The sequence below is a fragment of the Phaeobacter piscinae genome (genome assembly GCF_002407245.1).
Lineage (GTDB): Bacteria > Pseudomonadota > Alphaproteobacteria > Rhodobacterales > Rhodobacteraceae > Phaeobacter > Phaeobacter piscinae.
Genome location: NZ_CP010683.1, coordinates 1 through 102,009, shown reverse-complemented (window position 1 = coordinate 102,009; position 102,009 = coordinate 1). Strand labels below are relative to the sequence as shown.

97 protein-coding genes and 14 pseudogenes are annotated in these 102,009 nt (G+C 55.7%); 57 read left to right on the top strand and 54 right to left on the bottom strand.

The window, feature by feature from the left end; genetic code table 11:
* Nucleotides 1–555: 555 nt before the first annotated feature.
* Entirely contained in the window at nucleotides 556–798 is a 243-nt protein-coding gene (locus phaeop14_RS18700) for a hypothetical protein (RefSeq protein WP_096790578.1), read from the bottom strand.
* A gap of 111 nt (nucleotides 799–909) precedes the next feature.
* Between phaeop14_RS18700 and phaeop14_RS18695 the strand changes: the two genes are divergently transcribed.
* Both phaeop14_RS18695 and phaeop14_RS18690 read left to right on the top strand, forming a co-directional pair.
* Complete coding sequence (locus phaeop14_RS18695; RefSeq protein ID WP_096790577.1) at nucleotides 910–2,571, top strand: RcgA family putative transporter; 1,662 nt, start codon at nucleotides 910–912, stop codon at nucleotides 2,569–2,571.
* A gap of 12 nt (nucleotides 2,572–2,583) precedes the next feature.
* Nucleotides 2,584–3,546 (top strand): alpha/beta hydrolase, encoded by a 963-nt coding sequence (locus tag phaeop14_RS18690; protein ID WP_096790576.1) that lies wholly within the window; start codon nucleotides 2,584–2,586, stop codon nucleotides 3,544–3,546.
* Nucleotides 3,547–3,598: 52 nt separating this feature from the next.
* On the opposite strand, the gene phaeop14_RS18685 is transcribed toward phaeop14_RS18690, so the two are convergent.
* Nucleotides 3,599–4,699 (bottom strand): outer membrane protein transport protein, encoded by a 1,101-nt coding sequence (locus phaeop14_RS18685; protein WP_096790575.1) that lies wholly within the window; start codon nucleotides 4,697–4,699, stop codon nucleotides 3,599–3,601.
* Between the two features lie 702 nt (nucleotides 4,700–5,401).
* Between phaeop14_RS18685 and phaeop14_RS18680 the strand changes: the two genes are divergently transcribed.
* The 3 genes from phaeop14_RS18680 to phaeop14_RS18670 are packed head-to-tail and all read left to right on the top strand — an operon-like array spanning nucleotide 5,402 to nucleotide 7,475.
* A complete protein-coding gene (locus phaeop14_RS18680; RefSeq protein ID WP_244905860.1) occupies nucleotides 5,402–6,658 on the top strand; it encodes a DUF3560 domain-containing protein in 1,257 nt (418 codons plus the stop codon).
* Nucleotides 6,655–6,873 (top strand): hypothetical protein, encoded by a 219-nt coding sequence (locus phaeop14_RS19830; RefSeq protein WP_096790573.1) that lies wholly within the window; start codon nucleotides 6,655–6,657, stop codon nucleotides 6,871–6,873. Before phaeop14_RS18680 ends, phaeop14_RS19830 begins: the two co-directional genes overlap by 4 nt.
* Nucleotides 6,870–7,475, top strand: a complete 606-nt coding sequence (locus tag phaeop14_RS18670) for a methyltransferase type 11 (RefSeq protein ID WP_096790572.1) — start codon at nucleotides 6,870–6,872, stop codon at nucleotides 7,473–7,475. Before phaeop14_RS19830 ends, phaeop14_RS18670 begins: the two co-directional genes overlap by 4 nt.
* Before the next feature lie 685 nt (nucleotides 7,476–8,160).
* Here phaeop14_RS18670 and phaeop14_RS18660 read toward each other — a convergent pair.
* The gene (locus tag phaeop14_RS18660; protein ID WP_096790570.1) at nucleotides 8,161–8,880 is read right to left on the bottom strand and encodes a DUF3800 domain-containing protein; all 720 of its coding nucleotides are present in this window, start codon (nucleotides 8,878–8,880) and stop codon (nucleotides 8,161–8,163) included.
* 625 nt (nucleotides 8,881–9,505) lie between these two features.
* Nucleotides 9,506–9,682 carry a hypothetical protein gene (locus phaeop14_RS19825; RefSeq protein ID WP_158525102.1) on the bottom strand — a complete coding sequence of 59 codons (177 nt, stop codon included), beginning with the start codon at nucleotides 9,680–9,682 and terminating at the stop codon, nucleotides 9,506–9,508.
* Between the two features lie 94 nt (nucleotides 9,683–9,776).
* Here phaeop14_RS19825 and phaeop14_RS18655 point away from each other — a divergent pair, with 94 nt between their 5' ends.
* From phaeop14_RS18655 to phaeop14_RS18630, 7 genes and pseudogenes are all read left to right on the top strand, one after another.
* Nucleotides 9,777–10,226: a DUF3768 domain-containing protein gene (locus tag phaeop14_RS18655; protein ID WP_096790569.1), complete on the top strand. Its 450-nt coding sequence runs from the start codon at nucleotides 9,777–9,779 to the stop codon at nucleotides 10,224–10,226.
* Between the two features lie 236 nt (nucleotides 10,227–10,462).
* Nucleotides 10,463–12,343 (top strand): ParB/RepB/Spo0J family partition protein, encoded by a 1,881-nt coding sequence (locus phaeop14_RS18650; protein WP_096790568.1) that lies wholly within the window; start codon nucleotides 10,463–10,465, stop codon nucleotides 12,341–12,343.
* Nucleotides 12,344–12,396: 53 nt separating this feature from the next.
* Nucleotides 12,397–13,032 carry a hypothetical protein gene (locus tag phaeop14_RS19770; RefSeq protein ID WP_193438282.1) on the top strand — a complete coding sequence of 212 codons (636 nt, stop codon included), beginning with the start codon at nucleotides 12,397–12,399 and terminating at the stop codon, nucleotides 13,030–13,032.
* A pseudogene (locus tag phaeop14_RS20120) lies at nucleotides 13,025–13,111 on the top strand (zinc finger domain-containing protein); the annotation flags it as partial. The gene phaeop14_RS19770 and the pseudogene phaeop14_RS20120, both read left to right, overlap by 8 nt.
* A gap of 12 nt (nucleotides 13,112–13,123) precedes the next feature.
* Complete coding sequence (locus phaeop14_RS19935; RefSeq protein WP_244905859.1) at nucleotides 13,124–13,288, top strand: hypothetical protein; 165 nt, start codon at nucleotides 13,124–13,126, stop codon at nucleotides 13,286–13,288.
* 507 nt (nucleotides 13,289–13,795) lie between these two features.
* Nucleotides 13,796–14,038: a hypothetical protein gene (locus phaeop14_RS18635; protein WP_096790566.1), complete on the top strand. Its 243-nt coding sequence runs from the start codon at nucleotides 13,796–13,798 to the stop codon at nucleotides 14,036–14,038.
* Nucleotides 14,035–14,844 (top strand): N-6 DNA methylase, encoded by an 810-nt coding sequence (locus phaeop14_RS18630; RefSeq protein ID WP_096790565.1) that lies wholly within the window; start codon nucleotides 14,035–14,037, stop codon nucleotides 14,842–14,844. The genes phaeop14_RS18635 and phaeop14_RS18630 overlap by 4 nt, the downstream gene beginning before the upstream one ends.
* 198 nt (nucleotides 14,845–15,042) lie before the next feature.
* Here the strand turns inward: phaeop14_RS18630 and phaeop14_RS18625 are convergent, their stop codons facing one another.
* Together phaeop14_RS18625 and phaeop14_RS18620 are read right to left on the bottom strand one after the other, a co-directional pair.
* A complete protein-coding gene (locus phaeop14_RS18625; RefSeq protein ID WP_065267718.1) occupies nucleotides 15,043–15,348 on the bottom strand; it encodes a hypothetical protein in 306 nt (101 codons plus the stop codon).
* On the bottom strand, nucleotides 15,335–15,997 hold the full coding sequence (locus phaeop14_RS18620; RefSeq protein WP_096790564.1) for a ParA family protein: 663 nt from the start codon (nucleotides 15,995–15,997) through the stop codon (nucleotides 15,335–15,337). Before phaeop14_RS18620 ends, phaeop14_RS18625 begins: the two co-directional genes overlap by 14 nt.
* 1,022 nt (nucleotides 15,998–17,019) lie before the next feature.
* On the opposite strand from phaeop14_RS18620, the gene phaeop14_RS18615 reads away from it, so the two are divergent.
* The 5 genes from phaeop14_RS18615 to phaeop14_RS18595 all read left to right on the top strand — a co-directional run bounded on the left by phaeop14_RS18615 (nucleotide 17,020) and on the right by phaeop14_RS18595 (nucleotide 18,834).
* Entirely contained in the window at nucleotides 17,020–17,208 is a 189-nt protein-coding gene (locus tag phaeop14_RS18615; RefSeq protein ID WP_065267716.1) for a hypothetical protein, read from the top strand.
* Between the two features lie 438 nt (nucleotides 17,209–17,646).
* Nucleotides 17,647–17,877 (top strand): hypothetical protein, encoded by a 231-nt coding sequence (locus phaeop14_RS18610; RefSeq protein ID WP_096790563.1) that lies wholly within the window; start codon nucleotides 17,647–17,649, stop codon nucleotides 17,875–17,877.
* A complete protein-coding gene (locus tag phaeop14_RS18605; protein WP_096790562.1) occupies nucleotides 17,874–18,062 on the top strand; it encodes a hypothetical protein in 189 nt (62 codons plus the stop codon). Before phaeop14_RS18610 ends, phaeop14_RS18605 begins: the two co-directional genes overlap by 4 nt.
* The gene (locus phaeop14_RS18600) at nucleotides 18,059–18,529 is read left to right on the top strand and encodes a hypothetical protein (RefSeq protein ID WP_096790561.1); all 471 of its coding nucleotides are present in this window, start codon (nucleotides 18,059–18,061) and stop codon (nucleotides 18,527–18,529) included. The genes phaeop14_RS18605 and phaeop14_RS18600 overlap by 4 nt, the downstream gene beginning before the upstream one ends.
* 11 nt (nucleotides 18,530–18,540) lie before the next feature.
* On the top strand, nucleotides 18,541–18,834 hold the full coding sequence (locus tag phaeop14_RS18595; RefSeq protein ID WP_096790560.1) for a hypothetical protein: 294 nt from the start codon (nucleotides 18,541–18,543) through the stop codon (nucleotides 18,832–18,834).
* A gap of 34 nt (nucleotides 18,835–18,868) precedes the next feature.
* On the opposite strand, the gene phaeop14_RS19660 is transcribed toward phaeop14_RS18595, so the two are convergent.
* Nucleotides 18,869–19,558 carry a helix-turn-helix domain-containing protein gene (locus phaeop14_RS19660; RefSeq protein WP_123619069.1) on the bottom strand — a complete coding sequence of 230 codons (690 nt, stop codon included), beginning with the start codon at nucleotides 19,556–19,558 and terminating at the stop codon, nucleotides 18,869–18,871.
* 280 nt (nucleotides 19,559–19,838) lie between these two features.
* On the opposite strand from phaeop14_RS19660, the gene phaeop14_RS18585 reads away from it, so the two are divergent.
* The 5 genes from phaeop14_RS18585 to phaeop14_RS18565 all read left to right on the top strand — a co-directional run bounded on the left by phaeop14_RS18585 (nucleotide 19,839) and on the right by phaeop14_RS18565 (nucleotide 21,831).
* Complete coding sequence (locus phaeop14_RS18585; protein WP_065269550.1) at nucleotides 19,839–20,105, top strand: antitoxin; 267 nt, start codon at nucleotides 19,839–19,841, stop codon at nucleotides 20,103–20,105.
* Complete coding sequence (locus phaeop14_RS18580; protein ID WP_096790558.1) at nucleotides 20,102–20,494, top strand: type II toxin-antitoxin system VapC family toxin; 393 nt, start codon at nucleotides 20,102–20,104, stop codon at nucleotides 20,492–20,494. Before phaeop14_RS18585 ends, phaeop14_RS18580 begins: the two co-directional genes overlap by 4 nt.
* On the top strand, nucleotides 20,491–21,006 hold the full coding sequence (locus tag phaeop14_RS18575; protein ID WP_096790557.1) for a hypothetical protein: 516 nt from the start codon (nucleotides 20,491–20,493) through the stop codon (nucleotides 21,004–21,006). The genes phaeop14_RS18580 and phaeop14_RS18575 overlap by 4 nt, the downstream gene beginning before the upstream one ends.
* 42 nt (nucleotides 21,007–21,048) lie before the next feature.
* Nucleotides 21,049–21,435 (top strand): thermonuclease family protein, encoded by a 387-nt coding sequence (locus phaeop14_RS20115; RefSeq protein WP_096790556.1) that lies wholly within the window; start codon nucleotides 21,049–21,051, stop codon nucleotides 21,433–21,435.
* Nucleotides 21,436–21,519: 84 nt separating this feature from the next.
* The gene (locus phaeop14_RS18565; protein ID WP_244905857.1) at nucleotides 21,520–21,831 is read left to right on the top strand and encodes an H-NS histone family protein; all 312 of its coding nucleotides are present in this window, start codon (nucleotides 21,520–21,522) and stop codon (nucleotides 21,829–21,831) included.
* A 460-nt stretch (nucleotides 21,832–22,291) separates the two neighbouring features.
* Here phaeop14_RS18565 and phaeop14_RS19820 read toward each other — a convergent pair whose 3' ends face one another.
* The 10 genes and pseudogenes from phaeop14_RS19820 to uvrB form a co-directional block, all read right to left on the bottom strand.
* Entirely contained in the window at nucleotides 22,292–22,783 is a 492-nt protein-coding gene (locus phaeop14_RS19820) for a hypothetical protein (RefSeq protein WP_123619068.1), read from the bottom strand.
* Complete coding sequence (locus tag phaeop14_RS18555) at nucleotides 22,780–23,568, bottom strand: lysozyme family protein (protein ID WP_123619067.1); 789 nt, start codon at nucleotides 23,566–23,568, stop codon at nucleotides 22,780–22,782. The genes phaeop14_RS19820 and phaeop14_RS18555 overlap by 4 nt, the downstream gene beginning before the upstream one ends.
* A gap of 365 nt (nucleotides 23,569–23,933) precedes the next feature.
* The gene (locus tag phaeop14_RS18550) at nucleotides 23,934–24,425 is read right to left on the bottom strand and encodes a hypothetical protein (RefSeq protein ID WP_096790552.1); all 492 of its coding nucleotides are present in this window, start codon (nucleotides 24,423–24,425) and stop codon (nucleotides 23,934–23,936) included.
* Entirely contained in the window at nucleotides 24,422–27,427 is a 3,006-nt protein-coding gene (gene mobF / locus phaeop14_RS18545) for a MobF family relaxase (RefSeq protein WP_096790551.1), read from the bottom strand. Before mobF ends, phaeop14_RS18550 begins: the two co-directional genes overlap by 4 nt.
* A gap of 1 nt (nucleotide 27,428) precedes the next feature.
* Entirely contained in the window at nucleotides 27,429–29,774 is a 2,346-nt protein-coding gene (locus phaeop14_RS18540) for a type IV secretion system DNA-binding domain-containing protein (RefSeq protein ID WP_244905856.1), read from the bottom strand.
* A 162-nt stretch (nucleotides 29,775–29,936) separates the two neighbouring features.
* On the bottom strand, nucleotides 29,937–30,119 hold the full coding sequence (locus phaeop14_RS18535) for a hypothetical protein (protein WP_123619066.1): 183 nt from the start codon (nucleotides 30,117–30,119) through the stop codon (nucleotides 29,937–29,939).
* A 424-nt stretch (nucleotides 30,120–30,543) separates the two neighbouring features.
* Complete coding sequence (locus phaeop14_RS18530) at nucleotides 30,544–30,924, bottom strand: hypothetical protein (RefSeq protein WP_096790549.1); 381 nt, start codon at nucleotides 30,922–30,924, stop codon at nucleotides 30,544–30,546.
* A gap of 194 nt (nucleotides 30,925–31,118) precedes the next feature.
* The gene (locus tag phaeop14_RS18525) at nucleotides 31,119–31,649 is read right to left on the bottom strand and encodes a hypothetical protein (protein ID WP_096790548.1); all 531 of its coding nucleotides are present in this window, start codon (nucleotides 31,647–31,649) and stop codon (nucleotides 31,119–31,121) included.
* 98 nt (nucleotides 31,650–31,747) lie between these two features.
* Nucleotides 31,748–32,301, bottom strand: a pseudogene (locus phaeop14_RS18520) (IS6 family transposase); the annotation flags it as partial.
* A 128-nt stretch (nucleotides 32,302–32,429) separates the two neighbouring features.
* The gene (uvrB, locus tag phaeop14_RS18515) at nucleotides 32,430–34,406 is read right to left on the bottom strand and encodes an excinuclease ABC subunit UvrB (protein ID WP_096790547.1); all 1,977 of its coding nucleotides are present in this window, start codon (nucleotides 34,404–34,406) and stop codon (nucleotides 32,430–32,432) included.
* Between the two features lie 466 nt (nucleotides 34,407–34,872).
* Between uvrB and phaeop14_RS18505 the strand changes: the two are divergent.
* Nucleotides 34,873–35,382 (top strand): annotated as a pseudogene (locus phaeop14_RS18505) (tyrosine-type recombinase/integrase); the annotation flags it as partial.
* A gap of 421 nt (nucleotides 35,383–35,803) precedes the next feature.
* Here the strand turns inward: phaeop14_RS18505 and phaeop14_RS18500 are convergent.
* A complete protein-coding gene (locus phaeop14_RS18500) occupies nucleotides 35,804–36,478 on the bottom strand; it encodes an SDR family NAD(P)-dependent oxidoreductase (RefSeq protein ID WP_096790546.1) in 675 nt (224 codons plus the stop codon).
* A 195-nt stretch (nucleotides 36,479–36,673) separates the two neighbouring features.
* Here phaeop14_RS18500 and phaeop14_RS20005 point away from each other — a divergent pair, with 195 nt between their 5' ends.
* Nucleotides 36,674–36,808, top strand: a complete 135-nt coding sequence (locus phaeop14_RS20005) for a hypothetical protein (protein ID WP_275541820.1) — start codon at nucleotides 36,674–36,676, stop codon at nucleotides 36,806–36,808.
* Nucleotides 36,809–37,339: 531 nt separating this feature from the next.
* Here the strand turns inward: phaeop14_RS20005 and phaeop14_RS18495 are convergent.
* Nucleotides 37,340–38,272: an IS110 family RNA-guided transposase gene (locus phaeop14_RS18495; protein ID WP_096790545.1), complete on the bottom strand. Its 933-nt coding sequence runs from the start codon at nucleotides 38,270–38,272 to the stop codon at nucleotides 37,340–37,342.
* 505 nt (nucleotides 38,273–38,777) lie between these two features.
* Between phaeop14_RS18495 and phaeop14_RS18490 the strand changes: the two genes are divergently transcribed.
* The 10 genes from phaeop14_RS18490 to phaeop14_RS18440 all read left to right on the top strand — a co-directional run bounded on the left by phaeop14_RS18490 (nucleotide 38,778) and on the right by phaeop14_RS18440 (nucleotide 49,695).
* A complete protein-coding gene (locus tag phaeop14_RS18490) occupies nucleotides 38,778–39,623 on the top strand; it encodes a bestrophin family protein (RefSeq protein WP_244905855.1) in 846 nt (281 codons plus the stop codon).
* 331 nt (nucleotides 39,624–39,954) lie between these two features.
* Nucleotides 39,955–41,151, top strand: coding sequence for an alcohol dehydrogenase catalytic domain-containing protein (locus phaeop14_RS18485; protein WP_096790543.1), 1,197 nt, complete (start codon nucleotides 39,955–39,957; stop codon nucleotides 41,149–41,151).
* 724 nt (nucleotides 41,152–41,875) lie between these two features.
* On the top strand, nucleotides 41,876–42,985 hold the full coding sequence (locus tag phaeop14_RS18475) for an S-(hydroxymethyl)glutathione dehydrogenase/class III alcohol dehydrogenase (protein WP_096790541.1): 1,110 nt from the start codon (nucleotides 41,876–41,878) through the stop codon (nucleotides 42,983–42,985).
* Between the two features lie 51 nt (nucleotides 42,986–43,036).
* On the top strand, nucleotides 43,037–43,435 hold the full coding sequence (locus tag phaeop14_RS18470) for a VOC family protein (protein WP_096790540.1): 399 nt from the start codon (nucleotides 43,037–43,039) through the stop codon (nucleotides 43,433–43,435).
* Between the two features lie 157 nt (nucleotides 43,436–43,592).
* The gene (fghA, locus tag phaeop14_RS18465; RefSeq protein ID WP_096790528.1) at nucleotides 43,593–44,420 is read left to right on the top strand and encodes an S-formylglutathione hydrolase; all 828 of its coding nucleotides are present in this window, start codon (nucleotides 43,593–43,595) and stop codon (nucleotides 44,418–44,420) included.
* A 21-nt stretch (nucleotides 44,421–44,441) separates the two neighbouring features.
* The gene (locus phaeop14_RS18460; RefSeq protein WP_096790527.1) at nucleotides 44,442–45,794 is read left to right on the top strand and encodes an NAD(P)/FAD-dependent oxidoreductase; all 1,353 of its coding nucleotides are present in this window, start codon (nucleotides 44,442–44,444) and stop codon (nucleotides 45,792–45,794) included.
* Nucleotides 45,795–45,851: 57 nt separating this feature from the next.
* Nucleotides 45,852–47,264, top strand: coding sequence for a cytochrome ubiquinol oxidase subunit I (locus phaeop14_RS18455; RefSeq protein WP_096790539.1), 1,413 nt, complete (start codon nucleotides 45,852–45,854; stop codon nucleotides 47,262–47,264).
* 3 nt (nucleotides 47,265–47,267) lie between these two features.
* Entirely contained in the window at nucleotides 47,268–48,272 is a 1,005-nt protein-coding gene (gene cydB, locus phaeop14_RS18450) for a cytochrome d ubiquinol oxidase subunit II (RefSeq protein ID WP_096790538.1), read from the top strand.
* 710 nt (nucleotides 48,273–48,982) lie between these two features.
* Nucleotides 48,983–49,159 carry a DUF2474 family protein gene (locus phaeop14_RS18445; protein ID WP_096790537.1) on the top strand — a complete coding sequence of 59 codons (177 nt, stop codon included), beginning with the start codon at nucleotides 48,983–48,985 and terminating at the stop codon, nucleotides 49,157–49,159.
* Between the two features lie 260 nt (nucleotides 49,160–49,419).
* The gene (locus phaeop14_RS18440; protein ID WP_096790536.1) at nucleotides 49,420–49,695 is read left to right on the top strand and encodes a transposase; all 276 of its coding nucleotides are present in this window, start codon (nucleotides 49,420–49,422) and stop codon (nucleotides 49,693–49,695) included.
* On the opposite strand, the gene phaeop14_RS18435 is transcribed toward phaeop14_RS18440, so the two are convergent.
* Entirely contained in the window at nucleotides 49,657–50,589 is a 933-nt protein-coding gene (locus tag phaeop14_RS18435) for an IS110 family RNA-guided transposase (RefSeq protein ID WP_096790535.1), read from the bottom strand. The genes phaeop14_RS18440 and phaeop14_RS18435 overlap by 39 nt on opposite strands.
* Nucleotides 50,590–50,815: 226 nt before the next feature.
* Here phaeop14_RS18435 and phaeop14_RS18430 point away from each other — a divergent pair.
* A pseudogene (locus tag phaeop14_RS18430) lies at nucleotides 50,816–51,709 on the top strand (IS3 family transposase); the annotation flags it as partial.
* Nucleotides 51,710–51,940: 231 nt separating this feature from the next.
* Here the strand turns inward: phaeop14_RS18430 and phaeop14_RS19700 are convergent.
* Together phaeop14_RS19700 and phaeop14_RS18420 are read right to left on the bottom strand one after the other, a co-directional pair.
* Nucleotides 51,941–52,771 carry an adenylate/guanylate cyclase domain-containing protein gene (locus phaeop14_RS19700; protein WP_158524519.1) on the bottom strand — a complete coding sequence of 277 codons (831 nt, stop codon included), beginning with the start codon at nucleotides 52,769–52,771 and terminating at the stop codon, nucleotides 51,941–51,943.
* A gap of 433 nt (nucleotides 52,772–53,204) precedes the next feature.
* Nucleotides 53,205–53,460, bottom strand: a pseudogene (locus phaeop14_RS18420) (integrase core domain-containing protein); the annotation flags it as partial.
* Between the two features lie 199 nt (nucleotides 53,461–53,659).
* Here phaeop14_RS18420 and phaeop14_RS18415 point away from each other — a divergent pair.
* A pseudogene (locus tag phaeop14_RS18415) lies at nucleotides 53,660–53,881 on the top strand (transposase); the annotation flags it as partial.
* On the opposite strand, the gene phaeop14_RS19760 reads toward phaeop14_RS18415, so the two are convergent.
* On the bottom strand, nucleotides 53,849–53,995 hold the full coding sequence (locus phaeop14_RS19760) for a hypothetical protein (protein WP_167385695.1): 147 nt from the start codon (nucleotides 53,993–53,995) through the stop codon (nucleotides 53,849–53,851). The pseudogene phaeop14_RS18415 and the gene phaeop14_RS19760 sit on opposite strands and share 33 nt — an antisense overlap.
* Before the next feature lie 475 nt (nucleotides 53,996–54,470).
* On the opposite strand from phaeop14_RS19760, the gene phaeop14_RS18410 reads away from it, so the two are divergent.
* Nucleotides 54,471–54,761, top strand: coding sequence for a metal/formaldehyde-sensitive transcriptional repressor (locus phaeop14_RS18410; RefSeq protein ID WP_096790533.1), 291 nt, complete (start codon nucleotides 54,471–54,473; stop codon nucleotides 54,759–54,761).
* Between the two features lie 368 nt (nucleotides 54,762–55,129).
* Here the strand turns inward: phaeop14_RS18410 and phaeop14_RS20140 are convergent.
* A pseudogene (locus phaeop14_RS20140) lies at nucleotides 55,130–55,438 on the bottom strand (transposase); the annotation flags it as partial.
* Nucleotides 55,439–55,470: 32 nt separating this feature from the next.
* Between phaeop14_RS20140 and phaeop14_RS18400 the strand changes: the two are divergent.
* The 12 genes and pseudogenes from phaeop14_RS18400 to phaeop14_RS18350 form a co-directional block, all read left to right on the top strand.
* Nucleotides 55,471–55,620: pseudogene (locus phaeop14_RS18400) on the top strand (integrase core domain-containing protein); the annotation flags it as partial.
* Between the two features lie 141 nt (nucleotides 55,621–55,761).
* Nucleotides 55,762–55,990: pseudogene (locus tag phaeop14_RS19925) on the top strand (IS3 family transposase); the annotation flags it as partial.
* A 584-nt stretch (nucleotides 55,991–56,574) separates the two neighbouring features.
* Nucleotides 56,575–57,006, top strand: a complete 432-nt coding sequence (locus tag phaeop14_RS18395) for a nuclear transport factor 2 family protein (RefSeq protein WP_096790531.1) — start codon at nucleotides 56,575–56,577, stop codon at nucleotides 57,004–57,006.
* Nucleotides 57,007–57,170: 164 nt separating this feature from the next.
* Nucleotides 57,171–57,569, top strand: a pseudogene (locus tag phaeop14_RS18390) (Mu transposase domain-containing protein); the annotation flags it as partial.
* A gap of 288 nt (nucleotides 57,570–57,857) precedes the next feature.
* Nucleotides 57,858–58,967: an S-(hydroxymethyl)glutathione dehydrogenase/class III alcohol dehydrogenase gene (locus phaeop14_RS18385; RefSeq protein WP_096790530.1), complete on the top strand. Its 1,110-nt coding sequence runs from the start codon at nucleotides 57,858–57,860 to the stop codon at nucleotides 58,965–58,967.
* A gap of 51 nt (nucleotides 58,968–59,018) precedes the next feature.
* Nucleotides 59,019–59,417 (top strand): VOC family protein, encoded by a 399-nt coding sequence (locus phaeop14_RS18380; RefSeq protein WP_096790529.1) that lies wholly within the window; start codon nucleotides 59,019–59,021, stop codon nucleotides 59,415–59,417.
* Nucleotides 59,418–59,574: 157 nt separating this feature from the next.
* A complete protein-coding gene (gene fghA, locus phaeop14_RS18375) occupies nucleotides 59,575–60,402 on the top strand; it encodes an S-formylglutathione hydrolase (protein WP_096790528.1) in 828 nt (275 codons plus the stop codon).
* 21 nt (nucleotides 60,403–60,423) lie between these two features.
* Complete coding sequence (locus phaeop14_RS18370; RefSeq protein WP_096790527.1) at nucleotides 60,424–61,776, top strand: NAD(P)/FAD-dependent oxidoreductase; 1,353 nt, start codon at nucleotides 60,424–60,426, stop codon at nucleotides 61,774–61,776.
* A gap of 23 nt (nucleotides 61,777–61,799) precedes the next feature.
* Entirely contained in the window at nucleotides 61,800–63,101 is a 1,302-nt protein-coding gene (locus tag phaeop14_RS18365; RefSeq protein WP_244905864.1) for a DUF3422 family protein, read from the top strand.
* 322 nt (nucleotides 63,102–63,423) lie between these two features.
* Nucleotides 63,424–63,771 carry an IS66-like element accessory protein TnpA gene (gene tnpA / locus phaeop14_RS18360; protein ID WP_096790526.1) on the top strand — a complete coding sequence of 116 codons (348 nt, stop codon included), beginning with the start codon at nucleotides 63,424–63,426 and terminating at the stop codon, nucleotides 63,769–63,771.
* Complete coding sequence (gene tnpB / locus phaeop14_RS18355; RefSeq protein ID WP_096790525.1) at nucleotides 63,768–64,139, top strand: IS66 family insertion sequence element accessory protein TnpB; 372 nt, start codon at nucleotides 63,768–63,770, stop codon at nucleotides 64,137–64,139. Before tnpA ends, tnpB begins: the two co-directional genes overlap by 4 nt.
* Nucleotides 64,140–64,177: 38 nt before the next feature.
* Nucleotides 64,178–64,751, top strand: a pseudogene (locus tag phaeop14_RS18350) (transposase); the annotation flags it as partial.
* Here phaeop14_RS18350 and phaeop14_RS18345 read toward each other — a convergent pair.
* The 4 genes and pseudogenes from phaeop14_RS18345 to phaeop14_RS18330 form a co-directional block, all read right to left on the bottom strand.
* Nucleotides 64,739–65,587 (bottom strand): annotated as a pseudogene (locus phaeop14_RS18345) (IS30 family transposase); the annotation flags it as partial. The pseudogenes phaeop14_RS18350 and phaeop14_RS18345 sit on opposite strands and share 13 nt — an antisense overlap.
* A 307-nt stretch (nucleotides 65,588–65,894) precedes the next feature.
* Nucleotides 65,895–66,920 (bottom strand): IS110 family RNA-guided transposase, encoded by a 1,026-nt coding sequence (locus phaeop14_RS18340; protein ID WP_096790524.1) that lies wholly within the window; start codon nucleotides 66,918–66,920, stop codon nucleotides 65,895–65,897.
* A 169-nt stretch (nucleotides 66,921–67,089) separates the two neighbouring features.
* Nucleotides 67,090–67,521, bottom strand: coding sequence for a hypothetical protein (locus tag phaeop14_RS18335; protein WP_096790523.1), 432 nt, complete (start codon nucleotides 67,519–67,521; stop codon nucleotides 67,090–67,092).
* Between the two features lie 314 nt (nucleotides 67,522–67,835).
* A pseudogene (locus phaeop14_RS18330) lies at nucleotides 67,836–68,414 on the bottom strand (IS5 family transposase); the annotation flags it as partial.
* Between phaeop14_RS18330 and phaeop14_RS19765 the strand changes: the two are divergent.
* Both phaeop14_RS19765 and phaeop14_RS18320 read left to right on the top strand, forming a co-directional pair.
* Nucleotides 68,401–68,812 (top strand): annotated as a pseudogene (locus tag phaeop14_RS19765) (transposase); the annotation flags it as partial. The pseudogenes phaeop14_RS18330 and phaeop14_RS19765 sit on opposite strands and share 14 nt — an antisense overlap.
* Nucleotides 68,813–68,974: 162 nt before the next feature.
* Nucleotides 68,975–69,331 (top strand): hypothetical protein, encoded by a 357-nt coding sequence (locus tag phaeop14_RS18320; protein WP_096790522.1) that lies wholly within the window; start codon nucleotides 68,975–68,977, stop codon nucleotides 69,329–69,331.
* Between the two features lie 58 nt (nucleotides 69,332–69,389).
* On the opposite strand, the gene phaeop14_RS18315 is transcribed toward phaeop14_RS18320, so the two are convergent.
* On the bottom strand, nucleotides 69,390–71,189 hold the full coding sequence (locus phaeop14_RS18315) for a caspase family protein (protein WP_096790521.1): 1,800 nt from the start codon (nucleotides 71,187–71,189) through the stop codon (nucleotides 69,390–69,392).
* Nucleotides 71,190–72,013: 824 nt separating this feature from the next.
* Here phaeop14_RS18315 and phaeop14_RS18310 point away from each other — a divergent pair.
* The 5 genes from phaeop14_RS18310 (at nucleotide 72,014) to phaeop14_RS18290 (ending at nucleotide 78,148) form a co-directional block, all read left to right on the top strand.
* On the top strand, nucleotides 72,014–73,216 hold the full coding sequence (locus tag phaeop14_RS18310; RefSeq protein ID WP_096790520.1) for a multidrug effflux MFS transporter: 1,203 nt from the start codon (nucleotides 72,014–72,016) through the stop codon (nucleotides 73,214–73,216).
* A gap of 644 nt (nucleotides 73,217–73,860) precedes the next feature.
* Nucleotides 73,861–74,646 carry a phage Gp37/Gp68 family protein gene (locus phaeop14_RS18305; protein WP_096790519.1) on the top strand — a complete coding sequence of 262 codons (786 nt, stop codon included), beginning with the start codon at nucleotides 73,861–73,863 and terminating at the stop codon, nucleotides 74,644–74,646.
* Between the two features lie 21 nt (nucleotides 74,647–74,667).
* On the top strand, nucleotides 74,668–75,879 hold the full coding sequence (locus phaeop14_RS18300) for a three-Cys-motif partner protein TcmP (RefSeq protein ID WP_096790518.1): 1,212 nt from the start codon (nucleotides 74,668–74,670) through the stop codon (nucleotides 75,877–75,879).
* A 38-nt stretch (nucleotides 75,880–75,917) separates the two neighbouring features.
* Entirely contained in the window at nucleotides 75,918–77,360 is a 1,443-nt protein-coding gene (gene dgt / locus phaeop14_RS18295; protein ID WP_096790517.1) for a dGTP triphosphohydrolase, read from the top strand.
* Nucleotides 77,361–77,368: 8 nt separating this feature from the next.
* Nucleotides 77,369–78,148 (top strand): hypothetical protein, encoded by a 780-nt coding sequence (locus tag phaeop14_RS18290; RefSeq protein WP_096790516.1) that lies wholly within the window; start codon nucleotides 77,369–77,371, stop codon nucleotides 78,146–78,148.
* A gap of 210 nt (nucleotides 78,149–78,358) precedes the next feature.
* Here phaeop14_RS18290 and phaeop14_RS19655 read toward each other — a convergent pair whose 3' ends face one another.
* The 3 genes from phaeop14_RS19655 to phaeop14_RS18275 all read right to left on the bottom strand — a co-directional run bounded on the left by phaeop14_RS19655 (nucleotide 78,359) and on the right by phaeop14_RS18275 (nucleotide 80,168).
* Nucleotides 78,359–78,715 carry a hypothetical protein gene (locus phaeop14_RS19655; RefSeq protein ID WP_123619065.1) on the bottom strand — a complete coding sequence of 119 codons (357 nt, stop codon included), beginning with the start codon at nucleotides 78,713–78,715 and terminating at the stop codon, nucleotides 78,359–78,361.
* Nucleotides 78,716–78,781: 66 nt separating this feature from the next.
* Nucleotides 78,782–79,270 (bottom strand): hypothetical protein, encoded by a 489-nt coding sequence (locus phaeop14_RS18280; protein ID WP_123619064.1) that lies wholly within the window; start codon nucleotides 79,268–79,270, stop codon nucleotides 78,782–78,784.
* Between the two features lie 148 nt (nucleotides 79,271–79,418).
* A complete protein-coding gene (locus phaeop14_RS18275; protein WP_096790513.1) occupies nucleotides 79,419–80,168 on the bottom strand; it encodes a DsbA family protein in 750 nt (249 codons plus the stop codon).
* A gap of 94 nt (nucleotides 80,169–80,262) precedes the next feature.
* On the opposite strand from phaeop14_RS18275, the gene phaeop14_RS18270 reads away from it, so the two are divergent.
* The gene (locus phaeop14_RS18270; protein ID WP_096790512.1) at nucleotides 80,263–80,493 is read left to right on the top strand and encodes a hypothetical protein; all 231 of its coding nucleotides are present in this window, start codon (nucleotides 80,263–80,265) and stop codon (nucleotides 80,491–80,493) included.
* Nucleotides 80,494–80,495: 2 nt separating this feature from the next.
* Here phaeop14_RS18270 and phaeop14_RS18265 read toward each other — a convergent pair whose 3' ends face one another.
* The 22 genes from phaeop14_RS18265 to phaeop14_RS18160 all read right to left on the bottom strand — a co-directional run bounded on the left by phaeop14_RS18265 (nucleotide 80,496) and on the right by phaeop14_RS18160 (nucleotide 102,009).
* Entirely contained in the window at nucleotides 80,496–83,693 is a 3,198-nt protein-coding gene (locus tag phaeop14_RS18265) for a conjugal transfer protein TraG N-terminal domain-containing protein (protein WP_096790511.1), read from the bottom strand.
* Nucleotides 83,694–83,696: 3 nt separating this feature from the next.
* The gene (locus phaeop14_RS18260; RefSeq protein ID WP_096790510.1) at nucleotides 83,697–85,085 is read right to left on the bottom strand and encodes a conjugal transfer protein TraH; all 1,389 of its coding nucleotides are present in this window, start codon (nucleotides 85,083–85,085) and stop codon (nucleotides 83,697–83,699) included.
* Complete coding sequence (locus phaeop14_RS18255) at nucleotides 85,082–86,356, bottom strand: DUF1173 family protein (protein WP_096790509.1); 1,275 nt, start codon at nucleotides 86,354–86,356, stop codon at nucleotides 85,082–85,084. The genes phaeop14_RS18260 and phaeop14_RS18255 overlap by 4 nt, the downstream gene beginning before the upstream one ends.
* A 13-nt stretch (nucleotides 86,357–86,369) precedes the next feature.
* Nucleotides 86,370–87,194: a conjugal transfer protein TraF gene (locus tag phaeop14_RS18250; RefSeq protein ID WP_096790508.1), complete on the bottom strand. Its 825-nt coding sequence runs from the start codon at nucleotides 87,192–87,194 to the stop codon at nucleotides 86,370–86,372.
* On the bottom strand, nucleotides 87,194–87,592 hold the full coding sequence (locus phaeop14_RS18245; protein WP_096790507.1) for a TlpA family protein disulfide reductase: 399 nt from the start codon (nucleotides 87,590–87,592) through the stop codon (nucleotides 87,194–87,196). The genes phaeop14_RS18250 and phaeop14_RS18245 overlap by 1 nt, the downstream gene beginning before the upstream one ends.
* Nucleotides 87,589–88,902, bottom strand: coding sequence for a conjugal transfer protein TraN (gene traN, locus phaeop14_RS18240; protein WP_096790506.1), 1,314 nt, complete (start codon nucleotides 88,900–88,902; stop codon nucleotides 87,589–87,591). The genes phaeop14_RS18245 and traN overlap by 4 nt, the downstream gene beginning before the upstream one ends.
* Entirely contained in the window at nucleotides 88,893–90,344 is a 1,452-nt protein-coding gene (locus phaeop14_RS18235; protein ID WP_096790505.1) for a hypothetical protein, read from the bottom strand. Before phaeop14_RS18235 ends, traN begins: the two co-directional genes overlap by 10 nt.
* Nucleotides 90,334–91,062, bottom strand: coding sequence for a type-F conjugative transfer system pilin assembly protein TrbC (gene trbC, locus phaeop14_RS18230; protein ID WP_244905862.1), 729 nt, complete (start codon nucleotides 91,060–91,062; stop codon nucleotides 90,334–90,336). The genes phaeop14_RS18235 and trbC overlap by 11 nt, the downstream gene beginning before the upstream one ends.
* Before the next feature lie 38 nt (nucleotides 91,063–91,100).
* Entirely contained in the window at nucleotides 91,101–92,090 is a 990-nt protein-coding gene (gene traU, locus phaeop14_RS18225) for a conjugal transfer pilus assembly protein TraU (RefSeq protein WP_096790579.1), read from the bottom strand.
* Nucleotides 92,087–92,737: a type-F conjugative transfer system protein TraW gene (traW, locus tag phaeop14_RS18220; protein WP_096790504.1), complete on the bottom strand. Its 651-nt coding sequence runs from the start codon at nucleotides 92,735–92,737 to the stop codon at nucleotides 92,087–92,089. Before traW ends, traU begins: the two co-directional genes overlap by 4 nt.
* Nucleotides 92,734–93,246, bottom strand: a complete 513-nt coding sequence (locus phaeop14_RS18215) for a S26 family signal peptidase (RefSeq protein ID WP_096790503.1) — start codon at nucleotides 93,244–93,246, stop codon at nucleotides 92,734–92,736. The genes traW and phaeop14_RS18215 overlap by 4 nt, the downstream gene beginning before the upstream one ends.
* The gene (locus phaeop14_RS18210; protein WP_096790502.1) at nucleotides 93,233–93,595 is read right to left on the bottom strand and encodes a hypothetical protein; all 363 of its coding nucleotides are present in this window, start codon (nucleotides 93,593–93,595) and stop codon (nucleotides 93,233–93,235) included. Before phaeop14_RS18210 ends, phaeop14_RS18215 begins: the two co-directional genes overlap by 14 nt.
* Entirely contained in the window at nucleotides 93,592–96,078 is a 2,487-nt protein-coding gene (locus tag phaeop14_RS18205) for a TraC family protein (protein WP_096790501.1), read from the bottom strand. The genes phaeop14_RS18210 and phaeop14_RS18205 overlap by 4 nt, the downstream gene beginning before the upstream one ends.
* Entirely contained in the window at nucleotides 96,075–96,299 is a 225-nt protein-coding gene (locus tag phaeop14_RS18200; RefSeq protein ID WP_096790500.1) for a hypothetical protein, read from the bottom strand. The genes phaeop14_RS18205 and phaeop14_RS18200 overlap by 4 nt, the downstream gene beginning before the upstream one ends.
* A complete protein-coding gene (locus tag phaeop14_RS18195) occupies nucleotides 96,299–96,688 on the bottom strand; it encodes a TraV family lipoprotein (protein WP_096790499.1) in 390 nt (129 codons plus the stop codon). The genes phaeop14_RS18200 and phaeop14_RS18195 overlap by 1 nt, the downstream gene beginning before the upstream one ends.
* The gene (locus phaeop14_RS18190; RefSeq protein WP_096790498.1) at nucleotides 96,685–97,965 is read right to left on the bottom strand and encodes a TraB/TrbI/VirB10 family type IV secretion system protein; all 1,281 of its coding nucleotides are present in this window, start codon (nucleotides 97,963–97,965) and stop codon (nucleotides 96,685–96,687) included. The genes phaeop14_RS18195 and phaeop14_RS18190 overlap by 4 nt, the downstream gene beginning before the upstream one ends.
* On the bottom strand, nucleotides 97,965–98,678 hold the full coding sequence (locus phaeop14_RS18185; protein ID WP_123619063.1) for a TraK domain-containing protein: 714 nt from the start codon (nucleotides 98,676–98,678) through the stop codon (nucleotides 97,965–97,967). Before phaeop14_RS18185 ends, phaeop14_RS18190 begins: the two co-directional genes overlap by 1 nt.
* Nucleotides 98,679–98,686: 8 nt before the next feature.
* The gene (locus phaeop14_RS18180; RefSeq protein ID WP_096790496.1) at nucleotides 98,687–99,241 is read right to left on the bottom strand and encodes a TraE/TraK family type IV conjugative transfer system protein; all 555 of its coding nucleotides are present in this window, start codon (nucleotides 99,239–99,241) and stop codon (nucleotides 98,687–98,689) included.
* The gene (traL, locus tag phaeop14_RS18175; RefSeq protein ID WP_065267734.1) at nucleotides 99,241–99,528 is read right to left on the bottom strand and encodes a type IV conjugative transfer system protein TraL; all 288 of its coding nucleotides are present in this window, start codon (nucleotides 99,526–99,528) and stop codon (nucleotides 99,241–99,243) included. The genes phaeop14_RS18180 and traL overlap by 1 nt, the downstream gene beginning before the upstream one ends.
* Nucleotides 99,529–99,585: 57 nt before the next feature.
* Nucleotides 99,586–99,951, bottom strand: coding sequence for a hypothetical protein (locus tag phaeop14_RS18170; RefSeq protein WP_096790495.1), 366 nt, complete (start codon nucleotides 99,949–99,951; stop codon nucleotides 99,586–99,588).
* Between the two features lie 229 nt (nucleotides 99,952–100,180).
* The gene (locus phaeop14_RS18165; RefSeq protein WP_096790494.1) at nucleotides 100,181–100,561 is read right to left on the bottom strand and encodes a hypothetical protein; all 381 of its coding nucleotides are present in this window, start codon (nucleotides 100,559–100,561) and stop codon (nucleotides 100,181–100,183) included.
* Nucleotides 100,562–100,983: 422 nt separating this feature from the next.
* Nucleotides 100,984–102,009: a replication initiator protein A gene (locus phaeop14_RS18160; protein WP_244905861.1), complete on the bottom strand. Its 1,026-nt coding sequence runs from the start codon at nucleotides 102,007–102,009 to the stop codon at nucleotides 100,984–100,986.

Genomic DNA, 102,009 nt, shown 5'->3' with positions numbered 1-102,009 from the left:
TCTTAGCTTCCTTTCGACACTTCACACACACATGTGGAGAACGACACTTCACACACATCCCGGCGATGCAACGACACTTCACACACACCTAACCCTAGAACGACACTTCACACACGCCAAGGCAAAACGACACTTCACCCACGCTTGGGATGCAATAACGACATTTCACACACACTTGCAAGCGAAACGACACTTCACACACACGTGTGCAAAACGACACTTCACACACAATCCGTTCGAAATTAACGACACTTCACACACGATAGCGCCCTTCCTTCATCTTAAACGCAACTGAAGGAATCACCACTCTGCACACAGTGAATCACCACTCTACACACGCTACACCACCACTTTACACACAGGCGGTATCTGTATTCATTTGTTTTTGTTGAGAAAATTTGATGTTGGCGGACCCGTAACACTGAATCTAACACCAATTTAACACCCCCAGGATCGTTCAAATTATTCCAGCAGCGACACTGCCCTGTGGATAACTTTCGCTATTGCTTAGAATAACAAGCAGCCAGGAGCACTGCTCGCCCCTCAAACACCTGTTCAAATCCAGCTCAGCTCCAACTCTCCGGTATTCCAAACGTAGGCAACACCGGTCTTTCCCATAGCATCTTCGACTTGGGCAACGGGTACTGCCTGTTCCCTGACACGTTTCCTTTTCGCGCCAGCTTTTCCCTTGAAACCTTCACACGTTTCCAAAATGCGCGACGCAGGTTCATACCCACTTAGCGGTTTCCCGAAACGCACGCCCATCGCCTCAATGTCTTTTTTGATGCCGTCTTTCATTGGTTCCCACACCATAAAATTGAATCCCGCTGCTAGATACGCTAATCAACGTCAGCCGCACGAAACGAACGAAACGCAACGAAACCAAACGAAATCCAAGAGTATAAGCCTTTGATAAAGAAGGGTAAGTTTTTCCAATCTCCACCTAAGAGCGGAGAAACATTCAAGGAGCTGTTCATTCATGCAACAACTGCAGGCGTAGGTCGGCCAGCGAACAAAGATGGTTATCCCATCGGCCCGTGGACACCCGAACTGCTAGCGGATGCCATTTCACAGATTGATGCGAACCGGAAGGGCGTCGATCTACGGACAGTGCAGCTTTGGTTTGAGCACAACAAAAGGGGAATAGGCCCTACCAACATTCGTTGGCTCTCCATGGTGTTTGGCTGCCGTGACCCTGAAGGAACCAGCGAATGGCAGGTGGAGCTTAGTGCGTCTCAGTCTCGGTTGAAGGCACGGAGGAAACAGAAAGAAAAGGCAGGAGGTCTAGGGGAGCAACCCGCTTTCGATGTCAAGCAAACCGCCGAGCCACAGAATGTTCCTCACGCTCCGAAACTCGACCAGGCTGCTGGACCCAAAGCGCTAGACGCTGACAACGTACCGCCAAAGCAGCGTTTTAACCTGGCAAGGGCTTCGGAAGCGCTATTCAGCAGCCGATCGACACTGAACCTGCCAGCGTTGGTTTGGGCGGGTTGGGTAGTCCTCGGTTTCTTGACTTACATCATGGGGGTGCACAGCGTCACCTATAGCCCCATCGCTGGGTTGCATAAGCAGGTAGGTTTTTTTTGGGCTCCGAACTGGTCCTTGATCGAACTAGTGATCTTGCCACTGTTTCTTGTAACGGTTGTAGGTCTCTTGGCCTTTTGGAAAGCCGAAAGGCGATTGATCATCGCGTCAACGGGCTCCGATCCTGGAGAGACAGGCGATTGGACGAGTAGAGTGGAATCCTTTTCCTATTCTCACTGGGCCGTGTTTTTCATCTGCTTTGCCATTGTGTTTCTTGTGCAATGGTCAGGAATACACATGCGCGCGCTCGTCAATGGCGACGTTGGCAACCTCATGATGGACTGGAACCTCCTGGCAATTGTGCGCCCCGAAGTCATATCCGTTCCAGAGGCCACTGTGCTTTCGATGCTGGCATTCTTGTACACGGCGGCAATCTGCTTTCTTTTCCTTACGGGACTCGTCTTGATGTACACTCTGACGCAGGATTTTTTCGAAGTTTGCAGCGCGTCAGAGCTTCATTCTAACCCATTGATTCAGAGCAAGATCGGCGAAGTAGGCACTGAACTGCTATGCCGCGTATATCGGGCTTCTCTATTGGGAATTTGGGTCGCAACGTGCATCAAGCTTCAAGCCACATATCTCCTGTCAGATGGGGAAAGCATTTTAGATTGGTTGCTCACAGATGCTCTGTTCTTCCTGGGAATCTATACCGAAGCAAATAGTTGGATCGGTCAGCGATCCTTGGCCCATTTCACTAGTTTTCTTCTGCTGTTCGCTACCTGCTCGGTCTTCATTTTTGGCTATGTTCAAACTTGTCGTGTCGTGAAGCGGGCTTTCTCGTCTGGGTCTTCTCGCCGTCTTGCCGAAGCTCAATGTGTCCATCGCTGGATGATGATGGGAGTCGTAATGCTACTCATTGCTAACTTCTTCCTGATCGGGCAGATTTCCGGCTTTTCGATCCTCCTAATCGTTGGCACCTTGGCAACGATTTACAGCCTGTATGACCCGATGTTTGGGAGAGCACAGGCAAGTGAAATGACAACCTGAAAGAGTTGACCAATGCTGCCAGCCCCCCTCGAACATGAGATAGCCGAAGCCCCCAAAGATGGGGTAGCCTATTGGATACAAGCAGACGATGGAACGCGCCTTCGTGTCGGTTTGTGGAAGGGAAAGGATGCTCAGAAGGGCACCATCCTCGTGTTTCCAGGACGATCCGAGTATATCGAGAAATATGGCCGCACGGTCTCGGATTTGCAGAAGCTCGGTTACACAGCTCTGGTGATTGATTGGCGTGGTCAAGGGCTTGCTGACAGAGCGGCCGACGACCCGATGGCGGGCCATGTGGTTCGGTTCTCAGATTTCCACAAAGATGTCGCAGCGATGACCAAGGCAGCGCAAGATCTGGACTTGCCAAAACCATGGTATTTGATCGGGCACTCTTTAGGTGCCTGCATTGGCCTCAGAGCGATAGCGGAAGGTCTACCAGTGTCAGCCTGTGCATTTACCGGCCCGATGTGGAACATCAATCTTCCTGCGGTCAAGCGGGCTGCAGCCTGGCCCTTGTCCTGGGCAGCTCAAGCAATTGGTAAGGGACATGTTTACGCGCCCGGCACCGATGGGAAGAGCTATGTGCTTAGCACAGCCTTTGCAGACAACAGGCTCACAAACGACCCTGAAATGTACCAGTACTTCATCAACCAGGCTACCTTGCTGAAAGAACACCAGATTGGCGGGCCAAGTTTGGGATGGTTGTTTCAAACGCTGAATGAGACAAGGGCTGTGTCAAAGCTTCCATCCCCAAAGATCCCCTGTCTCACCTTCTGCGGTGATCAGGATGTTGTTGTTGACCTTCCAGCGATACACGATCGAATGGGTAAGTGGCCTAGTGGACGGTTGGATCTGATAGAAAACGCTAAACACGATGTCTTTTCTGAAGTTCCCCAGATTAGAGAACGAGTCACGACCGAAATCGCAAAGCTGTTCACAACGGGAAGCAATCAACCCGCCGTAGCCGCTCGTTGAGCCTGAACAAACGGCTCACTGAACGGCTACAGCGCGATATTTTCAGAGGGCCTTAGAAGCTATAGCTGACCTTCACACCCGCTGAGAATGCGTCGTTATCAGTGAACGAAGTAATCGCGGAATCCGCACTGCCGATGTCTGTGTATCGGATGCCGGTAGTCACCTTCCAACCCTCGGTTTCATAGGAAACAGCAAGGCCATAACTTACATAGCCATCGGTGCCAGAAAAGTTGCCTACAATGTCGCCAGTATCCTTTTCGTAGCCGATGGTGGCCGCGCCGCTCCAGTTGTCGTTGAACGTGTGACCGATACCCATTTCGTATGTCCATATATCACTGGTGCCGCCTGCAATGGGCACGTTCACGACACCAACCCCCGGCACTAGAGTCAAAAAGTCGCTAGGCTGGACCCTGAACTTTGTCCACTCGCGCCACCTCACTGAGCCAAACAGCAAAGTATCTTTTGCGATGCCAGATTGGGCGTGCAGCGTAAATGATTTGGGAATTTCCACCTGGAAAGGCGTTCCGGTGTTGTCGCTGAACTCGTGCTCAGTTCTGGATTCGTAGGTCGCGGCGATGCGCATTGCGATGTCAGGGATCTCATAGGCGATGCCTGCAAGATAGCCGACCTGGTAGTCTTTGCTGACGTTTAGGTTGTATGGGCTGGATACGGTCAACGGTGAGATAACGGTAATATCGCCATCAACGCCAACGACGCGGAGGCCTCCATAAACGCTAAAGCGGTCGTTGACCTGGTATTTTACCAGACCAGTGTAAGCGATAGAGGACACCTCCGCACTCGATCCGGCCAAGAAGGCGGTAGGGCTAGTGTAGGTCAGAGAGGCCCCGATCGGTTCGTCAACGACAAAGGCAAAGGAAAAACGGTCGTTTACTTCCCGCTTATAGCCGAACGCGTAGGATTCATAATTGTTTGTAATGTTCCCTGTAGAGCCAGCTGGTACCCCCGGCAGAGGGTCGCCGGAAACTGTAGGGTGCACAGTAGCAGCCGAGAATTCGAGGTAGTTCTTGCCCTTTTGAAACAGGATTTGTGATGGATCGGCGCGGCGCTCGATGCCGCCTGCCGATACCATTGAGGCAGAAATGGTGAATGCACTGGCCGCCAGTGTTGTAGTCTTGAAAAAGTTCGATTTCATCTGCGATCCAAACCCGCGTGTATTATTGAATTAGTGGCCGCTTCGTGCAGCCAGAGGCCAGATAGAGTACTTATGCAATTGTGATCAACCCTTGATTGCATCTGCATGTCACTACCGCACTCGGGAAACGGACAAAATTCCCCACAGCGTCAGACCTCAGATTCTAGCGTCTTCGCCTTAGACGCTGCTTCGGCCACCTCAGATTTCTCGCAAGTTCGAAGATCTGGGCGGCTGGATAACTTTGCCCGTTGGTAAGTCGGTCATCCGCGTAGGTGCGGGCTACCTTTTTTGTTGGGCCAGCGGGATTTGGACAAGCCAAACGCCCCTGGCCGTCAGGGTGAGGGCGCTGCCCTCCCCCTCGGGCAATCCTATTAGACAGGGCCGTGTCCTCGGCTGCGCCTGCGGGCCGCACCAACCCTGTCGAATAGCATTGCCTCGCCCCCTCCCGCGTTCGCCACGTGGCAGATCAGCAGGAACAGGCGGCTTCGCCGACTGAACCTGCAAATCAGCCCTGATTTTCCGGAAAGGAAGTCAGAACAAACGTAGCAGACTATCGGCGGAAAGAAGGCAGCAAGCCCCGCCGCTTCACCACGGAAGAAAAGACCCATGACCGATTTGACTATCACCGCGACTTACTCCCCCGAAGACAACAAAATCCGGCTGTATACCTCTGACCGTTTGGACGAGGAAACATATGAGCGGGTGAAGGCCGCCGGCTTCAAATGGGCACCGAAACAAGAGCTGTTTGTAGCCCCAAAGTGGTCCTGCAAGCGTGAAGATTTGGCTTTGGAGCTGGCGGGCGAGATCGAGCCGGAGGGAACCACCCTTGCAGAGCGCGCGCAGATGAAGGCCGACCGGCTGGACGAGATCGCGGCGAAACGTGCTGCCCAGGCTAGCGCCTTCACCCGTGCCGCCCGGGACATTTCCCAGCGTTTCGAATTTGGCCAGCCTATCCTGATCGGCCACCACTCCGAGCGCAAAGCGCGCAAGGACAAAGAGCGCATGGACAATGCCTTGAGCAAGGCGGCAAAGGCTCATGATGCTATCGGTTACTGGCAGTATCGGGCCGAGGGCGTGGAGCGTCACGCCAACCGTAAGAACGACCCGAAAGTGCGCGCGCGTCGGATCAAAACCCTTTTGGCCGAACTGCGCGACCTGCAGCGCAACCTGAACACCGCGCACAAGGCGCTGGATCTGTGCGAGAAGATAACCACGCAGGAACAAATCAAGCTGTTCCTTGGCCGTAGCGATATGCACTCTTTCAGTCTGTGGTCTTCAGTGGACCGCGGCGAGATCACCCCGAATGAGGCACGGGAGAAGGCTATGGCCGGTGCGCGCTCGATCATTGAAAGCAACAACCTTTCCCGCTGGATCACACACACGCTTAACCGCCTGGCCTATGAGCGCGAAATGCTGGGCGAGGTGCCGCGCTTTGAAGGCGAAATCACCCCGACGCTGCTGCAAATGTTCGTGCGGGAGCATGGCGCCGACAAACCCAAAGGGGCAAAGGTGGATGAGGACTTGTTCTCGGTTGAATGCTCGGCGCCCCTGCCCGCCCATATTGCCCTTGGCAGCACGGTTGAGCTTTCCGGCGATGAATGGCGCGACCTGATGCAGTCTTGCGGATATGTCCCGCCAGCAAAGAAGCCAGCAAAGCCGCCTGTTCTGAACTTCAAGGCACCTGGCGGCGAGATCACTGTGAAAAACCGTGCGGTCTACAGCTACGCCGAAAAAACCGAAGTGTTGAAGCAGGTTGAACTGAGCAAGGCGGAATATGCGGCTATCCGGGACGGCAAGTGGACAATCGAATCCGCTTGCGGAGAATTTCGGGTACGCACAGCATCCGACCCCCACCATAAAGGCGCGTACTATCTGGCGCCGCGCGTTTGCATCCTGATCACTGATCAAAAGCAACACGCGGTCCCGTCCTGCTTGCAGAACATGGAGGCGGCCCAATGAGTAGCAGCCGTTTCGAAATCGCGCGGGAACACCTGACAGAAAACTATTTCGCCCCTGTTCCCTCTCAATTTCTGCACATGCCCCGCGCTCAGGCGCGGGCAACCCCGGGCGGCGAAAATGAAGAACCATTCAGCACGTTAGGATACAGCAGGGCGTTGGCTGCGGATTGCCTGGCTATCACAGGAAACATTGATGCCAAAGGAGTGACATCGTGAACCGGCCGAGCATCTACACACGCCCCCAAAAGCCCTTGACCATACCGGTCAGGGCACGCCGGGCCGCTCCTGCTTTGGAGCGCATCGAGGCGCCGGAAGTGATCGCCGTGGACAAGTTCACGGAATGCCATGTCACCCCCGACGATGTGGCGCGGCGCATGGTCGAATATCTCGGGCCGCAAGGCGACTATCTGACATTGGAGCCAAGCGCAGGCACCGGCCAGCTAGTCCGCGCGCTGATCGCATCCGGGCACAGTACGTGCGAATTGACCATGGTTGAGCGGCACAGCACCCTTGCCGGCCGCCTTCGCTACCTTGGCCCAACAATCAACCGGTGCTTTCTGGAATACGCCGAGGAGATGAAGGGGAGCACCGCATTCCCCAGGGTCATCATGAACCCGCCGTTCAAGACTGTGCGGGCTCACGTAAAGGCAGCATTGTCACTGCTGGGCCGGGGTGGTCATCAGGAACCTGCAACGCTGGTTGCACTGGTGCCGGTCACCTTTGAACATGACGAGGCCGAAGAGTTGGAACGCCTGCCCGTGGATACGTTCGTAACCGCCAAGGTGCACACGAAGCTTGTCAGGATCCGAAGGGATTAGTTATTTCCGGCGTTGACCTAACTTCAAACGGAAACCTCGCTGTAGCGGGGTTTTCTGTTTGCAAGCTAGGTTCTGGTGTCCGGTTGAACCCGGGTTAGCACCCGATTTCAACCGGACTGGCGCTCCGCTGGGGCCGCTCGGCGGCCGCAATGCAGCCTTCGGCTACACGTGGGGTTTCTGCGCTCTGTCGAGCGCGGGCGAACCTTTGTAGGCTCGCTAATTGCTGTGTTGATTACCATATGAAGACGGTTGTAACACCGAACCCATGAAAGAATGGCCTTTTACCATCCCGCACGATTTGAAAACATCCCTGGAGGCCAGTGGCGAGGCGGACTGGCTACCAATGTTCCGAACATGGGCAAAGAAGCACAAGCTGCGACTCAAGATCCAGTGGTTTCCGGAGTTGGAACGGAAGGCCGGGGAACTTCTTCAATGGAGATGGCCCCCCTCACACCAGGACAAGTGGATGACCATTCGGGAATGGTTATCGGCAAATGATGTCCCAGCTCCGCAGACCCTGCCACAGGAGCCGGAAATTCCAAACATTGGCCTAGGTCACTGAGGGGCCAGCCTGGGTATTAGGTTGAAATTTACGACACAGTGTCTATGTTCGCTGCAAAGGTTCCCCTCCGATGATAAGAACCCAAGGGGTTCTCCACACCGGTAGTCGGAGGGGTCGAATTCCTCAGTAGTAGAACCGTGTGCCTGTCCTGAAGATGTCAAATTCACTTCGGACTTGCTTGGCTACGGTTGTGTGTGCGGCCGTGTCACCGTTTTCCCATTTACGAAAGATCGCCCAGTTGAAGTAGTCCGCTATCTGGAGGCCATAATGTGCGCGTGAAGCGTGGTGCATGATCCGGTAGGGCGTACCCTTCGGTAGCATGGCGGCCAAAGTTGTCTTTACAGCCTTCTCAATTGCCTTTCGCTTTTTCGCAACAGGGATGCTGTCGGTAATGACGACAACTTCACCTACACCGTGAGCTGCCTTCTCAACAGCGTACCGTACAAGATAGCCCAACATCTTTGGGTAAAACTTTTCAGGTGCCTGAAGGGCCGGCCCGGTCTTGCGTTTTTCAACAATCACGGAGTCGACAGATTCATGCGGGACTGAACCTGACAACTTGGAAAAAACCTTGCTACGCACGAAACGATTGTCTTCAGCACAATGGAAATACTCCATCTCCAGACGCGGTTTAATCCGGTGTTCAATCAGATCATATTTGTACGTGTCCAAGTCTGTGTGCAGGGTGAAAGGTCGGTACAAGCTGACACAGGTTAGGGTGAAAAACTTCGAACCTTTCGGTGAGAAGTCAAAGTTTCCACCTTCATCAAGAAAAATGTAAAGTGTGGGCAGAGGGGCAGCGTGTTCATCCTCTTCCACCTGCAAGGCATCGTTCGGTGACATCTTCAGTCCTTGTTAGGGCGCTGGCTCGCAGAAGCTCAGCAAATTGGCGAAAGCCTTACATCTCAGCCTTCAGTTACATGCTATGCCGCAAACCAACCCTAAAAGGTGGTGCTACCGGGCTGCGCCAACGCCCCGCGACTCTTCCAAAATAATGTGGGAGGGGTGTGCCTTCAATACCTTATGTAGGGCAAATTCCGCGCTGAAGCACGGAACCGCGCCCTAGCCTGGCGCCGGCGGGCGGCACCAGGCCGGAGCCACCCTGCCCCGTTCTCCCTGCGGCCCAAGTGCGCCGGAATCTGTCTCTCCGAGCCAGCTTGCCGCCGCGGCCGCATGGTCGATCAAGACAGGCTGTCTCCGCCCTTCGGGTAACGGTCGTTCGCTACGCCTTGTGCAAGAGACAGGAGAAATCCGCGCGGGGCGCGCGGATTGCATTTACTAGGGGTCGTGCCAGGGCATCGACGGGCTGCGCCCGCTCCTCCCTGCCCCGGCATGTTTGCTTACGTGATCGCAGCCCGCCATGGGCGGTCTGCTGCGCTGCTTTTCCCCGGCGGTCAGGGGGGCGACGAGTTGTTCTGAGGCTTCAGCCGGCTCCGAACGGCGCAGAAGAGATCCGCGCGTGCGCGGATCACATTTTGAATTTCCTGCCTTCAAGCAGAAAAACGGCTTTCACCCGCAAGCGGGCGAACCTTCCGTTTTTCGGCTGGATCGAAACCAGCTGAAGCTTCGCCACACCTCTTTTGTCGCCCCCCCTCCCTTCCGGGGAAAAACGCGGATGGGTGCGGGTGGCAGGCGTCAGGGCCAATGGGTCGTTTCCTTGACCCATTGGAACAAACCGAAGCGAACGCGGATAGGTCGGGCGAACATCGGCCACCGCATCACCACTTAGGAGGCCAACTATGGCTTTATATCAATGCAACGGGTGCGGAGCAGCGGAAACGCTGACTTCTATGGTGCCTGACTCTTGCTCAGCCTGCGGTTCCCGTGCCGTCGTCAACATGTCCATTCAAGCTGCTGCAATCGCGGAAGCGAACGATGCTTTCCGCGCTGCAATCCCATTCCAAGGGCATCAGACCTATGAGGGGCAGGTGATTTTCAGCGGTGGCGTTGAGGAAAAAGGGATGCTGTTTGTTTCCCTTGCGACCAAGGAAGTCGCTGAATTCACGGACTTTAGCCAATTGAACGATCCGAGCGGTGATCACTCGTTTGGTGTTGTCCACGTCAACGGCACGGAAGTTTTCTGGGCAATCAGCCTCTACAACAAAACTTATGATGCCGCCGCTGACGATCCGCTTGACGATGACGACACGCGGCGTGTGCTCACCATCTACCTGCCTCACGAACACTGAAATCGGGAAAGCCCGTAGGTGCTACCGCGCCGGGAGGGAGGTGAAATCATGAGCATTGAACAGATCAATCTGCGCAAGCGTGAAGCCTATGCGCTGATCAGAAAGGGAGGTCTCTCCGCCAAGATCGGCCTCGCCTTTCTGAAATCACACGGAGCCGCCTAAGCGGCCTCGCCTCAGCCCTTAAGGGCTGGGGCACCAATAACACAAAAATTCACCACGTTACAAGGAATGCCCAGATGTCGAAGCATCAGGAAATCAAAGCAACAGAAGCCCGCTTTCCGCTGGAGAAACTGATCCTCTCCCCCATGAACCCACGTCAGGACGTGCCGGAAAAGGACATCAAAGACCTTGCAGGAACCCTCTGGGCCAAGGGGATGATCCAGTCTCTTGCCGGTTACACCGAGGACTTGGATGGTGCCGAAATTGTTGCTGGTGGCACCCGCTTGCGCGCCTTGCAATATCTGGCTGAAACCAAGCCGGATTTTGCAAAGGTTCGCCCCGAACTGGCAAGCCCGCTGGTAATGCTGGCACCCGACCGGGAAACCGCCGCCGACTGGGCGAAGATGGAAAACGTAGTCCGCAAGAACCTGCCCCCAGCATTGGAAATCCGCACCTTTGGTGAAATGCGCGCAGAGGGGAAAGAGGTCAGCGCCATCGCCACCAACTTCGGCGTAACGGAAAAACACGTCTACCGCCGCCTTGCATTGGCCGATCTGCCGGACCCGGTTCTTGATGCGCTAGCCGCGCAGGAAATCAGCCTGAGCATGGCAGCTTGCTTCACTATCTCCGACGACGAACAGCGCAGCCTAGAAGTGCTGGAACAGGCGCGCGGTGCAAATTGGTCTGACCATCGCCTGAAAGATGCCCTGAAACCTGAGAGCGTCACAACGTCGGATCGCCGGGCATCTTTTGTTGGTAAGGAAACATATGTGTCCGCAGGCGGGAAACTCGGCGGCGACCTGTTTACCGAAGAAGACCTATTCGACAGCCCCGAAATCCTGAACCAGTGTTTCGAGACTGCCCTTGCCGAAGCCGCAGAGGTAATCAAAGAAACCGGAGGATGGCATTGGGCGACACCAGTTTTGGGTTCCTATGTCGAGACTTGGAGCGGGGAGTTTTCCAAATACGAGCGCATCAGGAAAGTCCCAGGCGAACTGTCCGAAGAACAAGACGCACGTTATGACGAGCTGAAAGCTCTCTACCGTGAAGACGAGTTGAGTGAGGAAGCGGAAGCCGAACTAGACGGGTTGCAGGACATCCTCAACGGCCAGTTCACGGAGGAACAGAAGGCACATGCTGGCGTTTTTGTGTATGTGAACCGTGAGGGTGTGCTGACAGTCGAAACTGCTTATGTGAAGCCGGAAGACCAACAGTCGGCTATCGAAGCCGGTGTTCTGAAACCCTCTGCCGCGAGCGCTGCACCCAAAAAGGAGAAACCTGCCTTTTCCGCAAAATTCGTGTCCGACATGGTGGCGATCCGGCTGGCGGCGACACAAACGGCACTTCTGCGGAAGCCCGAATATCTGCTTGATCTGTTTGGGTTCCATGTGTCTCCGGCATCCGGTAGCCGCGATATTCTGGGTCTGGGTCATGGTTGGGCACAGCCAAATACGCCGGAAATCTCGGACAACTTTGTCCTTGATCCGCGCCTTGGAGGTGAACGTGATGAAGCCGCTGAACAGATGCTGGCTGAATTGCGGGAAATGGCTTCCAAAGGGCAGGTCGAGGCTTTTGCAGCTTTCCGCGAAGCAGGGAAGAAACTGCGCAATGGTGAAATCACAGCCTTCCTTGCCCGCCGGTTTCTAACCCAGAAAAAGCCGCTGATGGACGTGATCATGAAGGACGTGGGCGCATCCGTTCGTGAAGTCTGGACGCCCTCACAGACCAATTGCTTCAAGCGGCTGAACAGCAACCAGCTGACGGGTATTCTGCAGACTGTGCTTAGATTGCCGGATGACAGTGAAGCCCTCGCGGCGTTCAAAAACCTCAAGAAGGGGAAGAAGGCTGAGCAACTGCACAAACTGTTTAATGATGCAGACTATCAGGAAAAAACTGGCATCACCGCAGATCAGAAGAAATGCGTTGATGCTTGGGTGCCTGCCTGTTTCGAAGATTGACCAACACCGGCGGGGCGCAGAAGCGCCCTGCCCCACCGCTGGAGATTGGACAGATGCGTTTCAAGCCTTTGCCCCGCCACGAGTTTACGGACACATCGAGAAAACGGGCTGCTCTGCGTCGAAAGCAGCGTTTTGAGCGGGAATCCCTGCCTCTCTTCGCAAACCAGATTGCTGAAGAACAGCCAACGGAAGACCAGGTGATGTATGAACGTGCACAGCGATGGGCAGAACAGGAAGCTCGGGCACGCAATGAAAGGGCTGGAGAGTGGCGAAAAGCCCGCCGGATGATTGACGCCCTGCCTGACAGTGAGCGCCGGGCCGTTCGGAGGGCATGGAATTGCGCCCCCTACCCTGCTGATCCGTCCTATCTGCTGAGCACTCTGCACAGCTATAGCCGTGGCAGAATTGACCTGAAGCGACCGCCCTTCCCTCTGTCGCGCACGGATGCTTCAGGAGCGCGGGTAGCCAATCTGTTCGCATCATCAGACCTGTTCGTGACGATCCTGCAGGCGCGTAGCATTGCCGAGAACCCGGACGCTTACCCTCTGGCCGAACGCCATGCCGCCTATCATCATCTGCAAGCTGCGGCATCCAAGAACAAAGACCGGGCTGAAGCCATGCGGGACCGTGTGCGGGCTTCAGAGTTGTTTCTGCGCCTCGGAGAATTGGAGGAGGGAATTCATGCCTGATTTCACAGCACACAAGCACCCAGTTCTTACGGTTAGATGCCCCGACTGTGGCCGCGCGCCGGGAAACTGGTGCCGCCGACCGAGTGGCCATATGGCCAGCGATTTTCACACCAGCAGGAAGGCCGAGGCCGACAGGGTGTTTATTGATCAACATGGACCGGATGCTTCCATTGAGCGTGATGGCGGCGGCTGGATGATTGATCCCCGCGGACGTGTTGGAATTCGCCCTCAGCCGGAACAACTGGCGTTGTTCTGAAGCTGGTTCAAAAGTTCTTCCCAGGGCGCGACCAGGTTCAGGGTTCGCGTATTTGGTTATCATTTTCCTTTGTGGTGAAGGAACCAACTGGCCCCGCCCTTGTGGTGGGGTCATTTTTTCTTGCGGAGATCCCCGTGCTTGCACGGCGATCACATGAGCGGCGGTCATGCCGCGGTAGCGGCATGGCACTTTCCCAATAGTGCCCTGTGGGATTCGGCAGAGCCGAACGCCCCAGGGAGATCCGGGAACCGCCGGTTCCCCCGTCAAGCAGAGCGCTATTCGGACCGGAAGGGGTTTCCCCAACCTCGGTCACGGCTCCGCCGCGCTGCGAGGATGGGTGATCCCCCTCCCCTTCCGGCCCGGCACTCTGCTTGACGGGTCCCTCTCCTGCCCTCGGCCGGGAGCAGGGTTTGCAGGAGAGGGCCGCTTCGCGGTCCTTCCCGCAACCCCTGTCCCTAGTATTCGGCATCCAGATCGAAACGGGACCGCCACACAGGAAAGTGCAAAATGCCGTGTAAAGCCCCGGTCTCTGTTCACTGCGGAAAATGCGGAGGCCAAAACATAAAGGCCGATGCAACAGCAGTATGGTTCAATGAAATTCAAGATTGGGAATTGTCCGCAGTCTTTGACAGCTGTGTCTGTGAAGACTGCGGACAAGAAGTAAAAACTTATGAATTTCCGATCATCGAACCGTCTGCCGAACTGGAAAAAGACCTTAAACAGGCCGCCGCAAATGAGGCAGCGGAATGAACCCGGCGGTAAAGGAATTTGTGCGCCTTCTTAACGATATAGACCGTTCCAAGCACCGAAGAGAGGTTTTCGCTGACTTCTGCGAAATGAGCTATTGCGCGCTGGCTAAGAAATCCAGTCCGTTTCCTGATCAGCGCGAAGCCCTGGAAGCCCAATATATGAGCGTTGTTGCCCGTTACCGAGACAAGGACGATGTGCGCAAAATGCCTGAAATTGTAGGGATCGCCCTTGGTGAAATCGGCAATGGTGGTTGCGATTTTCTGGGCATGGCCGCCGGTGAGCTGGAAGTTCTGGACGCTAGACTTGGCCAGTTTTTTACGCCCTACGAAGTGTCGCGCATGATGGCGGAAATCGCGCTAACCGATGTGGACGAAAAGCTTGCCGAACAGGGATTTATCACCGTTCAGGAACCAGCTGCAGGCGCAGGTGGAATGCTTATGGCGATCGCGGACGTCATCGAAGGCAAGGGTCATAAGCTGGAAACTTCTGTTTGGGTAGAAGCTGTGGAGCTGTCCCGGCCGACTTTCCATATGTGCTATGTCCAATGCGCCGCGCGTGGCCTGGCTGGTAAGATCATTTGCGGCAATAGCCTTTCGCTTGAGGTATTCACCAGCGCCTACACCGCCGCCGCGCCTGTGTTTTTCGCGGCAAATGGAGATCCGTTTGCCAAACAGAAAGAACAGGCACAGCAAGCTGAAGCTGAAGCAGCCCAGCGAGAGCAACAAGCCGAGGCCGAACGGAAAAACCGGCTTGCTACTCTGGGCGACAGTCCAGCTATTTCCGGTCAGCAGCTCACCCTCTTTTGAGGGTGAGTTTCCGAAACAGCTACCTTTTTACCGCCAGTTGGCTGAAGGAAAAGGCGGGCCGTTTCTGATGTCACAGGAGGGAATGGCCTAAAGGCCCTGCCCTCCTGGACTGGCGCCTTCGGCGCCTGAGCCGCTGCGCGGCGAAAAGAAGGCTGCAAAGGTGCCTCATAACAGTTACCTATTATGTGTTATGTCTTATTACCTGCGGCGACCGTCTATTTCTTCCATTGGAGGGATATCAACGCCTCCTGCCCGCAAGCAGTGGTACAAAAACTCTTTCATACCCATGCCCTTAGCCTCGGCTGCATCAATGAATGCCTGTTTGATCGGCTTAGGGACGTTGGAAAATGCGAACTGAACGCGCGGGGCAGTCTTTAGCGATCCGGTCTTAGCTTTAGATGGGCTTGGCAAAGAAGCTGAAAGCTGGCGGAGAATTTCTGCCTCCGCGTCAGGTTTCTCCTCGTGGGTATCATCAAGGCCCAGGTCAACTTTAAGCTTTGCCATCTTTGCCTCCGTAGAAATCGATCAGACCACCCATCTGCATTTCAGCCAACACAGTTTGTGCCGACCTCTTTGCTGAACCCTCGGGTCCTCGGCCTGTGCTCATCATTTCCTTGAAGCCTGTTCGGTGCGCACACATGGCTTTTAGCCTGGGTATCTTAAGGTCATCCAGGGATTCCAAGGTAGCCGCTGTGATATTGGTTGCCGGATCCACGTCCATCATGACGACATAGGCAGGAATGTATTTATCCATCGAGTCCGCCACACTGGTCACATGCCTAAATGTCTTGATTGCACCTTTGGCATCGGTTTCAGTGGCTTTCGAAGGGATCAAGACCAGGCCGGATGCGTTGATCGCATAAACAGCCATAGCCGACTTGAAACCGGCGGTGTCCACGAAAATCGCATCGTAAGCCGGCTCGCTCTTCTTGAGAGCGCGAAGTGTTGGAATTAGCCGTTCGTCGTCTTCCTCAACCGCCCAGTCAACGTCGGTGCTTTCTTTTTTGGCCCAATCCGAAAGGGTATGTTGTGGGTCTGTGTCGATGACGGCCACTTTGGCGCCATCCGCTACCATTAGTGATGCAATTGCTATGAGGAGGGTAGACTTCCCTGCCCCGCCTTTCTCTTGAACAACGCTGATTACTTGGGTCACTGCTCGATCCTCTTTTTGCCTTGTTCACCTATAAGGTGTTAATAGTTATGTGTAAACTGTTATGCGTTGTTGTCTGCTGTGTGCCATTGAGACTATAGCGTGGTGGTCACATGAGACCGCTGATATTGGGCAGGGTCACTCTTTAACGTGCTGTAAACAAATAATATTTTGCAACATTGTGGACCGGGTTTGAGTTAAAGAAAAGGATCAATTAACAGGTAAGAGTTAAGAGTTAATGGTTAATAGTTAAGAGTTAGGAGTTAAGAGTTAGGAGTTAAGAGTTAGGAGTTAGGAGTTAGGAGTTGAGGGGTAAGGGTTATGGGGTATGGGTTCTGCCTTTCCGGATTTGGCACTAGTTTAGCATCGACTTGGTTTCGGGGCGCATCCCGCGTGAACGCGGGACCGCGCTCTATTCCGCGCCGCAGGCGGCGCTCCACCGATCCAACCGTGTGGAACTCCCTGGGGCAATAACACCTCATCTGTCCCAAAGGGCCAGCTGACGCGTTTTGCGCCATGGTCGTTTCCACTCGGCTGTATCGGCCCTTCGGGTGACGATCGCATTGCGCAGGCTGCAAGCAGCCTGGAGAACGGATACCAATAACAGTTCTCTGTTATGTGTTACCTGTTAATGATTGGCCTGCGGCTACCTGCCTGACCGTGTTTTCAGCTGTCCCTAAGTCTGGAAGGCAACCAGGTTACGGTTGAAAAAGGCGCGCTCAAGGTGATCGCGGTGATGTTGCCCTATTCACCGCCGCTGGACTCTCATAATTCTACCGCAGTTCCAGCAAGTCTTGCCTTCAGCCTCCGAGACGCAACTTCAGACCAAAGCCATAAGGATCCTCGCCAATCTGTGTTTCTCAAAGATGAACACTAAGCGGGCAGCCGGGAATGATCGCTTTGCTTCAACTGAAAATTTCCCCTGGGCTTAAGGCCCATTCCTCGCGGATCAAATTTTCAGCTGACATCCCCTTTGAGCCCGCTTCCTCCATGTTCATCGAAACACTCAAAGCGAGGATCACAAAATGCCTTCTCAAACTCTGAACCTTAACGTCAAGGCAAACGAAAAAGACGGCAAGACTTACTGGAACCGCTGCGGTGTTGCCTTCGTCAGCACCGACGAGAAGGGCAACATCACCGCGATCACCGTCAAACACGATATGTTCCCGAACGTGGACATGGTTGCTTTCCCGAAGAAGGATGCCAGCTCCTGAAGTCCAGAATTGGGCGGCTCCGGCCGCCCAATTGTTTGCTACAGGACGGGCATCAGGAACAAGAGATCAGCGAAACCGCTGATCACATAGTTGATCTAGCCAGGGCAGGGGATCGACGGGCTGCGCCCGCTCACCCCGGCCCAGACATTCTCACCGGTAGGGCAGGGGGGATTCGGACAAGCCGAACGCCCCCTGGTTAGGGGGAAGACGCTGCCTTCCCCCTCGGACAAGCGCGCAAGTTCCTCGCCCAAAGGAAAATTTCCCCTGGGCCTTTGGCCCATTCCTCGCGGGACAAATTTTCCTCCGTCCTGCGGTTCGCGCGCTTGTCTCGCCCCCAACCGCTGTTCGCCACGAGGCAGGGATGCAGGGGCAGGCGCCTTCGGCGGCTGTCCTGCATCCAGCCTTGATTTTCTTGCACCAAATATAGGGAGCGCTCAAATGACAACCACCTACCAGCTTGGTTCTTCCCCTGCAGTTCACACCCCCGGCGTTATCGCGTGGGCCATCAACGCCTATTCCTTTGAGGAAAATCGGCAGCGGATGCTTCAGATCGTCAGTGCGACCTTTGCCGACGTCCCGGCCGCCGCCATTGAGCAACTGCTGTCCAAGGCCGTGCCTTACAAGGTCGAAGGCGAAACCGTAGTGTTCAGCGCTGAGGTGTCGGCATGAAGCGCCATTGGGAAACACACCTCTACACCTACGCAGTCGCGCTCTCACAGGGCGCGGCTATTCTGCCGGTCAATCTGGCAGGGATGCGGGCCAAGGCAATTTCCAAAGGCCATACCGAGGGCCAGTGTCAGATCGTTGAAAGAGACCCTATGCGTTTTATCAAGACGGGGGAACTGGCGGCATGAGCGGGCAGAGCTGCAATGGAAGCACCCTTGCGGTGCGGTTCGAGATTCATGCCGGGCGCGAGGTCGCCGTGCCCGGCATCAAGTGGATCCGCGGCAAGGAAAACTTGGGCGAGTGCCAGCGAGCCTACATCGAGGCGCGGGACAAGGCGGGCCTCGGACATTCGCAATTTGGATGCGCCGAGGTCTTTTCTGACAGCGGCGAACACATCGCACACATCAGCTATAACGGTCGCGTCTGGCCTCCAGAACCTTGGACGCCGAACAGCACTCCGCTTGCCGAGGTTCCGCAGCCCAAGTACCAGATTTTCGACAGCATGGACCGGCCCGTCAGCTGCAAATCCGACTGTCAAACGCACCTCTATGAGCAATGGCAAGGGTTGCAGGACGAGGCAGAGGAAGAAAGGAGCCGCCTGACTTACGCAATCGGGAAAATTCTTCCCAACGGCGATGTGACCTTTGAATTCTAGGGAGGCCAGTCATGAGCCAGCTTGATCTCATTCCAATGACCGAGACAGAAAAAGCAATGCCTGGCGCGCAATGGTGGGCCGGGGAATACCAGTGCCGAAACTTCGGGGGATACTACCAGGTCCGCGAGCAGGGCAGGGGGGATTGGCAGTTTGTGATCTACGGCTTCGGGTGCGATGACACGACTGCCAGTATCTACCGGATCGACAGAGACGGCCGCCTTGTTCATGAGGACGTGCCGATAGATGGACATGACCGTCTAACTGTCGCCGGTCGGAAGTATGGCCGGAAAAATTGGCGGCATTAGAACTCGCAACGTCACTTCCTCTCGGACTGAAGGGCTATTGCTTAATCGGCTTGCGCTTCAGCTTCTGTTCATTGTCACGGTAGTAGTAAGGCCAAATTTCCGATTTCGGTTCGCCAAGTCTTTGTGAAATCGCTTCGGCAACACTAGCATTCATTCTGAGCCCCATGGCCGTATCGCGAACTATGCCCGGCGAGAAACCAAGATCACGCCCGATTTCTTTGAAGCTGGAGCCTCGTTGGTGAAGCTCTTCCTTGATCGTTAGGAAGCTCTGAAACATTTTGCGAGACTGGGAAATCTCTTCACGGCGCTCCTTCTTTGAAGTCCTAATCCAATGTTTCTCGTCTCTGCCATCTTGCCAGCCTTCTATGTATTGATCTGGATAGTAGGACAAATTTGGGGGGAGGGTTGCGAAAGAACTACACCGGCCAGCTCCCTTTCCCTTACGGTACTTCATGAGATCACTGGCAACCATCAATCCAAATGGTGGGTTCGGACCTACAGTGGTGGTCTCGATATCTCGCGGGATTCGTTCCGGCCCTCTTTCCTTGGCGGCAAATGGGCCTACCCAATCGGCTTCTTCGTAAACCCCTGGGCATACCCTGCCGTCAATTTTGTGGAGCCGAGGGTAGCGAAAGGACCAATCTGTAGCAAAACGGCCTGTTTGTGGTCTGCGACCAGATGAAAGCTTTCCACAATGCCTGCATCTAAATCGTGTTTGTGTCATTCATCCGTGCCGCTAGTGAGATGTTCAGGGTAGGATCCCTTCCTTCTCTATCAGTGTTTACCCGAGGAGGACACAGAGGTGAATATCGCCCTGATGATCGGTTGAAGCCTGAGACTCCAGCGACATACCAGATTCCTCACCGGGTGGTGCGAACTTTCTAGAGTTTTGGATCTGTCGGTTTGCTGAGAAATGACGATATTTCCACACTCTTAAGAGCGTTGTTGCTTGAGTTCTCTGGCAGTTGGTATATATTATTGGTACATATCAAGAGGGGCGCGCGATGCCAAATACCACTGAACCATCGAGAGCAAAGGTTTTCATGACAGGTCGTTCCCAGGCGGTGCGGCTTCCTAAGGAATTTCGTTTCAGCACCGATGAAGTCCGTATTCGGGCGGAGGGCGGCAAAGTCATCCTGGAGCCGATCGAAGAGGGCTGGGGGTGGCTGAAGGAGCTGCACGAACTCGGGCCTTTGGATCAAGATGCTGTGGATGCAGCAACTGAAGAAGTGCCGCAGCAAGACCGGCCAGGACTGGACGTTTTCGAATGAAGTTCCTGCTCGACACCAATGCTATCATCGCCATCATCGCTGGAAACAGCAATGTCATCGAGCGGCTTTCCGAATTCGCGCCCAGGGACTTTGGCGTCCCGTCTGTTGTGATGCACGAGCTGTATTTCGGCGCTTATAAGAGCCAGAAGGTTGACGCCAACCTTGCACGCATTGAGGCGCTTCGGTTTGAAGTTCTGGATTTCTCAGAAAGCGACGGCAGGGCGGCAGGCGAGATCCGGGCAGAGCTGAAACGGCAGGGCAATCCGATTGGCCCCTATGATGTGCTGATTGCGGGGCAGGCGGTTTCCCGGTCTTTGGTGCTGATCACCCACAACGTCAAAGAGTTTCGCAGAGTCCCGGGCTTGCTGTATGAGGATTGGCAGTCATGAACATGTTGTCTGAAGGATTGAGCCGGACTTGGCGTTCGGCGCAGATGTACATCGGGTTTCACAGGGATCAGTCTGGAAACCAGCGGGAGGCAGCGAAACTGTGGCCGCCCAGAAATGGCAACGCCTCTATTCACCGGGATCCGGCAGAGCAAGAGGCGTTCGTGGTGGTCAAAGCGTCTGACCAAACTGAAAACGGCGACGTGCAAATCAAACTGCGCCCAGATCAAATAGTCCTACGCCGGGATCCAGCTCAAGGATGGCAGGGGATCAAGGTCGATGATTACGAGGTTGCTGTCCAGGTCAACGGCGCGTGGATCCGCATTGCAGCTGATGGGTCTGTTTCTCACACACGGGATGGAGATCTAACAGCCATCGAGGCCGACGGTTCCGTGATCAAAGTGACAGATGACGTCGAAGCGATGATGTCAGGAGACGGGGTGGAGATGTCCAGGCGAACAGCCTCAGACTTCGCGGCGATCCGGACAGACGGGGTGATTTCTAAAGCCCGCTGATCGTACGCACCACTACTGTCTAAATGCTTCCTAGGTCTCAAAATGAAATTCACTTTTCTTGCATTATTCCTTGTCTCGACAACCACCGCCCAGGCGGCACCCTTAAACAGTCAGGACATCTATCTAATCGATGGTGACACCGCCGACGTTGGAAACGATCGGTTCCGGCTTGTGGGTTACGACACCCCAGAAACATACAAGCCGCGGTGCCAGTATGAAAAAGCCCTTGGCGATGAAGCGACACGCCGTGCTCGCCAACTGGTGAGGGATGCCGGAACGGTCGATTTCATAGTGCTTCCTGGCCGGGATAAATATGGGAGGGGGCTTGCCCGTATTTTTCTGCATGGGCACGACCTGGGCAATATTCTGATTTCTGAAGGATTAGCACGCCCATATAGCGGAGGCCGGAGACATAGTTGGTGCAGCTAGTTTTCTGCGTGCAAGGATATTCTGGATTTTTTTTAATCGATAAACTATTCGGTGCGCACCAGAGGCAAAGTTATAGGAATGGCAATGGATTTGAACGCAATGTCGTCTGCCGAATTGAAGCAGTTGCAGACTGATCTGGCAAACGCGATTGAAGCGCGGCAAAAAGAAGATCTGAGGGAGGCGCGTCTGGCGGCGGAAAAGGCCGTAGGTCAATTCGGATTTTCACTGGAGGACGTTTTCCCGTCAGCAGTGAAGAGACTGAAAGGGAAGGCTGTCCCAAAATACAGAAACCCTATGAACCCTGACCAAACTTGGACGGGCAGGGGGCGCAAACCCAAATGGATCAACGAGGTGCTGCAGGGCGGAGCTGACCTTACAGACCTGGAAATCAATTGACGAACTGACCAGGCTCAAGATTTCCTGCTCCTACCAGAAGACAGCAAGAGGCCGAGGTGTTCATAAACACCTTGGCCTTTTCATTTCGAGCTCGGTCTGATGGAGCGGTTTGCTCACAGCCCTTGAAGTCTGCACCGCCCGAGTCGCCCGCAGTGCTCTGGATAGCTCTGCAGGTTGGTCAGGAAGATCGACTGCCAATTGCGGTGTAGCAAGGCCGGTCCAGAAAATTAATCGGAAACGTGTTACAGTCAGAGTCGCCCCGGCTTCCGGCCGAGGCACCCCAAGCTATGGAGGGGCAGCTGACACTACACTGCGCACTCTTTTTTCTGACCGTGTCCTGGGCCTCGATTTTCGGCGTCTGGTCTGGGCTCTTTGTTGCCGTGTATTTTCTCTTCCTGCTCGGGATCAGGTCCGGTGAGTTTTTCCGAACGCTGGACGAATACCTGGTGTGGAAGCGGGGCTAAACAGTTCGTAATCCGACCATCCAGACCATCCACACGAGAGAGCATAGCGCGCCTGTAAGTAAGGCAATGAAACCGACTGCAACAGTTTTTGCCAGCGGTGGGAGTTCACGCAATCTCCCTGCCTTGTCCAGAGACAGAGCAAACGCACCCATAAGTTGGACGGCAGAGAAAAATAGTGCGAGGCTGCACGCAAATCCTACCAGTGGAAGCATGACGTGCCAGAAATTGCTAGCGGTCCTCAGAACGATGAACGCCCCTCGGGAGAGAGTACCAGCCACACAGATCAGAGCTGCGGCCTTCAGGGCATAATCAGCTGTCTGCATGTCCGATTTGACGGCATCATACAAACGCTCTGACGGTGACTTGTCCTGCCGGTCTAGTTCTTTCCATCCTCGCCGCTCCACTCTTCTTAAGGTAGATTTTTTGAAGCCAGCAGCCTGTCTGCTGTGAGCCAAGGACATTGGTGGTTTCACATAGCGGCCGGTCATTGTCCCAGACCTGTCCATCCCGCGGAGAGTGCCCGCGTTCGTGGTGCCTGGGATGCAGCCGCTGTCCAGGCTTTTCCCGTGCCAAAGATCCTTTCCATCTGCTCGCTATAGAATGCCCGCGTGATGGTTGCGCGGTTTCCAGCATACCCATGATAGGCGGACCTGCCGGACACCAGCGGAAGGCCAGCCCAAATGCGCGCCAGGTTGTCCATGAATTTGGAACGTGACATCCGGCCAGCTGCGAACTTCTGATACCCGGCGTCCGAAATCAGAAGCGCGGCCATACGGTTCTGTGTCTCCCGACTGAACCGGGTTCCGTCTGACAGGCCGAGACGTTTCTGCAAGTTAAGCAAAGTCGAAGGTATGATCTGGAAATTCCCGATGGCATGGGGCTGGCCCGGCGTGCGGTCGATCCAGGTGTAGATTTCCGCCAGGGTCATCTGCGAGGGTTTCTTGCCGGGCTTCACCTTGGCACCGTGATGGATCGCGTCGTAGCGTCCGCCGGGAGCTTCAGCAAAGGCGATGAGGGCAAACAGCTGCTCGACATCGGAGCCGGAGGGAAGGCGGAAAGTGGCCGGGGTCGGGCGCTGCTTTCCCGGCCGAGAGCGCTCAAAGGCATCGAGGGCAACCCACTCACTTTCCCTCGTGGCGAAGTTCCAGCCGACCTGGGAGGAAGCCGGAGCCGAGGCCAGACTTTCACGGATTTCAGTGGTCTCTTTCACGTCGAAGCTGCCAGAGCTGGACCAGTCTCCGGCACAGACAGCCGCAGGAGCCAGGAGCGCCATCAGGAGGGCCGAAAGGGCAGTCCGGGGCCTCTGACCGCAGAGAGGAATTGAAGCGCTTTGCGCCGCTCCATATGCGGGCTTTTGGCTCAGCCCTCCCTGATGGGTCGGGCCAGCTACGCCCAATTCGGCCCTTCGGTCCTCATAGAAGGTCCACACCTCACGCAGCAAAGCTGCAATCAGCGCAAGGCGCTGATTTAATTGCCAAAATTGGCATTTTGTCAATTTGATAGTGGCAGCACCTTGTGACGCCCTATTTTTAAGGGCCGAAATTGCCTCTGGCCCGGCTGTGGCCCGGCTCTGGCCCAGCGTGGCCCAGGCCTCGGGCCAGCTCTGGCCCGGCAAAATCGGAGTTGTCCCTATCTCGTTCATCGCTCGATCTCCGCCTCTGCCTCGCGCTCCAAGCCGTCGCTGCCCTGCTGCATTTCACGCCGGATCGCATCCTGGAATGCGGCCTCTTGGCTGGCAAGGTTTGCGTGCTCTTTCTCCAGGACCAGGCTGGTGTCACGCCGCAACGTCTCCACCGCTTCGGTAGCAAATGAGAGGAGCTGTTGCTGGCTCGCGTCCGACTTCGACATGAGGGAGGCGATGAGCAAGCGGATCATCTGCATCTCTTTCATAACTGAGAACCGTAGCGCCGACAGGAGTTCCCCTTGGGCCTCAATCCGGCTTTCTAGCCCTTGCAGTGGGTCGGTTTCTGAAGCTTGATCACCTCGTGCGCAGGCACCGTTCCCGGCCCTTTCCTGCAGGTCCGTGATAGCGCGGTCCAGCGCCTCTTGCCGGTTTTCATTGCTGCCTTCGATCAGGGCGCTTGCGACCGGTCCAAGCCGGACACGGAGGTTCTGCTGTGTCTCACTCATCGTTCGATTTCCTTATCTCGCTGCAGGAGGATTTCTGCCTGCTTTTCAACTTCTTTAATTTTCTCGTCGAAGAGGCCGGGCAGGGTAGGTGTCTCCGGCTCTCTATCCTTGGTCTCTTGTTCCTTCACTGCCTCGGGCTTTTCTTGTGGTTCTTCGCGAGCTTTCTCCTCTTCCTGCTGCCGCGAGCGCGCGCCAGCGAGACGACCGTCAAGCCAGGCATCAAGAGCGGTCTGGCGGATCCCGGTTTCGTTCTCGATGGTCTTGGACAACCGGTCCGGATCTTCCGTCAGCAGCATCGCTTCATCCCGTGCCCGGCTGATTTCCACGTAGAAACTCTTCTGGGTCGCCAGCCTTTCGGTGGAGCGCATCGCCACAATCACCCTGTCTACGGACTCGCCCTGGACCGCGTGCGCGGTGGCTGCGTAGTCGTGTTCCAAGCCGCGAGCTGCGAGGCTGTCAGCGGGAATGGCGATGCGCGATCCCTTCTGCGTTTCGGCCTCGATTACTCCACCGTTGGTTGATTTGATTTCTGCCCGCAAACCGTTCTTGATGCCGCTTTCCGGGTCTGTGATCCGGAACCGAACCTGGTCGCCTTCAGCCATGCCACGGGCCTCGCGCTCATAGGCCACCAGCGCCTTTCCAAGCTCCCGCTGATTGAATTTTGCAGCCAGGGGCAGGGTGGTCCGAACACCGGTTTCCTCATGCTCAATGGTCAGCTTATTGCCCCTGTGATCGGCTTCCCGGACCACATAGAGACCGTTCTTTTTGAGGCCGTATTCTTTGCTTGTCGCCACGGACATGACGACATCGCCGGGGGCGTAGCTGCGGGCGTCGGCAAGCATTGCCTCGGTGAGCTGGCGGTTCAACAGGCCGTTCACTTTGACCTCATCGGAGGCGATGCGGCCTTCCTGCCGGAGGCCTTCGCGCACTGCCTCATTTATTTCAGCGCGGGCCGCGTTGGTGAGGGTGAGGATCCGGGTGCCCTGCCGCTCGGCCGGGGTGAGAGCGAGGAAACTTTCTGCAGCTTCCTGGCGGGGATCATCGACCTTCAGCACATTGTCCTCCAGCCGACCAAAGGCCGATGTGATTTCTCCACGGATCGAGTGGTAGACCGCTGCCTTCAGATCATCGTTCCGCTGGCGGCGGATCTCATCAATGACCGCGGTGCGCATGCCTGCTTTCTGCATCTGTGCGAAGGGCTGACCGGCGGCAACCGCATCAAGCTGCTGGACATCCCCTACAAAGACGACACGCGGGGCGCCGGTGCGCTCCGCGTAGTCCATGAAGCTGCGCATGTCCTGGGCGGACACCATCGAGGCTTCATCGACAACAAGGATGGTCTTGCTATTGTCCACGTCCTGCGGGTGGTGGCGCTCGGCCGTTACCACCTTTGCCAAGGTCTCGGCGCTCCCCAGAACCTTGGTCAGCTCACTCACCGCCTGGTGGCTCGGAGCATAACCCTTGACCTCATACCCGTTATGACCAGCATAGTGTGTCATGCGGGTCAGGGCTTCCTTTGTGCTTTCCAGCATGAAGGTCTTACCGGTACCTGCATAGCCTTGGATTCCGACGTAGCGCCCTTCTCCGGTCAGTGCGGTTTCGATGGAGGCGCGCTGGCCGTCGGTCAGGGAACGGACAACGCTCAGTCTTCGGGCCAATAGGCTGTCTCCGGTGCGCCCTTGTTCTGATGGGAGTTCGAGGCCGCCGGTCTTCTCTGCCTTCCGCCAAGTGGCCAGAATAGAGCGTTCAAGATCTACAGATGCCTTGTCGGTCAAAATCTGACCGTCCTCACCGCTTTCAAACAGCCGACCTGCCTTGATCTGCCGGTTGATTTCCGCGTCTACCGCCTTGAAGTCAGAACGGTAGGCGAAGTGCATTGCCGCCACCGTGAGATCAGCGCGGCTGTAAGCGGATTCCCGTTCGCTGATGTGTTCGACGGCCCGGTTTACGGCCTGCCTGGGGTCAGTCTCCAAACGAGCCACGGCTGCAGCACTGGACAGCATGGCCTTGGCCTTCTCGAACACCCCGGACGGCTGGCCGGGTTCTGCGAGGGGATCGATCGGGCGCTGCTGATCGAGTGGCACCACAGGCTGCGGGGCTGAGTGACCCATCCGGCCAAGGTCCAGCTGATCCCGGCCAAGACCGGCGGCGAGTGCGTCCGCACGCCAGGTTTCCCGTAGCGCATCCCGGTCGATTTCCTTGTGTTTCGCTGCGCGTGTGGCAAGGGCCGCCTTGCTGGCGGTATCGGCAGAGTATTCGGCCCCCTTTTGATCAAGCGCATTCATTATTTCCTGTCGGCGCTTTGAAAAGGCTTCGGTTACCTCCTGAGAAATTTCGGGGATATTCACCTCCCCGTATTTTCCACGCTCTGTGGATATACCAAGATCCGCCATTCTGTTTTCAAAGTCGGAACGGTAGATTTCAGTGATCAGTTTTTGATTTTTGTATATGGCTTCATTCCGGATAGCAGAGTATCCGTCGTTTTCGTTTTTCACCATATTTGCAATCACGGCGTGGCTGTGCAAATTCGGATCAAGCGCACGGGAAGTGTCGTGACGGTAAATTCCCGCTATAATGCCTTCCCCATTTTTCGTGACAATTTCCCCGTCTTGCTGGAAACGGGTTTTAATAAACCGTTCTTCCACCACTGTCATGGCCGCGCGCACCGCGGCGTCATGGGCTCCAATAATGCGTTTGTCGCCAATCACCAGAGCGGCAACGGAGGCCGATTTGGAGGCAGAAAAGGTGAGGTCGAGACCGGGGCGGTGCTGGCGCTCGCCGTTCACGTAGCGGCCCATCAGCTTTCCGTCAGGTGCTTCGCCATCGAGCAGCTGCGCAAAGTGCCTGTCATCGACGTAGCCGGTCAGCCCGTTTTCTTCCGCAGCCTTCCCGAACCAGGTGGCGGCTCTTTCGCCTTCCTCAGTTCCCGCTTTGTAATAACCTTCCTGCTTGTAGTAGCCGCTTGCGGCCGCCCCGGCCGAGACGTTTGAAATCGACATCATGTCAGGAATCCTCCGCGAAGGCAGTTTCAAGGCTCAGAAAAGCTGTTGCGGCATCACCAGCAGGTTCCGCTCGAGGGCGATCCGGCCGTTTCGGTGTTCTCCTGTCAGGCTGGATCTGACCAACTGCAGGATGGGCGCGAACAGAGAGGGGCAGGGCGGGGCTGACGGTTTCGGCCGCCGTAACCGCCGCTGCGGGCGTTTGCGCTTCCGATGCTGGTTCAATCTCTGACTCTGATGATGCAACTGCCGGTTCAGCTTGTGCCGGCGTGGTGCCGGGGTAAGGGAGTGCAGCAGTTTCGCGGGCCTTGGCAGTGCCGTTGCCTGCGAAGCCCGCATAAGGGTCCGGCGGAGCGATCTCTTTCACATCGAGGCCACGCACCCGGGCCGTGGCGAAATGCTGCCAGTACCAGTCCCGTTCCGAGATCTTGGCGGGATCCTCAATTCCCGCCGCGCCTTCGGGGCGCACGCGGTCCAGGAACCGGTTGAATTCAGCCTTCTGATCTTCAGGCTTCAAGGCGGCGAAACCCTCTTCCGGGGCCTCGCCCTCCTTGATCTCCACATTCAACGCCGCAACCTGCATTCCGCCCGCATCGAAGCCGTTGCCTTTATAGGGGACGAACTTCTCCGCCGTGGCCGTGGTCGGCACAGGTTCAATGCGCACCCTGGCGGTGGGGGCGTCATAGGCCGGACGGAAATAGGCCACGAATTGGGGCAATGACTGGATTTCCGCCGGGGTGACAATCGCGCGTTGGGTACGGCGGCCGACAATGCCCACGCCGTCGCGGGTGTCGTGGGCACCGAGGGTGATGTTTTCCTGCTGCTCGATCACATCCTCCTCACCAAGGGAGCGGGAGGAGCGCTGCGCGGTGTTGTAATCCGGAGTGTTGAACACAACCCGGTTGTTCAGAACGCCGGAAATCGTCTCTGCCGCCTTGTCGCCGTAGATGTCTTCCAGCTGGGAAAACACCTGGTAGGCGACGACGAAAGCGCCGCCGAACTGCCGGATCTCCGCAAGGCTCTTGGGAAGGAAGGGCATCTTGTTGAGGGTTGGCACCTCATCCAGGAAGAACCAGACCTTGGGGTCGCGGCTTTCCTCTGTCGTCATCAGCGCGTTGGCTGCCACCTCAAACAGGGTCGAGATGATGTTGCGTGTCGCGGCCGACTTTTCCGCATCGCCGGTCAGGAACACAAAGCCGGGCCGGTCATTCACAACCCAATCGCGGATCGAGAAGGGTTCGGCATCGTCGCGCAGATATTCCAGAAACCGCAGCTCGGTGATCATGTTGGCGCGGATCGAGCCTGAGGTTTTCGCAACATGCTCCCCGAAGAAATGCGCGCCCGGCGTCGAGGCCACAAGCTTGCCCAGCTCCTCGGACGGGATGTTCATGATAGCCTTGCGAAGATCTGCGTTGGTGGTTTTTCCGGCTTTTGCCAGCTCGCGGGCGGTGTACTGGAAGACCAGCCGGGCGGATTGCGTCCAGAAACTGTCCATGGAGCCTTGCTGATCCGGGATCATCACCTCGGCGATCTGCGCGAAACCTTCCAGTGAAGCCACCTCATTGAAAGGCGACCAGCCCACGGAGCGTTCATCGAAGGGGTTGAGGATGATGTCTTTTTCCGGGTCGTAGTGGTCGCGCAGCAAGCCGCCCATCTTGTCATAGATGATGGCCCTGCCGTCAGCGGCCCGGATGGTGTTCAGCAGCTCGTGCATGAGGTTCGACTTGCCGGTGCCGACGGTGCCGGTGATGCCGATCTGCGCCTCTACGGCATTCGGCGGAAACTCGATCCCGGCCAGCGTGTAGCGGGGGCCTTTCTTGGTGCCCTTTCCAAAGCGTTTCTCGTATTCGCGCCATTTCCGCTTTGACCAGGCTTTCAGTTCCTTGGCTGTGACCAGGCGCGCGCCCCGGATATGTTCCTCCTCTTTCAAGGACCGGCCGACCATGCCGAAGATGGCAAAAACGAAGGCGAAGGCCGCTGCCGCAGGCAGCAGCGAGAAATAGAGGAAGCGCCAGGCATTGGCGGCGTAAAGATCGTAGATCTCGCGCAGGCCGGGGTCTGCATAGATCTGGCCTGCGGTGCGTGTCACGCGCTTTCCGTCGAGATCCATGTAGTGCAGTTCCCGCAGTTCAGTGCCGCGCTGTTCGACATTGAACTCTGCAATCCAGTAGATGCCGGTGATGCGCACCTTATCCATTTCGTAATTCTGAGCGACCAGGACCAGAAATGTGATGGTGAACGCCGCAGCAGCTACCGAGGTGCTGTACTTGAACACCTGAGTTGCCATGCGGGTCCAGTGTTGTGTCGTCTGGCCGCCTCTGACAAGCTGGGTATGTCCTTTGTTGCCCATGACGAATCCCTCGTTCCTTTTGCAACGCGAGCAGTCCGACAACAGCTCGGGACACCCGCGGCACTTCGCTAGTTGTTGTTTCCAAACGGCAATAGCCGGGGTGCCGCGGCCCGGATGTCTCCTGGGCCGCGCTGTTTTCATTCATTGAGAAGATCGCTGTGGTCAGCTGGGCGGATAGTAGGGGCTGGCTGGACCGAACCTCACGCCGTCTTCCTCGAAGAAACCAAGACTGCCGGCCACCCACGCCCGATGAAACTCGGAACGCGCCGTCAGCCTGCGCAGGCAGCGAGGCATGATCCATTCGCCATATCCAGCCAGGTAGAACCATTGGCAGATGGTGTTCATGCCGTCTTCCTTCATGTTCTTTTGAGTGTTTCGTCGTTTTCCAAAAGCCCGATTACGCAAAAAAGTCTGCCTGCCTGACCTGAATTCCACCGCTATGCGGGCGGCTGGCTGATGCAGTATTACCGGCAGACAGCGGTCTCCACGCCATTGGCCAGCGCCGGTTCCCGGCTTTGCGCAGGGGCGAATTCCTTGTTCCTTTCATAGTCTCAGATGCGCGAAAAATACCCGCTGGTCCGGCGCCGCAGGATCTCGCCCGTACCGAGCGAAATTCAGAATGTTCGTGATACTTGGGAAACCCGGCGCGTGCCTGGACATGCACACGCCCATGCACCGCGCAGACTGTTCCGGCGGGGAGGTTGCGGCACTGATTTGGTGCTTTTTTTCGACGTCAGCTGCAGGAAGCAGCGGCCGCGCCGCGCCGTGGCTAGCTTTCCGCCGCTGTTCTGTTTTCGCCGGTTGTGCTGTGTTCAGCCTTGCCGTCAGGGCCGACCATCCAGGTAGAAATGGTTTGATCCTCCGGGTTGAAGACCAGCATTGAACCGTCGCCGTATTCCAGGTGATGCTTTTTGAGAATACCGGGCCAGAGGTTGATCTGGCGTTCCTCAACAAAACCGCTCGGTCTGGCATTGGACGGGACCAGAACGTGCTCCTGGCCGTCCACAATGTAAATACAATTGTACGCCGGAGCACCGCTGTTCACCCCTGATTTTACCAGGTCATACCGAACTTGAAAAACCTGTCCCGCTTTCTTCCAGCTGCAAACGCCAGCGATCGTGACCAAGGATTTGTAACGTTCTATCGGCATGTGTCGTCCCCTGTTGGCGACGACTTCCTAGCAAGATGATTGATTGACGAGAAGCCATGGCATCCCATATTCGATGTGTGACACGAATTTTAAATTCGTGTCAATGGCGGAATTTGTTCGCGCTTGTCATTCGAGCCAAACAGCGTCCGGGTTGAACGTTACCTTTGTTAAACTTAGGTCCGGTTCCGTTGAGTTCAGCGGCGGGGCGGATTTCTCCGTGGAGGCTGACGCGTAACGGCACCGAAACCCGTGTTCAGACAGCCGGCCGGATGGCAGGCACGCCAATCGAATGGAAAATACCGGGGCAGGGCGAAGCGGAGACGCGGCCGGCATCCGTACAAGCGATCGCGGTCTCGTCTGCGATCACATTCTAAGTTAGGCAGGAAGGGCTGGAGGAAGGCAACCGGCGAGATCTTCGGCTGCCATTTGCCAAGCGGGTCGGCGCGCATTGGAAACAGCGAGTACGCAACCACCGAGCACTCGAAACCGAAAGCCCGAACCTGCCGATAGAGCCCGTACCCTGTCGGCCCGGCTTCATAGCAAACAGCCACGGTTGCCGCGCGTTTGGCGATCTTTCTCAGCAGGATGTGAACGGACACCAGTGCATTCTCAAAGGTGCTCCAGGACACGACCTCGCCGCCTGGGGCCCAATCTGCAACCGCTACTGCAAGCTTGTCCTTGGAAACGTCGATACCGACGTATGTCACCGAAAGTTCGTGAGTCACGCCAATTCTCCATCGCAAAAGGCGACATGTGCCGCCTTGCGATCAAGTTAATGGTAATGCCCACAAGTGACGTTGCTCCCAAGACATGCGGTCTTACATTTGAACCGCGCCATCACATTCTCGCGCTGTCGTGTTGGCCTGTGCGACCTTCGGTCCTGTTGTTCAAGCCCTCATGCGCGCGATGATCTGCGTGCGGTGCAAGGTCCCGGATCGGCTTGAAATAGCTGCGTAATTTTCCGTGATCGCGACGCGAGTTTCACCGAAAAAGTTGATCAGCCTTCCCAGAAAACGCCTTGCAGCTTTGGCGTTCCGCTGTGGCTGAACGAGAATGTCCAGAACGTCGCCGCTCGCATCGACCGCCCGCCAGAGCCAGTATGTCTTGCCGTTGATCGGAATAACGACCTCATCCATGTGCCATTTGTCGACCGCGACCGGTTTGTCGAACCTGATGCAATCGGCGAAGTGGACCCCCAAACGGTTCACCTATTTCCGGATCGTTTCCCGGCTGACCGTGACACCCCGAGCGGCGAGAAGTTCCTCGACGTCTGCCGTGCTGGACGCGAAGCGGTGGTAGACCCAGACCGCATATACGACGACCTCACGAGGAAAACGGTAGCCTTTTCAAGCGCGGCATGGCGGAAAAAATAGTCATACCCGACGCCTAAACTATTCGCGGCTCGGCAAACAAGTTGGCATTGCCCGTCCAAGCCTTACGCGGTCTGAACGCGAAACGAAAACCTGAGATAGCAAGCCCGACGATGCAGGCGAATGATCTAAGTATCAAAGGTATATGAACTGCCGGTACATGCCGTCCAACCTCTCGCGAATTTCCTCGACGCGTTTTTCGTCGTTGGCATCCGCAGCCGCCAGAAGTAGATGCTCCTCTTCGGTGATGCGATTGCATAGCTCGACAAGGTTTGTGCAGAAATCACTCGAATGCACAAACGCTTCATTTTCATTTTTCGCCTCTGAGTTCAATTTGCGGGCAGAAGATTTCGGCGTGACGTGATGCTCCGCATTGTGGGTGATCTGGCGCTGCCTGCGGCTGCTGGTTTCGTCAATTGCATGTTGCATTGCGGGTGTGATCCGGTTCGCATACATGATCGCCTTCCCGTTGACATTTCGGGCCACGCGTCCGATCATCTGAGTTAGTGCGTTCGCAGAGCGAAGAAACCCTGCATGATCCGCATCAAGAACGGCGATTAATGCTGCTTCGGGAATGTCCAGTCCTTCCCGCAACAGGCTGATGCCAATCAGTATATCGAATTCTCCTGCGCGCAACCCATCTAGTATTTCGATTCGGTCGTTGGTCTTTATGTCAGAGTGCAGATAGCGCACTCGTAAGCCCTTGCCTGCGATGAATTCGTGAAGCTTTTCGGCTGCGGCCTTCGTGAGTGTGGTAATCAGAACACGATTGTTTGCGTCCACGCAGGTCTGAATCTCGCCGAGAAGATCGACCATGGAACCGGCCGACGGCCGCACCTCGACGATTGGGTCCAGTAAGCCCGTGGGCCTCACGACCTGATCGACAACCCGGCCATCAGAGACCTTCAATTCGTAGTTGCCAGGTGTAGCGGACACGAAGATCGTCTGCGGTTTGATTGCTTCGAACTCGGCAAAGCTAAGTGGGTGGTTATACTTCGATGAGGGTAGTCGAAACCCGTAGTCGATCAACGTGTCCTTCCGGGACTGATCGCCTCGGAACATGGCCGATATTTGCGGGATCATGATGTGCGATTCATCGACGAACAGGAGTCCGTCTTTTGGCAGATAATCAAGGAGTGTCGTCGGGGGCAACTCGGGGGCACGCCCGCTGAAGTAGCTAGCGTAGTTTTCCATTCCTGAGCAGTAGCCGACACGTCGTAGCATATCGACGTCATGGGTGACGCGCTCATAGAGGCGATCAGCCTCGACAAGTCGATTTTGAAGGTTCAGTTCGGCAACGCGTTCATCCAATTCTCTCATGATCTGGTCAGCGGCGACTTCTGCTTGATTGTCCGATGGTGCAAAGAGTGTCTTCGGCGACACCAAATATTCGCTGATGCCGCCATTATGATTGCCGGTTGCGGAGTCGATCAGCTGCAACGAACCGATCTTCCCAGAAGCCAAAACGACTTGTACGGCGTCGTGCTCGGAATCGGCAGGAAATATGTCGATGACATTATCGTTGATTCTGTAGGTGCCCCGTTTCAGGCTGCCCTCGGTTTGGCTATATTGCAAGCGGTCCAGCCGTTGCAGAAGATCATCTTTTTCTAGCTTTATACCATGAGCGAGCGGAATCTGGAGAGCCCGATAATCGTTCGGATCTCCAAGCCCGTATATCGAAGACACCGACGCGATTACGATTGTATCGCGGCGTTCGATAAGGGATTTGGTGGTCGAAAGACGCAATCTTTCCAGGTGATCGTTGATAGAGGAGTCTTTCGGAATGTAGCGGTCGCTGCCGGGCAGGTACATTTCCGGCTGAAAATAATCGTAATAGGAAACGAAAAACTCGACGGCATTTTCCGGAAAGAACTGTTTCATCTCATCATAAAGTTGAGCTGTCAGCGTTTTGTTTGGTGCAAGGATCAGCGTGGGGCGATTCAAGCGATGGATGATGTTCGCCATGGTGAAGGTCTTGCCAGATCCCGTGATGCCCTTGAGTGTCTGGTGCGTTGCACCGGTTTCGATGCCCGAGACAAGTCTAGCGATGGCCTCGGGTTGATCACCAGCCGGGGTGTTACGAGAATGCAGAATAAATACGCCGGACGACATGTCAGTTTCTCCCAGTTTCATATGGATGCTAGCGCGTCGCAGGCTATGCTGCCATAGAGAATGAGGCCACCTACCTTTCTAGCGGCATTGGGGATCCCTTCTCCGCAAAAATCGCATTCGGCCTCTACCTCCCCTGAAGGCAATCCAGAGCGTACTGCCGAAACGGCATCCGAGATCGTCGCGTCGGTCTGGTCTTGAACAGCGCTGTCTGGTGCCCAACCACAGGCTATTTGTTCTGATCCTTTGAAATGAAATATAAGACCGTGTTTTCGATTGCATTTGCCCGCGGATCACACGGTGTCACCGGTTTATACTGGCGGGCAGTATGAAGATGTTCGGCAGGAAGGCGGTTGCAAGGGTCATGTGCTGCCCGACGGATTTGCAGCGTCGATGCCGGATGATGAACTGCAAGAATAGAACGGCAACGACTGCTACTTCAGTCGTCTGAGGAAAAAACGTGACAGGTCCACTCGACCTGTGCCCCAATATGATCCGGTTTGATAGCCCAAGTTGCGTGCGGCTGATAGGCAAGGGACGCAAGGAACGCATTTGTCCGCTTTGGCCGGAAACCGTGCTGTTTTTGAAAAAGCTGTTGGAGCGAAAACCGCGAGCACCAGACCAACGGCTGTTCGTGAACCGCTGTGGCTAGCCGCTCAGCGCCTCGGGCGTCCGGTTCAAGCTTGCGGGCTATGTGAAAGCGGCGGCCGGAACCAAGCCATCGCTGCACGCCAAACACGTGACGCCGCACAGCTTCCGCCACGCCACCAAGGTGCATCTTGTCTCGGCTGGTGTCGACGTCACGGTCATCTGCAGCAGGCTTGGCCGCGTGAGCCACGCCACCACCAACCATTACGCGAAGGCGAACCTGGAAACGAAGCGAAAGGCACTGGAACAGGTCAGTCTTCCGGCAACGGCAGTTCATCCTACGTCATGGAAACGGGATGCGAGCCTGCTCGCCTGGCTCGACACGCTCTGAAATAATGCGGAGGAATGTAGGGCGAAAACGCCGGTAAGCAGCAGGCCTGCGCACGTTCCTCCGCATTATGGCCACCTGATGAGAAATTGAGTTGGGCTAACCTGCTCCGCCACGGCGGAGCGGCAGAGATGTCATGTATTCAATGGGAGCCACATCTGCGCGAAAATGGGACGGCTGTTGTAAGCCCATTCCATCGGACAGAGGAGTTCATCATGACCCGACTTCTACAACCGCAAACGCCCCCATTCCGCACTTGGCGGCAGACCGCCAGCCGTGACCTATTGGCTGCGAAAAGAAGAAACCCAACCCGATCAGCAGGAGCAGAGAGTAGCTTAAATTACGCCATAACCTGTCCAAACATTGGGGAGTAGCTCAGTGAAGTCAAACTGTCGTGCCTCAAGAAAATTGAGGCGCGTAGCTGCTACTCTGCATAGATCATTTTCTTTGTCATGCCACCGTCGACAACTAGAGTTTCACCCGTAACAAATCCAGCGGAGGCCAAATAGATCACGGCTTCGGCAATATCTGCGGGTCGACCTACGCGCCCAACAGGATGCTGCGCGTTGTCCACATTCCGCAGATCTGTTTCACCTGTAATCCAACCAGGGGCAATCGTATTGATGCGAATCTTAGGTCCGAGTTGAACTGCGAGCGCCTGTGCCAGAGCAAGCATCCCCCCCTTTGCTGCGGCATAAGAGAAGTCAATGCCTTCTGACATCAGAGCGCGTGTTGACGCCATCATGATGATGGATCCGCCATCACGCAACAGAGGTTGTGCCGCGCGCGACATCATAAAGGCGCCAGTCAAGTGGCTACCTATTGTGCTATTCCATTGATCAAGCGTGGCCTCACCAAGTTGCGAAAAAGTCTCGAATACAAGCCCACCATTGTTGACGAGAAGGTCAAGGTGATCCCAGTTGAGTTCATTAAACGCTTCTTTGACAGATTCTTCATTTGATAGATCGCAATAGATTTGCACCCCAAGGCCATCTTTTTTCAGGTCGAATGAAGCAACCTCCCATCCATCACGCAGCAAATGTGCACAAATCTCCCGACCAATCAATCCAGATCCACCGGTAACGATTGCACGTTTCATTAGATTCCCTTTCTTCTGTTAGGGGTAAATTTTATTCAGCTTGCACCATCCACGACAGAGCGTTGAACATCATGACTTGTGAGCGATTAAATGTTTGAAAGTTATCCAGATTAATTTGGTGTGGTGGATGCCCCCACCCGACGGCATCGAGTGTGCCATAACGGTTTCGTAGGAAACAATGTGAGGGAGGCATCCATGTCAGAGATTAGCATATTGGGAATTGATCTTGCCAAGGGCAGTTTCCAGGTTTGCGGTGTCCGAACTGACGGCGCGATCATGTTCAACAAGTCGATATCGCGGCTGCGGCATTATCAGCTGCTGGCAAAGTAGCTGCCCTGCGTGGTGGCGATGGCGGCTTGTGCCACATCGCATCATTGAGGCCGGGTCGCTCAGTCCCATGGCCATGAAGCGCGTTTTATTCCGGCAGCCTACGTGAAGCTGTTCGTGAAGTAGTGGAGAGGTGGTCATTACTTTACTAGGAATAACCCGCTCTGCCAAGCCCCGCACGCGCCAGCCCTTTGAACACCCATTGCGACAGCGGACCGGCTTCCAAGCCAACCCGTCCTAAATGTACCTCGATGCTACTCAAGGCTGGAGGGAGGTCCTCGGGGTGGCTCACAATCTTCATTTCTGAGCAGACTTGGCCGTCGCCGACGAAAGCCAAATGACGGTTTCTCTTACTTATACACCCAGTCCGGCATAATGCTTCATGCTGCGTCTCCTTCCCTGATGCTTGTTGCTGCTTCACACTGGCCACGTTTTATCATCAGCTCGAGACGCAGCACCTACCTAAGATCGAGGCTGGAAGTGGGGCGCAAGCCGTATACTCCATCTGACCCTCAGGAGGAGTATCCGTCTTGGTCAAGGCCGAGCTTTGGTCCACATTCGATTGCTGCGTAGCAAGGCGTTTGCCATGACCAGCAGCTTCCGCATGATGGCGGTCAGCGCGACCTTTTTCTCTTTTCCAGCTTCGATGAGCTGATTGTACTTTCTTGTCATATCCGGGTTCACACGTGTGGCAACGAGGGCCGGCATGTACAGAGCTTTGCGCAGTTGTGCCCGACCGCCCTGGATCCTTTCTTTTCCCTGCCATTTCCCGGAACTCTGCGAGACCGGTGCAAGCCCAGCCAGGCTGGCGGCCTGCTTGTTGTCCATGCCCCCGATCTCAGGCATGTCGATCAAAAGCGTAATGGCCGTCAGCTGACCGATCCCCGGTATACTGGCAAGAATTGCGACCTTCCGAGCGAATGTCATATCCCGGCCAGACAAGTTGCGCAGGGCGTCGTCAATCTGATCGATGTCTTTGACGATCTGCTTCAATCGGCGCTTTAGGATCGTTTGAACAGAACCTACAGATGCTGTCGCCAATCGAGTTCGTGCAGCGGTTTGATTTTTGATGAGCGCCCGCCTTGCTGCGAGTAACTCCCGCATATCGTGCAATTCCGGGGTTGCTGGCGTTTGCGGCGATAAATCGAGGACAGCCCCCATTTTGGCGAGCATCGCGGCATCGACGCGATCCGTCTTGGCCAGCTTTCCGATTGCTTGTGCAAAGCGTCGCGCTTGTTTGGGGTTAACTTTGGCAAATGGCACTGATGCACCGGCCAAATCTAGCTCCAATCCACGATGATAAGCACCAGTTGCTTCAAAGACGACGAGCGATACCTTGTCTCCAATCCACCGCAAGAGTGCGCGGCGACCCTTACTGTCATTCTGGAACTGCGCATGAGCGCCGTCGTCCGTCCTATGCGCATCCAGCGTCTCTTTGGAGACGTCTATCCCAATGCTCTTCGTCATAGCTCTTTCCCACCTCTTCTTGTCATTCAGGCCCCCGCGTAAAACGGTGCCTCAGTATCCGTTCAGGCCAGTAAAAAGCGCGGGGGCGATCCTACTCCTCCACGGTTCTTCAAAACCCAGAGGGAACCGATCCGACCCCCGCTATCCCCCGGCATAAATGCCGTGCCGGGGGATAGCTCTGATGTGCCACATGTCATCAAAATCTCTAAGACAAGAGGGAAAATATCCATTCCAAGGTGACGCGGTTGCTGAGACCACTTCGCTACAGTCACAATAGGTCACGCTAGACTGGTATACTGCATTAGATTATGCTGTGTATGTGGCTGGGCCGTGGTTGAGCTGAGTTCCAATCAGAATCCAGAGTTCTGCTCTGGATAATATGGTTTCTTTTTTGAGCTCGCACCTCAACATGTCATTGGAGCAAAGAGCAGTAGTGGCGCTATAGATGATAGTTAGAGAGATCCCTAGTACATTCCAATTGTTTTTTGTAATGCAAGGCTCTGTGGTGCCTAAAATAATCTGGAAGGTCGTCGGCGTAGCGGCTTTATCGTTCATTGTGATATCTGTTGATAAGTACGTGTTTCGCCTGCCTGGACTATCTATTTCAGCTATGGGCGTATTTGGCTTGGCAATTTCCTTGTTTTTAGGATTTAGAAATAACGCAGCTTATGAAAGGTGGTGGGAGGCTAGGAAACTATGGGGGGGTATGATAGCAGACGTTAGAACGCTTGGGCGATTTCTTTGTATTTTCGCTAATGATGAAAGCACTCGCGAGAAAATCCTATCTTGCGCCGTCGCATTTGTGCACCTCCATCGTGGAAATCTGCGTGGAGTAAATGTCAATGATAGTGTTTCTGGTTGGGTTGGAAAGGAGAAGGCTGTCGCAATGGCGGCATTCAAGAGTCCTGCCGATGCAGCCTTAAGGTCCATGGCGGATCAAATAAAGACAGCAATTAGTAAAGGTGAAATAAGTGATGTCGGACAGTTGCGAATTTCGGAAATTGTTTCGTCGCTTGGCTTGCATCAGGCGAGCTGCGAACGTATTGCAACGGCGCCGCTTCCATATGTTTATTCACTCCTTGTGAGGAGGACGACTTATATTTACTGCTGGCTGCTTCCCTTTGGTCTGATCGATTCCACAGATTGGTTTGCGCCGCTGATCACTTCTGTGGTTGCATATGTCTTTTTTGGATTGCTCGAGATTACGCACGAACTAGAGCTTCCGTTCAAAGATGTGCAAAATGGATTGCCACTTGATGCTATGTGCCGAACAATAGAAATTTCAGTTCTAGAAGCTTTAGGCAAACCTACACCAGACAACTTGTCACCCATTAACTACGTCCTGAAATAATGGGATGAACTGCTTTCCCGCAGAGACCACGGCTATTGTCGTGAAGATCAGCGGAGAGGAAGGATCATTCTGATGGAGGTCGCAGTTCTGGGCATTGATGTCCATCTGATGCTCAACTCTCCACCTATGCCCGCCACGGTAGCAGCGGTTGGTGGGAAGGCGGTTCATCCCCTTCGCTCATCGCTCAAATATTTCTCATACTGGGGAGGGGTGGATCTTGAAGTTGACAAATGGGGTGGTGATCAGTCACCATCATTTGAGGGTTCGGTCGCGAACCTAGTGTGTCGTGCCGATACCCTTGAGCCAATTCCTGGTCAAAGGAGAGAGTACTATGTCTGGAAACAAAAGCGTAGTTTATCACGGTACCCGCGATTTAAGGGTTGAGACTGTCCCGTACCCCAAGTTGGAGCACGACGGTCGAAAGCTCGAGCACGCTGTGATCCTGAAGGTGGTCTCTACTAATATCTGCGGTTCAGACCAGCATATCTATCGAGGCCGGTTTGTGGTTCCTCAGGGGCATGTTCTTGGTCATGAAATTACTGGTGAGGTCGTTGAGAAAGGATCCGATGTTGAAATGATAGACATTGGAGATCTGGTCTCTGTTCCTTTCAATGTCGCTTGTGGACGCTGTCGCAACTGTAAGGAAGCTCGCTCTGACGTTTGTGAAAATGATCTTGTTAATCCTGATGCAGATCTTGGCGCTTTTGGCTTCGATCTGAAGGGGTGGTCTGGCGGCCAAGCCGAATACGTCCTGGTTCCATATGCCGACTACATGTTGATGAAATTTCGCGACAAGGCGCAGGCAATGGAGAAGATCCGGGACTTAACGTTGATTTCGGACATTCTTCCAACCGGCTTTCACGGTTGCGTTTCGGCTGGTGTAAAGCCGGGAAGCCATGTTTACATTGCGGGCGCCGGGCCAGTGGGCAGATGTGCTGCTGCCGGCGCACGATTGCTTGGTGCAGCCTGTGTGATCGTCGGAGATCAAAATCCGGAACGCCTCAAGCTTCTATCCGATGCTGGCTTTGAAACTATCGACCTCAGAAATACAGCTCCGCTACGGGATCAGATCGAGCAGATCCTCGGGAGTCCCGAGGTTGATTGCGGCGTCGATGCGGTTGGGTTCGAGGCTCATGGTCTTGGCGATGAGGCCGATACAGAGCTTCCGCATGGGGCGTTGAACAGCCTATTCGACGTTGTGCGCGCGGGCGGTGCGATCGGCGTCCCGGGGATTTACGTTGGCAGCGATCCTGATCCTGTCGATGCAGATGCCGGAGCTGGGCGTCTTCGTCTCGACTGGGGAAAGATGTGGACCAAGTCTATCCGGTTGATGACTGGTATGGCGCCAGTGACAAACTACAATCGCCACCTGACGGAAGCAATCCTTTGGGATCGGATGCCATATCTCTCCAAGGCGTTGAGCATCGAGGTCATTACTTTGGATCAGGCGCCTGACGGCTACGCGAAGTTTGATCAAGGATCCCCGTCGAAATTTGTGATTGATCCTCACGGTTTATTGGCCTCCTAAAGCCATAAAAGTACATCCTGATGGAAACTGACTTGCGGCTTGAATAGCTGTTCTCGGGCCGCAAGGAGATGATGATCCCGGGGGTTGGGAGCTTTGATGAAGGTCTGAAGCCAAAGCTTTTGGACGAAGACGACACACTTCTTCGCCTTCGGCGCAGGGTATTGTGACGTTGGGATCATTGACGTACGTGATGTTGTGCCTCGGTTGGAGGGGTGGATTTCGCAGCTCATGCGGAACGCGATCCTGATTACCTAAGACTGCCATTAGATTTCGACTTGCCTAAGTTCGGGGGCGTCTTTGGTGCGTCGATCCTTTGATCGATGCCGGATGGGAGAGTGCGCTTTGTCTTTCTGATCATCGTTGAGCCGCGCATGATCTTTGATTGGAGGCTCGCTCTGTGGGGGATGCTCATACGAGAGCACCTAATCTGGGAGCCAGGCTGTTCTTCCGAGATGTAACCTCAGCTCCCGTGACGGAGCCACTCGACCATAACGCTGAAAAACAACGAAAATATTGATCCCAAACATTCGAGGTTCATGAGGTGTCGGCGTCGAGTGTTGTGAAAAGGAGAAGCCACTTGCATACTCCCCAGGAGTATGCTAGAAAATCGTAGGAGGAGTGAGGGGCGCTTCAAACCCCGCTGATTACATCAGCCCGGAAAGCGTACTCCAAGCATGTTCGCATGCTCCCAAAGGTTCCGTTTCAACCAACAAGGAATACGAAAATGAAGTCACGTGCCGCCGTAGCCTTTGAAGCAGGTAAACCGCTTGAAATCGTAGAAATCGATGTTGCGCCTCCCCAGAAGGGTGAGGTCCTCATCAAAGTTTCCCACACCGGTGTTTGTCACACCGATGCGTTCACTTTGTCCGGCAATGATCCGGAAGGGATTTTCCCCGTGGTTCTGGGCCATGAAGGCGCTGGTGTCGTGGTCGAGGTGGGTGAGGGCGTCACGAGCGTCAAGCCGGGCGACCACGTCATCCCGCTCTATACCGCTGAATGCGGTGAGTGTGAGTTCTGCAAGTCCGGTAAGACCAATCTCTGCGTCGCGGTGCGCGCGACCCAAGGTAAGGGCTTGATGCCTGACGGAACCACCCGCTTCTCGTATAAGGGTCAGCCCCTCTTTCACTACATGGGTTGCTCGACATTCTCTGAGTACACGGTTGTGGCAGAGGTCTCCCTGGCCAAGATCAACCCCGAAGCCAACCATGAGCATGTATGTTTGCTCGGGTGCGGCGTGACCACCGGTATCGGCGCGGTCCACAACACCGCCAAAGTGCAGCCGGGCGACTCCGTTGCCGTCTTTGGTCTCGGAGGGATTGGCCTTGCCGCCATTCAGGGGGCACGCCAAGCGAAAGCTGGGCGCATTATCGCAATCGATACCAACCCGGACAAGTTCGAGTTGGCACGTCAGTTCGGAGCCACCGACTGCATCAATCCGAAGGACTACGAAAAGCCGATTCAAGAAGTCCTCATTGAAATGACCGGCTGGGGTATTGACCACACCTTCGAGTGTATCGGCAACGTTCACGTCATGCGTGCGGCTCTGGAGGCGGCTCACCGTGGCTGGGGTCAATCGATCGTCATCGGGGTTGCTGGCGCAGGCCAGGAAATCTCGACGCGACCGTTCCAATTGGTCACCGGTCGTGTGTGGAAGGGCTCCGCTTTCGGGGGGGTCAAGGGGCGGACCCAACTGCCGGGCATGGTCGAAGACGCCATGAAAGGTGAAATCGACCTGGCACCCTTTGTCACCCACACCATGGGCATCGAAGACATCAACGAAGCCTTCGATCTGATGCACCAAGGCAAATCGATCCGCACGGTGATCCACTACTGATCAGCGGGTCGCAATCTTTACTATCAACACCAAACATCAAGGAAGTTCTCTATGGCTAATCCCGTAATCTCTGGTGACGGCATCTTCTCGCACGTCTTTCTCGGCGCCGCCGACATGGAAAAGTCGATCACCTTCTACGACGCTGCACTGGGTGCGCTAGGTATCAGTAATCTTGGTCCCTTCGGTAACGGATGGAACTTGTATGGTCGCGACAAGCCGGCCTTCCTCATCGCGCGACCGGGCAACGGCGATGAGCCCTCCAGCAACGGCGCTACCGTGGGCTTTGCTGCGGCCTCTCCGGCCGAAGTGGATGCGTTCCACGCGGCGGGCCTGAAGGCTGGGGGGACCGATGAAGGTAAGCCCGGTCCCCGGGATCACCTGCCGGGTGCCTATGCGGCATACCTGCGCGATCCGGCGGGGAACAAAATTTGCACGTACACTTTCGTTTGAAGAACTGAAGGTTACGGCGGTCCTCGCTGACCAATGAGTAATTGTCGCCGACGCTTCTTTCAGCGTCGGCGACGCTTCCCAACTCCCTGAAGTCAAGCCGCAGGCTTTTAATGGGATTGCTATGCCCTCCTGTGGTCCTCAGAGCAAGGAAACCAACATGGAACGTGTCGAACATCACGCCAGCTTCGGCGGTTGGCAGGACGTCTATCAACATGACTCGATTAGCCTGGGGTGCTCGATGAAATTTGGCGTCTATTTGCCGCCACAAGTTGAAGGCGGCAAGGCGCCGGTGCTGTACTGGCTCTCTGGACTAACCTGCACTGAACAGAACTTTATCACCAAAGCTTCTGCGCAGCGGTTCGCAGCCCAGCATGGTATTATCCTGGTCGCTCCTGACACCAGCCCGAGAGGCGAAGGTGTCGCTGACGATGAAGCGTATGATCTGGGGCAGGGTGCTGGCTTTTACCTGAATGCATCGCAGGCGCCGTGGAGTTCGCACTTCAAAATGTACGATTACGTGGTTGATGAATTGCCCGCGCTAATCGAAAGCTCCCTCCCTGCGACTGATCGAAGATCTATCTCTGGTCACTCGATGGGTGGGCACGGTGCATTGACGATAGCGCTGAAGAACCCCGGTCGCTACAAAAGCGTTTCTGCGTTTTCCCCCATCGTTGCTCCAACTCAAGTTCCATGGGGCAAGAAGGCCTTTGCAGCCTATCTTGGCAACGACCCCGAAGCCTGGAAACAGTACGATACGGTCGAACTGATAAAAACCGCGCAGGAGCGCCTCCCCATCTTGGTAGATCAAGGTGGAGACGATGAGTTCCTGGCCGTTCAACTCCGCCCCAACCTGCTCAAGGCTGCTTGTGATGAGGTTGGCCATCCGCTGACTCTTAACCAGCGGGCGGGCTACGACCACAGCTACTACTTTATCGAGAGTTTTATAGGCGACCATCTCGCCCACCATGCTGAAGCATTGTCTTGAGCAAAAACCGGAGTAGAGAACATGCGACAGGACACAAGCAACGATAGCCAGCTGGGACCGTCGGGTGGTCATTCCACAGAGGCTAAGTCGGATTACTCCAACGCGCGCCCACGCGTTGTGGTGGTCGGCGCAGGATTTGGTGGCCTTGAAGTTGTGCAGAGCCTAGCCAAGAAGGGGGCAGATGTGACGATCATTGATCGGCGCAATCATCACCTGTTCCAGCCCTTGTTGTACCAGGTGGCAAGCGCTTCGCTTTCTACTTCGGAAATTGCCTGGCCTATTCGCGCTTTGTTCAGCAAACGCAAGGACGTACGAACGCTCCTTGCCGAAGTGGACGGGGTCGATGCCCAGACGCAGAGCGTCTTGCTCACTGATGGAACGACCATACCCTACGATATCCTCGTACTGGCCACCGGAGCTCGGCATTCCTACTTTGGCAATGATGCTTGGGAGCCCTACGCGCCCGGGCTGAAGTCCCTTGAGGATGCAGTGACGATACGTCGACGCGTATTGCTCGCATTCGAGAAGGCCGAGCGTGAGCCAGACCCCGCTCGCCGGGCTGCCTTGCAAACCTTTGTCGTGATCGGCGGTGGCCCGACAGGGGTTGAGCTGGCCGGTACAATCGCGGAACTCGCCCACTTGACCTTGAAGCAAGACTTCCGGTCTATCGATCCGGATGCGACCAAGGTTATATTGATTGAGGCTGGTCCACGTCTCTTGCCTGTCTTTACGGAGAAGCTCTCAGATTACACTCGTAAAGCTCTCAAGAAACTTGGCGTTGAGATCCGACTCGGGAAACCCGTGACAGAATGTTCTTCAGAGGGAGTTACGGTCGACGGCAAGCACCTCCCAGCTGAAACAATACTCTGGGCCGCAGGCGTTCAGGCATCGCCAGCAGCTCGATGGCTAAATACCGAAGCTGATCGTGCAGGACGTGCTATTGTCGGCCCCGACCTCACAATCCCGGACAATCCGAACATCTTTGTGATCGGAGACACTGCAGCGGCAACAGGTGAAGATGGGAAAACCGTGCCGGGATTGGCACCAGCTGCCAAACAGCAAGGCCAATACGTTGCCGATCTAATCAGCCGGCGCATAAAGCAGAAAAAACCACCCGCGCCGTTCCGTTATCGCCACCAGGGCAACCTCGCCACCATCGGTCGACGCCTAGCGGTTGTCGACATAGGGCGTCTCAAGTTGCGCGGGACATTCGCTTGGTGGATGTGGAAGTTGATCCATATTTACTTTCTTATTGGCGTACAGAACAGGCTCAGCGTAGCCTTAAGTTGGACATGGACGCATAGCATCGGCTACCGAAGCTCCCGTCTCATAACTTACGCCGACCAGAAGGCAGACACAGATATCAAACAATAGAAGCGGCCTCTTGCTTCCATTCTAAAATCATCGAACTCTTGCGAAAGCGGGGACGAAATGTCTAGCTACTTTGACCCATTGCTGTTGGCGCGTGCTCAGTTTGCCTTCACGGTTTCATTCCATTTCATATTTCCGTCATTCTCTATCGGGTTAGCGAGCTATCTCGCGGTTTTGGAAGCGCTGTGGCTAAAAACGGGACGTGGCGTCTACGCCAACCTTTTCCGTTACTGGCTGAAGGTATTCGCTGTAGTTTTTGGCATGGGAGTTGTTTCCGGTATTGTCATGTCATATCAATTCGGAACTAACTGGTCCGAGTTTTCACGTAGGGCAGGTCCGATCGTGGGGCCATTAATGGCCTACGAGGTGATGACGGCATTCTTTCTTGAGGCAGGCTTTCTTGGCGTCATGTTGTTTGGCGCTAACAAGGTTGGGAAAGGTTTGCACTTCTTTGCCACATGCATGGTCGCAGTAGGTACCTTGATTTCTGCAACGTGGATTATTTCTGTTAACAGCTGGATGCACACTCCTGTTGGATACGCAATAAATGACCAGGGGCAGTTCATCCCTTCAGGTTCGTGGTGGGAAATTGTGTTTAATCCTAGTTTCCCATACCGCTTGGTACATACTGTCCTTGCCTCATATCTGACAACGGCTTTCATTGTTGGTGCGGTCGGCGCATGGCATTTGCTGCGGGATAGGTCGAATTTAGGCTCTCAAATAATGTTCTCGATGGCGATGTGGATGGCCGTCCTTGTTACACCTCTGCAAATTATGGTTGGTGACCAGCACGGGTTGAACACTCTGGAACACCAGCCAATAAAAGTGTTGGCAATGGAAGGGCACTATCACCCTAGCCCAGAAGGAGCTCCCTTAATCTTATTTGGGCTTCCGGATTCTGAAAATGCTCGCATTCGGCATGAGGTGTCCATTCCGTACCTCGGGTCATTGATTCTCAAACATGATCCTTTTGCTCCACTTCCAGGTTTGACGGAATACCCTCGAGAGGATTGGCCTCCAGTCGGAGTTGTCTTTTGGTCCTTTCGGATCATGGTGGGTATAGGACTTGCGATGTTGGGCGTGGGTGTTTGGAGTCTAATCGCTAGATATCGCGACCGTCTATTCGACCACGTATGGCTTCACCGAACAGTGGTTCTTATGGGCCCTTCAGGACTAGTCGCTGTGATTGCTGGTTGGGTGACAACGGAAGTCGGGCGTCAGCCGTTCACTATTTACGGCTTGATGCGAACAGCGGAGTCCTCCTCGCCGCTTGACGCCCCCGCTTTAGCGGCATCTCTACTCGCCTTTGTGATTGTATATTTTTGTGTCTTCGGAGCCGGCGTGTACTATATTTTCCGACTCTGGGCAAACGTTCCTCAAAGGAAAGAAGAACTGCCATCCAATACTCCTCAGCGCTCGGCCGGCATTACGCCAGCAACTTCCATTAAATCGAACCCTTCAAATAGGAGATAAGGCATGGAAAACATGGATTTAACCGTCATGTGGGCCTGCATTATTGGATTTGCGGTTTTCGCATATGTCGTGATGGACGGTTTCGATTTGGGGATTGGGATATTGTTTCCGAGTCTAAAAGTTGGCGCCGAGCGCGATCAAGCAATGAATTCTATTGCTCCTGTATGGGACGGGAACGAAACATGGTTGGTGCTTGGTGGGGGAGGGCTTATGGCAATGTTTCCTTTGGCCTTTTCGATCCTGTTGCCGGCAACCTATCCGCTTATGGTTGCGATGCTTTTGGGTCTCGTTTTTCGAGGAGTTGCATTTGAGTTTCGTTGGCGAGACCCTCGGCATAGAGGGTTCTGGGATTTGGCTTTTACGACAGGTTCGTTGGTTGCAGCACTATGCCAGGGTATGACTCTAGGTGCGATCCTGCAGGGAGTGCGCGTAGAAGAGAATATGTATGCGGGAAACTGGTTGGATTGGCTGACACCCTTTAGCGTTCTGACAGGCGTATCGGTTGTGGTTGGATATAGCCTTCTAGGCTCAACTTGGCTGATCTGGAAAACCGAGGGGGAAGCTCAAGAGCACGCGAGGAAGATGGCTCTTTCTCTCGGGGTGGCAACGCTTGTGGCATTGGTTCTGGTAAGTATAGCTACGCCGTTTCTGAGCATTGAATATTGGCAGAAATGGTTCGCTCTACCCCACATGTTGTTTACCGCACCAGTTCCGATACTTGTTGCATTAAGCTCTGTGGTGTTCTTCCGTGGGATAAAGAGTGGATCAGACCGAATTCCATTTTTTATGGCTTTGCTATTGTTCTTCCTGGGTTTTGTGGGCCTGGGTATCAGTGTCTTGCCTTATTCAGTACCCCCGTCAGTTACGATTTGGGACGCTGCAGCACCGAGAGAAAGCCAAAAGTTCCTGTTGGTGGGTACTGTTTTCATTGTTCCAATCATACTAACCTATTCCGCTTGGGCATATTGGGTTTTCCGCGGAAAGGTCAGTGATGAAGGGTATCACTAGAGCGGATGATCGGGGTCACCAGTTGACTGGGCCGGTGGTCTCTCCAGAGGCATTCTCCGTACGAGGGTTGCGCCAGATTGGCTGGCGTAGTGTCAAAAGATTGGGTAGAGGCCAAATGCAGGATATCATATACACAGGCCTGGACCGCCACAAAGCCACCGTTTCGGCTGCGGGCGGAGAACGCGGCGACGAAGTCAACATTGCCCACCGCCCCAATCATTTTTTAAAGGCTCAGTAGAAGAACCCGACAGCTGCTTTTCTTCTTTGGAGCAGGCCCTCGGATATGGTCTGCACTGGCAGATCACTGGGTTGGGGCGTGGCAATGAAGCTGTTGGGCAAGTCGGGGAGGATTGCCGGGGCAGCTTCTTGAGAGTTTCCCGCTGCGGCATAGCCTGGTCTATCCCGAGAGGAAGGGATGGACTAAAGTCTACTGGCGCTGGCTACCTGAACGCTAACCGGTTCATGAGCGTTGCAGATGCCCGCGATAAACCGGAGGATTGGCGTCGGCACTAAAATGAAGAAGGACCCCGCAGGGCAATCGGATAGAACGTTATGATTACCATGCATTATCCCGATGGCGTTACCAGCCCATCATTGTGACAGAGCCAGAAAAAGCCAGCTCCTGGCGGTCCAAGGTTGGGTAGCGGAGCACCGCCAAAATATTGCCTGTACCATGTTATCTGTCTACCGAAGACACGCAATCGCAGGGAATGCAACCTCCTATTCGAGACTGTAAACATGACGGAGGAAGAGGAATGAAGAAAGTGTCAGCCACCTTATGGAAGCGACTGCGCTGGATGACGATTATATGGATATTAAGTGTTGTCGTGCTCGTCTTAGTGGCAGGTTTATTGCGGCTAATCCTCTCGGGAAACGTAGAAAGATAGGCAAGCTCATTGTGAGCCGCTCGTTCTCCTTCTAGAGCCGCTTCAGCTCTTTCAACGTAAACGTCATCTGAGGTCCGCCCAAGGCGGCAAGACGTCCTTCGCGGGACGGTGGATGAAGTGAGCTCGTGATTTCCGCGGTGCCGGCGACGCCCATGCCGCCATGACGTTTCTCAGATCGAGCCGCTTTGTTCCTCTTATGGACCTGTCGCGGAATTGTGCCGCTCCTTTGATCACGTATCGTGTCGCAAAGGAGAACAGACATGGCATCACGACCGAGCCCGGAGTTCCGCGCAGAAGCGGTTCGGGTCGCATTGACGAGCGGACTTTCCCGCAAGCAGGTTGCCGCTGACTTCGGTGTTGGCTTTTCAACGCTGAGCCGGTGGATCCAGCAGGAACGCAAGAACCCCGAGAATCCGACAGCGCAAACCGACCTTGAGCGCGAGGTCGCAGAACTGCGCAGAGAGAACCGGCAGCTCCGGGAGGAGTATCCGTCTTGGTCAAGGCCGAGCTTTGGTCCACATTCGATTGCTGCGTAGCAAGGCGTTTGCCATGACCAGCAGCTTCCGCATGATGGCGGTCAGCGCGACCTTTTTCTCTTTTCCAGCTTCGATGAGCTGATTGTACTTTCTTGTCATATCCGGGTTCACACGTGTGGCAACGAGGGCCGGCATGTACAGAGCTTTGCGCAGTTGTGCCCGACCGCCCTGGATCCTTTCTTTTCCCTGCCATTTCCCGGAACTCTGCGAGACCGGTGCAAGCCCAGCCAGGCTGGCGGCCTGCTTGTTGTCCATGCCCCCGATCTCAGGCATGTCGATCAAAAGCGTAATGGCCGTCAGCTGACCGATCCCCGGTATACTGGCAAGAATTGCGACCTTCCGAGCGAATGTCATATCCCGGCCAGACAAGTTGCGCAGGGCGTCGTCAATCTGATCGATGTCTTTGACGATCTGCTTCAATCGGCGCTTTAGGATCGTTTGAACAGAACCTACAGATGCTGTCGCCAATCGAGTTCGTGCAGCGGTTTGATCTTTGATGAGCGCCCGCCTTGCTGTGAGTAACTCCCGCATATCGTGCAATTCCGGGGTTGCTGGCGTTTGCGGCGATAAATCGAGGACAGCCCCCATTTTGGCGAGCATCGCGGCATCGACGCGATCCGTCTTGGCCAGCTTTCCGATTGCTTGTGCAAAGCGTCGCGCTTGTTTGGGGTTAACTTTGGCAAATGGCACTGATGCACCGGCCAAATCTAGCTCCAATCCACGATGATAAGCACCAGTTGCTTCAAAGACGACGAGCGATACCTTGTCTCCAATCCACCGCAAGAGTGCGCGGCGACCCTTACTGTCATTCTGGAACTGCGCATGAGCGCCGTCGTCCGTCCTATGCGCATCCAGCGTCTCTTTGGAGACGTCTATCCCAATGCTCTTCGTCATAGCTCTTTCCCACCTCTTCTTGTCATTCAGGCCCCCGCGCAAAACGGTGCCTCAGTATCCGTTCAGGCCAGTAAAAAGCGCGGGGGCGATCCTACTCCTCCACGGTTCCTCAAAACCCAGAGGGAACCGATCCGACCCCCGCTATCCCCCGGCATAAATGCCGTGCCGGGGGATAGCTCTGATGTGCCACATGTCATCAAAATCTCTAAGACAAGAGGGACGTTCTAAAAAAGGCAACGGTGTTCTTCGCGGAGAGAAGCAAATGAGGTTTGCCTTCGTTGAAGAACACCGCAACGAAATCCCGGTGAACCGGCTCTGCGAGATTATGGATGTCAGCTCTCGGGGATATCGAGCCTGGCGCAGTCGTCCGCTCAGTGACAGCCAGCGCAAGGACGTGGTGGTCCTGGCCCACATTCGCGAGCAGTTCGCCCTGTCCCTGGGCAGCTATGGCCGTCCGCGGATGACCGAGGAGTTGAAGGAACTGGGCATCGATGTCGGCCATCGTCGTGTTGGCAGGCTGATGCGCCAGAACGGTATTTCCGTGAAGCGGAGCAAGAGGTTCAAGGCGACAACCGACAGCAATCACAGCTTCAACATCGCGCCAAACCTGCTGGATCGTGACTTCTCGGCGGATCGCCCGAACCAGAAATGGGCGGGCGACATCAGCTATGTCTGGACACAGGAAGGCTGGCTCTATCTCGCCGTGATCCTCGACCTGCATTCCCGGCGTGTCGTCGGCTGGGCGGTGAGCAACCGGATGAAGCGTGATCTGGCAATCCGGGCATTGAAGATGGCCACTGCTTTGCGGCAACCGCCCGAGGGATGCATCCATCACACGGATCGTGGAAGCCAGTATTGTTCTCACGACTACCAGAAGATCCTGCGTCAGCCTGGCTTTGAGGTCTCGATGAGCGGGAAAGGCAACTGCTACGACAACGCAGCGGTCGAAACATTCTTCAAGACCATCAAGGCCGAGTTGATCTGGCGTCGTTCATGGCCGACACGGCGGGCTGCCGAACTGGCAATCTTCGAATACATCAACGGCTTCTACAATCCGCGCCGTAAGCATTCAGCTCTCGGCTGGAAAAGTCCCTTGGCCTTCGAGGCTAAAGCTGCATAAGTGAGAAATCGGAGCGGCATCAAAGCGTGACAGGTCCATTATCCCATCATGGGAGGGCCCGTGTGCCGATCCCGAAGAGAAGCGAGACCCCGCGGAAGACAAAGATTACCGCCTCGGAACCTTCCTCGGTGACGCTTGACTTGCACCCGCCGAATAGAGAGGCGGAAATCAACAACCGGGTTCGTCGAAAGCTGGACACCTCTGAGAACCGAATATTCCTCTTGCTCAATATCAAAGCGAATAAACTTCGATAGCTTCGTCAAAGCCGCGCAAAAAATGAGAGCCAACATGACTTAGCTCACATGATAAGTTGCCAGCGCATGTGCTTGATATTGCAACAGTAATTTCAAGATCCTTGGCTAGATCAACTAGTCTGCTCGCACGATTTACAGTTCTCCCAATTGCTGTAAAATCAAGCCTCTCGATCCCGCCGACATTTCCATATGCTACTTCTCCTGCATCGAGGCCCATAACAAAAAACATCTTCTGCTGTCCCAAGTTTTCCCTCTGAACATTGAGGTTCGAAACTGTTGATAACGCCTCTCTACAGGCAAGTAGAGCAGATTGGCTTGCGTTTTCCAAACCCTCCTCCCCCACTGGAAACATCGCCAAGATTCCGTCACCAACAAATTTTAGAACCTCGCCACCATTATTAACTACGGCCGCAACCAAAAGCTCCAGCCATTGATTTAAATCTTCCAATACAGTAGGTAGGTTTTGGCTATTAGAGCGCTTTGTGAAATCTCGAAGATCAGCAAAAAAAATGACGGCATCAACAACTTCCGCAGCTCCTCTCTTAATTACCCCCTCGTAAACCTGTGCACCCGATCTACGTCCTACATAAACTTCCAGGATATCCTTAGATATTCGACGCAACACGTGTCGTTCGATCCATGGGCTAATCAGAATTGTTGCAAGGTGAAGATCTATAAGCTGTTCTTGACGAAATCCGTTAGTACGATGCGTAGCGTACGAGATGAACGCAGTTCGGCACCTGTCAAGAAACGGTAAAGGAACTATGTAGTAATCGGTAGCCCCGTCCTTTCTAAGTCTTTCCAACATCGGGAGCTCACATTGCTTAGAAATCAGAGGATACCTGATAGGCTGGCCTGCTAGACTAACCTGGAGCGCGGGACTGTTCGTATAATCCACATTGGAACTAATCGGGCATTCAAGAGAAGTTGAGGTTGAGGATTGTGAATTCCATATATATTGCCATCCGGTGATATTTGGGTGCAATAATTCTAAACCTAGAGACGCTCTATCTACGGGTAGTTCTAGCTTCTCTAACTTGTTGCAATAGTGCTCAAATAGAGCCTTCAGCTTTAATGGCCGTTCTGAAACTTCAGCCAAGCAGACTGCTAGTTCTCGTATTTTACAGCTTTCTCGCCTCGCGTTGTTCAATCGTCGTTTCCTCCACTCACCATTCGACTTGATAACAAGTTTCTCTGCGACCCAACCTTGGACTACCGTAAGCTGGAATTTCCGGGCTGTTTCACGATGACGGGCTGGTGACGCCATCGGGATAGTGCATGGCGATCGGTACGTTGCATCTGATCGCACTGAGAGGTCTGTCGTCGTTATAGTGTCTACGCCAATCCTCCAGCTTTTCGCGAGCGTCCGCAAGGCTCATGAACCAATGGGCGTTCCGGCATTCCGCTGCCCGTGGGTTTTACGGGCCGTGAGAAGTCCAGCGTGACATGGTTGGCGTAGCCCCAAAGATCCAGATAGCGAGAAATGAACTCGCTGCCGTAGCACGTCGGAAAGAAGCGCTGTATTAAGGCTATGGCCACGCGCGTAGCCCCCCAAATAGCGCAGCGTGTGGCCATAACCGGCCTCAGGTCTCAACAGTGGTTTTGCAGAACCACACTGCTGAGGAGACCGGCTATCTGCAGCGTGTCAGCCGAGATCAAGAACATCGCGGACAGGGATGAGACCGCGCGTCGGCTGATGACCATTCCGGGAGTCGGTCCTCTCGGAGCGACTGCCATCCTTGCATTCATTGGTGATCCTGCGCGTTTCAGGAAAGCACGAGACGTGGCCGCATGGCTGGGTCTTGTGCCGCGGCAGCATTCCACTGTGGGCAAGCAGACACTTCATGGCATTGCGAAGCGAGGGAGCCGCTATCTCCGAACGCTTCTAATCCACGGAGCGCGATCGGTCTTGATGCATCTCGACCGTACGAAAGACCGGCTTGGCCAGCTCGGCCGTCGTCAGTTCTTCACGGATGGCCTCAAGTGCAACCTTAGCCTTGAACTCCGTCGAATAGCGTTTCCGCTTCGTCATATGTGGTCGTTCCTTCGTCAGGCGCTACAGCTTAGCAACTGGTCCGAAATCCTGCGACCACCTCTGATCCCCGCCTTGCGGCAGATCTACGCGACCGGAGTGCCTTGCTCGCCCTGCTTCAGGACGAAGGCCTTCTGCACCTCCGTGAACTTCGATGCTTTCATGTGATTCCGCTCCTCTCCCAGACAGGGAAGCTTAGCGGAAAACTCCAGCTTCATACGGTCCAGTTTTCTGTGGGCAGAGCACTCATCTCTCGAACTCACTTACGAGGTGACCTAGGCGCCGCACATATCCACTTATAGCTTGCGTAAGCCCTTCAATCCACTATGGTCTTTATGGTTCTGATGAGCGCGCAACTAAAAGTCAAGATGGCGTCAAGATAGCTCCACCTGAAGGGGTGCACCGAATCTTCAACCTAGCTTCTTGAAGCTCTACTATTGTATTGTATGTTGCCACTAGAATAAAGGATAGCTTGATGCTGCAGACTCCGGAAGAGAAGAAGCGTACGATCACACGCCTTCGACGCATTAAAGGTCAAGCAGAAGCCCTCGAAAGAGCGATTGACAGCGGGACTGGTTGTGCTGCCCTACTGCAACAGATTGTTGCCATGCGGGGCGCAGCAAACGGCCTGATGGCAGAGGTAATGCAAAGCCATCTGAAGGAAACCTTTAGCTTGGATGCCGCCGCAACGTCTTCTCGCACGCTGCGCAGCGTCGATGATGAAATTGCTGAGATAATGAAAATTCTTAAGACATACCTGAAGTGAAGATCTTTTTCGCTCCATGTCTGAGCTTCACGATGAACTAGGGGCCGACCGTCGGAAACGAGGCCGTTTCAGTCAAGCCATTTTGGCAGGCAAATTGGTCCGCCAAAGCGGCTTAACCAGCTCTATTCTTGCCCGTCCAGCATTCTGCGGCGGCTTTGGATTGAGGTCATTCGGGTATATGCTTCGGTCCGTGGTCGGCGCGCTGGCTGCCAACATGATGCTGGTTCGATGCAATTTCGATGTGCCCATTTAATTGGCGTGTTTTCCGGAAGTCAGCGACAGTCCAGATTACGGCATCATCGGAACCACGTCCCTACGAGACCTCGAAGACCTGCGATCAAGCAGGCAGAGGGCAGAAGAACATTCAGTCAGGCCATGTTCGGAGGGGTATCCGGCTGGAATACTGAGCTATCGACCCAGATCAGATGGGGTATCACCGCAATATGGCGAGCCAGAGCAACCATCGCGTACTTGAAACCACAGCGTCGTGCGAGGTGGGCTCCCTAATTCCTCAGCCATGTCGATCTGCCCCGGTTCGTCATAACCGTTGCGGCCTGGCGCTGCGCCCGCCTCGGATAGGCATCTCCCGCTCTTGTAATACCGCCTGGTACATCACGTTCGTCGGATTGGTTGCGCGCAGGCGTCAGACCGGCCCATGTACCAACTCTCTCTGAAGAGCATCGCGATGCGTTCTGCGCCAAGCATAAGTGTGAACGCGCACTGGTTCATGAGCCTTGAAGATGCAGCCGAAAAGTTGGAGGCTTGGCGTAGAGACTGCAATGAAGAACGCCCGCACGTGGCTACCGGGAACAAGGTCCCGGCAGACCTGATGAAATCAGTTCACTACACCAGCCCGTGAACCTGATGGAACCGCGGAAATTCTAACAACGGCCGAGGGCACGTTGGGTAGCACATCAAACCCTGAACAGAGCTAACTGAAAAACGCGGACTCTAAAGGGAGCACGTCAAACCGACCTGGTGCTCCTAGCCCCATCTAGGACAGTCCCGTCTCAGTCTGGGCAGCTACGATCGTCCAAGGATGACAGAAGAGCCGAGGGAGCTAAAACAAACTTGGCCTAAACGTTGGTCATCGTCGTGTTTGCCGATTGACGCGAGAGTATGGCATGCACGTCGCATGATCCAAGGAATACAAGGTGACGACCGACAGCAACCGCGCCTTCACCATCGCGTCCAACCTGCTGAATCGGGACTTCCATGCAGATACGCCATTTTAGAAATGTGACCCGATGCGGTGGATGTCCCCCCCAACGACATCTTTTATGCCATGATGGTTTTATGGGAGCCGAACGGAGGGCATTGTGACTGAAGTCGCTCGTAGGCTTGTCACCGTCGCCAATGCCGTGTGCAAAAGACGTCAGGAATGGGGCCCAGACACCTCAAAAATACAGTCGCTACACAAAGAGCAGGCCATTGAGCAAACTATTCGCATACTGTATGGCAGTATGCGGGACGAGCCTGAAGGCCACTCGCATCAGGCATCTGCTGATGGCCGCAGGTGTCAAATGAATAGCGATGTTGCCAATTGCCGAACGGAACGAAAGTAGAACCTAATAAAATAGTTCATTGGCTTGGATTGGCGGCACGTCGCTCCGTCCCATCCACAATAGCATGTGTGGATGGGACGGAGATAATAACCTGGCGGTGGCACCTCCTTCAAATGTGACATCAGGCCCTCTTAGGCCTGCGAAGCCTGAAGCTTATGGGCGCTTGAAAGCCTCAACGTAGAACTGCTGACGAAGTCCGCCGGAGGCATAACCTGCGCTGGCTCGTGACCAAACAACGAGATGAGATAATGACGCACACTGAACTTGTCCTCGCTTGGCTAAAAGCCATCTGGGAGGACGGAGACCTAGAGGTGATTGACCAGCTCCTTTCCCATGAGGCCGTTTTGGTCGGAGTGAGTTCACCCTACTTGGAGCCCGGAGTAACACATCGCGATGTGGCAGAAGCGCTACAACACTTACTCGGACCAAGGCGGATCTCCGTGACGCATATCATAGAGCAGGGCCTGTGGGTCTCGGCGCGTTTAGTCTTCCATCTTAAAAACCCATCAAATGGTCTTGATTTCGATGCCCCAGCTCAAATATTCGCCAAAGTGGAAAATGAAAGGTTCACCGAGTTTTACTCAACGATGGATTACCTCGAACTAATCCAAAACTTGGGATTAGTTCCCGACGACACCTTTTACATCCTTCTAACAAAGCACAAACTCACATGGCAGTGAACCAAGTCTCTGTGACTGTTTTGCAGGCCGCAGAATTGGTCAGGCCAGCGGGGCGCTGTTCTCCCTGATGGGATGAACTCGTACTTCGATCTTCCTGGCTGGTTTTGCCACATGAACTCGGCGGCGGTTGCCGAAGTGCTGACATCAGCGTTATCGAATTGTTTGGCTGGGAGAAAGGGCAGGTCGAGATCCATGTCGGTGTTGTCCGTCGGCGCTTCTTCGTGCCCAGGCCCAAGTTTAAGAGCTACGCCGAACTCAACGCCTGGCTCGAGGACCGCTGCGTTGCTTGGTCCAAATCTCATCCGCATTAGGGGCTTCGAGACCGCACGATCTGGGAGGTCTTCGAGGGCGAGTGGGCGAGTCTGGTGCCATATGTCGGCCCCTTTGATGGATTCCACGCTATTCCGGCATCAGTCTCGAAGACCTGTCTCGTCCGGTTAGACAAGAACCGCTACTCGGTGGATGGCCGCGCCGTCGGTCGGCCAGTCGAGATCCGCGCCTATGCCGAGCGGGTCGAGTTCTGGCAAGACGGCAAGATCATAGGGCGGAATGAGCGAGCCTTCAGCACTTGTTCTTCCGGGATGAGGCCTCAGCTCCCGTGACGGTGTCTTTCGACATCATTTTGAAAAACAACAAAAATATTGAGCCTATTCTTTCGGGGTTCATGAGGTGTTGGCGTCGGGCGCTATAAAAAGGAGATGTCACTTGCATACTATAGTGGAGTATGCTATCTAATCGTTCAAGGAGTGAGAGACGCTTCGATCCCCGCTGATGACATCAGTCCGGAACGCGCACTCCAGCATGTTCGCATGCTCCCAAAGGTTCCGTTTCAACCAACAAGGAATACGAAAATGAAGTCACGTGCCGCCGTAGCCTTTGAAGCAGGTAAACCGCTTGAAATCGTAGAAATCGATGTCGCGCCTCCCCGGAAGGGCGAGGTCCTCATTAAAGTTTCCCACACCGGTGTTTGCCACACTGATGCGTTCACTTTGTCCGGCAATGATCCGGAGGGGATTTTCCCCGTGGTTCTGGGCCATGAGGGCGCTGGTGTCGTAGTCGAGGTGGGTGAAGGAGTCACGAGCGTCAAGCCAGGCGACCACGTCATCCCGCTCTATACCGCTGAATGCGGTGAGTGTGAGTTCTGCAAGTCCGGTAAGACCAATCTCTGCGTCGCGGTACGCGCGACCCAAGGTAAGGGCTTGATGCCTGACGGAACCACCCGCTTCTCGTATAATGGTCAGCCCCTCTTTCACTATATGGGTTGCTCGACATTCTCTGAGTACACGGTTGTGGCAGAGGTTTCCCTTGCCAAGATCAACCCCGAAGCCAACCATGAGCATGTATGTCTGCTCGGGTGCGGCGTGACCACCGGTATCGGCGCTGTTCACAATACCGCCAAAGTGCAGCCGGGCGACTCCGTTGCCGTCTTTGGTCTCGGAGGCATCGGCCTTGCCGCCATTCAGGGGGCGCGCCAGGCGAAAGCTGGGCGCATTATCGCAATCGATACCAACCCGGACAAGTTCGAGTTGGCACGTCAGTTCGGGGCCACCGAATGCATCAACCCGAAAGACTACGAAAAGCCGATTCAAGAAGTCCTCATTGAAATGACGGGTTGGGGTATTGACCATACCTTCGAGTGTATCGGCAACGTCCACGTCATGCGGGCTGCCTTGGAGGCGGCTCACCGCGGCTGGGGTCAATCGATCGTCATTGGGGTCGCTGGCGCTGGCCAGGAAATCTCGACGCGGCCATTCCAGTTGGTCACCGGCCGTGTGTGGAAGGGCTCTGCTTTCGGGGGGGTCAAAGGACGGAGTCAGCTGCCGGGCATGGTCGAAGACGCCATGAAAGGTGAAATCGACCTGGCACCCTTTGTCACCCACACCATGGGCATCGAAGACATAAACGAAGCCTTCGATCTGATGCACCAAGGCAAATCGATCCGCACGGTGATCCGCTACTAATCAGCGGGTTGCAATCTTTACTATCAACACCAAACATCAAGGAAGTTCTCTATGGCTAATCCCGTAATCTCTGGTGACGGCATCTTCTCGCACGTCTTTCTCGGCGCCGCCGACATGGAAAAGTCGGTCGCCTTCTACGACGCGGCACTGGGTGCGCTAGGTATCAGCAACCTCGGTCCTTTCGGTAATGATTGGATTCTGTATGGGCGCGACAAGCCGGCCTTTATCATCGCGCGACCTGGCAACGGCAATGCGCCTTCCAGCAATGGTATCACGGTGGGCTTTGCTGCGGCCTCTCCGGCCGAAGTGGATGCGTTCCACGCGGCGGGCCTGAAGGCTGGGGGGACCGATGAAGGTAAGCCCGGTCCCCGGGATCACCTGCCGGGTGCCTATGCGGCATACCTGCGCGATCCGGCGGGGAACAAAATTTGCACGTACACTTTCGTTTGAAGAACTGAAGGTTACGGCGGTCCTCGCTGACCAATGAGTAATTGTCGCCGACGCTTCTTTCAGCGTCGGCGACGCTTCCCAACTCCCTGAAGTCAAGCCGCAGGCTTTTAATGGGATTGCTATGCCCTCCTGTGGTCCTCAGAGCAAGGAAACCAACATGGAACGTGTCGAACATCACGCCAGCTTCGGCGGTTGGCAGGACGTCTATCAACATGACTCGATTAGCCTGGGGTGCTCGATGAAATTTGGCGTCTATTTGCCGCCACAAGTTGAAGGCGGCAAGGCGCCGGTGCTGTACTGGCTCTCTGGACTAACCTGCACTGAACAGAACTTTATCACCAAAGCTTCTGCGCAGCGGTTCGCAGCCCAGCATGGTATTATCCTGGTCGCTCCTGACACCAGCCCGAGAGGCGAAGGTGTCGCTGACGATGAAGCGTATGATCTGGGGCAGGGTGCTGGCTTTTACCTGAATGCATCGCAGGCGCCGTGGAGTTCGCACTTCAAAATGTACGATTACGTGGTTGATGAATTGCCCGCGCTAATCGAAAGCTCCCTCCCTGCGACTGATCGAAGATCTATCTCTGGTCACTCGATGGGTGGGCACGGTGCATTGACGATAGCGCTGAAGAACCCCGGTCGCTACAAAAGCGTTTCTGCGTTTTCCCCCATCGTTGCTCCAACTCAAGTTCCATGGGGCAAGAAGGCCTTTGCAGCCTATCTTGGCAACGACCCCGAAGCCTGGAAACAGTACGATACGGTCGAACTGATAAAAACCGCGCAGGAGCGCCTCCCCATCTTGGTAGATCAAGGTGGAGACGATGAGTTCCTGGCCGTTCAACTCCGCCCCAACCTGCTCAAGGCTGCTTGTGATGAGGTTGGCCATCCGCTGACTCTTAACCAGCGGGCGGGCTACGACCACAGCTACTACTTTATCGAGAGTTTTATAGGCGACCATCTCGCCCACCATGCTGAAGCATTGTCTTGAGCAAAAACCGGAGTAGAGAACATGCGACAGGACACAAGCAACGATAGCCAGCTGGGACCGTCGGGTGGTCATTCCACAGAGGCTAAGTCGGATTACTCCAACGCGCGCCCACGCGTTGTGGTGGTCGGCGCAGGATTTGGTGGCCTTGAAGTTGTGCAGAGCCTAGCCAAGAAGGGGGCAGATGTGACGATCATTGATCGGCGCAATCATCACCTGTTCCAGCCCTTGTTGTACCAGGTGGCAAGCGCTTCGCTTTCTACTTCGGAAATTGCCTGGCCTATTCGCGCTTTGTTCAGCAAACGCAAGGACGTACGAACGCTCCTTGCCGAAGTGGACGGGGTCGATGCCCAGACGCAGAGCGTCTTGCTCACTGATGGAACGACCATACCCTACGATATCCTCGTACTGGCCACCGGAGCTCGGCATTCCTACTTTGGCAATGATGCTTGGGAGCCCTACGCGCCCGGGCTGAAGTCCCTTGAGGATGCAGTGACGATACGTCGACGCGTATTGCTCGCATTCGAGAAGGCCGAGCGTGAGCCAGACCCCGCTCGCCGGGCTGCCTTGCAAACCTTTGTCGTGATCGGCGGTGGCCCGACAGGGGTTGAGCTGGCCGGTACAATCGCGGAACTCGCCCACTTGACCTTGAAGCAAGACTTCCGGTCTATCGATCCGGATGCGACCAAGGTTATATTGATTGAGGCTGGTCCACGTCTCTTGCCTGTCTTTACGGAGAAGCTCTCAGATTACACTCGTAAAGCTCTCAAGAAACTTGGCGTTGAGATCCGACTCGGGAAACCCGTGACAGAATGTTCTTCAGAGGGAGTTACGGTCGACGGCAAGCACCTCCCAGCTGAAACAATACTCTGGGCCGCAGGCGTTCAGGCATCGCCAGCAGCTCGATGGCTAAATACCGAAGCTGATCGTGCAGGACGTGCTATTGTCGGCCCCGACCTCACAATCCCGGACAATCCGAACATCTTTGTGATCGGAGACACTGCAGCGGCAACAGGTGAAGATGGGAAAACCGTGCCGGGATTGGCACCAGCTGCCAAACAGCAAGGCCAATACGTTGCCGATCTAATCAGCCGGCGCATAAAGCAGAAAAAACCACCCGCGCCGTTCCGTTATCGCCACCAGGGCAACCTCGCCACCATCGGTCGACGCCTAGCGGTTGTCGACATAGGGCGTCTCAAGTTGCGCGGGACATTCGCTTGGTGGATGTGGAAGTTGATCCATATTTACTTTCTTATTGGCGTACAGAACAGGCTCAGCGTAGCCTTAAGTTGGACATGGACGCATAGCATCGGCTACCGAAGCTCCCGTCTCATAACTTACGCCGACCAGAAGGCAGACACAGATATCAAACAATAGAAGCGGAGGGAAATAGCGTGAGCATGAATGGCAACGTCGGCGAGGTTCGAGCCAGGGTCTACGGAATGGAATCTCATGAAGATAGGCTTGTGGCTGTCGAGGAAGTCCATGCTCGCCCTTTTCCTATTGTACAGGCTTCCAGCGCCCTGACCCAATTGGCCTTCATGAACGAAGGAAATCTCGAGAAAGATCGAGCTACACTAGCAGAAATTTCTCGTCGTTTGGGAACTGAAAATCCAGACCACGAAACTCCCCATCACGGACTAACGTGGAATCAAAGCGGGCTTCATTGCGAAAAACACACCGAGTTTTCGACCTATCTTTGGCGTGCACCAATCGATGAAAAAACCGGAAAACTGAAGGGGCAAGATCCTTTCAAGATGGGGTTTAAAGCGCCCGGCCCTGTCGTTTGTGGCATTCGCCTCGATGTTTTGCCTTGGTCTGAAGAGAACGCGAAACTTATTGAAACCTTTAATCCGACAAGTCGCTGCCACTCTTTGGTCGAAGAGGGCATGGCGGATATTGTCACAGATTTCCAGCAAGATCGGGACGGTCTTACTCGAATGTTGATCCTAGATCATGGCCTATCACCTTCGAGACTTGGAGCGTTGGCCCAACGGTTGTTGGAGATCGAAACATACCGCACTCTTTCTCTTTTGGGCATCCCTATGAGCAGAGAAATCACTCCTCGATTGCGTCGTATGGAGAAGCGCCTTTCTACCGTAACTGCCGAGATGCGTCTTTCGGCACGTCAAAAGAGTGAAGAACTGTTGTCGGAGCTCACGGATCTGTCAGCCGAACTTGAGGCTGAAACAGCTGCGAGCCTCTATCGGTTTGGCGCAAGCAAAGCGTATTACGAAATTGTAGAAGAAAGGTTGACCGCCTTGGGCGAAACCTTTGTACCTGGATGCTATAGATGGCGTAACTTCCTGCATCGTCGCATTGCACCGGCAATGCGCGCTTGCCGCTCGGTAGAAGAGAGGCAGGCAAACCTATCCGACAAACTGGCGCGCACGACTTCACTACTTCGCTCTTGGATAGATGTACAACTTGAGCGCCAGAATGGCGACCTCTTAGCCTCAATGAACGAAAGAGTGAGACTGCAGTTAAGGTTGCAACAAACTGTAGAGGGTTTGTCCGTGGCGGCGATTTCCTACTATGTAATCGGCCTCCTCGCCTATTTCATTAAGGGGATACCGGGACTATACAGCATCGTAGCCCCGGAATTGGCAATTACTGCGTTTGTGCCCGTTATAGTCATAGCTATTTGGTGGAGTGTAAGACGCATTCAAAAATCGCACAGCGAACACAATCAAGATCATTAAGATATACTTGTGTCAGTGCAAAACCGTCTTCTTGATCACCTTAACTAGCTGTTGCACAATCTGGATATATTGGTGTGTTTTTTAATCGTGCGTGCTGATATGGGGTATAAAGAAAATGATCAACAAAACAGGGAGGAAATCAATCTCTAAACGACCGCAACTGTGAACTTGACAATGCTTTCACACCTGTTCGCGGAACTGGAACCTTCAAAAAGTGTGGCAATAGCCAGCGTAGTAACCGTCCGGCCTGCCCGCACTGACGGCCCTCGTTAGTGAGGGATAATGTCCATTAGCGAACAAGTGGACATTATCGAGGTTGGGCATGGCAAAGCGGCGCAGACGTCGGAATTGGTCTGAAGACGAGAAGCGTATGGTTTGCGCGCAGACGCGGGTGCCCGGTGTATCGGTTGCCCAGATTGCACGGCGCTACGATGTGAATGCCAATCAGGTCTTCAACTGGCTGAAAGAACCCCGGTTTGCGGCCGAGGCTGAAGAAGAACCCGTCACCCGGTTCCTGCCGGTCGAAGTTTTAGATGCTGAGCCTGCTTCAGCCCCGCCAGATGCCGGGGCGCAGATCGAGGTGGAGCTTGCCAACGGCCACCCCCTGAAGGTTCAGGGCGGATTTGATCCCGATGCGATTGCCGCACTGATCCGGAAACTTTCGGCGTGATCCCGGTTCCGGCAACCACGAAGATCTGGCTGGCCGCCGGGGTCACGGACATGCGCAAAGGGTTCGGCGGGCTGTCGGCACTGGCTGAGAAGGTGCTGGCGGAAGATCCGTTCTGCGGGCACTTATTCGTATTCCGGGGACGGCGGGGGGACCTGCTGAAGGTCATTTGGTGGGATGGCCAGGGGGCGTGCCTGTTTTCCAAGCGGCTCGAGCGGGGCCGGTTTGTCTGGCCTTCTGCGAAAGACGGCAAGATCAGCCTGACACCGGCTCAGCTGTCGATGCTGCTGGAAGGAATCGATTGGCGATTGCCGCAGAAGACCTGGAAGCCACTGACGGCTGGTAATTTTCCCGCGATAGCAGAGCCGTAGGATTCCCATCCCGCCATAGCCAGGGTATATTTCGGCCCATGCTGGATGCGCCCAAAAACACTGCCTTCTGATCCCGGCGAGCTCCGCGACACAGCGGAAGATTTGCTCGATCTGGTGAAGGCGCAGGCGCTGAAGATTGCCAAACTGGAACACCAGCTTGCTGGCCATAACCGGCACCGGTTCGGATCAAAGTCGGAAAGCCTGGATCAGCTTCAACTCCGGCTGGAGGAGGAAGAGACAGCGGCGGCGCAGGTTGCCATCGAAGATGCTCCTGATGGTGATGCAAAGAGCCAGAAGGCCAAGCCTAAACGCAAGCCTCTGCCGCCGGAGCTGCCCCGGTTCGACCAAGAGCTGACACCGGGCGAGACCTGCAAATGCGGCGGCATGCTGCGAACTCTTTCGGAAGATGTCACCGAGGAGCTGGAATACGTCCCTGGCCGCTTTATCGTGAACCGGATTGTCCGTCCGCCCATGGCCTGCCGGGATTGCGACCTGATCATTCAATCAGCACTTCCATCGCGTCCCATCAAGCGCGGACGTCCCAGTCCGGGTCTCCTGGCCCATGTCCTGGTCAGCAAATATGCGGACCACTGCCCTCTGTACCGGCGCGCCTGTTTGTTAAGGTTCTCGACGGATCCTTTTTGCCAGGGTGCTTGGGGATCGCAGAACCACGCCTCCGTTCCAATCCCAGGCTTAAGTTTGCGCCAGCTCCTGAACTCGATCCCTCGGTCGAAGGTAATGGAGCGCCTTGCCGGTTGGGGCAGGGGTTCCATGACGTCCATCAGCCGGTTCATCAGGTGCGTGGTGCTTCTGTCGTGGTTCCTGAACAAGACGGCATACCGCGTCTTTCGCTCTACAAGCGTGGCAACGTTGGCATTGCCCAGAGCGCGTTCGAAGATCATCAGATCGCCTTCCCATTCGCCGAATGTCTCGCGGGACTTCACATGCTCCGGGCGCTGATGAATTGACCGCTCTGGCGGGAAAACAAGGCCTCGCGGCCTGCGTGCATACCGCGGCTGCCGCTTCTTGCGCCGGCTCGGCAGATGGCGCGCCAGTTCTTCAGATTGGCCATCGGGACCGTAAATGTAGGCGTAAATTGTCTCGTAGCTCACACGCACCGGCTGGCCTTCAAAGCCAAGACGGCCGGCGATCTGCTCTGGCGACCAGCCTTCCTTCAACTGGGAAATCACTGCTTTGCGCAGGTCTGCTAATCGCACCAGCTTGCGGCGGCGCGCTCGTCTGGCTTCCGCAGTTCTCTGCGCATTCACACCGTAGTAGCCGTTCAGATACGGCAGCTCACGATCCTCGAAGCGGTTGCGTTTGATCTCGCGATAGACGGAGGAGCGGTGCCTGCCGAGCGCGGCCGCGATCTTGCTCACCGGCATCTTTGCGTTCAGCATATCTTCGATTGTGCGCCGTTCACGCAAATCCAGCTCCGTATGGGCCATCTTCCATTCTCCTTGCTTTCCAGCAAGATAGGGAATTTGTCGCAACCCACGTGTGGATGCCCCGGTCTATGAGAGGGATGTCTCGAGGTCTGGATAGCATGATCGGGTGCTGTCACGTGTCCGGCCTGTTTGTGCGGCGCATGTGACCGCTGGCCCTTATGGAGATGCGCGAACCTGGGTCCAAATCAGTTTATCGGGCTCATAGCCACGAAGGGTTGCACTGGTTTTCCCAAATTCGATCTCGTCGATCCGCTTTCCTTATTCGATCCTTTCGTCCTCACATACCTGCCGGTATCCGGGTTTTGCCCTACGCAGCAGCGCCCGGAATTCGATATTGTTGGCCTGTTGCCAACATCGCCCAAAGCCGGCGTGCCATTCGATTTGCCAATGCGACGGCCACAACCATTCTGGGGCGCGTTTCAAGCATACGGGTGAGCCAGGGCTCGACACAACGCTTTCGTCGTTCAATTGAGTTGATCACGGACATCGCAGCGATGATGAGCAATCGCCGCACATCCTTTTGGCCCATCTTCGTGACGCGGCCGAGCCGCTCTTTACCGCCGGTCGAATGTTGTCTGGGAACAAGACCCAGCCAAGCAGCAAAGTCGCGCCCACTACGAAAGTTCTTGGCGGGAGGGCAGAAAGCTCCAACTGCCATCGCTGACATTGGGCCCACACCGGGCATAGTCTGCATCAATCGCGCATCATGCGAAGACCTGGCATGTACCTTGATTTCCACATCGAGCGCAGAGACCTGTTCGCTGATTGTTGCGATCTGTTCCAGTAGGCGTTGCGCCAAAGACCGAGCCAGTTCTGGCAACCCTGCAGCTCTTTCTTCGATCTCGTGAGCAAAGGTATCTGGATTGCGAATCCTGAGCCGCAGGACAATTCCAAACTCGGCAAGATGTGCCCGGATCGCGTTGATCGTCTGGGTTCGCTGGCGAACAAACATCTCTCTGGTTCGGAACAGCATGGCCTGAGATTGTTGCTCTGGCGTCTTTACCTGTACAAACCGCATGGATGGTCTCAGCGCTGCTTCGGTGATGGCTTCGGCATCAACCACATCGCTCTTGTGCCGTTTGACGAACGGCTTCACGTAAGCAGCCGGCACCAAACGCACCTCGTGACCTGCCAACTGGGCCTCTCGACCCCAGTAGTGCGCTGAAGCACATGCCTCCATCGCGACTATACACGCTGGCAAATCACCAAGAAACTTGGCGAACTGAGCGCGGCTCAGCTTCTTTCGGAAAAGCACGTCACCGGTTGCTGTCGCACCATGGACTTGAAAGACGCGCTTCGCCAAATCGACGCCGACAATGAAAACTTCAGACATTTTATCCTCCTGCAAAATCCACGAGCTGAAGCAGCTCGGACGGTTCAATAATGAACCGGCAGGAGGGGCATCCAATCCATCAGTTTAGAATGTGCCCCTGCTACAAACAAAAACCGTGTAATCATGCTTATGTTAAATAAATTGGTTTATCTGACCTAAATTGCGCCTGCTAAGCGTGCGGCTGGCTGATGCGATATTGCCGGTACGCATCGTGCTCTACGCCTTTGACCAGCGCGGGTTCCCAACCTTTCGCGGGGTCATAGACGCGCATGGTCATCAGGGCGTATTGCGGCTGCTCGTATGTGCCGAAACGGTTTTTGGCGGTGAATCGGGCGCAGACGACGAAGTCCTTTTCCGGGAACGGCCACAGGACGGCGGCATAGCGGACCGGTCCCACGCTCACATCCTTGGCGGTGTCGCCTTCCGGGACATTTGCAACCAGCCACTGCCGCAGGGCTGCCATGCTTTGGGCATTGGAAGGCCCACCAGCCGAAACAGGTTTCTCGAAAGTGATTGTATGCTTGTTCGGCACGGAACCGTCGTACAGGCAGCCGACAAGCGCCGTTGCGGCGATAGCGGGGATAAAGTGCTTGCGCTTCATGCTCGTGGTTTCCTCTATTCCGGCAGGCTTTTGCGGGGACGTCAGCAGCTGTTGGCAAGTTACACACGCTCGAGACCTGCCGCTTTTCTGGATGTACAGGCGATTTCCCTGCGGACAGAAAGTTCTGGCCTCCGGCTCAAGGAGACCAGAGCTCGGACCGGGAATAATGAAACCGTGGAGATGCGGCTGGGCGCTGTCTTGCCCTGTCCTCCCTACCCCGGCAATTGGGCGAGCGATTGTCTTCAGAGCGAAGCCGGAGTGATCCAAGATACGGCTTTGAAATCCCATTGCCTGTACGATTATCGCGGCAGTTAGTATCGCGTCGCGCGCAGGGTATCGTTGCGGACGCGTGCCGCCGGGCAGTCTTCTTTCAATAGCCGCCCGTTCTTGCGGATCGGGATGATCGGAACTGCGTCGCGCTCGATGATAGCCTTGTGGCAGCGACGCGTGTCGTATGCACCATCCGCGGTCACTGTGCCGATCAGTTCGCTCTCGGGGATCTGGCCCAGCAGGTCGGGCAGCACGGGGTTGTCGCCGTCGCGGCTTGGCGTGAACTCCACAGCACGGATGTCGGATGTGGCCGGGTCCATGGCCAAGTGTACTTTGCGCCACTGGCGTCGCCCCTGCACGCCGTGCTTGCGTGCCTGCCATTCGCCATCGCCGAAGAACTTGATCCCGGTGCTGTCCACGAGCAGGTTCAGCGGGCCATCCGCGCGGCGATACGGGACCTGAACGGCAAGGATCTTCTGCCTGCGGCACAGGGTGGAGAAATCCGGCACCGGCCAGTCCAGCCCCGCCAGCTTCAACAAGCTCGCCACCATCCCGGCGGTCTTGCGTAGTGGAAGCTTGAACAGCACTTTGATCGACAGACAGAACTGAATGGCGGCATCGGAAATCCGGCAGGCTTTTGATCAGCCTGACCGCGCATCCGCCGGGGAAACCTGGCAGCCGCGTGGCCGACCAACTCCGCGGGCGATGGCCCAAGCCGACCGCTCTTATGGACGAAAGCGAGCACGATGTGCTGGCCTATATGGCCTTCCCGCGCCAGCAACGCACCAAATTGAATAGCACCAATCCCATCGAACGCCTGAACAAGGAAGTGAAGCGGCGCGCCGATGTCGTCGGGGTCTTTCCGAACGAGGCGTCCATCATCCGCCTGATCGGCGCGGTGCTGTTCGAGCAGAATGACGAATGGCAAACCGCCAGCTACTACATGATGGTCGAGGCCTTCGCCGAAATCGACGCAGAGGAGACCGATCCCATTCTCAGCCTATCATCCCAAGCCGCCTGACCATGACCTCAGGCCATCTGGGAAATTATACCAGCTTGACGGACGTGACCCCATTCGAAGGGGGACCTTGAAAAGGTGGCCTTGCAACTTGAAGGGCCAGTTGCCTGCATTACACTTTGCTTAAGGAGAGCGCTATTTTTCAGAGGGTATCGGAGTGTGATCATGGGGAAGGACTACAAGCCAGTGCGCCTAGCTGGGAAAAATTTGAAATCAGATGGTAATGAAATCGATAAGCCTGCGGCTATTCGACGCCTCAAGAGCGGAAAGAGCGTTTATTGCACTAAGGCCTATGCAAAGGCGCTCTCAAAGGCACTTGGTGGAGGTAGGAAAAACAAGGACGGCGACTACACCTTAAAGGAGAATCACATTAAAAATGGCAAAAAAGGTGAGATCTATTTTGAACACTTTCATGATCCGCACCGAGACGAACAGGGGAAAATAGGCAAGGCCTCACAAAAGAAGAAGGGGGGAGTGAAAATAGGGCACATATATTTTGGCGACGGATACGAAGTGACTTAGTGAAGTGAAACCTTAAAAGGTATTCTTTCACACGAATTTATGCCCTGGAGTATAAAAGTCATTCTATCTCGACAAGATACCCACCACTCCATAGCGAAGAAGTAGTGTCGTCCCAGTACTTGACAGGAACACTCGTGCCCGCAAAGTTTCGCGACCTGTAGAATCTTGCCCAGTGTTGTCGATTTCTACTGTTGTCGGGGTTCCCGGGACTCCATCCGCGAAACGTCATGGGTTCACCAGTCACCCAAACCCAACCTCCACTCGGCTCGCGGCTGCGGTCGGCTTGGAAAAGACCAATCATTGGACCATGCAGCCCGCCGTCGCCAGACCCTGTGATGAAGCGCTCGTCAGTCGAAAAGAGCTTCAGCAGAAAGTTGTTTTCTTCTGAGCTACTGATGGTTGCGAGATACCCACCAGCTCTCTGAGCCGTTTTATTTGCATAGTCCCAATCACCTGAGGTCGTTTGCACAGCAAGGTATAGGTGCCCTCTAAAGTAATCGAATTTTATTGGTATATGGGAGTAGACGCTAAGAGCCTTGCGCAACCGTGGCTCAAGGTCCTCAGAAAAGACATCAGTAGAGTAAATCTTGGCCTTGTCGGTTTGCAGCGCTTCGATAGCGTGGACGTTCGGCAGGACTCTCAGAAAGGAATGGTCGACCTTAACACCACGAAAAAGACCTGCTCGAATTCTGGCGGCTGCAATTGCTTGCTTGGTTCTGGGACCAAATTGTCCATCAAAGGACCCCACGTCAAAGCCCATCATATTCAGGGCTTTTTGCACAAGAACTCTATCATTACGTGACAGGCTTACGGTTTTGCCATCTGAACCTATTGCTGAAGTCAACCAGGGCTCCCGCTCAGAAAACCCCCTACGGACGTCTCGTTCAGCTACAGCATTTGCCAGCCTTTCCTCCGCAAGCATTACAAGCCAATGGTCGGGCATGTCTGAATACTTTGTTACAAAATTCTTCCACCCCCAAACGCTGTTCATGGATACAGCTCGAGAGTAATCCTTCTGAATCTTGCTGTCAGTTCCCGGCAGTGCCGCTGTTCGGACTGGTGCTTCTGCTGGGACCTCTACTTTGGGCGGAACGAGAAAGATATCCCTTCCCGGCAGTGATCCGTATACAAAAGGCTCTTGCTCTCCTCCTGTTGCTGCATAGACGGTGTCCCTTACCTTCCTGAACAGCTTTCCAAGTTCCAGACCGGGTTCTGTTAGGTGCTTGAGAAGCGCTGAGGCATACGGGCTGTTACGCCCCTTGCCATCCAATGCAAACGTTCCTCCTTTGGCTGCATACCCGACAAGGACGCCGCTTGGCTCAATTCTGGCTAGGCCGCGGCCGATCGATCGAGTTGCATTCCGACTAGCCATTTGCACTGAAAATGGGTTGTTTCGGCACGCGTCAACGAGAACGATTTTCAACCCATCAACGGTCTCTAGAGATGCAAGCAATGCCTGTAGTCGAATGGCCTCAAAATCTACGTCACGATCGCGTTTTAGCTCGGCGTTAACTGGAATAAGATAGTTCTCACCGCCAACTTCTATGCCATGGCCAGCATAGTAAACCACAACAATATCAGCCTCTTCAGCTTGCTCGGAAAAATCACGAACTGCCAAGCGCATCGAGCGGAAATCCAAGTCGAAACCAGATGTGACTTCAAATCCGATTTTCTTCAGGACATTTGCGATGTCTCTTGCATCGTTCTCAGGGTTAGGCAACCGAGTAACGTGCTGATAACTCGAATTCCCGATTACCAGAGCAACACGCCGCTCGGTTTCATTCTCCGCCATCAGAGCAGACGAACACATGACTATACAAGCTATGGATGCTGCCAAGCGCGACAAAAGGATCATCATGATTACCAACTGTAAGAACAGAATTCGCTTCACAGAATAGTAGAGTGCTTTGGAAATGTCGCCACCGTTGGAAGACGATTGTAGACCGCGTCGACGCACGGTTCCACTAGGGAACAACTACAAATCTGATCATGAAGACCTGATTTTCCCACCTCTGTGTTTTCGACATTGGTCATGTGAGGTACGGGAATGGAGCCAAGCCTGCACGAATACCTAGCGCTGTATTCAGCGCAAGTTTTCCATACATGCCGAGAGACAGTTAGCCCAATGCTGACCTTTGGAGCTGCCTAAATTTCAGTTGCAGCGAAAGTCTGGAAAGTCCGGCGCCGCTGACGTTCGAAGGTGGTCGGCAGCTGCACCTGCGGCGAAGGTCAGCTCTTCTTATTGCGCCTGGGGCATGGATCGCCCGCAAAGCCGCAAGATCTGTCGACTTTGCAAAGGTCACTTCCTGCGCAGTGCGACCGCCCCAGGTCGTTCTTGCTGCGCCTGCAGCGAACGGCAGCAAGGTCCCGCGCCCTTCCAGTTCGAAAAAGGCGCAACGAACGGCGTGATTCCCTGAACCTGCCATCCGTGCAGATCGCGGCCAAGGTTCCAAGAGAGCCCAGATTTCCAGATTCTGCGCGACGCATAAATGGCGGCTTTTTACATTGCCATAGAAGAACTGTCTGACTAGGCTCGGCTTCAAAGGAGAAAAGCCATGTCCGTAAAATTCGTCGTCGTAGTCAGCAGGAGGTGCATGGTCCGATAAGGGTTTTCCATAACCGTTTCCATGCGCCTCCGAAATTTTCGGGGGCTTTTTTGTTTCTAGAGCTGAGAACTTCAAAATGTACTATCCAAAAGCACCGCCGCATTTGCTCACGCTGATACTTCTGACTGGGTTTTCGCCCATGTCTCTCAATATGTTTTTGCCTTCATTGGCGAACATCGCTGTCGATCTTGAAACAGACTATGGGACGGTGAGCTGGGCGGTCTCCGGGTATCTTGCGATAACTGCCATCATTCAACTGATCATTGGCCCTCTGTCAGACCGGATTGGCAGACGGCCAGTCCTTTTGGGAGCGTTGCTGGTCTTTGCATTTGCGTCGGTGGGCTGCGTTCTTGCTCAAAGCATTGAGGTATTTTTGTTTTCCCGGATGCTTCAAGGCGGAATAATCGGCGGATACGCCCTGTCTCTCGCCATCGTCCGGGACACAAGATCAGAGCGAGAGGCTGTGAGCTTGATCGGTTACATCGGAATGACCATGGCAATCGCTCCGATGGTTGGACCGATGTTAGGAGGTGTGCTGGACACATTTCTGGGGTGGCGATCCATCTTCGCTTTCTTTGCCGCTTCAGGATTTGGCCTGCTAATTTTGTGTTGGCTGGACTTGGGCGAAACCAAGCGGGATCGGGACAGTGATCCCGGCACGCCAGTGCTTGGCACGACATCTCTTTTGCGCGAACCGCTGTTCTGGGCTTACGCACTGTGCGGCACTTTCTCGGTTGGTGCGTTCTACATCTTCCTGACGGGCGCTCCGCTTGTGGCTCAAACCGTATTTGAAATTTCCACGGCGGAGCTTGGATTCTACATAGGAACAATAACGGTCGGGTTCATGTTGGGTGGCTTCATTGCCGGGCGTTTTGGCAAAGGGTTTGAGCCAACAACCATGATGATTGCGGGCCGGATCATAGCCTGTATCGGGCTTGTTGGAGGTCTGTTCGTCTTGGCTTTGGGCATCACATCGCCACAAATCTTCTTTGCGAGCACGATATTCGTGGGCCTTGGAAATGGGATTACAATGCCCGGTAGCAATGCTGGCGCGATGTCCGTGCGACCGGAACTCGCGGGCAGTGCCGCAGGGCTAAGTGGCGCGTTGATTGTTGCTGGAGGTGCCATTTTGACTGCGGCGACAGGCACAGCCGTGGTCGAAACCAATGCCGCGCAAACGCTGCTTACATTGATGCTTGTGGCAACGGGCTTGGGCTTGGGTTTCGCCATCTGGGCATCGTGGCTCAAGCAAAGAGAAATGCAATGCGCGAGTGAGTAAAGCGGTCGTTCATGCGGTCGCAGCGAATTCACTCTTTGTCCGCGCCCTTCCAGTTCGAACAAGGCGCAGCGAACGGCGTGATTTCCTGAACCTGCCATCCGCGCAGATCGCGGCGAAGGTTCCAGGGAAGGTTACAGGAGAGCCCAGAGCCACCGATTCCCATCAGACGAGATGCTGCAGCTGCAGTTGGCCGCTGCCAGCCCGAAGCAGACCTCCGTCTTGTCGCATATCCACGGCTGGTTCGCATGAAGTAAGAGCGATTGCCGAAATTCGCCGCAGAAGCGGTATCGAAGAATTCCTGGTCGGAAGCTGACATTCAAAGCGGGCTGAGAGGAGTCCCTCAGACCGTGATAGGACGCGACCGATCCATCCTGCGACGCCAACGCTTGCATTCCCAACACGAGACCGATCCGTTTTGACGACGATGGGCAAGTCTTTCACTTGTTCGACGACCTGTCAACAAACTTGCAACTTCGGCGGCATTCGGCGATTGTTCGCGCGTGCGACTTGGTTCCTGTTTGCGAACATGGCACCGTCGTCCTCTCCGGGAGGTACGCTTCAGCGATCAGAATCCACCTCTTGTCAGGGATGCAGGGTTTCCGCTCTCGCGCTATATCTCGGAGATATAGATGGCTTTTTGACCCATGGAGACTGTTTTGTCAGAGATTGAATGGACTGACACAACTTGGAACCCAGTTGCAGGGTGTGCAGCGGCGTCGAGCGGATGCACGAACTGTTATGCGATGCATATGGCTCTTCGGCTGGAAGCAATGGGTATGGAGAAGTATCAAGGGCTCGCGCGGCGCTCGGGTAAGAGAACCGTTTGGACAGGCGCCATCAATCTGGACGAAAGGTCTTTAGAGGCACCACTGAAATGGAGGAAGCCCCGAAAAATTTTTGTTAACTCCATGAGCGATCTCTTTCATGAAAGAGTTCCATTCGATTTTGTCGAAAGAGTTTGGCAAGTAATGAAGAAAACGCCACGCCACCAGTATCAGATCTTGACTAAAAGACCTGAGCGTATGCTTGAGTTCACGAGAGATCATCTCGATGCGGTTCTTCCAAATGTTTGGCTGGGAACTAGTGTTGAAAGCGCAGAAACAGTCGCAAGAATTGACGCCCTTTCTGTCACCCCTGCGATAATCCGATTTATTTCCTTTGAACCGTTAATCGCGCCGGTCGGAGAGGTCGATCTAAGCAATATACACTGGGCCATCGTTGGAGGCGAAAGTGGGTCGCAAGCGCGGCCTATCAAAGAGGAATGGATTGATGAAATCCATTCTTTGTGCAAGCGCTACGGAACTGCGTTTTTTTTCAAGCAATGGGGAACGTGGGGAAAAGACAACAAGAAACGCTCTAAGAAAGCCAACGGGCGGCTGTTTCGGGGGAAAGTTTGGGAAGAAATGCCAACATTTTCGGTGTCTCCATAGGGTTACTGGAGCGCCTTCAGCATGGTTAAGAGACAGTATGACTGGGAAAACGGTGCTAAGATTGGGCCGCACTCCAAGATCAAACTTGAGATTATTAAAGAGTACCTTCACGAGTACGTTCGCGTAAGATGCAGTTTGCCTCAGCAAGAGAGATTTCGGCTGTCTTTTGTGGATGGGTTCTGCGGGGCCGGCGCATACGAATGTGGTACGCTCGGTTCCCCCCTGATGGTGCTTCAAACGCTTAAATCAGTGAGCGCCGAGGTGAATCTCAGAAGGAAAATAGACGGGTTCAAACCGATTTCCTTCGAGTTCTTCATGTATTTCAATGATCTTTCCCCTGTTGCTATACTGGCCCTGCAAAGTAGTGTTAATACATTCTTGCTGGAACACCAAGACGAGCACAACGGTGCCATGTTTCGCGTGAAGTACTTCGAAGGCGATTTCGGGAGAAATCTCTCAAGTATTGCGCAAATGGTTTTGGCCTCAAGGGTTCGAAACACCATCTTCAACCTCGATCAGTATGGTCATGCTGATGTATCGGAAGGCCATCTTCGCACAGCTCTTTCGTTGACGCGATCTTCCGAAGTGTTCCTAACATTTTCTATCAAATCCTTCTTGGCATTCATCAGTCCCACGAGAAGGCAAGACAAGAGATTGTTTGACGGACAGATTTCAGAAATCTCCCTACACAAGACCAAGAAGGAGTGGCTTGCGGCCGTCGAAAAGGTTGTATTTGAGGAGTTTCAAACGCTGGCAAACTTCGTGAGCCCGTTCTCGATTAACAACCAAAGTGGGTGGGAGTACTGGCTAGTACATTTCGCAAATTCTTTCCGGGCCCGACAGGTTTACAACGATATATTGCACCGGAAAAAGAACTCGCAAGCGCATGTCGGTCGGTCCGGTCTACAAATGTTGAGGTATAACTCTATCGAGGATGCTTCGCTGTACCTGTTTGATGCGAACTCGCGGCGAGGAGCAAGAGAAGAGCTTTTGGGTGACATACCTAAGTTCCTCAGAGATTGCACTCCTGAGGCTACTCTATCCGTCGCAGACTTTTTCGATCAAACATACAACCAAACCCCTGCGCACTCCGACGATCTCAACAGCGCGCTAATCAAATCACCAGAAGTAGAGGTTTTGACCGCAACGGGCGGAAGACGGCGGAAGCCACAGATGATAAAACGAACAGACACAATACGACTGACGCCTCAAAGGTCATTTCACTTTCTTTGATCCGAAGCGGATGGCAACCGAATATTTTGGAGAATGTAATGGATTGGAAAAAACTTATGTCCGCAACCCGGCGTAAGGACATGCACAAGAAAGACGGGCAGCCGCTAAATGCAGGCGGCGATAGAACGGAAATTGAGCGCGATTATGACCGAGTTCTTTTTAGCACTCCTGTTCGGCGGTTAGCGGACAAAACCCAAGTATTCCCTTTGGAGAAAAACGACAGCGTTAGAACGCGCCTTACTCATTCCCATGAGGTGTCCAATATTGCACGGAGTATTGGTGTTTCACTCGCTCATCGCGGGGGGGGCAATTTTAAATTAGCTGAGCATAAGCGCGATCTGCCCTCAATTCTCGCGACAGTGGGGCTCGCGCATGATATCGGCAACCCGCCATTCGGCCATCAAGGTGAGTATGCCATAGGAGACTGGTTCAAAAAAAACGAGGCTAAGGCATTTAAGTTCCTTGATTGCGAGAACCTGGATATTTCTTCCGATGTGAAGTTGCGTATGCGTCGGGACTTTGAAAAGTTTGAAGGTAATGCCCAAGCGCTTCGCGTGCTCACCAAGCTCCAGATTATGAACGACAACTTTGGGCTCAACCTTACGTGCGGCGCGTTGGCTGCCCTAATGAAGTACCCTGGGACCTCGGAGCAACAGGATAAGTCGAATATTGCGACCAAAAAGTTCGGGTGCTTTCATTCCGAACTGGATGTGGTGGCGGACGTTTGGAAAGAGACCGGTCTGAAAGAGGGGGTGCGGCATCCGTTAACGTTTTTGATGGAAGCAAGCGACGACATTGCTTATTCGGTTTTGGATGTGGAAGATGCGGTAAAGAAAGGGCTGGTTTCCTACAGAGATTTGATCAGCTATCTCGAAGCTGGGGCGGACGGAGAACCTGAAACCGACGCTGTGATCAAAGATGTCTGCGAGCGAGCGGACGCACAGCACAAAAAGCACAAAGACGCGAAACTATCGCCGAACGAAGTAAATGATCTTTCAACCCAGATGTTCCGGGTGTTTGCCATCGGAAACATGGTTTCTGCGGTCATTGAAGCTTTCCTAGAGAGGCAATCCGATATCGAGAAAGGCGCTTTGAAAGACGATCTCATTTCCGTGTCGAGTGCTGCATTGCTTTGCAAAAAACTTAAAGGTTTTGCGTTCGAGAACGCCTACAAGCACCGAAGTGTTCTTGAGCTGGAACTGGAAGGGCACAAAGTTATCCATTCAATCATGGATATGCTTTGGCCTGCCATCGTTAGCCGTGGCGACCCCCAGAAGGAGACCAAAGGACATCCCGGAACTCCTTTTGAGAAGTACGCCTACGGACGCATCTCGGAGAATTACCGGCGAGTTTTCGAAAGCCCGAACGAAGACCTTCCGTTGGGTTATCGCCGCTGTCAATTGCTCACAGACATGATCTCTGGTATGACAGACGGCTTCGCACTAAGCTTCGAGCGGGAACTTAGAGAGCTTCGCTGCTAAGGAAAAAGATGAAACCTGCACTTGACCAGAAAGCCGCCAAGAAGCGTATCCGTCGCTTCTTTGATGAGCCGATTGCTGAACGTAGTGCCGTTGGGCGCTTCATTGACGAAGTATCTGTTTGTGCAGATATTTTTATCTTCGGTGGAGCGCTCAGGGACATCTCCCTTTTAGGTGCGCCGAGCTTCGCCAGCGATGTAGATACGGTTGTTCAGGTTCATGATCGTGAAACCTTCATGGACACCTTGGGGCGGTACGAAGCAGTTCAAAACAAGTTTGGTGGGCATCGTGTTCGTTTTGGGCGATGGAACTTTGATGTGTGGGAGGTCTCGCGAACTTGGGCTTTTGCAGAAGGTGTAGTCGAAGCTCACAGTCCTTTGTCCCTTCTTGAAACCACCTTCTTCAATTGGGACGCAATTCTATATGACTGGCGCTCTAGTTCGCTTCACCACGGCCAGGATTATTTTTCTGATCTTTCTCAGAAGTATTTGGAGCTCATACTGGAGGACAACCCGAACGCAGTTGGCGCACTAGTCCGCACACTCCGAACAATTTGCTTGTCTGATGAAATTCAGACCGGGCCAAGGCTTTCTGCATTCGTTGTAGCTCGGCTTAAGGACATCTCCAATGAGGAGATATTGTCCTACGAAGCAAATAGCTTCTCCCGCAAGAGGCTGTCAGAAACGTTGCTGGCAGACATGAGGGCCAGAGCTTTGGAGTGGGACCAAAGCACTGCATTTCAGTGGCTACCCACGCGGCAATTGTCTCTATTTGACAACTTCGCCAGCTAACTGCGTTCTGGTAGGCATGATTATCAATGCCGATCTGCTGGAGCATCGTGAGCTGTTGGCCGCTAGACTTTGCATGCGCGGCGAAAGTCCAGAATGTCAGGTCGCATCGCAGCAGTCCATATCCTCTATGAACGGCAGCATTGGGCCGGTCAGGCTCCGAAGGGCGAAGACGGATCGCAACTTTGCAGCGGCGGCTTCCTGCGCATCGCGTCACTTGGTGTGGAGCGTAGCATCAGCCGGTGCCGCCACCACCTGCTGGATGGCCGGTTTGGGGAATTGGCCAAAATGCTTCGCACCCGCAGCGAAGCAATCGCTGCGCCTGATATGAAGGTCGCGTTTGGGCTGGCTGGCGTCATACTGCGGCGGTGACCAACTCGGGAAGCGCTGCAAACCTGCCGCCGCGACGCCGCATGTCGGCTTCGAGCCCGCCGCCACCGAGAAGAGCATTGATGACGCGAGCGCGAGCATCCCGGACCGCCCGGTTCGCAGATGCTGCGCTGCGCGGTTCGTCGAGAAACCGATCTCGTGCGCGATTTTCTCTTTGCGTCCTCTGGTTTCAGGATCCACGTGCCGCCATACGCTAAAAGCATGGGCTCTCGTGGTTTCCTCTTTTCATGAGACAGTTGCGGGGCTTCAGCAGCCGTTGGCGAGTTTTACGCGCTCCAGGAGCGCGCTGCGTTCTGCGATCGCTAGTGCCGTATTGTAGGTTTGGGCGTCAGGGCCGCCGGATCCGCGCACGCCGCTGGCTGCGGTGCCGGCTACAGCGGTGGCTGTGCCCACGTTGGAAATTGACTGGGCTGATCCCGCGTTGGCGATGGCACCGGCGCCGAGGACAGACAGGCCCGCCTCCATGAGGCCGCCGGTCAAGTTGGCTTTGCGCTCTCGTTTCCGTTCTGCCTTGTTGATCGCCTCGCTGCGCGCGTAGAGCGTGCCCAACTCTTCCTTAACCTCGCTGCAGCTCATGGCGAGATCCTTTTCCGAAGGCTGGGCCTGGGCCGCGCGCTGGACGCCTGCCATAGATTGCAGCCCCATGATATTGGCCGAGGTCTGGGAGGTGTTTCCCATGCAACCGGCCAGGCCCATCAGGCCCGCAACTGCAACTGCTCGCTTGATCGTTTTCACTGGAAAATCCCTTTTCGAATTGTGTGGCCGCCTTTACTCATGGGCCTTTTTGCTTAACTTGTTTGTCAGCGGTGGGCTTTGCTATGCCCGGCTGTGGGCCTCATCCTTTGCAGAGGTATTGCTGCCATGGCCCGCCGCGACACCTTTCTCAGTTTCCAGTGGAGTCATCGGTTGCCGACGCAGTTGTGATAGCCTGCAGCCGGTCGGCCGGAGCCGCGCCGCGGATGATGCCGCCGGGCCCCACAAAGTACGGGGTGCCGGTTGCGCCGAGTGCAGCGGCCAGGCGCTTGGCCTTTTCCAGATCATCTGCGCCGATGCCTTCATTCACCGCAGCGGTGATTTCTTCCGGTTCATGGCCCAGCTCCACCAGCAGGCGGATAGAAGTTGCGGCGCTGGCCTTTCCCTGTACCGACATCATGGCATCGGAAAATTCGCGGTAGGCGTCCATGCCCTTCAGCGCTTTCAGCGCCAAAGCCACCTTGGCGGTGAACTCCGATTCCTTGCCCAGGACAGGTGTTTCCATGATCACCAGCTGCAGGTCAGGCATGGTTTCCTTCAGAGAGGCGACAACGGGGTGCGCCCGGCGGCAATACCCGCAGTTGTAGTCCTGAAATTCCACCAGGATCGGCTTTTCCGGATCGAGCCCTTCAAACAGCTCGTCAGTCACATTGGCGATCAGTTCCTGGTCTTTCACGGCTTTGGCGGCTTCTTCCTTTGCTTCCAGCAGAGCGAACACTTCCAGGATGATGTCCGGATTGCGAAGAAGTGCGTCACGCACGCGCTGATCAAACTCGAAATCGGCCTGCGGCGTTTCAGCGGCGGCAGGGGCCGTGGTCATGGTGAGACCCACTGCTGCCGCCAAAACTGCCTTGCCCCATGTTGTGTTGCTCAAAATCATTGCCCGTTTCCTTTCTGTTCTTAGAATTGCTGCGGTTTCATTGCCTGTTTAGGAGTGTTTTGCTATGCTTGTTCGCCCTAAAGGAGAAGCCCCTATGCGACGCCTGATGACGAAATTTTGGAAAGAAATCGCCTACCTGGTGGGCTTCGCCGTGCTTGTTGTCCTGCAGCTCGAAACCATCGGATTGTTCTATCTCGGCGCAGGTGCAATCTGGGTTGTTGTCTGGCTGCTGCGGAACAACGACGGCAGTCATACCGTTGAGCATGACCTGAGCGACTCGCGGGGCCTTTTCGGCGCCTTTTCGGCGTATAATCATCGGTATTGACCTCATTCGCCTTCCCTTCTGAGACCGGTGAAAATGTGACCGCCGATCTGAATATTCTGGCGCCCGCGCGCCTGTGATTCTCGTGAGAGCCAAGTGGGCACCTCATTGGTTTGCTCCCCGGCGGCCACATGCGCGGCCATACCTTTTGGTGAGTAATAGTGTGTCGCACCGCCGGTCACGTCGGGGATCTGTCCGGCGGCAACGCCATCGACAATCCGGCCGATCCGCTCATATTCGGCGCTGCCTTCTTCGAGATTTAGGGGCAGGCTGTTTCCGCCAACGCCGTTGTTCCAGGCAGAGAACTGTTTGAGCTGCAGGCTGACCTCGGCCGGATTGTCTCCCCAACGCTCATCTGCAACCCGGTTCATGATCACATGCGCCACAGCGGCCTGCCCAGTGTCACTTTCCCGTCCAGCTTCTCCGGCGATGGTCCGGATCATCACATCCCGGTCGTAGTTGGAGAGCTGAGGTGTGCCGGTGATCGCAGAGGATACAGCCGAGCCTGCGTCGAGAACGCTGTCCACGATGTCCTCTCCGGTCGTCCAAACCTTCTGAAGCGCGCCCGGAACCACTCCGAAATCCTGACCGTCTACCACTGCGCGCTCATTTTCTGTCGCTTTGGAGGTTGCCTGCTCAGACAAGGCAGTCCTATGGTTTTCCATGGCCCCTTGAACCTTGGTGGTAGCCTCGGTGATCCGGCCAAACTCTTTGTGATGGTCCATGCCGCTCGATGGCAGGCGCTGGGTGGTGATTTCTTCCTTTGGGCGGGAAAGCGTATGAGCTTCGGCTAAGCCCGGGTTCGGCCGATCCAGGCCAAGCTCCTGAAGCAACCCGGGCAGGACTTTCTCCACGGCGGCCTCTTGGGCTTTCACACCAGCGGTGGACTTCGGATTGAGGAAGCCGGAGATCTGCTGCTCACTGTATCCAGCCTCACGCCATTCGCCGATCACCGCGTCGGTCAGCTGGCCGTCATAGCTGATGCCGTGCGAATAGAGGTTGCTTTCTGCTGAGGCCAGAGTTTCGGCTTCCTCTCGAGCCTCTGCATATGCGTTGCCTTTGCGCTGCGCATTGTCGATGCTCCAGCGTTCTCCACCGTCTTCGGTATTGGTCAGGCTGCTGGTCTCGCTTGCCCTGATCGAGTTCACTGCATCGCCGTATTTGGCAACGGTTTCTGTCAAGCCGGAGTCTCGCGCGGCGGAAGCAACACGGCGGTAGGCATCACTGTCCAAGCCGGTTCCGATGATACTTCCATCAAGACCAACTGAAATTTCTTTCTTACCAGCACCGAGGCCACCCTTCGCGCCCGCTGCTAGTGCAACTTTGTATGCAGCGTCCACTGAGATCCCGTGTTCCTTGGCGAATTTCTCAACCGCTGTATGTGCCTTCCTGGCCTCTTCAGTCCATCGGTGGCTCTGAGAGGTAGAGCTGTCGCTAGCGGTGCTGGTGCCAGTGGCCAAGGACCGGCCGAAATTCGCATAGTTTGCGGCGGTCTGGTTAAGCGCGGTGCTCCACTCATCGCGCAGCGACGTTGCATTGCGGATCGCGGCCTCTTTCCGGTCCGAAACCTCTTCCCGGATCGTCTGACCCACCCGTGCCGACATGCCGCCGGTCGATTGGGCGGTGCCGGTGGCGAAGGTCGAAGATCCGTCCGCGTTGACGGTCCGCATCGCGCCATTTGCCATCCGCACAGTGGCGGCCCCTGCATCATGCACCGAGGAAGTGTTCCACTTGTTGGCCGCGAAGTTATTCATGCTGGCATTGGAGAGAGAGATATTTCCGGTGGCCGCTTCGCGGCCCGATTCAATTGCAGCCCCCTGCCCGACGTTCAGCATCGAGGTCGCAAGGCCAGCCATTCGGCTCGCGCCGAACAGGATCACAGTGGAAACGAACGGCACCGACATCATCAGGTAACCCGCGATGGTGCCCACATCCTGTTCGACCGCGCGGACGCCCAGGTAGTTGGCGAAGGTCAGGGAATAGTCGAGCGCACCAGTGCTATAAGAGCCCATTGCCTCCCGGTAATAGCCGGAGCTGGCTTTCATGACGATGGAATGCAGGATGGCGGACAGCGGATCCCAGGCAGCCAGCCAGAGGAAGCCCCCGAAGTATCCTTTCATGACATTCCAGACCAGAGGCGTCATCATCATGACCATCGCCAGCGGGAAAGCCGCATAGTAGAGCGATTCAAACACGATTTTCAGGAGCGGCACCCATTTCAGGGCGGTAATCCCCACGGAGCTGTAGCTGGCCGAGGTCTGGGCTTCCGCCCTCGCCGCCTGATAGGCGGTCATCGCCGCGTTGTTGCCCGAGGAGGCAATCAGCCGCTGCACCGCGCCATCCAGAGAATTGACCAGCATGGTTTGACGGATGGTCTGCTGGGCACCGGCCGAGGTCATGCCAATGAAGGTCTGAAACTCGTTGAGTGTCTGACGCATATCGGCGGCCGAGAGCGCGGGATCTGCTGCGAAATGGCTCTGATCCATCGCCGCGGCCTTTTGAAAGAGGACGTTCTGCACTTCGTTGTTGAGACGGGTCGAGATCTGCGGCCAGCCGTCTGCGCAGGTCGTGGTTTCTTCCAGAACCGGATCGTAATAGGCCAGAGATTGCGGGACATTGGCGCCGATGTATGCCACCAGATTGCCTGCCTGCCCCAGCTCACCCACATCGACAATGCCAATGTTCGAGCCATCGACCATGCAGTTTTCCATGAAGTTCACGAGGGTTTCCTGAACAACCGGAGTGACCGAGCGCCAGCGGGCCGCCTGGCTCAGAATGGTGGAGCCAAAGAGCATACCGGACTTCTGGTAGGTCAGGTTATCCGGCGCAGCGAGCAGTGTTTCCATCACGTCGGTGAGTGAAGCGCTGGCCCTCGATGTCAGAGAGCCAACCCAGGCAACGGACCAAGGCACATTGTCCACGGTGCCGTAGATGCCAAGCGGCACGGTGGAATCCATGATGATCACCCGCGCCTTGGGGCCGAGGCCGACAGTGACCACCAGCATGACGCCGATAAAATAGGTCACCGCTTGCCGCGCCGCGCCAAAGACCGCCAGATGGAGACCCGCCGCCAGCACGCCAGCGACGATGCCGCCATAGATCAGTGCTCCAAAGTTTCCCGAGCCGGTGAAGGCAGCGAGGTAGTTGAAGACGTCATAGAGATAGTAGCCGCCGCCAACCGTGTGGATTTCGAGTTCGGGCATCGATCACTGCCCCCCGGTCTGATTGATGATGTTGCCGAAAATCGCGTTGGACGATGCGGCCAGTTCACCCCTGGCAAGGCTCAGGCGCTCCAGATTGCGCAGGGCTTCCGCGTATTTCCGCTGTGCGGAGGCCCGCAGGTCCTGCAGCACGCCTTTGGTCTGGCGTACCGTGACCTGAAACTCCCGGTTGATGTCACCGGCAATATCGACGTTGGCGGCCGAGTTCAGGATCTCGTTCATCCCTTCGTCGATGTAGGCAATCGCAAGATCGACGGCGACCAATTCCGCCATCGAATTGATGTCGTCCTGGACAAACTGGTATTTGTAGCTCTTTGCGGTGACCAGATGCTTATAGACCGGAATGGTGGTCAGGTTGATCAAGGCAATAGCTTCATCCGGCGGTGCGGTGTCATTGCTGATCGCATCGGACAGACCCTGAATGGCATCAGCTGTCACCGCAAACAGCGCGTCGGAAGCAGACAGGTTTCTGTCCCTGAGCGCGGGGTTCAGGCAATCGTTCGTCTCATCGCAGCGCAGACTTTTGTAGGCACCACCCTCGACCAGCGCTTTGGCCGCATCCGGCGACAAGGCGCGCGGCGGAATGGCCCGGTGCGTGGTGCTGTCATCGTCATCTTCCGGGGCAGTGGTGATGATCGTGCCTGTGAGGGTCATGAAGAACTCAGCGATGCGCGGGTTGGAGGCGAGGAAGTTGTTCTTCTTCACTGCGCGCCACGCATAGTTGACGTCCGTTGGCACCTGCTCTGCCAATGCGCCGCTCGCGCGCCCCAGGGTCGAGCTATGCTGTCCGCCGGTGCCGCAGCCGTGCCGGGAGGCCACGCGATCTGCAAACCGGCCGGAATAGCCGCCAATAGTTTGGCAGACATGCTGAGAAGCCCCGTCCATTTTGGGCCAGAGCGAGGCAGTGAGAAGCTGCCCGGCTTCACAGGAGTTGATGTTGCCCGAGTTTACCTGCTGGATCAGATCCCGGAGCTTGGCGACGATTTCCTGAACCGCAGGCGACAGGCTCTCCAGCGCCAGCTCAAAGGCAAACCCGGCTGCGTTTTGCATGATTGCTTCCATGAGTGCGATCAGCTCCTCCTCTGAAATGAAGGAGAAGGCGCCGCCGAAAATATCGATGCCGCCGCAGCCCGCGCGAACGGAGGGCAGTTGGATCGCCGCAAGCTGGCTGTTGCGCGGGCGGGTGCGCAGATACAGGGAACCCAGCGTGGCATAGCCCGCCTGCTGCCCCTTGTAGGCTGTCGGCTTGGTGACGTTCACACCGCCGCCGGTGCGTTCCCAAAACTGTTTCAGGTCGTTGCCTACGTCTGCCGTTGCAGAACTTGCGGTCGTGAGCAGGGCCGCGCTTAAAAGGTTCAAAAGATTGCGTTTCATTGGCCTGCCTTTCCGTGCTGATAGCTGTTGTTCGCCTCTTGTTGTTCGGTTCTTGTGCTTTGCCAGTCCTCTCTATGGATCACCTGCACCGGCAGGTCTGGCATTGCGTCCTCATCCAGCCAGAGCCAGGCAGAATAGGTGCCTTCTGCAGCTACTTCGCGCAGGGCGGCGACTGCATTGGTGTCCGCGGCGGGATCAGCAACAAACAGTGATACCGGGCATTCCAGATCGGTCAGCACCGCGCAGGCAATCTGGGTTTCCTGGTCGAGGGTGAACCGCTGGGATTTGAGGAAAGCGCGCTTGCCTTCTGTCAGCGCCCGGATCAGCTGATAGTCGCGAACGGTTTCAAACGGGATCCAGTTTGCAGTGACCAGCATCATGCCGATTTCCCGCAGAACGGGGTATCCGGCTTTGGCAACGCTGAAGGTCGCGATCACCATCACATGCACGTCGCCCAAGGTGTCCGCGAGCATCAGCTGATCGGCAAACACCTTCTCGAATTTCCGTACCAGGTCGTCTTCCGCAAAAAAGGCGCAGTCCGGCGCGTGTTTGAACAGAAAGCGCGCACCCATGCGGGTGGCTTCATGGCTTTTGTATTCGGCCACTACGAGGCCCAATGGAGCGGTGCCGCGCGCAGGCGCCTGAAGGCCGCGCAATAGCTTGGCCCGGCGCGCGGCGTTCTCGACTTTCCGCTCCGCCTTCCAGTATTCTGGAACGTAGAGAATATCCCGCAGGTCACGGGACTTGGCGGATTTCCCGGCGGCTGCATTCAGAACCGCGCGCTGCACCGGCCCCCACCAGCGTTTGCCCTGCATCGCCGGGGGCCATTTCACCAGGTCCGCCTCATGCCACAGGTATTGCAACAGGCTCGACAGGCCGAGCTTGCGCGGGCTGGCCTTGGCCTCTGTCGGCTTTTTTCCCGAAGGTGCGGGCGCTGCTGGGCGCTTGCTGCCCATGGTCAAAGGGAAATCGACCTTCAGCGTCGTGGTGCCGCTGTCCAGATCTTCCTTGATCGCGCTGCCCTGCACCTGGCCGAGGCCCGAGAGGTCTTCTGGTGGCAGGAAAGACTCGCAGCCGGGCGCATGTTCCGCACCGGTGCCCGGCATCCGTTTCAGAATGAACCGGCCATTCACGCAGGCCACATACATTTGCGGGGCCGGTTTCCGGCAGCCGCAGGTAATACGGCTGTGTTCCTGATGCGCCCGGCCAAGGAGGTTCTGGCCGTCGTCAGTTGCCGGATCCACTGGGATATTGCCGATGAAATACACCATTCTGCCTGCTCCTTCACTCATACCGTTCGCCCATGGGCACTTCCCGGACCACGTAGACGCGCTCCAGGATCTGATCCTCTGTCAGCAGTCCGCCCCCGATCAGCTGGGTTTCCCCGCTGGCGGCATCGACAATGGCGATGAAGGGGCGCGGCTTGTCCGCGAGCTGAAGGGCCTCAAGCTGGCCCGCGTCCTGAACCGCGTCCGGGAAATACTCGATGGGGCTGCCATCGGTGGACACCGCCAGAATTTCAACGCCATAGGCATTGCGGATGCCGTCGAGGATCTGCGCCTGCGCAAGGCACAAGCGGCAGTCCGCGGGATTGTCATAGACAAAGATCAGACCGGCCTCTTGTGCCGCCCGGCGCAGAGCCGCCTGCTCCGCCGCATTGCGCTGGTCCTGATAGATGTTGGTTCCCATCTGGGTCAGCGGACGGCGGGTATTGGCATCGAGGTGGGGCGAGCCGAACAGCACCCGCTGCCAGACGGCTGCGAAACGCGCCGCCTGCTGTGCCATCTGCTTGTTCACCTCCATATACGCCTGCACGTTTTCCGGGGTCGGATCGAGAATGGCGCGGTGCTTCAGCTCGTCGGCGTATTCCCGGAACGCCTCGATCTCCTCGGTGGCCGTCAGCTCTTTCGGTTCTTTGGGCTCCTGGGGTTCTTCTCTGACTTCCTGTTGCGGCTCTGGTGCCGGTTCCGGTTTGACCGGTTCCGGCTCAGGTTCCGGGTCGCAATAGAAGTGCCAGCCGTCTACCTCTTCACCATTGCAGATCAGCCCGGCGCTGGCGGGATAGGCTGCCGTGGTGAGAAGTGCGGTAAGGGTCAATGGTTTCAGCATCAGCCTGTCCTCCCGGCTGCGGCAAGAACTGCGGCCCGCACCGACTGCGCGTAGTGGCGCGCATTGCGGTAGCCGGTGATCTGGCCGGTTACTTCCCCGGCAGCCTGCGAGTAAATCAGAGTGGTCGGGAACTCTGAGATCTGCGCGGCAACCGGGTGGGTTCTGGCATCGGTCACCTCGGCAAATGGCGGGATCGGCCGGGCGTCATGCGAGGCAACCAGGACCGGAATGCCGGCGGGCTGGGTCATCGCCGCCAGCACAGGCGCGGCGGATTTGCAGAAGGCACACCACGACGCCCCGATGAAAATCACACCAACACCGGGGTTTTCCTGAGCAAAGGACATTGACGGTGCCGCTGCAGCAGTGAGGCTGGAGAGAAGGAAGGTGCGCCGGTTCATTGGCCCAACTCCTCGAATGCATCCTGCGCTTGGCTGTCGGCCGCTGGGAACCGGTTTTCATAGAAATCCTGCAGGTCTTCGGCTACGGGAACATGAATGTCGCTCATGATGTCGCCAAAGACAGGCGACAGATCCATTTCCTCAATGTCCACGTTGGCAAAATCTTCAATCGTGACAAAGCCGCAGTTCGGTACGAGTGTGCTGCCCCAACCTTGATCTACTTGCTTCTTGAACTCCTCGATGAAGACCCGGCCGAACTTCGAGTTATAGGTGCAATAGTGGTAGCGCTTCTTTACGCAAGCGCCCAAAATCTTCTGCTGGCAGGTGACGCCGACATAATGGGTCGACCCCGCTTCCCGTTTGTCCCGCAGGATCGACGCAGTTTCCGGGCAGGTACTGCCGAAAATGCCGCCGGTTGAGCAGCAGTTCCGGCCGGGTGCCTTGCTGCAGGTCATCTTGGTGCCTTGGAAAAAGCGCACATCATCCGGGTCAGTGGCAGCTTGTTCCCGGTATTCCTTTTGCATTTGCGCCAGGACGTTCAACCACGCTGCAGATCTGCCAAAATCACTAGAGGTTTCCTGTTCAACCCCGATGCAGTTCTCACCAACACAGACGTTGATCGGCTCGCAGCTGGTTTGCAGATCCCCGGAGGTGACGCCGCAACGGTAGTGATACTCCCTGTTGGTACAGACGCCATTGGTCTCGGCAAGACAGGTATCACCCTGCAGGATGCAAGTTGGATCGCTTTCCAGCGGCCCGCAGGTTGTGTCACCCTCACCCGGAGCCAGGCAGCTGTAGGTACGTTCGCGTTTCCACCAGCTCCGGGAAAAATCCTTGCCGTTGATGTCGCGCACTTCCGCGCCTTCCAACGTCACGGTTCCGGTCAGCTCGCATTCCTCATTGCCTGCAAGCGCACCGCAGCGGTTAACAATCCTCTCCTGTGTCGGCCCGAACTCAGTGTTCACAAGCCGCGCAGGGCTCATATCCTCATGTTCGTTCAGGCAGGAATAGGTCAGCCGCCACTGACGGCATTTCCCGTTGCGGTAATCGACACAACTGCGTTCTGTCCTGTTGCAGTTGAGGCTTGCGCGCACTGCTGAGCACTCGTCCATCGGATCACTGTCCACACAGTCTTGAATGCCTGCGTAGCGCACACAATACCGACCCAGGCTGACGCCGCCTGTGGTTGTGCCGTCTGACCATTCAAGGCATTCATAAGACGGGTCAGAGCAGGAAATCTCGGCCGAGACAGGGCTGGCCCAAGCCTGAAACAGGCTCACAATGAGGAACAGGGTGCAAATCACTCGCATGTTTCGCTCCCCGTATCCACGAAGCGATCACAGCAAGAACCGCTAAATTCCATGCGCAGCGCTGCTGCGCCACCCCCTTGGGTAGCGTTGTTGTAAACGACACGCGTGGTCATGTTGTTGGACTTGAACCGTTTACCACCTGAAGGGCGAGCGGTAGCAAAATGGTCGAGTTCAAGCAGGCGAATTACATTACGCTCTACCTGAGTGTTATGTCTTAGATCCGCGTATTCGTGGGGCTGTCTAATATCCCACGTATGCATGTTGAAGCCGACACTGTTTAATAGACTCTCCTGATCGGAGTCCCAGCCAGATTCAAACACTGTCTGGGATGCATAGTAATCAAGTGTATTGAAACAGATAATGTTGGAATTATTGCACTGCCTGACCTGCGGGTAGTTTGCGATAAAAGCCGTGTGTAATGAACCGCCATCGCTGTCTGTTTCCCAGCCATAAGTGTTGGTAGACGGGATTAGAAGCCCGTCTTCGGGAGTCCTGGGGTAATCCCAATCAATGGTGTCCCCCCAACTTGATGTGCCAAAACTGCTCAGGACGGAAGCCGCGACAGTCGTAATTGGTTGTCCGTCGTTCCCTGTGATCTGAACAGGCCCAGCTGCACTAACATGCTTCAAGACGATCTCATCAGGGGCAAACCTGTCGGAGATCCTTACATTGAACTGATGCTTCGCAAGAGTTGCGTAGTTGTAGGTAGCCGGATAAGCGCCTGAAGGATGGGCGAACTTTGGCTTGCGGCCAGGCGCCGGGAAACTAATGGTCGCAACCCGACCATTCCAGGTCACGTCGCCCCCCTCAATTTTGACGTTTCTGCGAATACAGGCCGCGACAGAGCCGTTCCTACGACAGGAATAGCTTTGTGTTTTCTCGCAAACCTTTACAAAGTTTGCGGCCCGTCTGTCACACCGGTAAGTGTCGGTACGATCCACCCAGATTTTCCGGATCAGGCGGCAGGTCTTTTCTTCCCGCGCAGGTAGGCTTTCGCAGAACTCGTCGCGCACGTCAGACACCGGAACTTCCGGTGTGGTGCAGCTGCCGGTTTCGCTGCTGAAATACCGCCCGGCAATATCCTCTGCATTCTCATGCGCCCAATTGGCGTCATCAAACAGTTCCCCCTGCCCGTCGATGTCGATGTCCGGACGGACAATCGCACTGTCTTCTGTGGCGCGCAGAACCCGCCCCTGGTCATTGTCCGCATCGCGGGTTTCCAGAATGCGGTCCTCGAATGTGGTGTGGTTCATGCCCGCCTCTGGCGGCCGGGAGGTTTCGAAAGGCGTCACCACCTCGTTGATCGTTTCATCCCGGAATGTGCTGCCAGTGTTCACGGCCCCATCAGCTGCCGCGGCCGCCCGATCCATGAAGGATTGCGCATTGGCACCGCTGCCAAGAAGGACGGCCAGAAGGGCAAGGGAAAGAGATCTATTCAGCATTTGTGGCCTCCTGCTGGGAGAGCAACCACCGGGCCTCAAAAGCGCCGGCTTCCCCCTGTTCCGCGATCAGGCGCAGGGCAAATTCGACCGGAACATTGCCGCCCACCCGGTCATGCAGCGGCACAGGGTCCGCTTCGCAACCAGGTGTTTCGCAGACATCGACCGCTTCACTCATGGCAATGACCTGCGGCACTGACGTGATCCGGAACCGGGTGAACACTGTAGGGTCGATGGAGAAGCCCACGGCATCATCCAGAGAGCCGAACGTCTCTTCCAAAGCGGCTTGCGTCTCATAAACCGAGTTGTTCACGAAACCGCGGAACACGATGGGCAAACCGAATTTCCGGGCTTCAGCCATCATTTGCCGCAGTGACTCTTTGGGCATCGAGAAGGAGGCCAGCAAGAAGATGGTGGCACCGTCATAGCGCACTTCTTCCGCCTCGCTGGCGCCGCCCCCGGCCGTATCTGCGCCGAGCAAGGCACGGACGCGCGGGTCCGACAGTGCGCGGGTGCGCAGCCCGTCGAAATCGACATCTGAAAAGGCCCCTTCCGCCTCATCGAGCGGGCGCAGGGTTTGCCGCAGCGCCTCGCCCTGCTGCTTGGCGGTGTCAACGATGGTCGCCAGCGGCGCGGTGATCCGCCCGGTGCTACCCGGAGCGTATTCGATCACCTCATCCGTGACCTCCTGTGCGCCCAGGGACTGGGACAGGACGGTCAAGGCGGATCCTGCTGACAATCCAATCGACAGCGAAAAAGTCAGAGTGCGCAGCAATTTCTCTTCCTCCAGAACAGCCAGCCAAAGGATTCCCCCTTGAAGGGGAACTCTCTCAGCCGGTCCACATATTGAGCTGAAAAACCGATGGGTCCGCAGCCATACCGTCCCGACGTTTTCGGGCGCGGGCGCGTTACCTGCATCCGGTACTGGCTTTTCTTGATCACCGGTTGCGATCGGGTCTGGCAGAGCGGTTTCTTTGAAGCGGTTTGACGAGCGATCAGCAGCCTGTGCATCCGGGCCACCAATTTGGTTGCTACCACCTGGCTCGCCATCACCCCGCCGACATGGGCTGCAACGTCGCCTTGGATGGGGTAGATCGAGCCGCCGCAACCGGTGCACCAGAACAAGGCATCCATCGGCAGATTGCCGGAGGACGCCTTGGTGCAATCTGCAGCGCAGGCCGCCTGAGCAATCGGGTTGGCAAACAGAATTGCCTCCGGGTTGATCAGGTTATTCAGCTCCGCATCCTGCCAGAGAGGGTCAATCTCCGAGATATAGGCGACGTCGAACTGCGCGTTCTGCATGCACAGCCCGTCAACGATTACACCAAGCCAGGAAACCAGCGGGTAGAAGTAGTAATGTGCCTGCCAACGCGAACCGGTGCTGCCACCGTTTTGCTGGGTAGCTGAAGATTTACCGAGCGATAGCAACCCGAAATCCATTTCAAAGCCCATGTTCACGAAGCAACCGGGTTCATTTGCTACATCGACCAGCCGGGCCGGTTCCCAAAGGCCAATGGAAAGGCCAAGCCGGGGCGGGATGCCGGGGCAAATGCAGAGCGGGAAGGTCTGGTTTCTCGTATCTGGGCGGCTGGCGCCAAAGCTCAGGCTCAGGCCGCCGATGGAGATAGGAAAAATGCAGTCCCAGCAAACTTCCGTGATGGGGTTCAGAAACCGCTTGTTGCAGATTGCTGCCGCTTGGGTTGCTGCGAGGGCGAAGGCAAAGGCGAGGATCAGAGCGCGCAGGTTCATTGCAGCACCTCCCCGCCCTTACCAAGCGCGATTTCTTCCACCTGCATGACGGGATCCGCGCGCTGTACCACGGCAGGGACATTGCGGATGCCGAAGCGTTTCACCAGCACAGCATCCTGGTCGAAATAGAACCTGCGGCCATGCTCTCGCATCAGGCCCAGCGGATCACCGTTCACCAGAACCAGAAGCGTGTCCAACTCGCCGCCATCTGCCAGCGCAAAGGCCACCTGGTCGGGATCGTCGCCGTCAAGCAGAACGATGCGCTTTTCAAAGCGGGAATAGGCCAACGGGTTCACGACCGTGCCAGCGCGGGCGAAGACCCGGCCCTGATGGTCTGCCAGATCCTCTTTCAGGGTGATCGACATATCGACCTCCCAAACCGCATATTCCTCTGCCTTCCCTAGCCCCTGAACCGGGCGCGGCCGGTTCACATAGGCCCGTGTGGTGTCCTGCATTTCCTGCTGCATCTGATCCAGTTCGCCAGCCGCTTCCATTTCCAGAAGCCGGGTCTTGATCGTGTCCAGCAGAGGGGGTTCAGCTACCTCGAACAAAGGGCCGTGGGTGCCGAGATCCTTGGCCGCCCCCTGCCCTGCGGCAGCAGCGAGAACCAGAACGGCAGCTTGAAGACGGCGGCGGTGATGTTTCATTTCCAGCGCTCCGCAAGGTCTGTCCAATGGGGAAAGGGGATTTCAATACCGGCGGCGACGACTTCGGCCACCGGCCGCGGGCCGATCACTGCATACCGGCTGTCCAGGCTGTCCGGGCTGTCTCCGAACACGGCAATCATGCCGTCCGGCACTACATTGCCCTGCCAGAGCGGTGCAACGAGCGCGCCGTTCTTCAGTTGTCCTTCGACGCAGGTGCCATTGATGCAGAGGCTATTGCCCGAGCGGCGGACCGGATCTCCGGCAACACCGGCAATCCGCTTGGTCAGATAAAGCTCATGCCCGCCGAATTTTCCCTCAAGGACTTCCGGCATTTCAACCGCGACGATGGCACCCGGCCGCAAGATCAGCGGCCAGGTCACCATTGCGTAGGCATTTCCTTTCAGGCTGCTGGTTGAATTTACAACCAGACGCCCGCAGGCAAGCCCATAGTAACCGGCAGCCGCCACAGCCAAGGCAGGCAGGATCAAAACCAGCTTAGAACGCCGCATCACTCAGCACCTTTTCCATGATGATGCCGGTGACGTCGGCGGCCTGAAAGTCCGCAGCCGACAGCACCGCGCCCTTACGGACGACAATCTGCCCGGTCTGGCTGGAAAGCCGGTCAATCTCCAACTGAACGGCCTGCTGGAATGCTGGCAGGGTGTCCCCGAATTGCCCGTCCGGCACCCGACCATTCGACCAGACCACGAACATGGTCAGGCTCTTTTCCGGGTCGAAAACCGCAACCGCAGGAGGCTCTTCACCAAAGAAATCCGGCAACAGCAGGAAAGCAAACACTGCGACCTGGGCCATCGCCACAAGGAAAAGCGCAATGAGGGTAATCTTAGGCCAGCTCATGCCACTTCCTCCCGCTCAACAAGGGTTTTGATGGCTTCCACTGTGCTCATGCCCTGGGCCTTGTAGTGGTTCATCCGTTCAACCGTGGAGCCTTTGGAAGAGAACACCGCCAGCGAAAACGGATCGAGCAGCAGACGCCCGTAGGCAAAGCCCTCAGGCATCTGGATTGCGAGTTCGGAAAACCGGCCCGGAACCGATGTCAGCGACTTCAGAAGCATTTTCACCGGCGGGTCGATGCTCTGCAGCGCGTCGATGCTCTCCGGTTTCTGGGCCATGAAGATCCGGAAGTCGGAGTTTTCCAGGCAGACGCTGGCGGCGGGGTTGGCCTTATAGTCCTGCATCGACTGGGTGCCGGTGATCAGCGCCCCGGTGTATTTCCGCGCCCGGCGCACGACACCCTCAATAAAGGCCGCGGTGCCGGTTCCTTTCAGCAAATCCCAAGCCTCATCAATCACAATGGCTGTAGGCGTGGAACGGGAGGTTTTGAACATCAGTTCGGTGCCAAGGAACATGACGATCTGCAGGATGGTCGCCTCAAGACCGGCCTGACCCTTGATGTCGCTCAGCTCCACCACCGTGAACGGCGAATCCAGCGCAATATTGGCCTCGCCTTCGAAGTAGTGGCCGTAGGCCCCGCCGCGTGAGTACCGGTTGAGTTTGCGCACCACATCCGGCAGCCGCGGTTCACCAGACGCGGCATCCTGCAGCCGGTCGCGCACATCGGAGATTTCACCGTCCCGGCCTTTTTCATCCCAGACCTGGGCAATGGCCGCGCGGATATAGTCCTCTTCAACCCCTTCAACCCGTCCGCCAGTGTGGCCGCCGAGGTCAGCCATCGAGGCGACAACGCGGGTAACCAGCTCGATGGCATCGGTTTTGTATTCGTCCTGCCCCATGGCACCCGCATCGAGCAGAGAAAACGGATTGAGGCGGTTGCGGGTCTGGCCGTCAAAAGCAATGTGCTTGCCGCCCAGGATTTCCGCCGTGGTTTTGAACGAATAGCCGTCGTCAATCACCAGGACGTTGCCGCCGGAGGTGTAGATCCCCACCGCCAGTTCCTGCATCAACACTGATTTACCGGCCCCGGACTTGCCTACTACGGCGGTATTGTAGTTGCCCGACGAACGGAAATTATCCCATTGGAACACCTGCCCCTGGCGACCGGCCAGCAGCATCCCGGATCCACGGGCATTGCCCATCCACTCCCCGTGCACCGGCAGGAAGGCCATCGCGGCGGTCGACTTCATCAGCCGCATACGCATCTGCCGCCCGAAGTCGGACATCATTTTGCCCGAGCAACCAAATGGCAGGCTGGCGAGAAACAAGGGCAACTGCAGGTAGGTGTCCTTGGAGAGTTTGATCCTCTGGCGCCGGTAGATAGATTCCACCTCGCCTGCCGCCATCTGTGCCTCTGTTGCACCGCCTCTGGCATAGGCCACGATGGTGTAGAGGGTTTCAAAGAGGCGTTCGCCCGCTTGAATTTCAGCCGCCAGCGCGTCCAGCTCTGCCTTTTTCTCCCCGAAGTTCGGGACGAACTTGCCAAAGGAACTGTTGGCGGCGTGTTCCGCCATGCCCCGTTTCTTCAGGATGAACGCCCCGGCCTTCTGGCCTGGCATCGCCTTCAGGGTGAACGATGTCAGAACCGGACCAAGCGGGCGGTCCATCAGCCGGGCGGGATCGCCGTTGAGTGCCATACCAAGACCAAAGACCCATTCCGGCGGATAGGCATTCACCGAAGAAACAGTAGCCGCCAGCTCAGGTGTTCCGGAGAATTGAAGCGCCTGGCTGCCAACACGCAGGGACGCGCCGGGCAGCTGATAGTTGAGCGGCATGTTGTCGTCATAGGCTTCCTGATCCCAGTCCTCGCCGCTGCCTTCCGGGCGAGCCGCGTGGAACAGCTCGCGCAGGAGAGCGAGGAACCGCGGCGGTTCCACATCCATCGACCAGCTGGCTGTGCTGAACACATTCCTGAGGGCCGAGCGCATGGACTTGAGGCGCTTTTCGTCCTCGATGCCCAGCTCTTCCGATTCCAGCCAGACGGCGACAAAGATGTGCCTGTCGAACGGGATTGCACGGGCACCGTCTTCTTCAATGCCGAACCGCATATTCTGAAGGTGAGACACCCTCTGATTGACCATTTCGTCAATCAGAGCCGACCGGCCAAGCCGCGCCGATTTCCAGCGCCCGGCAACCGGTTCAATGGCAGGAGACGTCCAGTTCAGCACCTGAAATGTAGCGCCGGACGGCAGGTTTGCGGCGATGACACCGCCAATATTCTCCGCCAGATCGTTTTGACCGATCGACGCCCCCACTTCCATCAGGAAGCCGCTGCCATGGGTAAAATGATAAAGTTTGTGTTCCGGGTCATAGGCCCGCCACGGCAGAATGTCAGAGAGCACATCGCCCTCCATCAGATCCGGCTCGTCCTCAGTCCAAGGAACGTCACCGAACAGCCCTGCCATCACATCACGAAAGAATGTCATTTTCTGCCCCTCTGACGGCGTTTTTGGCCCAATAGGCTGTTGCGTGGGAAAGTACGGCCGACGGCTTCAACTGCTTGCCAAGCCTTGTCACGGAAGTGGCGAACTTGCTCTACAGGGAGCCACACCGTCACTTCGACAAAACCAGCTTTGCGCCGCTCTTGCCTGATCGAAACCATGCGGGCTGCTTTGTCGCTCAGGACTCTTGTGTTGGCTTTGCTCATCACTGACGCCACTTCCCTTCCTGGATCACGAAATGCACAAAGCGCGCCTCATGCATGATCCCGCCTTCATCCAGGATCGGCGCAATCCAGAGCGTTCCGACAACTTCCGGAGAGCGGTAGGCCGCGGCGTTGTACGGAAAACCGCCGTCCGGTAGGCCGGTGAAAGCCCCTTTGCCGGAGAACAGCGGGTTCTGCGCGAGGCTCTTCACAGCAGTGTCTTCCGGGCGCTCTTGAACAGAGGTCACGGCGGCGGCTCCAGTGCCATCCACGGCACCGATAGTTGTACAGGGCGACCCTTCTTGCGCTTCACACAGAAAGTCTTTTTCCGTGTTCGAATTGGCGCAACCGGCGGCCAGCGCGATCAATATCAGGCTTGCGAGTTTCTTCATTGGCCCAGCTCCACCCCTTCGAGAAACACGAGCTCGACCTTGGTTCCGCCATAGAGGGAGACCACCGGCTGATATTGTTCGGCCCGTTTGATGTAGTAATCTGCCAGCGTGCTGGCGGCTTCTTCAGCTCCGCCTGCCAGCGTTCCTGCGCCTGCGCTCTGCAGGATCTGGCTGACCGAGGCGTTTTCCTGGCTGAGAGACGCCGTAGCTCCGGCACTCAGCCCTTTGCCCAGACCACCCAGCGCTCCTGCAATTGCGGCATTCCGGACGTTGGCGCCCTCACGGCTCACGACATGCCCGCGCACGCCTTCCTTGCCGGATCCGGCCATGTAGCCTGCAACTTTGGTTTCCAGCACCTCACCCTGCCGGTTTACGCAGGTCATGGAAATCAGGCGCACCTTGACCCGTTCCGACGACAGATCGCCCGTGGCGGAGCCCTGCACCGTGCAACCTTTCAGGTTCACCCGTGCGGGCTGACGGTTTCCAAGCGCTGCGGTCACCGCGGAGCCGGTAATACGGAACAGAACCGGAATCGGGTTGTCCCGGTTAGACACATTTGTGGCCGCATCAGCACCCGAAAGGACAACTGCTGGCGCGTAGCTGCCTGCCGGGAGATAGCTTCCCAGGCGGCGGACCTCGCGTTCTTCGGTTTCCGGCTGCTCGATAGTGGCGAGGGTGAAACTCTGCCCGAAGTTGCCGTGAGCAACCGCGCTTTCGCCTTCGCCTGCAGTTTGCCCCGTCCGGCGGGTTGGCGTACGGGAGGGTGTGCGGCGCTCGATGAAATCGCTCCCCGGACCCATTTCTGCAGGCTCTTGGGTCAATTGCTCTTTGCCGGGCAATAGCGCCGCTGCATTGAATGTCTGCTCCGGCCCGTTAGCGGCTGGGCGGCTCTTGGCTTCTTCTAGTTGGGTTTCCAACGCCGAAATCTTTTCGATTAGCTGCAGGATAGGCTCGTCGTATTCCTGCCGGATTGCCTCAGCCTGTTGTTCGGCTTCGCGGCGGGACTGCTCGACCAGCTTGCGCTGCTCTTGCAGCTCCTTCTGAAGACGCTCCATTTGGAGCCGCCCGGAGGTGATCCAGGACATTTCCGGTGAGGCCGCAGCCGTGCGGTCCGAAATGATCGTCTCGTCAACCGTAGGATTGGAGCGGTTCGGGAGACCCGCGCCCCCTGCCCCACGGTTCATCATTGAGCCAAGAACAACGAAGCCCCCAACCACGACGACGCCTACAACACCGATGGCGATGATTTGGTTCTTCTTTCGGTCTTTCTGAGCCATCACTTCGCCCTCACAACAACAACCCAGGACCGTTCACCGGCGGCGAGGCTTTTTTTCTGAACCCAGACCGACAGCACGCCAGCCTGGTAAAACTCCTGTTCCCGAACCTGCCGGGCGGACTTGCCGGCTGCTGCCACGCGGACCTCGCCCACCAGCTCACCAGTGCGGTGCGAGCTGATCAGCGCGCCATGGCGACCGCTGCCTGGGCGCGGGCTGCGGATCTTCGATCTGATGGTGTCACGGGTCGCGGCTGTCAGCTGAGCTGCCAGGCCATCACCGTCGCCAAGAGCGGTTTCGGCAAAACTGCCGCTGCCCGCAGCCGCCTCCGGTTCCGGGTTCTTGCTTCTGACCGTGATCAGCGCGGTTTGCGTGCTCGCGCGGATCGGCAGGATTTCATAAGCAACCGTCAGGCCCTTTTCCGTGACCAGATAGCCGCCTTCCTTTTCCGGCATCCCTTCCGGGCCTGCGTATTTGAGGAACAGATCCCCGGTCTTTTCGTCGTTGCGGACCTGATAGACCGAAGCCTCATTGTCGTTGACAATCGACGTGATCCGGTCGCCCACGACACTGACGCGGGTAATGCCGGTGACAGATGCCTTGAAGCGAACAAGGCCATCCTCAGAGACGGTAAAACGTTGATCTGCCGCATCCACCGGGCAAGCCGCCGCCAGCCCGGCTGCGAAGACCGCAGCCAGTTTCATAGACTTCAACATGTTCAGCTTCACTCCTCCGCTGAGATTTTCCCGATAGCGGCGAGCCGGACTGAACCGGCCTGCGGCTTGAACCGGATCAAAATCCGGCGGTCTTCGCGGGTGACTTGAGTTGTTTCCAGGTAGGTGGCGAGGTCGCCTTCAACCACCACTTCATAGCTGGCAAAATTGTGCTCGATCTTTCGGGGAAAGAAGACGGTCGAGATCTTGCGTTCAGTGATGTCCTTTGAGATCCGGTCGTAGGTATCCAAAATACTGGCCCGTTCAGCCGGGCCACTCAGCCGTTCCAAGGTGCTGCGCCCGTAGTGAAGGGTCCGCGGCGAGCTGTTGTACATTGCGTAGACTGCATCCAGCGCCAGAACTTCAACATAACCCTTGTCCACGGTGCCGCGCGCCACCATCCCGTCGCTGACTGTGGTAGGCACAAGAACGACCTGATTGGACTGGGAATAAAGTTTGGCCGATAGCATCAGATTTGCAGCAACCAGCGCAACAGTGAGGCCGCCCAGTGCAAACACTGCGCGTCGGGACCGGCTCAAGGCTCTGCCCATGTTTTGAAAGTTCATCACGCCCTCCAGGCGCTGACAGCGCTATCCGGGAAAGAACGGTAAAGGGTGACCTCTTTCGGAGTGATCCAATAGAGAAGCGCCAGCAAACCCTGCAATCCGCGTTCGCCTTTCACACGTTTCCAGATGAAATAAAAAGCAAGACCGGCGGCAAATCCAAGAAACGCCTGACGGCCCAGGAGGCCCATGACTACAGGAAACAACCCGGCCACTGCCTCATCGGCGGGCAGGAAAAAGAACTGCGGCGGGTCTTGCAGTCTTTGTTCCACTTTGACGACGTTGCTCATGCCTCTTCCTTTCAGGGATTGCTTCCCGCACCCGAAGGCGCGGAAAGCAGGTCCAGATCACTGAGTGACGGTTTCCGAAACGGGTGCCTCAACGGCTGACAGCTCCAGAAGGTCGGTGCTTGCGGTCACACCGCCGAGGCTGGTCAGGGTCTGGATGCCGTAGCCCAGGAAGATTGCCACACCCACGGCGATAGCGACCTGGCCCCAGCGACCGGTCACGGCCAGGGTCACGCCGCCAATGATCACAGACAGGATCATGATGACGTAACCACCGGCCCCAGCCAGGATGGTGTTCAGGTCCTGACCGAGTGCATAGAAACCGGCTTCAACGCCGGTATCCGAACCGGCTGCCATAGCCCCGGTGCCTGCCACAGCTACTGCCGCAGCCAGTGCGCCAGTCTTCAGGTTCTTCGAAAAGTGCATATCCCTCGTTCCTTTCGTAGTTTCAGATGCACAGAAATAACCCGCGGGTCCGACACCGCGGGATCTCGCCCATTGCAGGCGAAATTCAGAATGTTCGTGGAAAATTTTGACGCATGGCTGGGCCACAAACATGCGCCGCGCAAACTTTGCCGACGGGGAGGTAACGGCACCCAGCTCGCGCTTGTTCTTAAAGTCTATTTGGGAAGACTGCGTCTCAGCAGTACAGTGATCAGCTTTTTGAACGCGTACAGTCTTTCCCGACGGTACCGACTTCAGCTGTCCCATCAGCTCCGACCACCCAAGTCGTGATGGTTTGATCCTGTGGATTGAAAACCAGCATCGAACCGTCGCCGAATTCGAGGTGATGCTTTTTGAGAATACCAGGCCAAAGGTTGATCTGGCGTTTCTCGATGAAGCCGCTCGGTCCAGGATTTGTTGGGACCAAAACATGTTCCTGGCCGTCAACAATATATGTGCAGTTGTAGGCCGGCGCACCGCTTTTCACCCCTAGTTTTACTAGGTCGTACCGAACTTGAAAGACCTTCCTCGCCTTCTTCCAGCTAATAACGCCAGCGATTGTGACCAAGGATTGATATCTCTCTATCGGCATGTGTCGTCCCCTGTTGGCGACGACTTCCTAGCAAGATGATTGTTTAACGAGAAGCCGTGGCATCCCGTAAACGTTGTTTGCCACGAATATCAAATTCGTGTCAATATCAGCTTTCAGCGCACAGTTGTTTTTTGACCAGAAAAACGCCCGCGTTGATTGCTTGCAGACAGAACTGCCATCGGAACTTGCAGCCAGGCGAAGTTCCTGGGCAACGGATCCCGTGCTCATAAATATTGATGACTTCTCTCCTTGGCCTTCCTGGAGTCTCAATATCTTCGGGAAGGCATCGCTCCTGGAGGTGCAGGAGGCGCTAGCTGAGAAGCGAAGGGCGTTGCGGTGAAACGCTCGGCGCTGCGGGCAAGGCTAAACGCCGCCTGCAGTCAAATGACGGTCTGACACAAAATTCGCCGTAACGCCCCTGTTTAAGGCCGACCGCGTTTTTTGAACCACTTACGGCAGAAACCCAGAAACGCCATTTCCGGGTTTTTGGGCAGCTCGCTGGCCCAGCCTCTCCACTCTTGCTCGATCATGCGGACATCCCAACCAGGTGCCGCCTCTCGGGCCATTTCGTAAACATCCGGATCAAGAGGTGGAATTTCAACCACTGTTGAAGATTCTACCGCCACCGTACCGCGGCTAACTACGTGCAGCTGATTCTTCTCGTCATCCACCCTGATATGGTAGTCCGGCATGTGACCGAACTCTTTGTCTTCCTGGGCAATCGCCCCTACGAGCCTGCGAAACTCCCGCAACGAAGATCCGGAACCGCATTTCTTATGCAGCGTATCAAGCCCGATCCTCCACTCGCTCTGGCGACCGCAGTGCTTTCTAGCCAACTCATAAATCCGGCGTTCCAGAGGTTTGCGCAGTCGGAAATAACCTTTGTGCAGCGTAAGCACTTCCTGCGCGCGGACAGCATTGAAAACCCAATCGCTGAGCTTGATTTCCACTTCCTGCATCCGGCCATCGCGTGTTTCCCGCACTATTCTGGCGCGTTCAATCAGACCGAAGTTCTCAAATACTTCGTGACCGCCCGTGGTGATGTTCGTGTTGATCCTCGTCCCCGCCAGCCGCTCAATGGCACCTTTCAGCAGTTCATAGCCTCGTCCTGTGGTCATCCTGTTGGTAGCCTTGAGGAGATCTGATGCGTGGAACCGCACGACCTGCTGCGGCTCTTTCCCCTCATTGATGCCCCTTATCAAGTTGCTGATGCAAAAGATCAAAACGTCCCTGTCATGCACAGTTGCTAAACCATCCGGTCCTGGCTTGACCTCAACTGTGATACCGTTGTGAGAATATTTCCGGGGTCGGTGATCAGGCTTTGTGGAAAGCGAAAAAATCGGGTGCTCCATCGATCCGATGTCACCCTTAGGTGCCGCGTCGAAAATATCGCAGACGAAAAAATCTCCCTGCGGGTGCCGGTCCGGCAATAGAGGATAATCACTCAA

Coding starts and splice junctions, on each gene's coding strand:
- dgt (WP_096790517.1), top strand. CDS start 75,918: ATGGATTGGAAAAAACTTATGTCCGCAACCCGGCGTAAGGACATGCAC.
- phaeop14_RS18205 (WP_096790501.1), bottom strand. CDS start 96,078: ATGACATTCTTTCGTGATGTGATGGCAGGGCTGTTCGGTGACGTTCCT.
- phaeop14_RS18630 (WP_096790565.1), top strand. CDS start 14,035: ATGAACCCGGCGGTAAAGGAATTTGTGCGCCTTCTTAACGATATAGAC.
- phaeop14_RS18500 (WP_096790546.1), bottom strand. CDS start 36,478: ATGAAACGTGCAATCGTTACCGGTGGATCTGGATTGATTGGTCGGGAG.
- phaeop14_RS18340 (WP_096790524.1), bottom strand. CDS start 66,920: ATGTCTGAAGTTTTCATTGTCGGCGTCGATTTGGCGAAGCGCGTCTTT.
- traL (WP_065267734.1), bottom strand. CDS start 99,528: ATGAGCAACGTCGTCAAAGTGGAACAAAGACTGCAAGACCCGCCGCAG.
- phaeop14_RS18320 (WP_096790522.1), top strand. CDS start 68,975: ATGGGGAAGGACTACAAGCCAGTGCGCCTAGCTGGGAAAAATTTGAAA.
- phaeop14_RS18660 (WP_096790570.1), bottom strand. CDS start 8,880: ATGTCACCGAACGATGCCTTGCAGGTGGAAGAGGATGAACACGCTGCC.
- phaeop14_RS18440 (WP_096790536.1), top strand. CDS start 49,420: ATGGCATCACGACCGAGCCCGGAGTTCCGCGCAGAAGCGGTTCGGGTC.
- phaeop14_RS18305 (WP_096790519.1), top strand. CDS start 73,861: ATGGAGACTGTTTTGTCAGAGATTGAATGGACTGACACAACTTGGAAC.
- fghA (WP_096790528.1), top strand. CDS start 59,575: ATGGAACGTGTCGAACATCACGCCAGCTTCGGCGGTTGGCAGGACGTC.
- phaeop14_RS18615 (WP_065267716.1), top strand. CDS start 17,020: ATGCCTTCTCAAACTCTGAACCTTAACGTCAAGGCAAACGAAAAAGAC.
- traN (WP_096790506.1), bottom strand. CDS start 88,902: ATGCGAGTGATTTGCACCCTGTTCCTCATTGTGAGCCTGTTTCAGGCT.
- phaeop14_RS18655 (WP_096790569.1), top strand. CDS start 9,777: ATGGCTTTATATCAATGCAACGGGTGCGGAGCAGCGGAAACGCTGACT.
- phaeop14_RS18575 (WP_096790557.1), top strand. CDS start 20,491: ATGAACATGTTGTCTGAAGGATTGAGCCGGACTTGGCGTTCGGCGCAG.
- phaeop14_RS20115 (WP_096790556.1), top strand. CDS start 21,049: ATGAAATTCACTTTTCTTGCATTATTCCTTGTCTCGACAACCACCGCC.
- phaeop14_RS18185 (WP_123619063.1), bottom strand. CDS start 98,678: ATGTTGAAGTCTATGAAACTGGCTGCGGTCTTCGCAGCCGGGCTGGCG.
- phaeop14_RS18460 (WP_096790527.1), top strand. CDS start 44,442: ATGCGACAGGACACAAGCAACGATAGCCAGCTGGGACCGTCGGGTGGT.
- phaeop14_RS18235 (WP_096790505.1), bottom strand. CDS start 90,344: ATGCTGAATAGATCTCTTTCCCTTGCCCTTCTGGCCGTCCTTCTTGGC.
- phaeop14_RS18600 (WP_096790561.1), top strand. CDS start 18,059: ATGAGCGGGCAGAGCTGCAATGGAAGCACCCTTGCGGTGCGGTTCGAG.
- phaeop14_RS20005 (WP_275541820.1), top strand. CDS start 36,674: ATGTCAGAGATTAGCATATTGGGAATTGATCTTGCCAAGGGCAGTTTC.
- phaeop14_RS18635 (WP_096790566.1), top strand. CDS start 13,796: ATGCCGTGTAAAGCCCCGGTCTCTGTTCACTGCGGAAAATGCGGAGGC.
- phaeop14_RS18395 (WP_096790531.1), top strand. CDS start 56,575: ATGACGCACACTGAACTTGTCCTCGCTTGGCTAAAAGCCATCTGGGAG.
- phaeop14_RS18270 (WP_096790512.1), top strand. CDS start 80,263: ATGCGACGCCTGATGACGAAATTTTGGAAAGAAATCGCCTACCTGGTG.
- phaeop14_RS18250 (WP_096790508.1), bottom strand. CDS start 87,194: ATGCTGAAACCATTGACCCTTACCGCACTTCTCACCACGGCAGCCTAT.
- phaeop14_RS18550 (WP_096790552.1), bottom strand. CDS start 24,425: ATGAGTGAGACACAGCAGAACCTCCGTGTCCGGCTTGGACCGGTCGCA.
- phaeop14_RS18685 (WP_096790575.1), bottom strand. CDS start 4,699: ATGAAATCGAACTTTTTCAAGACTACAACACTGGCGGCCAGTGCATTC.
- phaeop14_RS18380 (WP_096790529.1), top strand. CDS start 59,019: ATGGCTAATCCCGTAATCTCTGGTGACGGCATCTTCTCGCACGTCTTT.
- traW (WP_096790504.1), bottom strand. CDS start 92,737: ATGAAACATCACCGCCGCCGTCTTCAAGCTGCCGTTCTGGTTCTCGCT.
- phaeop14_RS18300 (WP_096790518.1), top strand. CDS start 74,668: ATGGTTAAGAGACAGTATGACTGGGAAAACGGTGCTAAGATTGGGCCG.
- phaeop14_RS18410 (WP_096790533.1), top strand. CDS start 54,471: ATGCTGCAGACTCCGGAAGAGAAGAAGCGTACGATCACACGCCTTCGA.
- phaeop14_RS18215 (WP_096790503.1), bottom strand. CDS start 93,246: ATGCGGCGTTCTAAGCTGGTTTTGATCCTGCCTGCCTTGGCTGTGGCG.
- phaeop14_RS18470 (WP_096790540.1), top strand. CDS start 43,037: ATGGCTAATCCCGTAATCTCTGGTGACGGCATCTTCTCGCACGTCTTT.
- phaeop14_RS18310 (WP_096790520.1), top strand. CDS start 72,014: ATGTACTATCCAAAAGCACCGCCGCATTTGCTCACGCTGATACTTCTG.
- phaeop14_RS18650 (WP_096790568.1), top strand. CDS start 10,463: ATGTCGAAGCATCAGGAAATCAAAGCAACAGAAGCCCGCTTTCCGCTG.
- phaeop14_RS18335 (WP_096790523.1), bottom strand. CDS start 67,521: ATGAAGCGCAAGCACTTTATCCCCGCTATCGCCGCAACGGCGCTTGTC.
- phaeop14_RS18200 (WP_096790500.1), bottom strand. CDS start 96,299: ATGAGCAAAGCCAACACAAGAGTCCTGAGCGACAAAGCAGCCCGCATG.
- phaeop14_RS18540 (WP_244905856.1), bottom strand. CDS start 29,774: ATGGGCAACAAAGGACATACCCAGCTTGTCAGAGGCGGCCAGACGACA.
- phaeop14_RS19700 (WP_158524519.1), bottom strand. CDS start 52,771: ATGTTGGAAAGACTTAGAAAGGACGGGGCTACCGATTACTACATAGTT.
- phaeop14_RS18455 (WP_096790539.1), top strand. CDS start 45,852: ATGTCTAGCTACTTTGACCCATTGCTGTTGGCGCGTGCTCAGTTTGCC.
- uvrB (WP_096790547.1), bottom strand. CDS start 34,406: ATGTCGTCCGGCGTATTTATTCTGCATTCTCGTAACACCCCGGCTGGT.
- phaeop14_RS19760 (WP_167385695.1), bottom strand. CDS start 53,995: ATGACGAAGCGGAAACGCTATTCGACGGAGTTCAAGGCTAAGGTTGCA.
- traU (WP_096790579.1), bottom strand. CDS start 92,090: ATGAACCTGCGCGCTCTGATCCTCGCCTTTGCCTTCGCCCTCGCAGCA.
- phaeop14_RS18690 (WP_096790576.1), top strand. CDS start 2,584: ATGCTGCCAGCCCCCCTCGAACATGAGATAGCCGAAGCCCCCAAAGAT.
- phaeop14_RS18535 (WP_123619066.1), bottom strand. CDS start 30,119: ATGAACACCATCTGCCAATGGTTCTACCTGGCTGGATATGGCGAATGG.
- phaeop14_RS19820 (WP_123619068.1), bottom strand. CDS start 22,783: ATGACCGGCCGCTATGTGAAACCACCAATGTCCTTGGCTCACAGCAGA.
- phaeop14_RS18585 (WP_065269550.1), top strand. CDS start 19,839: ATGCCAAATACCACTGAACCATCGAGAGCAAAGGTTTTCATGACAGGT.
- phaeop14_RS18165 (WP_096790494.1), bottom strand. CDS start 100,561: ATGCCGATAGAGAGATATCAATCCTTGGTCACAATCGCTGGCGTTATT.
- phaeop14_RS18445 (WP_096790537.1), top strand. CDS start 48,983: ATGCAACCTCCTATTCGAGACTGTAAACATGACGGAGGAAGAGGAATG.
- phaeop14_RS18365 (WP_244905864.1), top strand. CDS start 61,800: ATGAATGGCAACGTCGGCGAGGTTCGAGCCAGGGTCTACGGAATGGAA.
- phaeop14_RS18485 (WP_096790543.1), top strand. CDS start 39,955: ATGTCTGGAAACAAAAGCGTAGTTTATCACGGTACCCGCGATTTAAGG.
- phaeop14_RS18190 (WP_096790498.1), bottom strand. CDS start 97,965: ATGGCTCAGAAAGACCGAAAGAAGAACCAAATCATCGCCATCGGTGTT.
- phaeop14_RS18565 (WP_244905857.1), top strand. CDS start 21,520: ATGGATTTGAACGCAATGTCGTCTGCCGAATTGAAGCAGTTGCAGACT.
- phaeop14_RS18195 (WP_096790499.1), bottom strand. CDS start 96,688: ATGAAGAAACTCGCAAGCCTGATATTGATCGCGCTGGCCGCCGGTTGC.
- phaeop14_RS18595 (WP_096790560.1), top strand. CDS start 18,541: ATGAGCCAGCTTGATCTCATTCCAATGACCGAGACAGAAAAAGCAATG.
- phaeop14_RS19660 (WP_123619069.1), bottom strand. CDS start 19,558: ATGACACAAACACGATTTAGATGCAGGCATTGTGGAAAGCTTTCATCT.
- phaeop14_RS18530 (WP_096790549.1), bottom strand. CDS start 30,924: ATGCCGATAGAACGTTACAAATCCTTGGTCACGATCGCTGGCGTTTGC.
- phaeop14_RS18435 (WP_096790535.1), bottom strand. CDS start 50,589: ATGACGAAGAGCATTGGGATAGACGTCTCCAAAGAGACGCTGGATGCG.
- phaeop14_RS18475 (WP_096790541.1), top strand. CDS start 41,876: ATGAAGTCACGTGCCGCCGTAGCCTTTGAAGCAGGTAAACCGCTTGAA.
- phaeop14_RS18255 (WP_096790509.1), bottom strand. CDS start 86,356: ATGGTGTATTTCATCGGCAATATCCCAGTGGATCCGGCAACTGACGAC.
- phaeop14_RS18495 (WP_096790545.1), bottom strand. CDS start 38,272: ATGACGAAGAGCATTGGGATAGACGTCTCCAAAGAGACGCTGGATGCG.
- phaeop14_RS18260 (WP_096790510.1), bottom strand. CDS start 85,085: ATGAAACGCAATCTTTTGAACCTTTTAAGCGCGGCCCTGCTCACGACC.
- cydB (WP_096790538.1), top strand. CDS start 47,268: ATGGAAAACATGGATTTAACCGTCATGTGGGCCTGCATTATTGGATTT.
- phaeop14_RS18290 (WP_096790516.1), top strand. CDS start 77,369: ATGAAACCTGCACTTGACCAGAAAGCCGCCAAGAAGCGTATCCGTCGC.
- phaeop14_RS18315 (WP_096790521.1), bottom strand. CDS start 71,189: ATGATGATCCTTTTGTCGCGCTTGGCAGCATCCATAGCTTGTATAGTC.
- phaeop14_RS18180 (WP_096790496.1), bottom strand. CDS start 99,241: ATGAACTTTCAAAACATGGGCAGAGCCTTGAGCCGGTCCCGACGCGCA.
- mobF (WP_096790551.1), bottom strand. CDS start 27,427: ATGATGTCGATTTCAAACGTCTCGGCCGGGGCGGCCGCAAGCGGCTAC.
- tnpA (WP_096790526.1), top strand. CDS start 63,424: ATGGCAAAGCGGCGCAGACGTCGGAATTGGTCTGAAGACGAGAAGCGT.
- phaeop14_RS18275 (WP_096790513.1), bottom strand. CDS start 80,168: ATGATTTTGAGCAACACAACATGGGGCAAGGCAGTTTTGGCGGCAGCA.
- phaeop14_RS19830 (WP_096790573.1), top strand. CDS start 6,655: ATGAGTAGCAGCCGTTTCGAAATCGCGCGGGAACACCTGACAGAAAAC.
- phaeop14_RS18210 (WP_096790502.1), bottom strand. CDS start 93,595: ATGAGCTGGCCTAAGATTACCCTCATTGCGCTTTTCCTTGTGGCGATG.
- phaeop14_RS18610 (WP_096790563.1), top strand. CDS start 17,647: ATGACAACCACCTACCAGCTTGGTTCTTCCCCTGCAGTTCACACCCCC.
- phaeop14_RS18245 (WP_096790507.1), bottom strand. CDS start 87,592: ATGAACCGGCGCACCTTCCTTCTCTCCAGCCTCACTGCTGCAGCGGCA.
- phaeop14_RS19770 (WP_193438282.1), top strand. CDS start 12,397: ATGCGTTTCAAGCCTTTGCCCCGCCACGAGTTTACGGACACATCGAGA.
- phaeop14_RS18580 (WP_096790558.1), top strand. CDS start 20,102: ATGAAGTTCCTGCTCGACACCAATGCTATCATCGCCATCATCGCTGGA.
- phaeop14_RS18605 (WP_096790562.1), top strand. CDS start 17,874: ATGAAGCGCCATTGGGAAACACACCTCTACACCTACGCAGTCGCGCTC.
- fghA (WP_096790528.1), top strand. CDS start 43,593: ATGGAACGTGTCGAACATCACGCCAGCTTCGGCGGTTGGCAGGACGTC.
- phaeop14_RS18385 (WP_096790530.1), top strand. CDS start 57,858: ATGAAGTCACGTGCCGCCGTAGCCTTTGAAGCAGGTAAACCGCTTGAA.
- phaeop14_RS19935 (WP_244905859.1), top strand. CDS start 13,124: ATGGCCAGCGATTTTCACACCAGCAGGAAGGCCGAGGCCGACAGGGTG.
- phaeop14_RS18700 (WP_096790578.1), bottom strand. CDS start 798: ATGAAAGACGGCATCAAAAAAGACATTGAGGCGATGGGCGTGCGTTTC.
- phaeop14_RS18265 (WP_096790511.1), bottom strand. CDS start 83,693: ATGCCCGAACTCGAAATCCACACGGTTGGCGGCGGCTACTATCTCTAT.
- phaeop14_RS18170 (WP_096790495.1), bottom strand. CDS start 99,951: ATGCACTTTTCGAAGAACCTGAAGACTGGCGCACTGGCTGCGGCAGTA.
- phaeop14_RS18625 (WP_065267718.1), bottom strand. CDS start 15,348: ATGGCAAAGCTTAAAGTTGACCTGGGCCTTGATGATACCCACGAGGAG.
- phaeop14_RS18555 (WP_123619067.1), bottom strand. CDS start 23,568: ATGGCGCTCCTGGCTCCTGCGGCTGTCTGTGCCGGAGACTGGTCCAGC.
- phaeop14_RS18370 (WP_096790527.1), top strand. CDS start 60,424: ATGCGACAGGACACAAGCAACGATAGCCAGCTGGGACCGTCGGGTGGT.